The 93624-nt window shown below is 65.1% G+C and carries 84 protein-coding genes and 1 pseudogene (1 of these 85 cut by a window edge); 44 read left to right on the forward strand and 41 right to left on the reverse strand.

Annotation, left to right across the window (positions count from 1 at the left end; translation table 11 throughout):
• A protein-coding gene (locus tag NOV74_RS14810) for a guanosine monophosphate reductase (RefSeq protein WP_257314086.1) crosses the window boundary here: on the reverse strand, nt 1–157 show its 5' portion. The gene continues 857 nt to the left of window position 1, outside the view; the window shows 157 of its 1014 coding nt (coding positions 1–157); the start codon lies at nt 155–157; the stop codon falls past the left edge of the window.
• Nucleotides 158–265: 108 nt separating this feature from the next.
• Here NOV74_RS14810 and NOV74_RS14815 point away from each other — a divergent pair, with 108 nt between their 5' ends.
• Nucleotides 266–670 carry a type II secretion system protein gene (locus tag NOV74_RS14815; protein WP_257314088.1) on the forward strand — a complete coding sequence of 135 codons (405 nt, stop codon included), beginning with the start codon at nt 266–268 and terminating at the stop codon, nt 668–670.
• 30 nt (nt 671–700) lie between these two features.
• A complete protein-coding gene (locus NOV74_RS14820; protein ID WP_257314090.1) occupies nt 701–1213 on the forward strand; it encodes a DUF4149 domain-containing protein in 513 nt (170 codons plus the stop codon).
• On the opposite strand, the gene hflX is transcribed toward NOV74_RS14820, so the two are convergent.
• A complete protein-coding gene (hflX, locus tag NOV74_RS14825; protein ID WP_257314091.1) occupies nt 1204–2391 on the reverse strand; it encodes a GTPase HflX in 1188 nt (395 codons plus the stop codon). The two genes, NOV74_RS14820 and hflX, sit on opposite strands and share 10 nt — an antisense overlap.
• 89 nt (nt 2392–2480) lie before the next feature.
• Here hflX and NOV74_RS14830 point away from each other — a divergent pair, with 89 nt between their 5' ends.
• Both NOV74_RS14830 and NOV74_RS14835 read left to right on the forward strand, forming a co-directional pair.
• Nucleotides 2481–3707: an FtsX-like permease family protein gene (locus tag NOV74_RS14830; protein ID WP_257314092.1), complete on the forward strand. Its 1227-nt coding sequence runs from the start codon at nt 2481–2483 to the stop codon at nt 3705–3707.
• Nucleotides 3704–4354 (forward strand): ABC transporter ATP-binding protein, encoded by a 651-nt coding sequence (locus tag NOV74_RS14835; RefSeq protein WP_257314094.1) that lies wholly within the window; start codon nt 3704–3706, stop codon nt 4352–4354. Before NOV74_RS14830 ends, NOV74_RS14835 begins: the two co-directional genes overlap by 4 nt.
• A 7-nt stretch (nt 4355–4361) precedes the next feature.
• Here the strand turns inward: NOV74_RS14835 and NOV74_RS14840 are convergent, their stop codons facing one another.
• From NOV74_RS14840 to NOV74_RS14850, 3 genes are read right to left on the reverse strand one after another with little or no spacing between them, the layout of a single operon-like run.
• Nucleotides 4362–5237, reverse strand: coding sequence for an NAD(P)-dependent oxidoreductase (locus NOV74_RS14840; RefSeq protein ID WP_257314095.1), 876 nt, complete (start codon nt 5235–5237; stop codon nt 4362–4364).
• A 20-nt stretch (nt 5238–5257) separates the two neighbouring features.
• Complete coding sequence (ruvX, locus tag NOV74_RS14845) at nt 5258–5695, reverse strand: Holliday junction resolvase RuvX (RefSeq protein ID WP_257314096.1); 438 nt, start codon at nt 5693–5695, stop codon at nt 5258–5260.
• Between the two features lie 27 nt (nt 5696–5722).
• Nucleotides 5723–6517: an SHOCT domain-containing protein gene (locus NOV74_RS14850; protein ID WP_257314098.1), complete on the reverse strand. Its 795-nt coding sequence runs from the start codon at nt 6515–6517 to the stop codon at nt 5723–5725.
• A gap of 189 nt (nt 6518–6706) precedes the next feature.
• Between NOV74_RS14850 and NOV74_RS14855 the strand changes: the two genes are divergently transcribed.
• Both NOV74_RS14855 and NOV74_RS14860 read left to right on the forward strand, forming a co-directional pair.
• Nucleotides 6707–7186, forward strand: coding sequence for a methylated-DNA--[protein]-cysteine S-methyltransferase (locus NOV74_RS14855; protein WP_257314100.1), 480 nt, complete (start codon nt 6707–6709; stop codon nt 7184–7186).
• Between the two features lie 56 nt (nt 7187–7242).
• Nucleotides 7243–8574, forward strand: a complete 1332-nt coding sequence (locus tag NOV74_RS14860) for a hypothetical protein (protein ID WP_257314101.1) — start codon at nt 7243–7245, stop codon at nt 8572–8574.
• Nucleotides 8575–8630: 56 nt separating this feature from the next.
• Here the strand turns inward: NOV74_RS14860 and NOV74_RS14865 are convergent, their stop codons facing one another.
• The 3 genes from NOV74_RS14865 to NOV74_RS14875 all read right to left on the reverse strand — a co-directional run bounded on the left by NOV74_RS14865 (nt 8631) and on the right by NOV74_RS14875 (nt 11363).
• Complete coding sequence (locus NOV74_RS14865; protein ID WP_257314103.1) at nt 8631–9290, reverse strand: Rossmann-fold NAD(P)-binding domain-containing protein; 660 nt, start codon at nt 9288–9290, stop codon at nt 8631–8633.
• Nucleotides 9287–10348, reverse strand: coding sequence for an MBL fold metallo-hydrolase (locus NOV74_RS14870; RefSeq protein ID WP_257314104.1), 1062 nt, complete (start codon nt 10346–10348; stop codon nt 9287–9289). Before NOV74_RS14870 ends, NOV74_RS14865 begins: the two co-directional genes overlap by 4 nt.
• Before the next feature lie 97 nt (nt 10349–10445).
• Nucleotides 10446–11363, reverse strand: a complete 918-nt coding sequence (locus NOV74_RS14875) for an oxidoreductase (RefSeq protein ID WP_257314107.1) — start codon at nt 11361–11363, stop codon at nt 10446–10448.
• Between the two features lie 89 nt (nt 11364–11452).
• On the opposite strand from NOV74_RS14875, the gene NOV74_RS14880 reads away from it, so the two are divergent.
• Both NOV74_RS14880 and murB read left to right on the forward strand, forming a co-directional pair.
• Complete coding sequence (locus NOV74_RS14880; protein WP_257314109.1) at nt 11453–12037, forward strand: TetR/AcrR family transcriptional regulator; 585 nt, start codon at nt 11453–11455, stop codon at nt 12035–12037.
• Between the two features lie 23 nt (nt 12038–12060).
• Nucleotides 12061–12954 carry a UDP-N-acetylmuramate dehydrogenase gene (gene murB, locus NOV74_RS14885; protein WP_257314112.1) on the forward strand — a complete coding sequence of 298 codons (894 nt, stop codon included), beginning with the start codon at nt 12061–12063 and terminating at the stop codon, nt 12952–12954.
• Between the two features lie 57 nt (nt 12955–13011).
• Here murB and NOV74_RS14890 read toward each other — a convergent pair whose 3' ends face one another.
• The 3 genes from NOV74_RS14890 to NOV74_RS14900 form a co-directional block, all read right to left on the reverse strand.
• Complete coding sequence (locus tag NOV74_RS14890) at nt 13012–13644, reverse strand: dihydrofolate reductase family protein (protein WP_257314114.1); 633 nt, start codon at nt 13642–13644, stop codon at nt 13012–13014.
• Nucleotides 13645–13800: 156 nt separating this feature from the next.
• Nucleotides 13801–14208, reverse strand: a complete 408-nt coding sequence (locus NOV74_RS14895; RefSeq protein WP_243303465.1) for a YciI family protein — start codon at nt 14206–14208, stop codon at nt 13801–13803.
• 83 nt (nt 14209–14291) lie between these two features.
• Nucleotides 14292–15539, reverse strand: a complete 1248-nt coding sequence (locus NOV74_RS14900) for an RNA polymerase sigma factor (protein ID WP_257314118.1) — start codon at nt 15537–15539, stop codon at nt 14292–14294.
• Between the two features lie 84 nt (nt 15540–15623).
• Between NOV74_RS14900 and NOV74_RS14905 the strand changes: the two genes are divergently transcribed.
• The 5 genes from NOV74_RS14905 to NOV74_RS14925 all read left to right on the forward strand — a co-directional run bounded on the left by NOV74_RS14905 (nt 15624) and on the right by NOV74_RS14925 (nt 22936).
• The gene (locus tag NOV74_RS14905; protein ID WP_257314120.1) at nt 15624–16412 is read left to right on the forward strand and encodes a cell division protein FtsQ/DivIB; all 789 of its coding nucleotides are present in this window, start codon (nt 15624–15626) and stop codon (nt 16410–16412) included.
• A 93-nt stretch (nt 16413–16505) separates the two neighbouring features.
• The gene (gene ftsA / locus NOV74_RS14910; RefSeq protein WP_257314123.1) at nt 16506–17720 is read left to right on the forward strand and encodes a cell division protein FtsA; all 1215 of its coding nucleotides are present in this window, start codon (nt 16506–16508) and stop codon (nt 17718–17720) included.
• Between the two features lie 35 nt (nt 17721–17755).
• Nucleotides 17756–19027 carry a cell division protein FtsZ gene (gene ftsZ, locus NOV74_RS14915; RefSeq protein WP_257314126.1) on the forward strand — a complete coding sequence of 424 codons (1272 nt, stop codon included), beginning with the start codon at nt 17756–17758 and terminating at the stop codon, nt 19025–19027.
• A gap of 171 nt (nt 19028–19198) precedes the next feature.
• The gene (locus NOV74_RS14920; protein ID WP_257314129.1) at nt 19199–21793 is read left to right on the forward strand and encodes a cation-translocating P-type ATPase; all 2595 of its coding nucleotides are present in this window, start codon (nt 19199–19201) and stop codon (nt 21791–21793) included.
• A gap of 3 nt (nt 21794–21796) precedes the next feature.
• Nucleotides 21797–22936, forward strand: a complete 1140-nt coding sequence (locus tag NOV74_RS14925; protein ID WP_257314132.1) for a metallophosphoesterase — start codon at nt 21797–21799, stop codon at nt 22934–22936.
• A 576-nt stretch (nt 22937–23512) separates the two neighbouring features.
• Here NOV74_RS14925 and aat read toward each other — a convergent pair.
• The 9 genes and pseudogenes from aat to NOV74_RS14965 form a co-directional block, all read right to left on the reverse strand.
• Nucleotides 23513–24199, reverse strand: coding sequence for a leucyl/phenylalanyl-tRNA--protein transferase (aat, locus tag NOV74_RS14930; RefSeq protein WP_257314135.1), 687 nt, complete (start codon nt 24197–24199; stop codon nt 23513–23515).
• Complete coding sequence (clpA, locus tag NOV74_RS14935) at nt 24181–26436, reverse strand: ATP-dependent Clp protease ATP-binding subunit ClpA (protein WP_257314138.1); 2256 nt, start codon at nt 26434–26436, stop codon at nt 24181–24183. The genes aat and clpA overlap by 19 nt, the downstream gene beginning before the upstream one ends.
• A gap of 155 nt (nt 26437–26591) precedes the next feature.
• Nucleotides 26592–26909: an ATP-dependent Clp protease adaptor ClpS gene (locus NOV74_RS14940; protein ID WP_257314140.1), complete on the reverse strand. Its 318-nt coding sequence runs from the start codon at nt 26907–26909 to the stop codon at nt 26592–26594.
• 51 nt (nt 26910–26960) lie between these two features.
• The gene (locus NOV74_RS14945; RefSeq protein WP_257314143.1) at nt 26961–28409 is read right to left on the reverse strand and encodes a hypothetical protein; all 1449 of its coding nucleotides are present in this window, start codon (nt 28407–28409) and stop codon (nt 26961–26963) included.
• Between the two features lie 57 nt (nt 28410–28466).
• Nucleotides 28467–29078: a HEAT repeat domain-containing protein gene (locus NOV74_RS14950; RefSeq protein ID WP_257314146.1), complete on the reverse strand. Its 612-nt coding sequence runs from the start codon at nt 29076–29078 to the stop codon at nt 28467–28469.
• 30 nt (nt 29079–29108) lie between these two features.
• Nucleotides 29109–29207 (reverse strand): annotated as a pseudogene (locus NOV74_RS15515) (zf-HC2 domain-containing protein); the annotation flags it as partial.
• On the reverse strand, nt 29204–29731 hold the full coding sequence (locus NOV74_RS14955) for an RNA polymerase sigma factor (RefSeq protein ID WP_257314149.1): 528 nt from the start codon (nt 29729–29731) through the stop codon (nt 29204–29206). The gene NOV74_RS14955 and the pseudogene NOV74_RS15515, both read right to left, overlap by 4 nt.
• Nucleotides 29732–29863: 132 nt before the next feature.
• The gene (locus NOV74_RS14960) at nt 29864–30211 is read right to left on the reverse strand and encodes a PqqD family protein (protein WP_257314152.1); all 348 of its coding nucleotides are present in this window, start codon (nt 30209–30211) and stop codon (nt 29864–29866) included.
• A gap of 101 nt (nt 30212–30312) precedes the next feature.
• A complete protein-coding gene (locus NOV74_RS14965; protein WP_257314154.1) occupies nt 30313–32427 on the reverse strand; it encodes an OPT family oligopeptide transporter in 2115 nt (704 codons plus the stop codon).
• Between the two features lie 83 nt (nt 32428–32510).
• Between NOV74_RS14965 and NOV74_RS14970 the strand changes: the two genes are divergently transcribed.
• The 22 genes from NOV74_RS14970 (at nt 32511) to NOV74_RS15075 (ending at nt 59001) form a co-directional block, all read left to right on the forward strand.
• Nucleotides 32511–33278: a TrmH family RNA methyltransferase gene (locus NOV74_RS14970; RefSeq protein WP_257314157.1), complete on the forward strand. Its 768-nt coding sequence runs from the start codon at nt 32511–32513 to the stop codon at nt 33276–33278.
• Complete coding sequence (lnt, locus tag NOV74_RS14975; RefSeq protein ID WP_257314160.1) at nt 33275–34783, forward strand: apolipoprotein N-acyltransferase; 1509 nt, start codon at nt 33275–33277, stop codon at nt 34781–34783. The genes NOV74_RS14970 and lnt overlap by 4 nt, the downstream gene beginning before the upstream one ends.
• Entirely contained in the window at nt 34783–35283 is a 501-nt protein-coding gene (locus NOV74_RS14980; protein WP_257314163.1) for a GNAT family N-acetyltransferase, read from the forward strand. Before lnt ends, NOV74_RS14980 begins: the two co-directional genes overlap by 1 nt.
• Nucleotides 35280–35903, forward strand: coding sequence for a Maf family protein (locus tag NOV74_RS14985; RefSeq protein ID WP_257314165.1), 624 nt, complete (start codon nt 35280–35282; stop codon nt 35901–35903). The genes NOV74_RS14980 and NOV74_RS14985 overlap by 4 nt, the downstream gene beginning before the upstream one ends.
• A gap of 509 nt (nt 35904–36412) precedes the next feature.
• Entirely contained in the window at nt 36413–36976 is a 564-nt protein-coding gene (locus NOV74_RS14990) for a cytochrome c3 family protein (protein ID WP_257314168.1), read from the forward strand.
• 17 nt (nt 36977–36993) lie between these two features.
• Nucleotides 36994–37188: a hypothetical protein gene (locus tag NOV74_RS14995; RefSeq protein ID WP_257314171.1), complete on the forward strand. Its 195-nt coding sequence runs from the start codon at nt 36994–36996 to the stop codon at nt 37186–37188.
• Nucleotides 37189–37192: 4 nt separating this feature from the next.
• A complete protein-coding gene (locus NOV74_RS15000; protein WP_257314172.1) occupies nt 37193–40204 on the forward strand; it encodes a TAT-variant-translocated molybdopterin oxidoreductase in 3012 nt (1003 codons plus the stop codon).
• Entirely contained in the window at nt 40194–41600 is a 1407-nt protein-coding gene (gene nrfD, locus NOV74_RS15005; protein WP_257314174.1) for an NrfD/PsrC family molybdoenzyme membrane anchor subunit, read from the forward strand. The genes NOV74_RS15000 and nrfD overlap by 11 nt, the downstream gene beginning before the upstream one ends.
• Nucleotides 41593–42735, forward strand: a complete 1143-nt coding sequence (locus tag NOV74_RS15010) for a quinol:electron acceptor oxidoreductase subunit ActD (RefSeq protein ID WP_257314176.1) — start codon at nt 41593–41595, stop codon at nt 42733–42735. Before nrfD ends, NOV74_RS15010 begins: the two co-directional genes overlap by 8 nt.
• Nucleotides 42732–43877: a class-II aminoacyl-tRNA synthetase family protein gene (locus NOV74_RS15015; protein ID WP_257314178.1), complete on the forward strand. Its 1146-nt coding sequence runs from the start codon at nt 42732–42734 to the stop codon at nt 43875–43877. Before NOV74_RS15010 ends, NOV74_RS15015 begins: the two co-directional genes overlap by 4 nt.
• Nucleotides 43874–44578, forward strand: coding sequence for a c-type cytochrome (locus tag NOV74_RS15020; protein WP_257314180.1), 705 nt, complete (start codon nt 43874–43876; stop codon nt 44576–44578). Before NOV74_RS15015 ends, NOV74_RS15020 begins: the two co-directional genes overlap by 4 nt.
• Nucleotides 44575–45429: an SCO family protein gene (locus NOV74_RS15025; protein WP_257314182.1), complete on the forward strand. Its 855-nt coding sequence runs from the start codon at nt 44575–44577 to the stop codon at nt 45427–45429. The genes NOV74_RS15020 and NOV74_RS15025 overlap by 4 nt, the downstream gene beginning before the upstream one ends.
• Nucleotides 45426–47045, forward strand: coding sequence for a cytochrome c oxidase subunit I (locus NOV74_RS15030; protein WP_257314185.1), 1620 nt, complete (start codon nt 45426–45428; stop codon nt 47043–47045). Before NOV74_RS15025 ends, NOV74_RS15030 begins: the two co-directional genes overlap by 4 nt.
• Nucleotides 47042–47644 (forward strand): cytochrome c oxidase subunit 3 family protein, encoded by a 603-nt coding sequence (locus NOV74_RS15035; RefSeq protein ID WP_257314188.1) that lies wholly within the window; start codon nt 47042–47044, stop codon nt 47642–47644. Before NOV74_RS15030 ends, NOV74_RS15035 begins: the two co-directional genes overlap by 4 nt.
• Before the next feature lie 10 nt (nt 47645–47654).
• The gene (locus tag NOV74_RS15040; RefSeq protein ID WP_257314191.1) at nt 47655–47969 is read left to right on the forward strand and encodes a cytochrome C oxidase subunit IV family protein; all 315 of its coding nucleotides are present in this window, start codon (nt 47655–47657) and stop codon (nt 47967–47969) included.
• Between the two features lie 7 nt (nt 47970–47976).
• Nucleotides 47977–48933 (forward strand): cytochrome c oxidase subunit II, encoded by a 957-nt coding sequence (gene coxB, locus NOV74_RS15045; protein ID WP_257314194.1) that lies wholly within the window; start codon nt 47977–47979, stop codon nt 48931–48933.
• 181 nt (nt 48934–49114) lie between these two features.
• Entirely contained in the window at nt 49115–49993 is an 879-nt protein-coding gene (locus tag NOV74_RS15050) for a protoheme IX farnesyltransferase (RefSeq protein ID WP_257314197.1), read from the forward strand.
• A gap of 349 nt (nt 49994–50342) precedes the next feature.
• The gene (locus tag NOV74_RS15055) at nt 50343–53780 is read left to right on the forward strand and encodes an ATP-binding protein (protein ID WP_257314200.1); all 3438 of its coding nucleotides are present in this window, start codon (nt 50343–50345) and stop codon (nt 53778–53780) included.
• Nucleotides 53781–54479: 699 nt separating this feature from the next.
• Nucleotides 54480–56423 carry a polysaccharide biosynthesis protein gene (locus NOV74_RS15060; RefSeq protein ID WP_257314202.1) on the forward strand — a complete coding sequence of 648 codons (1944 nt, stop codon included), beginning with the start codon at nt 54480–54482 and terminating at the stop codon, nt 56421–56423.
• Between the two features lie 81 nt (nt 56424–56504).
• Entirely contained in the window at nt 56505–57701 is a 1197-nt protein-coding gene (locus NOV74_RS15065) for a DegT/DnrJ/EryC1/StrS family aminotransferase (RefSeq protein ID WP_257314205.1), read from the forward strand.
• Between the two features lie 2 nt (nt 57702–57703).
• A complete protein-coding gene (locus NOV74_RS15070) occupies nt 57704–58351 on the forward strand; it encodes a sugar transferase (RefSeq protein WP_257314206.1) in 648 nt (215 codons plus the stop codon).
• The gene (locus NOV74_RS15075) at nt 58348–59001 is read left to right on the forward strand and encodes an LbetaH domain-containing protein (RefSeq protein ID WP_257314209.1); all 654 of its coding nucleotides are present in this window, start codon (nt 58348–58350) and stop codon (nt 58999–59001) included. The genes NOV74_RS15070 and NOV74_RS15075 overlap by 4 nt, the downstream gene beginning before the upstream one ends.
• 45 nt (nt 59002–59046) lie before the next feature.
• Here NOV74_RS15075 and NOV74_RS15080 read toward each other — a convergent pair whose 3' ends face one another.
• From NOV74_RS15080 to NOV74_RS15150, 16 genes are all read right to left on the reverse strand, one after another.
• Nucleotides 59047–60063 (reverse strand): polysaccharide biosynthesis protein, encoded by a 1017-nt coding sequence (locus NOV74_RS15080; RefSeq protein WP_257314279.1) that lies wholly within the window; start codon nt 60061–60063, stop codon nt 59047–59049.
• 108 nt (nt 60064–60171) lie between these two features.
• Nucleotides 60172–61389: a glycosyltransferase family 4 protein gene (locus NOV74_RS15085; protein WP_257314211.1), complete on the reverse strand. Its 1218-nt coding sequence runs from the start codon at nt 61387–61389 to the stop codon at nt 60172–60174.
• 15 nt (nt 61390–61404) lie between these two features.
• Nucleotides 61405–62532, reverse strand: a complete 1128-nt coding sequence (gene wecB / locus NOV74_RS15090) for a non-hydrolyzing UDP-N-acetylglucosamine 2-epimerase (protein ID WP_257314215.1) — start codon at nt 62530–62532, stop codon at nt 61405–61407.
• The gene (locus NOV74_RS15095; RefSeq protein ID WP_257314218.1) at nt 62529–63692 is read right to left on the reverse strand and encodes a polysaccharide biosynthesis C-terminal domain-containing protein; all 1164 of its coding nucleotides are present in this window, start codon (nt 63690–63692) and stop codon (nt 62529–62531) included. Before NOV74_RS15095 ends, wecB begins: the two co-directional genes overlap by 4 nt.
• Nucleotides 63679–64338 (reverse strand): FkbM family methyltransferase, encoded by a 660-nt coding sequence (locus tag NOV74_RS15100; protein ID WP_257314220.1) that lies wholly within the window; start codon nt 64336–64338, stop codon nt 63679–63681. Before NOV74_RS15100 ends, NOV74_RS15095 begins: the two co-directional genes overlap by 14 nt.
• A gap of 313 nt (nt 64339–64651) precedes the next feature.
• Entirely contained in the window at nt 64652–65695 is a 1044-nt protein-coding gene (locus NOV74_RS15105; protein ID WP_257314222.1) for a hypothetical protein, read from the reverse strand.
• Nucleotides 65692–66636 carry a UDP-glucuronic acid decarboxylase family protein gene (locus NOV74_RS15110; RefSeq protein ID WP_306672539.1) on the reverse strand — a complete coding sequence of 315 codons (945 nt, stop codon included), beginning with the start codon at nt 66634–66636 and terminating at the stop codon, nt 65692–65694. Before NOV74_RS15110 ends, NOV74_RS15105 begins: the two co-directional genes overlap by 4 nt.
• Before the next feature lie 44 nt (nt 66637–66680).
• The gene (locus NOV74_RS15115; RefSeq protein ID WP_257314226.1) at nt 66681–67787 is read right to left on the reverse strand and encodes a glycosyltransferase family 4 protein; all 1107 of its coding nucleotides are present in this window, start codon (nt 67785–67787) and stop codon (nt 66681–66683) included.
• 36 nt (nt 67788–67823) lie between these two features.
• Nucleotides 67824–68999, reverse strand: coding sequence for a glycosyltransferase (locus NOV74_RS15520; RefSeq protein ID WP_371748462.1), 1176 nt, complete (start codon nt 68997–68999; stop codon nt 67824–67826).
• On the reverse strand, nt 69000–70304 hold the full coding sequence (locus tag NOV74_RS15120) for a hypothetical protein (RefSeq protein WP_257314228.1): 1305 nt from the start codon (nt 70302–70304) through the stop codon (nt 69000–69002). It lies immediately after the preceding gene.
• A gap of 87 nt (nt 70305–70391) precedes the next feature.
• Nucleotides 70392–71003, reverse strand: a complete 612-nt coding sequence (locus NOV74_RS15125; protein WP_257314230.1) for an acyltransferase — start codon at nt 71001–71003, stop codon at nt 70392–70394.
• Nucleotides 71004–71045: 42 nt separating this feature from the next.
• Nucleotides 71046–72512, reverse strand: a complete 1467-nt coding sequence (locus tag NOV74_RS15130) for a lipopolysaccharide biosynthesis protein (RefSeq protein ID WP_257314232.1) — start codon at nt 72510–72512, stop codon at nt 71046–71048.
• Between the two features lie 178 nt (nt 72513–72690).
• Nucleotides 72691–73977: a nucleotide sugar dehydrogenase gene (locus NOV74_RS15135; protein WP_257314233.1), complete on the reverse strand. Its 1287-nt coding sequence runs from the start codon at nt 73975–73977 to the stop codon at nt 72691–72693.
• A complete protein-coding gene (locus NOV74_RS15140; RefSeq protein ID WP_257314234.1) occupies nt 73974–76178 on the reverse strand; it encodes a polysaccharide biosynthesis tyrosine autokinase in 2205 nt (734 codons plus the stop codon). Before NOV74_RS15140 ends, NOV74_RS15135 begins: the two co-directional genes overlap by 4 nt.
• Nucleotides 76175–76666, reverse strand: coding sequence for a low molecular weight protein-tyrosine-phosphatase (locus NOV74_RS15145; protein WP_257314236.1), 492 nt, complete (start codon nt 76664–76666; stop codon nt 76175–76177). The genes NOV74_RS15140 and NOV74_RS15145 overlap by 4 nt, the downstream gene beginning before the upstream one ends.
• Nucleotides 76667–76669: 3 nt before the next feature.
• Nucleotides 76670–77821 carry a polysaccharide biosynthesis/export family protein gene (locus NOV74_RS15150; RefSeq protein ID WP_257314239.1) on the reverse strand — a complete coding sequence of 384 codons (1152 nt, stop codon included), beginning with the start codon at nt 77819–77821 and terminating at the stop codon, nt 76670–76672.
• Between the two features lie 344 nt (nt 77822–78165).
• Here NOV74_RS15150 and NOV74_RS15155 point away from each other — a divergent pair, with 344 nt between their 5' ends.
• The 9 genes from NOV74_RS15155 to NOV74_RS15195 all read left to right on the forward strand — a co-directional run bounded on the left by NOV74_RS15155 (nt 78166) and on the right by NOV74_RS15195 (nt 87174).
• Nucleotides 78166–78348 carry a hypothetical protein gene (locus NOV74_RS15155; protein WP_257314240.1) on the forward strand — a complete coding sequence of 61 codons (183 nt, stop codon included), beginning with the start codon at nt 78166–78168 and terminating at the stop codon, nt 78346–78348.
• Entirely contained in the window at nt 78345–79208 is an 864-nt protein-coding gene (gene panB / locus NOV74_RS15160; protein WP_257314243.1) for a 3-methyl-2-oxobutanoate hydroxymethyltransferase, read from the forward strand. Before NOV74_RS15155 ends, panB begins: the two co-directional genes overlap by 4 nt.
• Before the next feature lie 52 nt (nt 79209–79260).
• Nucleotides 79261–80130, forward strand: a complete 870-nt coding sequence (panC, locus tag NOV74_RS15165; RefSeq protein ID WP_257314247.1) for a pantoate--beta-alanine ligase — start codon at nt 79261–79263, stop codon at nt 80128–80130.
• Between the two features lie 332 nt (nt 80131–80462).
• Nucleotides 80463–80831 (forward strand): GxxExxY protein, encoded by a 369-nt coding sequence (locus tag NOV74_RS15170; RefSeq protein ID WP_257314250.1) that lies wholly within the window; start codon nt 80463–80465, stop codon nt 80829–80831.
• Between the two features lie 602 nt (nt 80832–81433).
• Entirely contained in the window at nt 81434–82534 is a 1101-nt protein-coding gene (locus NOV74_RS15175) for a glycosyltransferase family 4 protein (protein WP_257314252.1), read from the forward strand.
• 117 nt (nt 82535–82651) lie between these two features.
• Nucleotides 82652–85567 (forward strand): polysaccharide biosynthesis/export family protein, encoded by a 2916-nt coding sequence (locus tag NOV74_RS15180; protein WP_257314255.1) that lies wholly within the window; start codon nt 82652–82654, stop codon nt 85565–85567.
• A 63-nt stretch (nt 85568–85630) separates the two neighbouring features.
• Nucleotides 85631–85978 carry a 6-carboxytetrahydropterin synthase QueD gene (gene queD, locus NOV74_RS15185; RefSeq protein WP_257314258.1) on the forward strand — a complete coding sequence of 116 codons (348 nt, stop codon included), beginning with the start codon at nt 85631–85633 and terminating at the stop codon, nt 85976–85978.
• Between the two features lies 1 nt (nt 85979).
• The gene (locus NOV74_RS15190) at nt 85980–86480 is read left to right on the forward strand and encodes an LEA type 2 family protein (protein ID WP_257314261.1); all 501 of its coding nucleotides are present in this window, start codon (nt 85980–85982) and stop codon (nt 86478–86480) included.
• Between the two features lie 13 nt (nt 86481–86493).
• Nucleotides 86494–87174 (forward strand): HAD family hydrolase, encoded by a 681-nt coding sequence (locus tag NOV74_RS15195; RefSeq protein WP_257314264.1) that lies wholly within the window; start codon nt 86494–86496, stop codon nt 87172–87174.
• A gap of 330 nt (nt 87175–87504) precedes the next feature.
• Here NOV74_RS15195 and NOV74_RS15200 read toward each other — a convergent pair whose 3' ends face one another.
• The 5 genes from NOV74_RS15200 to NOV74_RS15220 all read right to left on the reverse strand — a co-directional run bounded on the left by NOV74_RS15200 (nt 87505) and on the right by NOV74_RS15220 (nt 93398).
• A complete protein-coding gene (locus NOV74_RS15200) occupies nt 87505–89139 on the reverse strand; it encodes a capsule assembly Wzi family protein (RefSeq protein WP_257314266.1) in 1635 nt (544 codons plus the stop codon).
• A 462-nt stretch (nt 89140–89601) separates the two neighbouring features.
• Nucleotides 89602–91131: an Rne/Rng family ribonuclease gene (locus tag NOV74_RS15205; RefSeq protein ID WP_257314268.1), complete on the reverse strand. Its 1530-nt coding sequence runs from the start codon at nt 91129–91131 to the stop codon at nt 89602–89604.
• A gap of 831 nt (nt 91132–91962) precedes the next feature.
• Nucleotides 91963–92361 carry an aspartate 1-decarboxylase gene (panD, locus tag NOV74_RS15210; RefSeq protein WP_257314271.1) on the reverse strand — a complete coding sequence of 133 codons (399 nt, stop codon included), beginning with the start codon at nt 92359–92361 and terminating at the stop codon, nt 91963–91965.
• A gap of 103 nt (nt 92362–92464) precedes the next feature.
• Nucleotides 92465–93016, reverse strand: a complete 552-nt coding sequence (locus NOV74_RS15215; protein ID WP_257314274.1) for a hypothetical protein — start codon at nt 93014–93016, stop codon at nt 92465–92467.
• 13 nt (nt 93017–93029) lie between these two features.
• Complete coding sequence (locus NOV74_RS15220) at nt 93030–93398, reverse strand: hypothetical protein (protein ID WP_257314276.1); 369 nt, start codon at nt 93396–93398, stop codon at nt 93030–93032.
• Nucleotides 93399–93624 lie beyond the last annotated feature (226 nt).

Below are 93624 nucleotides of genomic sequence, written 5' to 3' on the forward strand. Positions count from 1 at the left end.
CGGTCACCGTATCCATATTCGCCGTCAGGACGGGCAGCTCCAGCCGGAGCTTCCCGGTCTTGTCGGTCATGCCGATGTCCACAGTCCGCCGCGACTCGTGGTGGTTGTAGGCCGGAATCAGAAGGACATCATCGAAGGTGATCGCAGGTTCGGGCATGGGGCCCCCTTCCAGACGGGCCCAGCATACGTCCATCCTGCGGGGCCGGCCCGGGCAATCCCCGCAACCTCCCGCGCCACCGGCCCCAGGCTACGCTAAGGTAGTTCCATGCGCTTTTTCCCTTCCCGCCAGCGCGGGTTCACCCTGATGGAACTCCTGGTCGTCATGACCATCCTGGCTCTCCTGGCCACGATCGGCCTGGTGGGCTACCGGTACAAGACGACCGTGGCCCGCGAGGCCGTCCTCAAGGAGAACCTCTTCCAGATCAACCACGCCCTTGAGCAGTATCGGGCGGACCGGGGCAAGTACCCTTCGAGCCTGGGGCCCCTCAGGGAGCTGGGCTACCTGCGGGACATCCCGTGGGATCCCATGACCCAGTCCCGGGATACCTGGCAGCTCGAAACAGAGCCCCCTGATCCCGATAATCCTGATGCCGAGCTGGGCGTATGGCGCGTTCGCAGTGGCTCTGCCGACAAGAGTCCCATCAATCAGATCCCCTACAACGAGTGGTAGAGCGGTCTTCAGCCTTCGATCCAGGAATCCATGAGCCCCAGCACGCTTCGCCGTCTTGACCGCATCTCTGTAGCCCTCCTGCTGCTCTGGGCGGGAGCGGCCCTGGGTTTCGGGGTGTTCTCCGCACCGGTCTTCTTCCGGGAACTGCCCAGCCGGGATGTGGCGGGCCATATTGCCGGGTTGATCATCGGCCGTCTCGACTGGGCGGCCTGGACGGCCTTCGGACTGGCAGGCCTCAGCTGGGGTGCCCGCTGGATGGCCGAACTGCAGGAAGAGCTCATCGGCCCCATCCGCCTCTGGAGCGCCGCCTGGCTGGTGGCCATGCTCATGTGCCTGGCGAGCACCTTCGTGGTGACGCCCAAGGTGCGGGCGATCCGCGCCAGGATCGGCGCGCCCATCGAGACCCTGGCGCCGGACCATGCCGACCGCGTGGCCTACAACAAGGCCCACGGCGTCAGCCGCAACCTCTTCTTCCTGCGCATCCTGCTGGCCCTGGGCCTCGCGGCCACCGTGGGGATGATGCCCCGGAAGGATCAGGAGTAGGCCGGGTCCGGCAGCTCCCAGGCCTCCAGCTCCCGGGGCATGGGTGGCCCGGGGATCAGCTCCCGCAGCCATCCCCGGATCTCGGGGATGCCCGTGCCATGCAAGGCGCAGGCCTGGACGGCCCCAGGATGGCGCTTTTTCAGGTCCAGCTTCTGGGGCCGGTGAAGGCGGTCCACCTGGTTCAGCACCAGCAGACGGGGCTGGGCGTCGTCGTCCTCGGGCGCGCAGCCGATCTCCCGGAGGGTGGCGCCCACCACCCGCAGATGCTCCTCCAGGTCCGGATGGGCGGCGTCGGCCACCACCACCAGGGCGTCCGCCGTGCGCACCTCCCCCAAGGTGCTGCGGAAGGCCGCCACCAGCTGGTGGGGCAACTTGCGGATGAAGCCCACGGTGTCGGCCACCAGGCAGTGCTTGGGCGCGCCGCTGCCCTCGCCGGTCACGACGTCGAAGTCCTGGCCCAGCCAGGCCTTGCGGGTGGTGGTGTCGAGCGTGGCGAAGAGCAGGTCCCGGGGCTCACCCTCGCCCGTGAGGGCCTTCAGGAGGGTGGTCTTGCCGGCGTTGGTGTAGCCCACCAGGACCACCCGAGGCAGGCCCTGGGGTCGGCCCTGGCGCTGGGTCTCCCGCACCTGCTCGAGGTGGGTGAGCTCCCGCTTGAGCTGGCTGATGCGGGTGCGGATCATGCGGCGGTCCACCTCGATCTGCGTCTCACCGGGGCCGCCGCGCAGGCCCACACCGCCGCCCTGGCGTTCCAGGTGGGTCCAGGCCCCCTTGAGGCGGGGCAGCTCGTACTCGAGCCGGGCCAGTTCCACCTGGGCCTTGGCCTCCCGGGACTGGGCCCGCTGTTCGAAGATGCTGAGGATGAGGCCCGTGCGGTCCAGGCAGATGAGGTTGGTGAGCTTCACGATGGCGTTCACCTGGCTGCCGCTCAGCTCGTCGTCGCAGATGAGGTGGCGAACCCCCTGCCGGGCCGCCTCGTCGGCCAGCGCCTGCAGCTGGCCGGAGCCGTAGAAGGTCCGGGTGGCGATCTGGGACCGCTTCAGGATCCGCCGGGTCTGGACCTCGAATCCGCAACTCCGGGCGAGTTCGGCCAGTTCCAGGAGGTGATCCTGGATGCGGTCCTCCCGGTCCTCGGGGCCCTGGCGGGCGATGAGCAGACAGCGGGGAGGGGTTTCGGCCATGAGGCAAAGCTGCCGTGTCCGAGGGCAATAATCAAGCCCTGGCGCCCGGAAACCATGCCCGGCCTCCGGGCGGCGGCTACCCTGGAGCCATGCCCTTGTTTGAACGCACCATCGCCGACCGCTATCTGAAGACCCACCGCAAGGGGGCCTTCGTCCGGATCATGGTCATCCTCACCCGTTTCGGGACGGCCCTGGGCGTCTTCGCCATGGTGGTGACCCTGGCCCTGATGAACGGCATTCGCGATGAGATCCAGGCCACCCTCTACAGCGCCACGGCCCACTTCACGGTGTACCACCTGGCCGGCGACATTCCCGACACTGAGGGCGCCCTGAAGACCATCCAGGCCGTCTCCGGGGTCCAGGCCGCCTCGCCCATCCGGATCGAGAAGGGCCTGCTGCGGCGCACCGACAGCGACATGCCGCCGGAGCCGGTGGTGATCAAGGCCGTGGATCCCGCCACAGCCCACGGTACCTCGAGCATCTTTGATTCCATGCAGCCCATCCCCGTGGAGCAGTTGAAAGAGGGCGAGATTATCCTGGGCAAGGAACTGGCCCAGCGTCTCAGCCTCAAGGTGGGCGACACCGTGGCCCTGGCTTTCTTTCGCTTGGAACTTGGACTGGGCGGCCAGCAGCCCAAGGTGGCGGCCTTCCGCGTAGCGGGGACCTTCTACAGCCACAGCTCCGAGTACGACAAGGCCTGGGCCTTCATCCACCTGGCGGACGCCATGCGGATTGCCCGGTCCGACGGCCGGGCGGAAATGATCGAGGTGCGTGCTCAGAGCATCGACCTCATCGAGAAAGTGAAACCCCGGGTGCTGGAGGTACTCGGGCCCGGCTACATGGCCACGGACCTGCGGGAGTCCAACAAGACGCTCTTCGCCGCGCTGGCCCTGGAAAAATGGGGATTTGCCGCGGTATTCGGCCTCATCGTGCTGGTGGCGGCCTTCAACATCGTGGCGTCCCTGGTGCTGCTGGTGACGGAGAAGCGGCGAGACCTGGGCGTCCTGCTGGCCCTGGGGGCCACGCCGAAACAGATCCAGCGGCTCTTCGAGCTGCAGGGCCTGCGCATCGGCGTCGTGGGCACGGCCTGGGGTCTGGGCACCAGCGTGCCGCTCTGCCTAATCCTCGACCGCTTCAAGCTCCTGAAGCTCCCCGCTGCCGTCTACGACTTCATCACCTACATGCCCTTCCGACTCAAGCTCCTGGATATCGTCCTGGTGGCCGTCTTCCCCCTGCTGGTCTCCTGGCTGGCGGCGCGCTACCCCGCCAAGAAGGCCGCCGCCCTGGACCCCGTCGACGCGCTGAGGGCCGAATGATCGGACAGCCGCTTTCCATCCAGGGCCTGCACAAGACCTACCCCGGCAACGCCCATCCGGTCTTCGACGGCTTCGACCTCGACGTGGCCGCTGGCAACCTCTGCGCCATCGTGGGCGTCTCGGGCGTGGGCAAGACCACCTTGCTGAACTGCGTGGCGGGGCTGGACCATTGGGAGGGCGGGACCATCACCGTGGGGGGCGGCCCCGTGCCCGAAGGCGCCGAGGCCCGGGCCCTCTATCGCCGCCGCCGCGTGGGCCTGGCCTTCCAGCAGCCCCACCTGCTTCCCGAATTCACCGTGCGGGAGAACCTCCGCATGCCGCTCCTGATCGACGGCGATGGCTCCGCCGAAGCCGAAGCCTGGATCGGCCAGCTGCTGGCCACCGTGGGCCTGGGGGATCTCGGCGAGCGTCTGCCCGGCCAGCTCTCTGGCGGCCAGGCGGCCCGGGCGGGACTGGCCCGCGCCCTGGTGCGCAAGCCCGCCCTCTGGCTGCTGGACGAACCCACCGGCAACCTCGACCCCGCCACGGCGGAAGAGGTGTTTGGCTTCCTTCTGGGCCTCCACGCCGAGCTGCGGCCCACCACCCTCCTCGTCACCCACAATCCCGGCCTGGCCGAGCGCTGCATGCGGACGGTGCGGCTGGGGTGATTCTAGGTCAGAGCCCCGCGTCCTCTCGGCTGATGCGGGAGAGCGCCGCCAGGTCCTGTTCGCCGTAGCCCTTGGCCACGGCGGACAGGAGGCGGTCCCGCAGGAAGCTGGTGATGGGCAGGGGCGCCTGATAAGCCTCGGCGGCACGAAGGGCCAGGCTCACATCCTTGAGGGCCAGCCGCAGGGCAAAGCCCGCGGGCTCGAAGTCGCCTCGTACCACGGCGCCCCCATAGGCGTCAGCCAGCGGGGACTTCAGCAGGGCCGTGTTGAGGATCTTCAGGGTGGTCTCCGGCGCCACGCCCGCCTTCTCGCCGAAGGCGAAGGCCTCGCTGAGAGCCTCCACGGCGGTGACAAGGAGGCTGTTTCCCGCCAGTTTCAGGGCGTGGGCCGTGGAGGCCCGGCCGCCCAGCGGAAAGACGCCCTGGCCCAGGACCTGGAACAGCGGCTGACACTTGGTCACCTGGTCGTCGGGACCGGCAGCCAGGATCCAGAGCTGGCCGGAGGCCGCCGCGGGCGGGCGGCCGAAGACCGGCGCCGCCACGAAGCCCTGCCCGGCTTCGGCATGGGCCTCCCCCAGGCGGGCGGACGTGGCGATGCCGATGGTGCTCATGGAGACGTGGACGGCCTCCGGGTCCAGCACCTCCAGCAGACCGCCAGGGCCGAAGGTGATGGCCTCCTCCGCGGCATCGTCCGAGAGCATGGTGATGGCGACCTCCGCCCCCGCCACGGCCTCCCGCACGGAGCCCGCCACCCGCGCCCCCAGAGCTGCAAAGGGCCGGGCCCTGGCCATGTCCCGGTTGAACACTGACAGTTCGAAGGTGCCCGCCAACCGGCGCGCCATCGGATCGCCCATCCGTCCCAGGCCCAGGAATGCGATGCGCATGGTCCCTCCGGCTGAAGGTTTCAGTCCAGCAGGTTAGCCGGAATCCCCCTGGCCCGCCGATCTTCCAGCAGTTCGCCTAGGATGACGGCCGCCGCGGCCGCATCGAGCATTGCCTTGCGCTTCTCGGGCTTCACGCCGCGTTCGCGCAGCAGGCGCTCGGCCTCGGCGCTGCTGAGGTGCTCGTTCACCAAACGCAGGGGCAGACCCGTACGGGCGGCCAGAGCCTCGCCAAAGGCCCGCGCCGCCGGCGCCGTGGCGCTTTCGGCGCCGTCCTTGTGCCGGGGGAGCCCCACCGCCAGGGCCTGCACGCCCTCTTCCTGGCAGAGCCGGGCCAGACGATCCAGGGTGCGCTCCTGCTCCTGGGGCCAGACCTCGAAGGGCGAGGCCAGGATCTCCAGCTCGTCCGAAAAGGCGAGGCCGATCTTCTTCGTGCCGTGGTCAATGGCGAGCCAGCGCATGACGTCAGACTAGCGGGAACGACCTGGCTAGAGGGACTTGAGGATGGCCTCGCGGCGGGCCTGGTACTCGGCCTCGGTGATGAGGTGGTCATCCCGGAGGCGTTGCAGCGTGCGCAGGCGCTCCGCCGTGGTCTGGTAGGCGGCCTCCTCACGGGGGCCGGGAGCGGACTTCGGGGCCGGTGCGGGCGCGGCGCTCGGGGCTGGCGCGGGGGCGGCGGGGAGCGGCGCAGCCGCGGGAGGCAGCGCCGCCGCAGCGGGCGGCAGGGGCAGGACCAGCCAGTCGGGCCGGACCCGTTGTGCGCCCGGCGCCTGGAGGTCGGCGTCCCCCGGCTGGGTGCGGGAGCCGAACACGAAGGTGGGCAGGGTATTGGATTCCAGCCAGGCGTCCATGAAGGCCAACCGGGCGTCGTGCACCAGCAGGTTCAGGGCGCCGTCCCGCACGAAGATCCGGGCCGTGAGCCCTTCGGCGCGCATGAGGTAGTGGCCTCGGCGGCTGGTGCTCACCAGCACCACGTCCTGGTTCGGTCCTGCCTGGGCCAGGGCTTCGCTCAGGGCCGGCGCCAGGGCGGCCACCTCGTCCTTGTAGAAGAGGGGGACCACCTTTCCATCCAGGGTGGCCCGCACGGAGCCCAACAGGGCGGCGAGGCCGCCGGGAGACAGGTCCACCGGCTGGGCATTGGGTGGGGCTCCGATTTCGGCGGGCACGAGCTTCACATAGGAGAATTCCCCCAGCTTCCACTCGGCGCGGGCATCGGCCTGGAGCCCGGACGGGGTCAGGGCCAGGAACAGAGCGGTCGTCGCCAGCCAGTGAGCCTGTCGCATCGGTGCCTCCGGGGGTTGCCCCAGGATAGCGGCATCGGATCTCCCGCGGGCGGCTGTGCCCGTGCTGAAGCACCACCCGGGGCTTGGGCCACACGGAGGAGGGCACGAAGCACGGCGGAGGCCAGGCTGCCATGGAGGCCGTTTCATTCCGGGACCAGACGTGATAGCACGGACCCCATGCCTGCCCCGATGTCCTCACTCTCTTTCGCCACCGGCCTGAGTCGGCTGCGCCTGGCCTGGACGGCCGAAGGCATCTGCCTTCTGCGCTTCGTGGACGGCCCCGACCGGGAGGAGGCCGCGCAGGCACCCGCCTGGGTCATGGAGGCCGTTCGGCGTCTGATGGCGCACCTGGCGGGCCAGCCTCAGGACCTCGACGGAATCCCCTTGGATCTCTCGGAGCTGACGCCGTTCCAGCAGCGCGTGGCCCAGGTGCTGCGCTCCACCCAACCCGGCCAGACGCTCACCTACGGCGAGGTGGCCCTGCTGGCGGGGTGCCCCGGCGCGGCCCGGGCCGTGGGCCAGGCCGTGAAGGCGAACCCCATCCTCATCCTGGTGCCCTGCCACCGCGTGGTGGCCGCGAACGGCTCTGGCGGCTGGAGCGCCTTCGGGACGCCGAAGCGCAAAGCGCGGCTGCTGGCTTTGGAACGGCCTGGACGTCAGATCGAGTAGACAACACTTGGGCCGGGTCTGAACATGATCCCTGCATCCACATAATCGGAGTACCCGTGTTGACGCGCGCCCGCCGCTTCCTTGGATTCGTTCTGTATTCACTCGCAGTGGCCGGTGGCGGCACGCCCGCCCCCATCGACCAGGGTTTGGCAACGGCGTTCTTCCATGAGGCCAAGGCCCTGAGCAGCCGGGATCGCGGGAGACTCTGGGGGAGCCCCCTGTACGGGCCGATGGTGTTCGTGGATCGAGTGTCTCGAAGCGTGGTCGCCAATGGGCCGGATGCGAAAGGCGCACTCCAACGATCCGGGGATGTCTGGGAGGGTCACCTGCCAGAAGCGGTGTACATCGCCAACACGGCCATCGCGTGGTCCGGCGTCCACTGGACCATGGTGGGATGGCCACTTCCAGAGAACAAGCACTCGCGCGAAGCCCTGATGATGCACGAGTGCTTCCATCGGATTCAGAAAAGCTTGGGCCTTGAGATCCAGAACCGTCCCTGTGGGCACCTTGATTCAACCGATGGACGGGTCTGGCTTCAGCTGGAGTGGCGGGCGCTTGGCGAGGCGCTCCTGGCGCGTGGGAGCGCCCGTCGTCGCGCCATCCAGGATGCGTTCCTGTTCAGGGCGTACCGCCGGTCCCTCTTCCCAGGAACCGCAGAGGCGGAGCGAGCCATGGAATTGACCGAGGGCCTGGCCGAATACACGGGCATCCGCTTGAGCGCCAGGTCCGAGGCCCAGGCTCTCACCGATGCCTTGGTGGATCTCAACCTCGGCGCTCGGAAGCCCACCTACGTTCGATCTTTTGCTTATGCTTCGGGACCCGCCTACGGCTTGCTGCTGGATTCATCGGCTCCCGGCTGGCGTCGCCACGTGAAGGACCTGCCGGATCTTGGCGATCTCCTCCAGAAGGCCCTGGCGATCAAGCTCACTCCAGAGTGGAAAGGCCAGGCCCTCGACCGTGCCACGGCTTATGGCCTGCGGGATCTCGTCCAGGATGAAACCCGCCGGGAGGATGGAAGGAAGGCCGTGGTGGCGCAGTTCCGATCCAAGCTGGTGGAGGGCCCCGTCCTGATCCTGCCTCGCACGGAAGCCCTCCACTACTCCTTCGATCCCAATCACCTGCTTCCCTTGGAGGGGCATGGCACGGTGTATCCAGCCATCCAGGCCAGCGATGCCTGGGGCTCCCTTGAGGCCTCTGAAGGAGCGCTGATGACAACCGAGAGCCTCCGCATTCCCGCGCCCGAAGATCCGCAATCCAGGCCCCTCAAGGGGGCTGGATGGTCTCTGGAACTTACCCCTGGATGGAACCTTGTTCCAGATTCTCGGAAGGGGGACTATCGCCTGGTCCAGGAGCCGGCAAAGCCCGCCCTTAATGGCCCGGTCAAGTAGGCTGCTCCTTCGCAAGCCACAATCCTGCCTTGGTATGCCTCAGTGGGTTAACGCCGTTACAGGCGGTTGATGTCTCGCGTCTCCAGGAAGGCCTTCGGCGCTTCTTCCAGTCCCGCGCGGAGCATGGCCCGGCCAAGTTGTTCGGTGGTCGTGAGGCTGTCCGGGAACAGGGCCTTCAGGATCGGGAAGAAGGGCCCCAGCACCCGGTAGAGGATGCGGTAGAGCTTCGTGCTCGAGGTGATGCCGTGGAGCGGCTGGATGGTGCCGGGACGGAAGAGATACACCGCCTTGAAGGGCAGCCGAAGCAGGGCATTCTCGGTCGCACCCTTGACCCGCGCCCACATGACGCGGCCGCGCTCCGTGCTGTCGGTCCCGGCGCCGGAGACATAGCTGAACGTCATCCCGGGATTGAGGCGGGACAGGGTCCCGGCCGCGGCCAGCGTCATCTCGTAGGTCACGCGGCGATAGGCGTCCTCGGTCAGGCCCGCCGAGGAAACGCCCAGGCAAAAGAAGCAGGCGTCCAGGCCGGACAGGTCGGCCTCGATCGGACCATAGTCGAAGAAATCCGTATGGACGAGCTCCTTCAGCTTCGCGTGCTTCTGGCTCGTGGGTCGGCGAACGAGAGATACGATCTGGGTGACCCGCGGATCGAGCAGGCACTCGCGCAGGACACCCTGACCGATCATGCCCGTGGCACCGAAAAGCAGGACCTTCATGGGAGACCTCCCTGGAGGAGAGCGGGCCGTCCGTCCAGCGTGGCACGGATGGGAACCTCCGCCCCGGTCTTCCAAGGCAGGTCGGGCCACCAACGCTGGTGGGGCGGGGTCTCAGGCTCGAAGCCCTCGCCGGGCCGTGGTATCGCCACGGTGGCGCCGACCTGACCAGCCGCCGCGAGCACCCGCTCCACGGGTTCGGTCCAGCCATGGGCGGCCAGATCGAAGAGGCCCCAGTGGATGGGCAGCAGCACCCGGCCGCGCACCATACTGAGGGCCGCCACGGCCTGCTCGGGCCCCAGGTGCCAGTCCGGCCAGGCCGGGTTGTAGGCGCCGGCCTCGATCATGGCCAGGTCGAAGGGCCCCAGGCGCTCGCCGATGTCCGCCAGGCCCTGGAACATGCCCGTGTCGCCGGAGAAGTAGACGCGATGGCGGGAACCGAGAAAGGCGAAGCCACCCCAGAGGGTCTTGTCCTTGTCCCGCAGGCCGCGACCCGAGGCATGGCGGGCCGGGACGAGCACCACCTCCAGCTCGCCCACCTGGATCGATTCCCACCAGTCCAGCTCGGTGATGCGGGCGGTCGGCACGCCCCGGCGCACCAGCCGCGCGCCCACGCCCAGGGGTACCACGAACCGCGTGTCCCAGTCCTTCATGCGGCGCAGGGTGCTCTCGTCCAGGTGGTCGTAGTGGTCGTGGGAGATGGCCACCACCTGGGGCACGGGCACCTCCTCCAGGGGAATGAGGGGCGCGTAGAAGCGGCGTGGCCCGGCCCAGCGCACGGGCGAGGCCCGCCGGCCCCACATGGGATCCGTGAGGACGCGCGTGCCGTCCACCTCCAGGTACACCGTGGAATGGCCCAGCCAGGTGGCCCGCAGGCCCGAAGGGGCGGCCGCTTCCAGCTCGGCGCGGGTGGGGCACACGACGGGCAGGGTTTCCCGGGGCGTCGAATGCCGGTCCCGCCGAAAGAGGCTGCCGATGGCCCCCCCCGTGTCGGTCCAAAGGGGCTGGGGATTGCGGAAGCGCCCATCGCGCCACTGCGGGGATTGGGGGGATCGGTCCATGCGGGAACTCCTGAGGAAGTCGGGGGAGGAACCGGCGGCCCAGAAGCCCCCGGCCACCGCGGCGGAAAAGAGCAGGGCCACGGTTTTGCGGAAACGGTCAGATCGGATACACCACCCCCGTGCTCTGCTCGGAGTGCCGCCACATCCAGCGCTGGAGACCCCTGTCCTGGGAGAGGGCGTTGGACCGGACTCTCACCGGGGCTCCCTTCATCTCCTGGAAGCCCGAGGGCCCGAAGTACTCGCCCCCTGTCACAGAGGCATCCGTGGCGGCCCGCAGCAACGGCTGGGCCCCGCCGAAGGCATCCTGGCTCAACAGGGCCTCCAGGCCCGCGGTCCTGAGCCAGCGGATCCAGCCCGCGTGGCGCTGGAGCTCCGTCCTCGCCCAGCCGGGGTGGGCGGCCACGGAACGCGTCCTCGATCCGGCCGCCTCCAGGCGGCGCTGCAGCTCATAGGCAAAGAGGAGGTTGGCCAGCTTCGACTGGCCGTAGGCGGCCCAGGCCCGGTAGCCGCCGTCGAAGTGCATGTCGTCGGCGTAGATGTGGCCCATCCGGTGGGCGCCGCTGCTCATGGTCACCACGCGGGAGCCCGGGGCGGCCAGCAGGCGCTCCAGCAGAAGGCCGGTCAGCGCGAAGGGACCGAAGTGGTTCGTGCCGATCTGCAGCTCGAAGCCGTCCTCGGTCTTTCCGTAGGGCGGAACCATCACACCAGCGTTGTTGAGCAGCAGGTCCAGGCGGTCGAAGCGGGCCAGGAGCTCCGCGGCCGCCGTCCGCACGGAGGCGAGGGAGGCCAGATCCAGGGCCTGGACCTCGACCCGGGCTCCGGGATGCAGCGCCCGGATGTGCCGCGCCGCCTCCTCGGCCTTGGGCAGGTTCCGGCAGGCCAGGACCACGATGGCCCGGCGCGCCGCCAGGATGCGGGCCGCCTCGAAGCCGGTGCCGGAGGTGGCCCCCGTGACCACCGCCACCCGCCCGGTCTGATCGGGGATCTGGGCCCAGGTCCAATCTTCTTGAGTCATGTTGTTCTCCATGATGGATTTGACACATTGACCAATAATGTCAGAAAGCCAATATTGACAATCGGACAAATTTTGTCAACACTCTTTTCATGGGAAACGAGAAGAAGGCCCGGGTCCTGGAGGCCGCCGAATCCGTGTTCCTCCGCTTCGGTTACAGGCGGACCACCATGGGTGACCTCGCCGCCGCCGCGGGCATGTCCCGGCCGGCCCTCTACCTGGTCTTCTGCAACAAGGAGGAGGTCTTCGAGGCCGTCCTCCGGGCCTTCACCGCCCGCACGCTGGCGGAGGTCCGGCAGGGCCTGGACGCCCGCCCCACCCCCCTGGAGAAGCTGCGCTTCGCCTTTGACCTCTGGGCCGTGCGCCCCTTCGGGTTCTTCGAGGCCTCGCCGGAGCTGCGGGAGCCCCTCCACGGCGGCCTGGCCTTCGCCAAGGGGGCCATCGACCAGGCCGTGGCCGCGTTCGAGGCCGAGCTGGTGGGCATCCTCGCGCCCTTGAGCGCCACGGCGCCCGCGAAAGCGCTGGCCCCCGAGCAGATCGCCCGCGTCCTCACCCGCGCCGTCCACGGCTTCAAGGAGTCCGCCAAAGACGCCGACGAACTCCGCACCATGATCGACGGCCTGCTGGAGATGGTGCTGGCCTCCCTCCAGCCACCCCCCGGGGGGCCTGAGGCCTGAGGCCTTCGTCCATACTGGACCCGATGACGCGCCCCCTGCCCGATGATCTGCTGAAGGTCCCCCACCGCCGGGACGTGCCCTTCGCACGCCTGACCACGCTGGGCGTCGGAGGTGTCTGCCGCTGGCTCTTCGAGCCCACCACTGAAGCCGAGGCCCAGGCCTTCGTGCGGGCCTGCGCCCGGGAGGGCCTGCCCTGGCGGGTGCTGGGGGGCGGCTCGAACCTGGTGGTGCTGGGCGACATCGATACACCCGTGCTACGCTTGGCCCTGCCGAAGACCATCCAGCGCGACGGCACGCGGATCACGGCGCCGGCCAGCCACGGCCATATCGCCCTGGCGGAGGCCGCCGCCACCGTTGGCCTGTCGGGCCTGGAGTTCGCCAGCGGTATCCCCGGCTCCCTGGGCGGCGCGATCCGCATGAACGCCGGCGCCTACGGCCGCGAGTGGGTGGAGGTGCTCACGCGCTACCGCTTCCTCACCCCCGAGGGCGAGCTGGTGGAGAAGGCGCCGGAGCCCGGCGAGTTCACGTACCGCTGGAGCTTCCTCACGGGAGGTCGCGTGGTGCTCTCGGCCATGGCCCAGCTCGCGGAGGGCGATCCCGTCGCCATCCGGGCCCAGGTGGCCGACTACCGGGCCAAGCGCGGCACCAGCCAGCCGCTCTCCAAGCGCAACGCCGGCTGCATCTTCAAGAATCCGCCGGGCCAGAGCGCCGGCCGCCTCATCGACCAGGCGGGCCTCAAGGGCCTGCGCGTAGGCGATGCCGAGGTGAGCCCCGAGCACGCCAACTTCCTGGTGAACCACGGCCATGCCACCGCCGCCGAGTTCGCGGAGCTGATGGAACAGGTGCGAACGTCGGTGCGGGAAAGGCATGGCGTGGAGCTGGAACCCGAAGTGGAGATCTGGCGGGCTCACCCTTGATCTCCAACGGCCAGCGCCTCGAGATCTGATGGCCAGTTAAGCGGGGTTAGGCCGCCCTCACTGACGGACATAGCGCAGGTGTGTGGCGGCTGGACCATCAAGAACCTTGTCTATGCGAAACTGCGGCCCGGGCTCGCTTAGGTTCTCGAAGAGACGCCGCCCGCCGCCGAAAAACACGGGTGCCAAGGCGATTTCCAGCTCATCAACGACACCTAGGTTCAGATACTGCTGGATCACATCGGGTCCACCCGCGACACGAATATCACGACTGCCTGCGGATTCCCGAGCCAGTTCTAGGGCGCGCTCTGGCCCTTCATTGACGAAGTAAAAGGTCGTGCCACCGGGGCGCATCCAGGGCTCGCGTTTCTCATTGGTAAGAACGTATACCGGTGTGTGAAACGGAGCCTCTTCTGGCCAGGCGCGCTCGCCTTGGTCGAACATCCGCTTGCCCATGATGTTGGCACCGATGCGCTCGGTGGTCCTGCGAACCAGGTCATTGACCGGTCCGGTTTCTCCTCCTGATTCGAGCTTGAGGAGGTTCTCGCGAAAGTACTGTTGATTGATGAGCCAAGCCATCAGCGCACCCCACTTGGCACCCCAGTTCTTATACGCGGGATTCTTCATGGTCATTCCTTCCGGCGCCATGTAGCCATCGAGGCTAAGCGCGATGTTCACAAATACCTTGCTCATGATTTTCCTCTCGTATGTTTAGATGCCATGCAAGCTCGGGATTACGGCAGGGAAAACTCGTTGAACTCATGATCCGCGTGCAGAAGAAAGTGCACGCAAACCAAGGCAGGGAGTTGGAATCCGAAGTGGAGATTTGGCGGGCCTGATGCGCCCTGCTCAGGAAGCGGGTTTCCCCTTGGCCTTGGCACGCCGTGCCTCGCTTTCGCGAATCATCTTGTCCAGGTCCGCTGCCGGCCGGATCTCCCAAGGCCCCATCTTCAGGCCCGGATGATTCGAGATCAGGTGGATGGCGTGGTTGAGATCCCTGGCCTCCAGGATCAGGAGGCCGCCCAGCAGCTCCTTGGTCTCGGCATAGGGGCCGTCCGTCACGGACACCTTGCCCTGCTCGAGGCGCACCATGACGGCGGTGTCCGGGCCCTGCAGCCCCTCCCCGCCGACCCAGTGGCCGTCCTTCTTGAGGCCCTCATCGTAGGTGAAGCACGCGTCGAACCTGGCGTTCTGCTCACTTTGGGAAAGGGTCGACCATTGCTGGACGTCGAGGTATCCGAAGCAGATGTATTTCATGGGTGGCTCCTAAGGGGGGTCGTTCTGACCGCCTTCAACCTCTGGTCGTTCGGGGAGGCCCCATTTCGACAGGGGCCTGCGAATTATTTTTGAAGCTCGGCCACCCGCCGCTCGAGGAACCGCCGCTCGGGCCCCTGCTGGACCATTTGAAGCGCCTGGCGGTAGGAAACGAGGGCCTCTTCGGTTCGCCCCAGGCGGCGGCAAAGGTCCGCGCGAACCGCGTGTGCCAGGTGGTACTCCGTCATGTCGCGGCACGCCAGGAGGGCGTCGGTGAGGTCCAACCCGGCCTGGGGGCCGTCCCGCATGGCCACCGCCACCGCCCGGTTGAGTTCCACCACCGGCGAAGGCGCAATCCGGGCCAAGAGGGAATACAACCCGATGATCCGGCTCCAGTCCGTGGCCGAGGTGTCGGCGGCCTCCGCGTGGACGGCGGCGATGGCGGCCTGGAGCGTGTAGGCGCCCACCCGACGGGAGGCCAAGGCCTGGTCCACCAGCGCTCTCCCTTCGGCCATCAAGGCTCGGTCCCACAGGGAACGGTCCTGGTCCTCCAGCAGCACCAGGTCTCCCTCCGACGAGGCCCGCGCGGCCCTGCGGGACTCCTGCAGCAGCATGAGGGCCAGGAGGCCCATCACCTCCGGGTCCGGCAGCAACTCGAGGAGCAGCCGTCCCAGGCGGATCGCCTCGCCCGAGAGATCTGGTCGCGTCAGCGCCTCTCCTGAGGAGGCGGAATAGCCTTCGTTGAACACCAGGTAGACGACCTTCAGCACGGCGTCCAGCCGGGCCGGCAGCTCGGTCCGGCTGGGGATCTCATAGGGAATGCCCACGTCGCGGATCTTCGCCTTGGCCCGGACGATCCGCTGGGCCAGCGTGGACGGGGCGGTGAGGAAGGCCCGCGCGATGGCCTCCGTCGTCAGGCCGCACACTTCCCGGAGGGTCAGCGCGGTGCAGGCTTCCGGGGACAGGGCCGGATGGCAGCAGGTGAAGATGAGCCGCAGGCGGTCATCGTCGACGCCCTCCTCCTCCACGGATCCGGGCGGGCCCTCGTCGGGCAGCTCCGCCAGGGTTTCCAGCGAGGTGGTGAAGCGTGCAGACCGCCGCAGGCGGTCGATCGCCTTGAAGCGGCCCGTGGACACCAGCCAGGCGCGGGGATGGTCCGGTACTCCGTCCTTGGGCCACACTTCCAGCGCGGCCGTGAAGGCATCATGCATGCCGTCTTCGGCCAGGTCGAAATCCCCGAGCAGTCGGATCAACGAGGCCAGGATGCGGCGCGACTCCGACCGGAAGAGCGAAGCGAGGAAATCCGGAATGCCTTCGGGGACGATCGAGGCCATGCGGGGCGCCCTCCCAGGTTCTAGAGAATATAGGAGGCTTCCAGGCCCTCCAGACCTTCGCCTCCAGGCGGTAGACTGACCCCCATGTCCATGCTTCCCCGCACCCGCCCGAAGCGCCCCTGGTTCCCCTGGGTGCGGGCGGGGATCACCGTGGCGGTGCTGGGCGGCGGGGCCTGGGCACTGATGGAGCTGGGCACGCGGTACCTGGGGCTGCAGAAGCTCACCATCGAGCAGGTCAGCGTGAGCGGCTGCCGGGGCGAGCGCCAGGCCGAGATCCAGGCCCTGGCGGAAAAACTGGTACTGGGGAAACCCCTGTTCTGGGTGGACGCCGAGGAGCTGCGGGCCCGGATCGAGGCCAAGCGCTGGGTGCGCAACCTCCAGATCCGCAAGGATCCTCCGGATCGCCTCAGCCTGGTGGTGGAGGAGCGCCGCCCCGTCCTCTGGCTGGTGCGCAGCAACGGGGTGTTCCTGGTCTCGGATGACGGCATCCTGCTGGATCGGGTCAACCAGGCAAACCTAAGCCCCATTCCCGTGGTGGTGGATCCCGCCAGCCAGACGGACCAGGGCCTGGCCCGGCTTGTGAGCGCTGCACGGACTTTGAGGGAAAAGCAGGCCGGCTTTTACGACCGGGTGACTGAGTTCCGGTGGAGCGCGAAGGGGCCCGTGGCCTACATCGAAGGGCTCCCGGCTCCGATCTACCTGTCTCGTCAGGATGTGACGAAAAACGTGCCCAATTTCCAGGGCCTGTTCGTGGATCGCCTCTCCCAGCGGCCGGATCTGGCCCGGCTTCGGTACATCGACCTGCGCTGGGACGAGGAGGTCGCCGTGGGGGAACCCGAGGATGCCCCGGCCCCCGCCAAGACACCACGCTGACCTGCGCGGGAAGAAAGCGGCGTTTTTTCCCTGCGCAAAGACTCGAACCTGGCGCGGAAGTGGTGTACACCTAGAGCAAGGAAAAGGATCTTCATGCCTCAGCGTGCCGTTCTCCTAGGCCTCGACCTTGGTGCAAGCAAAGTAGTGGCGGTGGTGGCCGTCCAGGAAGAAGACGGGACGCTGAATGTGACAGGCACCGGCCAGGCCTCGCCCCAGGGCGGGTTCACCCAGGGCCAGATCACCGACATGGACCTCTGCACCCGCGCCATCGTGCGGGCGGTGGAAGAGGCCATGAACACGGCCGGGCAGACCAAGGTGGATGGCATCCGCGTGGCCGTGGACGGCATCCAATTCAAGGGCGAGAACCTCCGCGATTCCATCACCATCAGCAGCGGCGACAAGATCATCACCGCTTCGGACCGCGACCGCGTGCTGGAGCAGGCCACCAACGGCTGCAAGCTGGCCAAGGAAGAGCTCGTCCTCCACCGCATCCCGCAGATGTTCCACATCAAGGGCCAGCGCGACATCCGCAACCCCGTGGGCATGTTCGGCGAGTCGCTGGAGGCCGAGGTCCGCATCATCGTCGCGCCCAGCCCCGTCATCATGAACATCAACCTGGCCCTCAAGAACGCGGGCCTGCATGGTGCCGAGCTGATGTACTCGCCCCTGGCCAGCGCCGAGGCCGTGCTCAGCCGCGAAGACCGCGAGAATGGCGCCGTGGTGGTGGACATCGGCGAACACCTCACCCACCTGGGCATCTTCCTGCACGGCACCCTGTTCCACTCGGCGGTCATCCCCATCGGTGGCATGCACTTCACCCGCGATCTGGAGATCACCAAGCACCTGGGCGGCATCACCGCCTCCGAGCGCATCAAGATCCGCTTCGGCACCGTGCTGCACAGCCATGTGCCCGTCGAGGAATCGGTCGAGCTTGAGGAGGAGGGCCGGCTGGTCTCCCGCCGGGAGATCGCCGAAGTCCTCCAGGCCCGGGCCGCGGAGCTGCTCAACCTCGTGCTCGCCGAAATGGGCCGCACGGGCCTCATGCACGAGATCCACGGCGGCGTGCACCTGGTCGGCGGCGGCGCGCTGCTCACCCACCTTCCCATCCTGGCCCAGACCATCCTGGGCCGTCCCCGGGTGGTGCTGGGCCGTATCCTCGGCGTCTCCGGCCTGCCCCAGGCCACTGGCAACCCCTACTTCGTGAATGCCCTCGGCGCCGTGAAATCCCTTGCCCGGGACATGAGCGAAACCCGCGGCAAGCAGGACCGGGGCGATGGCTTCCTCGGCCGTTTCAAGAAGCTCTTCTAGCCATGTCTTCAGCCATAACCCAATCGGGAGTTCCGATGTCCGAGACCCCCTTCCTGCCCTGCCCCCACAGCCTGCCCGGCGCCAACATCAAGGTGCTCGGCGTGGGCGGCGCGGGCTGCAACGCCATCAACCGCATGATTGAGAGCGGCGTGACCGGCGTGCAGTTCATCGCCATGAACACGGACCAGCAGAGCCTCTCCCAAAGCAAGGCCCACCTGAAGCTGCCCCTGGGACCCCAGAGCAGCCGGGGCCTCGGGGCGGGCGGCAGCGCCGAGCGCGGCGCCGTGGCGGCCGAGGAAAGCCGCGAGGAAGTGCTGGCGGCCCTCCAGGGCGCCGACATGATCTTCATCACCGGCGGCATGGGCGGCGGCACGGGCACCGGCGCCGCGCCCGTGCTGGCCAGCTACGCCCGGGAGTTGGGCGCCCTCACCGTCGCCGTGGTGCTCACGCCGTTCGCCTGGGAGGGCCGCAAGAAGGGTGACCTCGCCCTCGCCGGTCTGGCCAACCTGCGGGACACCGCCGACACCGTCATCGTGGTCAGCAACGAGCGTCTGAAGACCGTCTGCGATGCCCGCGTCACCATGAAGGAGGCCTTCCGCGTGGCGGACGGCGTGCTCATCCAGGGCGTGCGCGGCATCGCCGACCTCATCCTCAAGCCCGGCATCATCAACGGGGATTTCGCGGACGTGGAGGCGGTGCTCCGCAATGGCGGCGAAGCCCTCATCGGCACCGGCGCGGGCCGCGGCGAAGAGGCCGTCATGGACGCCCTCAAGAAGGCCCTGGCCTGCCCCCTGCTGGAGCGCGCCCAGAACGGTGCGGCGGCCAATGTGATGGTGTCCATCACCGCCGACTGGGAGGTCATGGAGGCCTCGGCCATTGAGACCGCCATGAACTATCTGCAGGATCACTACAACGGGCGGCCCGACATCAAGGCCTGCACCGTGGAAGGTGAGGGCATGGAAGATCGGGTGCTCGTCACCGTGCTGGCCAGCGGCTTCGACCAGGAGGAGAAGCTCGAACAGGACCGGCGCCATAGCCTGCACCTGGGCGGCGCCCTGGGGGGCGCGACCGCGCCGGCGCCGACCGTCGCGGTTCAGCCGATCGATGGCCAGGCCATCCTCGTTCCCGTGAACGGTGTCAGCGGCCGCGTCTACGGCGAAGTGCCCGCGGGCGAGCAGCAGGGCCCTACGCCCACCCGCCTGCTGCCCCAGGCCCCCACCCCCAGCGGCGAGCTGCCTGGCGGCAACGACGACCTCCATGTCCCCGCCATCATCCGGCTGGGCCAAGGGCGGCTGCCCATCGAATGACCGCGCGGCCGCCCATCCGGGGCCGCATCCACTGAGAGTGTTTCTCAGGATCCTGTGTTCCCGCGCGTTGGCATGTGCTGATCTCGAATTCCGCTCGGATTCGATGCCTGCGCGGGGCTAAGGTTAGGGGAATCGGCCCGGTCGTCTTGCGCCGGCCCCGCGGACCTGCCCGTGATCCCGACTGCCGCACCTCGAACGCATCGACCTTCCAGCCTCGATCTGGGCGGCTTCGCGGGCCTCTCTGAAGAGGACGCGCAGCGTCGCCTGGAACGCGAAGGTCCCAATGAACTGCCCGCCCGCGACCGGCGAGGCCTCCTGGCCATCGCCTGGGAGGTGGTCCGGGAGCCCATGTTCCTCATGCTGGTGGCGGCCGGGACGCTCTACCTGCTGATGGGGGAGCCGCAGGATGCCCTGATGCTCCTGGGCTTCGTCGTCGTGGTCATGGCCATCACCATCGTCCAGGAGCGGCGGACGGAGCACGCCCTGGAGGCCCTGCGCGACCTCTCCAGTCCGCGGGCCCTGGTGATCCGCAGTGGCCAGCAGCGCCGCATCCCGGGCCGCGAGGTGGTGCCCGGGGACCTGCTGATCCTGGTCGAGGGCGACCGGGTGCCGGCGGACGCGCTTCTCCGGGCGGGCATCAACCTGTCCGTAGACGAGTCGCTCCTCACCGGGGAGTCCGTGCCCGTGCGCAAGGCTCCGTCCACCCAGGCCCAGTCCCTGGAAGCGCCGGGCGGGGATGACCTCCCCTCCGTCTTCTCCGGCACCCTGGTGACCGCGGGCCAGGGTGTGGCCGAGGTCCTGGGCACGGGCCTTCACACGGAACTCGGCAAGATCGGCAAGGCCCTGCAGCAGGTGGAACCGGAATCCACGTTCCTCCAGCGGGAGACGGGCCGGCTGGTGCGCACGTTCGCCGTAGTCAGCCTGGTCGCCTGCACCGTGGTCGTGGTCCTCTACCCCCTGACCCGAGGTGGTGGGGCCCAGGTGTGGAAGGAAGGCCTGCTGGCGGGCATCGCCCTCGCCATGGCCACGCTCCCCGAGGAATTCCCGGTGGTGCTCACGGTCTTCATGGCGCTGGGCGCCTGGCGCATCTCCCGCAGCCGCGTGCTCACCCGGCGCATGCCCGCCATCGAGACCCTGGGCGCGGCCACGGTCCTCTGCGTGGACAAGACCGGGACCTTGACCCTCAACCAGATGACCCTCAAACGGCTGGAGGTGGAGGGCCATTCCCAGGATCTGGCCCTGCTCGGATCCGAGCTGCCCGAGCCGGTCCACGAGCTCATGGAATACGCCATCCTGGCCAGCAAGCGGGATCCCTTCGATCCCATGGAGCGGGCCCTCCACAGCGCCGGGGAACGGTGGCTGATGGCCACGGAGCACCTGCATCCGGACTGGTCCCTGGCCAAGGAGTACCCCCTCGCGCCGGACCTCCTGGCGGTCACCCATGCGTGGAACTGCGGTGATGACCAGATCGTCGTCGCCACCAAGGGAGCCCCCGAAGCCGTCGTGGACCTCTGCCACCTGCCCCCGGACCGCCAAACCCAGGTGGACGCGCGCGTGGCAGAGCTGGCTTCCCAGGGCCTGCGGGTCCTCGGCGTCGCCCGGGGTCACTACCGCACGAAGGACCTCCCCGAGGAGCATCACGACCTGGACCTGGAATTCCTGGGCCTGCTGGGACTGGAGGATCCCGTGCGCCCCACCGTCCCTGCCGCGGTGGCGGAATGCCATGCGGCGGGCATCCGCGTGGTGATGATCACCGGCGATTACCCTCTGACCGCTGAAAGCATCGCCCGGCAGGCGGGGATCGCCCACCCCGAGCAGGTGCTCACTGGGCCCGAGCTGAACCAATTGAGTGATGCGGACCTCGCAGAGCGGATCCGGGCGGTGAATGTCTTCGCCCGGGTGGTCCCCGAGCAGAAGCTGCGCCTCGTCACCGCCCTCAAGGCCAACCGCGAGGTGGTGGCCATGACGGGCGACGGCGTGAACGACGCGCCAGCCCTCAAGGCCGCCCACATCGGCATCGCCATGGGCGGCCGCGGCACGGACGTGGCCCGGGAAGCCGCCGCCCTGGTGCTGCTGGATGACGATTTCTCCTCCATCGTGGCCGCCGTCAAGCTGGGGCGGCGCATCTTCGACAACATCCGCAAGGCCGTGGCCTTCATCCTGGCCGTGCACATCCCCATCGCCGGACTGTCCCTGCTGCCGGTGTTCTTCTCAGGCTGGCCCCTGCTGCTGCTGCCCGTCCACATCGTCTTCCTGGAACTGGTGATCGACCCGTCCTGCTCGCTGATCTTCGAGGCGGAGCAGGCCGAAGCGGATGTCATGCAACGGCCGCCCAGGGATCCGCAGGAGCCGCTCTTCAGCTTGAAGGCCACCGGCCTGGCCCTGCTCCAGGGGATCACGGCTCTGGCCGCCTGCCTGGCGGTCTACCTCTGGGCCCGGCCCAGTCACGGGCACGATGTGGCCCGGGCCCTGACCTTCGCGGCCCTGGTGACGTCCTTCCTCGCCATCATCCTGGCCAACCGCTCTTGGACCCTGAGCATCCTCGGCAGCCTGAGGAACCCCAACCCCGCGCTCTGGTGGGTGCTGGGCGGTACGGTGACGTGCCTCGCGCTGGTGCTGACCTGGCCCGTGGCCCAGCGCCTCTTCCACTTCGCCTCGGTGCAGGGCCTGGATCTGCTGCTGGCCTGCGCCGCGGGCTTCGCCAGCATCCTCTGGTTCGAGGCCTTCAAGGTCCTGCGCCATCGGCGGATTCCAGCCGGAGGTTGAGCGTTGTTCATCGGCCTCCTCCTTCTGGTCTCGGCCCTGGTGCTGGCCTACGTGGCCTGGCGCACCGCCTCGGTTCCCTGGTTCGCACACGGGTCGCGGCAGCGTCTCAAGGCCACCTTCGCGGGGGACTGGGTCCTGATGGTCGCCGGGGGGATCCTGGGACATGAGGCCGCCTTCCCCGGCGCGGGCTGGGTGGCCCTCGCGGGCATGACCCTGCTGGGCCTCCTCTTTTTCGCCTGCGTCAGCCTCCTGGCCGTGGATCTGGCCACGGGGTTCGGCCTGTGGTTCCGCGCCGCGGCGCCCCGCCTGCGCGGCTGGGCCCTCCTGGCCAGCCTCGGCTTGGCCGGCCTCGCGACCGTCCAGGGCCTGCGCCCGCCTGAAGTCGTGGCCTACGAGGTAGGCCTGCGCGGCCTGCCACCGGAGCGGGACGGCCTCGTGGTGGCGGCCCTGTCGGACCTCCATGTGGGCGCCATCCTGGGGCCGGGCTGGCTGGTGGCCCGGGTGGCGCAGGTCCAGGCCCTGAAGCCCGACCTGGTGGTGCTCCTCGGCGACACCTTCGAAGGCCACGGCCGGCCCGACCCCCGCTCGATCCAGGCCCTGGGCGGTCTGCAGGCCCCCCTGGGCGTCTGGGGGGTGGATGGGAACCACGAGCACTACGGGGTCACCGGGGCTCCCCTGGAAGCGGCGGGGGTGCGGGTCCTCCGGAACGACGTCGCCAGCCCCGTGCCCGGCCTGGTCCTGGCTGGCCGGGCGGATGCCGGCCGGAGCCTCCGCCAAGCCGCCTGGTCCATTCCCCGGGACCGCCCGGCCGGCGCCCTGGTGCTGCTGTCCCACCGGCCCACCCGGCTGGCACTGGCGGCGAACTCGGGCGTGGGGCTCATGCTCTCGGGCCACACGCATGCCGGCCAGATCTGGCCCTTCGGAACCCTCGTGGCGAGGGTCTATCGCACCCTGGCCGGACGGGCCCAGGTGGGGGACATGACCCTGATCGTCAGCCGCGGCACCGGCACCTGGGGCCCGCGCATGCGACTGTGGCGGCGGGGCGAGATCAGCCTGATCCGGCTGCGGTCGGCGGGGCAAGCCGCCCCGAGGGAAGGAACCACCCTGGAGACACCGAGCGCGAAGGGAAGACACGGAGAATAGCCTGTCGCCACCGATTTCGCCGATGGCGGTGATGGCGCCCTGGAAGTCCCTCGCCTGGGCCGGCCGAGGGCCGCTTCCGGCTGCGCCGGAAGTCGCGGGGGGGGGGCCCGGGGGGGGCCACCCCCGGGGGGGGCGGGCAAGGGCCCCCCCCCGGGGGCCCCACTGCGCTGGGACAGAGCCCGTTCTTCATCCTTTCGATCACTGGAATCACTAAACTTGCTTATCGGCGAGCCTCAGCCTGAAAGTCTGAAACCGCAGAGGTCGCAGATGGGCGCAGAAAAGGCGTCCATCTGCGGAGATTTGCGGAGGAGCCGAGGAAAGCGGAGGAAAGGACCATGCACCTGGCGCTCCAGCCAGGACATCCGGGCCTCCGGCCCCAGGTCGCGCTTCGCACCGCCCGCAGAGGGTGTCCGCAGTGAGCCCGGCTCCTTCTGCGCCCTCTGTATGCGCCCAACGGGCGCTTCTGTGCCTTCTGTGTTCCTGCTTTTCTGGCTGAGATACGCCGATAATCAGATCACTGAAATCGGTGGCCAAAAAAGGCTCTTTGCTTTTTTAAGGCAAGTGGCTCGTAGACGTTCACACCGGCTCGGCCGACCAGCTCCCACTCCGTTCTGGCCAGCGCAGGGCCTCAGCCAGTTCTTCCAGGAACAGGGCGCGGGGCACGACCTGGAAGCCGTAGCCGGTCAGGCCCTCGTGGGGCAACTGGCCGTCGATCATCGAGAAACCCCAGGTCTGAAGCCGGACGTCCAGGGCCGCCAAGGCAGCGCGGCTGGCTTCGGGCTCTAGGCTGAACATGCTCTCGCCGAAGAAGGCCCGGCCCAGCGACACGCCGTAGAGGCCGCCCTGCAGCTCGCCGTCCCGCCAGGCCTCCACGCTGTGGGCATGGCCCGCGCGGTGCAGCGCGACGTAGGCCTCCCGCATCTCCGGCGTGATCCAGGTGCCGTCCTGACCCAGGCGCGGCACGGCGGAGCAGTGCCCGATGATCTCCACGAAGGCCGTGTCGAAGCGGATCTCGAAGGGGCGGTGGCGCAGGCTCCGGCGGGTGCGGGCCGACAGGTGCAGGTGGCCGGGGCGCAGCAGGGCCCGCTCCGGCGGCGACCACCAGAGGAGAGGATCACCCTCGCCGTACCAGGGGAAGATGCCGCTGCGGTAGGCCAGCAGAAGGCGCTCCACGCTGAGGTCGCCACCAATGGCCAGCAGGCCGTCCTCCGCCAGCTCCGGGTCCGGAAAGAGCAGGCGCTCCGTCAGCCGAAAGACAGGCACAGCCGGCCGTCCTTGAGGTCCACGGTGGCCTTCCCGCCCTTGGCCAGCGGTCCGAAGAGGATGGCCTCCGCCAGGGGCCGGCGCAGCTCGCGCTCGATGAGCCGGGCCATGGGCCGGGCGCCGAAGGCCGGGTCGTAGCCCTTTTCCGCCAGCCAGGCCCGCGCAGGGGGCGTGCAGACGAGGCTGACGCCCTTTTCCTTGAGCTGCTCCTCCAGCTCCCGCAGATGCTTGTCCGCCACGCGCTCCATCTCCGGCCGGCCCAGGGGCGCGAACTGGAGGATGGCGTCGAGGCGGTTGCGGAACTCGGGGCTGAAGGCCTTTTCGATGGTGCCGGTGGCCGAGCGCCGACCGCCGGCCTCGGCGAAGCCCACCTGCCGGGCCGAGAGCTCGCGGGCGCCCACGTTGGTGGTCATCACCAGCACCGTGTGGCGGAAGTCCGCGCTGCGGCCGTGGCTGTCCGTGAGGGCGGCGTGGTCCATCACCTGGAGCAGGATGCCGAAAAGGTCCGGGTGGGCCTTCTCCAACTCGTCCAGCAGCAGCACGGCATGAGGCTGCTTGCGGATGGCGTCGGTCAGCAGGCCGCCCTCCTCGTAGCCCACGTACCCGGGCGGCGCGCCGATGAGCCGCGCCACCGTGTGCTTCTCCTGGTACTCGCTCATGTCGAAGCGCAGGAAGGCGATGCCCAGGGCCTTCGCCAGCTGCTTGGCCAGCTCCGTCTTCCCCACACCCGTGGGTCCGGCGAAGAGGAAGCAGCCCATGGGCTTCAGCGGATCCCGCAGGCCGGAGCGGGCCAGCTTGATGGCGCCGGCGACGGCCTCGCACGCCGCATCCTGGCCGTAGATCTGGCCCGTGAGGGCGCCCTCCAGGTTCGCCAGGGCCTCGCGGTCATCCGCGCTCACCGAGTTGACGGGCACCCGCGCCATGCGGGCCACCACGGCTTCAATCTCCAGGGATCCGATCTTCTTCGCCCGGTCCTTCTTCGGCAGCAGCTTCTGGGCGGCCCCGGCCTCGTCCACCACGTCCAGGGCGCTGTCTGGCAGCTTGCGGTCCGGCAGGTGCTTGGACGCCAAGCGCACGGCGGCTTCCAGGGCCTCGTCCGAGTACTTCACACCGTGATGGGATTCGTAGGCCGCCTTCAGACCCTGGAGCACACCCAGGGCGTCCTCCGCGGAAGGCTCATTCACCTCCACCACCTGGAAGCGGCGGGCCAGCGCCCGATCCCGGTCCAGGGAGCCCTTCAGATCCTGGAAGGTGGTGGCGCCGATGCAGCGCAGATCGCCGGACGCGAGGGCGGGCTTCAGCAGGTTGGCCGCATCCATGGCGCCGCCGCTGGTGGCGCCCGCGCCCACCAGCGTGTGCAGCTCGTCCACGAAGAGGATGGCGCCGGGCTCGTCGGCCAGGGCCTTCAGCACCGCCTTGAGGCGCTCCTCGAAGTCGCCCCGGTAGCGGCTGCCGGCCAGCAGGGCGCCCAGGTCCAGGGCGAAGATGCGGGCGTGCTTCAGGGGTTCCGGCACCTTCTTCTCGTGGATGCGGCGCGCCAGGCCCTCCACGATGGCGGTCTTGCCCACGCCGGGCTCGCCCACCAGCAGGGGGTTGTTCTTCCGGCGCCGGCAGAGCACCTGCGCCATGCGCGTGATCTCGGCGTCGCGGCCCACCAGGGGATCCAGTCGCCCCGCCGCGGCCCGAGCCACCAGATCCGTGGCATAGGCCTCCAACGGGTTCTCGGCCACGGTGCCCTCTTCTTCCGGCTCTTCTTCCACCTGCTTTTTCCCGGAGGTCTTCGCCTTCGCCGCCGCGGGCCCATGGCTCAGCACCTTGAGCAGGGCCAGCCGCTTCACGCCGTGCTTCTCCATCAGATGACGTGCGTGGCTGGCTTCCTCCTCCAGGAAAGCCGGCAGCAGCTCGCTGCCACGGACCTCCTTCTGCCCGGCGCTGAAGGCATGGACCAGGGCCCGCTCCACCACCCGCACGAAGCCCAGGGTGCTGTGGGGCTGGACCTCCTCGCCCTCGGGGACGGGCTCGAACAGGCGCTCCAGGGCTAATTCCAGGTCGCGGCGCAGGGCGTCCAGCTTCACCCCGCAGGCCTTGAGGGCCTTGGCAGCCTGGGCGTCGTCCAGCAGGGCCAACAGCAGGTGCTCGAGGGCCACGTCCTCGTGGCGGCGGGCCTTGGCCAGCTCGAAGGCCCGCTGGAACCCCTTGTTCAGGTCCGCGCTGATGCTGGGGGACTCAGGACTCATGGAGATCCCCAGAAAAGGACAACTGATCACCACCAAGACACCAGAATTCGGTTTGTCTCGCGTCTCCGTTACGCGGATACCGAGAAGACACCAAGAACTGTCTTTTCTTTTCTTGGTGCCTTGGTGTCTGGGTGGTGAGTATTTCTTCTTTCTGCTCAGGCATCTTCCGCCTCCACGGTCAGCAGCAGGGGGAAGCCTTCGCGTTCGGCCAGCTGGCGGCCACGCTCGGCGCGGGTCTCGGCCACGTCCTTGGTGTAGACGCCCGCCACGCCCACGCCCGCCTTGTGGACGGCCAGCATGATGACCGTGGCTTCGGGCTCGGCCTTGCGGAAGACCGTCTTCAGCAGCCACACCACGAACTCCTGCGTGGTGTAGTCATCGTTGTGGAGGAGCACCTTCCACAGGCCGGGCTCTTTCACCTTCGCCCGCTGGCGGGTGAGGACCTGGCCCGCCTCCTTCGACTGCCTGGCCATGGATGACCCCTCCGGGGCATCAGGATAGCGGGTCCATTGCGGGAAGGACCGTCAGGAGGGTCCCGAGCCCAATTTCCGATGAGCCAGCCTTGCGCCCACTCCTAGGTGGGAACTGGGCACGCCATGGATCGCCCACACCCAATCTCCCTCTCGTATGGCATCTTTGCCATGGCCGATCTGGCCCCCTTCGTCCGTCCCATTCCAGCCAAGGCTGTAGAGGACATAGCCCCCATCTTGCGTTCGCCGATAATGCAGAGGGTTCCCACCAATCACATCGGAAGGGATGTGGGTTCCGATCTCAGCAAGCTGTTCGGGAAAGGCGTGTCTGGCCCGGCGATATCGCTCCAGTTCGCAGGCGATCCAGGCATGAGCGAAATCCATTTGAAAGCGGGCTGCCCGTATATTTTGAGCGGCCAGAGCCGGGCCCAAATCTGACACGAGGAAGGTATACGGGTTACTGCCACTTTTGGAATGGACCATCAGCGCGGCTTCCTGCCGCCGCGGATCAATGCGGTGGGCAGCGATTTCCAGTGGATCAGAGACGATCTCCTGAATGCCGCGGGACCCCCGCACTGCGTTCTGCAAGATCCAGCCCCGCGGAATGGCCAGGTGGCGGAGGAACGCCATCACATGGCCAGGGCGGCTGGACCCATCAAGAGAAGAATTAGGATACGGGGTCCACGCCCAAGGCGCTTCCCCAGCCACCTGTAACCAGAGTGCGCTCATGCCAGCCTGCTCCAATCGCCAGCTCCTGTCCAGGGAGGCGAGGAAGTCCGTTTTCGCCAGCATCTCCTGTAGTTCGGCAAGCTGCGGGTCGGTCCAGGCGTGCGCATCCATCCCTTCCCAGATGGGCTGAAGCGCGAGGTTGGCCAAAGCCATATGCAGAAGCTGACAAAGCAGAATGGGTTCCCTTTCGAAATGGTTGGCCATCCTCAGAAGGGTGGTTACATCCTGGAAAGCCGCCTCGTTCCGTCCGTCCCGCAGGGCTGCAAGGGCCCGAAACTGCAGCATCCGCCCTGCCGCCCGGAAGCCGGACAAGTTCGGTACCTGCAGGTCGTCGGGGAAATGCGCATAGTCGATCGCCAGTCGGCAGCCTGGCCTCGCGGCCGCCATTCCGACCTCATCAAGGACCTTCTGATAGGACCCCAAGCCTTTCGGCACATCCCCGCCCGGGAAAGCCGCAGCGTAGGCTTCCAGATCCATGTGCCTCGCTTCCCGCCAGTCGGCCTTCCAATCCGGCCAATTGGCCGGAAGCGTCAGAAGGGGATGAGTCCCCTGGATGGCGGCGGCAATGCGAGGGATTGCGGCGAAATTCTCGTCATCCGGAACCGCCGGAGGGACATAGCTGGTGCGGTCGAAACGATAGCCCTCAGCTTCCTGTTCCTTCTGCCAAGCCGCCCAAGCCCGGTTCCCTCGCCAGTTCTCTACGACATGGAAAAGCACGAGGAGGGCCAGAAGGCCGCCAAGAGCATACAGGGTCCGTCGCATTAGGGTTTTCATGGGGGCTCCAAGAAATGAGTCGTTCTTTTCAGTGAATACCCCACTGCCCGGAAAGGGTTACAAGGACCGCCCTTCAAGCTGTGTCTGTACCCGGCGGACTACTTGAGGATCGGTGCCGGGAGCGTGCAGAAGGGTTTTCAACGCATCCAGAGCCCGCTGCTCTCGCAGAGCTCCAAGCAGGTCCACCAGAGCCAGCTGGACCCGTGTTGATGTCTGCCGGGGCAGGGAAGCGATCAGGTGCTCCCGAACCTTTGGTTGACGGCCGAACAGGTAGAGCGCATCCACAGCTGCGAGCCGCACGGATTCGCTGGGATCCTTATCCAACAGATCCAGCATCGCCTCGGCGGGAGCAGGGTCCTCGGAATCGCCCTGGGAAGCGAGCATGATGCCAGCCATGCGCAGGCTTGGTCCGCCCTGGTGCAGCAGCGTGAAATCCGACCCGCGAGCCAGGCTTGTGATGTCGCTCCCACCGTGGGCCAGATAGCCGCCAAGGAAGCCGCCTCCGAGCAATAGCGCCGCAGCCGCAGCTTGGGGAAGCAGCTTCCACGGATGTCCCGAACGAGGATGGGGCGCCTCCGCCGCTTGCTCCAGTGCCTGGTAGAAGCGATTCCGCAGGGTGGGGCTCGGCTTCTCCAGCGGAAGCCCGTCCAATCGGAGCAGCAGCGCCATCAAATCGGCGGCCTCCTCCTGGCATTCCGGACAGGTCTCCAGGTGGGCTTGGAGAGCCACGCGGTCGACGGGGTCTAGGCCATCAACCAAGAGGCCAGGAAAACACTTCTCCGCCTCAGCGCAGTTCATGAGAGGCCTCCCTGCAAATCCATGAAGACCGCTCTCAGCTCCTTCAAGGCTCGATGGACCTGGACCTTCACATTTCCGACACTGCACGCCATCAAGCCCGCCAAGTCCTTGTAGGCCAGATCTGGATTCCTGGAGAGCAGGAGGAGCTCACGCTTGGTTGGATCGAGACGTTCAAGCGCCCACTTCAACCGGGCGGCATCCTGGCCCCGCATCAGGTGAATTTCAGCCCCGTCCAGATCATCGGGAATCCTCTCCTGGAGTCCCTCCAGTGGCAGATGGGCTCGAAGTGTCTGCAGGTGGTCACGGTGGACATTCCGGGCGATCTGCCACATCCAGGGGGCGAAGGGTGCGCCGGGGCGATAGCTGGATCGGTACCGCAGGAGGCGCAGAAACACGTCCTGCACGAGATCCTCGCTTAACCCGCGCTGCCCGGTCAGGCGCAAGAAGAAGTTAAAAAGGTGCAGGTGATGACGCTCGAAGACCAGGGCCAGTCGCTCCACACGACCCTCCCGGACCTGGGCCATGACTTCAGCATCCTCCACTGGCGAGTCTCCCTGGATCTATCTACCGGGGTCGGCGGGAATGGTTACATGGGTTTGGCCATCGAGTCGGAGAAGCCACGACCTGGCCATCCATCCTGTTGGGCGGATTGACGCCTATGCCCGCCCTTTCCCTTCGAGCCTCACGAACCCGCCCCTCGCTAGCTCCCGGACGAACAAGGCCGTCCGCAAGACCGTGTCCGGTTCCCCAGGGAAGGCGGCGGCGATGGCCTGGACCACCTCCGCCACGGTGCGAACCCCGTCGCAGGCCTGCCATACGGCCGTGCCGCGGGCATCGAGCTTCACGCGGAAGTTGGGTCGCTTCATCAGCCGAACCACCCAGCCCCAGCGTGGCGACAGGATCTTGGGCCGGATCAGCACCAGGTTTCCGCCCTCGCCGGGCTCTGAGGCCAGGGCCTGGACTGGCACGAGGGCGAGGAAGGATTCATCGGGGAAGGTCGTCATGGTTTGCGTTCCGATGGGGAGGTGAAAGCGAAGGCCCGGCTAAGCCGGGCCTTCGCGCGGGGGTCCGGGGGTGTGCGCGCAGCGCGGAACCCCGGAGGACATCAGAAATTCGCACTCGGTGGCGCAGGCTCGTCGGCTTCGCCGGCGTTGGCCAGGGGCACCCGGATCAGGTAGACGGCGATGCCGGCCAGGATCAGCAGGCTGATCCAGAACATGCCCGGGTCGGCGAAGACCTTGTACTTCACCTCGAAGAAGGCGAAGGACGCGAAGAGCAGGCCCACCAGGGCCTCGCCGGCGATGAGGCCTGCGGCCAGCAGGACGCCGTTGTTCTCCACCCGCACCTTCTGGGCCTCGTTGAGGCCCCGCTTGGCGCCGATCATCTCCACGGCGCCCTTGATGAGGCCGCCGAGGAAGATGGCGAAGGTGGTCTCCAACGGCAGGTACATGCCCACCGACACCAGCATGGGGCTCTTCACCTGCATGAGGATGAAGGCGAGGCCCATCATCATGCCGACGATGATGAGCGGCCAGGCCATCTTGCCTTCCACGATGCCCTTGCTGAGCAGGGCCATGAGGCCGGCCTGGGGCGCGGCGAGCTGCTTGGAGCCGAAGCCGGCATCCAGGGAGAGCACGGCCTTCTTCTGATCCGCGGGCAGCTGCTTCACCTGCTCCAGGGTGTAGGTCTGACCGTCGGGCGCCGTGACGATCTGCACCTGCTGGGCGGTCAGCTCGGCGATGCGCTTGGTGCCCTGGGCGGAGATGTCGCCTTCGTGCAGCACCATGAGGGGGATGAACAGCACCACGGAGGCCAGGGCCACGCCGATGAGGTCGCCCATCTCCATGCGCCACGGGGTGCCGCCCAGGATGTGCCCGGCCTTGAGGTCCTGCAGCATCTCACCGGCCACGGCCGCGCTCACGCAGACCACCGCGGCCACGCCCAGAACGGCAGCGACGCCCTCCTTGCCCTTCACGCCGAGGAGCACCATGACGAGGGCGGTGATCACCAGGGCCGTCAGAGTCAGGCCGGAGATCGGGTTGTTGCTCGAGCCCATGATGCCGACCAGGTAGCCGCTGATGGCCGCGAAGAAGAAGCCCAGGATCACCACCACCAGGGCCGCCACGAAGGAGACCAGCGGGCTCACCTGGAAGATGCGCCAGGTGATGAAGAACGTCACCAGGGCGGCGAAACCGAGGCCGAGCAGGACGTAGCTGAAGGACAGGTCCTTGTTGACGCGGTCCACCACGTGTTCGCCGGCGGCGGCCTTCTTCATGTCCGAGACGGAGCGGGTGAGGCCCGTGGCGAGGCTCTTGCGCATCTTGAAGAGGGTGAAGCCGGCGCCCACGAGCATGCCGCCGATGGCGATGGGGCGGACGATGAACTTCCACACGGAATACGACAGGGAGATCCAGTCACCTTGGGAGGCACCGTCAGGCAGGACGCCAGGCGCCAGGAAGTAGGTGATGATGGGCACCAGCAGTCCCCAGGCGATGATGCCGCCGGAGAAGTTCAGGGCGCCGAGCTTGGGCCCGATGATGTAGCCCACGCCCATGTAGGCGGGGCTGATGCCGGGGGAGCTGAGCAGCATGCCGCCTGCCACCTTGGCCTTCCAGGTGCCGACGAGGTTGATGGTGGTGGTCTTGAAGGCCACGAACCGCTCCCAGGTGCTGGCGAAGATCGAGATCTGCACCAGGGCCTGGATGACAGCGCCGATGCCCATGGCGCCGAACAGGAACTTCGTGCCGCTGCCCCCGCGGGCGCCGGCCTTGTGGATCTCAGCGGCGGCCACGCTCTCGGGATAGGGCAGCTCGGCGTCCTCCACCATCACGCGGCGGAGCAGGGCCACGAACATGATGCCCAGCACGCCGCCCGCGAACATGATGAGGGCACTGGTGACGTAGTTGCCGGCCGTGAAGAACTTGGGCCAGATGCCGCTGATGGCGAAGGCCGGAATGGTGAAGATGGCGCCGGCGGCCACGGACTCGCCGATGCTGCCGACGGTTCGGGCCATGTTCTCTTCCAGGATGGTGCCCTTCATCAGCTTGATGAGGGCCATGCCGATGACCGCCGCCGGATAGGTGGCGGCGATGGTCATGCCGGCCTTCAAGCCGAGGTAGGCGTTGGCGGAACCCAGCACCACGGCCATGACAAGGCCGATGAGCACCGCCCGCAGGGAGAACTCCCGCAGGTTCTGGTCGGAGGGGACAAAGGGTTGCATTGGTGCTCCTGAAAAGGCACGTAGGAAGAAAAGAAAGGTCGGATGGAGCGGTTAGTCTAATACATTGCGGATTTCCCCATCCCATGACTCCCGCCCTCACCAGCAAGGCCAACCCGCGCTTCAGAGACCTCCTGGCCCGCCTCCGGCCCAGCGGGGCCCGGCGTGAGGCCACGCTGCTGCTGGGCGCGAAGCTCATCGAGACCTGGGCCGAAGCCCGACAGACCACCGCCGGAAAACGCCTGCGCCCAGCCCTCTGGATGAGGTTGCAACAGACCACTCCCCATCGGCTCGAGGCCGCCCTGGGCGTGGAGTCGCTGGTCCTGGGCGAAACCCTCATGCGGGAGCTGGCCGACGCGGGCAGCCCCCCGGAGCACGCCCTGCTGATGGACCTGGGGTCCGAGCCTGCTGGGCCCTTGGCCGAGCGCGTCATCGGCGCCTGGGGCATCCAGGATCCCGGCAACCTCGGCGCCATCCTCCGCAGCGGTGCCGCCTTCGGCTTCCAGGAAGCCCTGCTGGGGCCCGGCTGCGCCGACCCGTTCAGCCCCAAGGCCCTGCGGGGCAGCATGGGCGCCGCCTTCCTCCTGCCCCTGCGCCGGATGGAGAAACTGGAACACGATCAGGGCCACTGGTATGCCCTTGATGGGGGCCCCGGTGCGGTGCCCCTGGCCGAGGCCGACCTCTCTGAACCCGTGCGCCTGTGGGTGGGCAACGAGGGGCACGGCTGGCAGGGGGTCGCCCTGCCCGAGGGCGTCCAGCGCCTCGCCATTCCCATCCAGGACATGGAAAGCCTCAACGCCGCCGTGGCCGCGGGGATCGCGTGCTACGAAGTCGCCCGGAGATCCTTGCGTTGACCCGTTCCACCCTCCTCCGCCCCCTCGAAACCGCCGTCCTGGCGGGGATCTTCGTGCTGGCCTTCCGCTTCCCCGGCGCCCTGGGGGGCTGGCTGGAGCCAGTCATGGCGCTGCTCTTCCCCCTGCTGTTGCTGGAGGGCCTGTTCAAGGGGCGCCACGCGATCTGGACCTGGGCGGCCATCCTGGCGGGCCTCCTCCTTCTTTATGCCTGGGTGCCCCAGACCCTCGCCTCCAAGGGCGGCCTGCCCTTCGGCCTGGCCCTGCTGGGAACGGTGCTGCTGAGCCTCTGGGAGGCCACGGGGCTCTGGCTGGTGGCCCTGGGTTCGCGCTGGGCCTTCCGGCGCATCGGAGCCCTGGGCGCGGCCTGCGTCGCGGCCCTCCTCCTGCTCGGCTGGGAAGCCTGGGGGTTCCACGTCTACCCCTGGACCTGGGGCGCGGCCTTCGGCTCCTTCCCATGGACAGCCCGGTCCGCGGCCTTCCTGGGCGCGTCGGGCCTCTCGGCCCTGGCCTGGGGCGCAGGAGCCTGGACGGCGGCCCAATTGGCCCACGGTGCCCCCCTGCGCCGCACGCTGGCGGGACCGGCCTTCGCGGTGGGGCTCATGGTCCTCCTGGGCGGGGCCTGGTTCCTCCTGCCGCGGGCAGCGGAACGGTCCCTGGACGTGGCCATGATCCAGCCCAACTTCCCTGCGGGTGAGCGTTGGCCCGGCATGGAGACCGAGATGTGGCGGCGCAGCGATGCCTTGCTCAAGGCCCAGGGCTGGCCCCGCGCCGGGCGCGCCACCCTGCTGCTGTGGCCCGAAAGCTCGGTACTCGGCCGGGACGACCGCCGTGCCGATGCGCGGTTGGCCGCCGAGGCTGCTTCCCGCGGCGTGGCCTGGCTCTTCGGGACCGAGGGCGGTCTCTACAACCTGGTGCGGGGCGAAGCCGCTGGCCGGCCCTCCTTCATCTTCGCCAAGACGGAGCCCATGCCCTTCGGCGAGCGCACGCCGGGCCCCGCGGCCTTCCGCCGGTGGCTGGACGGGAAGATGGGCTTCGTGTCCCAGGAAGCTGGGGAGCTCAAGGAAGGCTGCGCCTTCGCCGTGCCGACCCCCACTGGTGATCTGCGCGTGCATCCGCTCATCTGCAGCGAAGCCCTCCTCCCCGGGCGCACCCGCCGGGGCTTCGAGCTGGGCCACGCGGACCTGCTGAGCAATCACACCAACGACGGCTGGTTTGATCGCAGCATCGCCACGGACCTGCACGCTGCGCAGATCCGGCTCCGGGCCACGGAGCTGGGCGTGCCCCTGCTGCGCGCCACGCTCACCGGCAAGTCCGGCGTATTCCACGAGGACGGCCACTTCGAGCTCTGGGGCGAGCCTCTCAGCGAAGGTGCCTACGCGGTGGAGCTGCGCTGGCGTCCCGTCCGCACCCCGGCGCGCTCGGCGTGGTTGCTCACGGGATTGATGGCGGTACTGGCTGGTGCGACCCTCCTGCTAGGATGGAAGGTCCTGCCCCGGAAGGCCTGATGGACCGTGATTTCCTCGTACCTGAGCCGTTGACGACCCCCCACGGCACCGTGGCCTTCTTCGACGAGACCTGGAGCGTGGATCCCCGCGAGCTCCAGATCTTCTTCCAGGCGGAAGAGGTCTACTGGACCGCGGACCGCACCATCGGGCAGTGGCGGCGGCTGCTGGCCTGCTCCCGTCTCCTGACGGCCCGGCTCGTGCCTGAAGGCCATCGGGGGGGCCGTTTGGTGGGCGCCACGCGCCTCTGGTCCGACCATGCCTACGAAGCCAAGCTCTACGATGTGGTGACGGCCCGGGACCTGATGGGCCAGGGCATCGCCTCCGAGCTGGTGAAATGGGCCCTGCGGCACCCCTGGGCCGGCGAGGTGCAGCGGTACGTCCTGGAGACCCGGGACGCCGCCGATTTCTACCCCCGGTTCGGGTTCCGCCTGGGGCAGGACGCCGACAGCTTCCACATGCGGGTGGGGATCGCCGAACTCGAAGAGCGGGGTCTGCGGTGAACGAGACCCGGCCCGGCCTGCCGGAAACAGCCCTGAAACCCCTGATCCTGGCCAGCAGCAGCCCGCGCCGCCGCCATTGGCTGGAGGCCATGCGCATCCCTTTCGAGATCCAGGTTCCCGAAGTGGACGAGACACCCCTGCTGGACGAGGAACCCGGCGACCTGGTGCTGCGCCTGGCGGAACTGAAAGCCGAAGTGGTGGCTCACCGTCACCCCGATCGCTGGGTCATGGCCGCGGACACCACCGTGGCGGTGGACCACCACACGCTGAACAAGCCCGTGGATGTGGAGGACGCCGTGCGGATGCTGACCCTGATCCAGGGCCGGGCCCACCAGGTGCATACGGGCCTCTGCCTGCAGCGGAACGACGCTGTCCATAGCTTCGTGGACACGGCCCAGGTGGTCTTCCGGCCCCTCACCGAGGCGCAGATCCGCTGGTATATCCACACCCGCGAGCCCATGGACAAGGCGGGCTCGTACGCCATCCAGGGCATTGGGGCCCTGTTTATCGAGGGCGTGGAAGGCAGCTTTTCCACCGTCATGGGCCTGCCCGTGGAGCGCCTGGGCGACCTGTTCTTCCAGCTGGGCCTTCTCCGGCCCTGGCTGGGCCTGCCGCAGTAGCCGGCCTGAGCCAACGCCAAGGTCTGAAATGGCTGGCAAAGAAGAGGTTCTGGGCAGGAATCTCGGCCATGGCCTGCCCTCCTGAGCATCGGAGGGAGTGGGCACGGGCCGTCAGCACCCGCCCTGGAGGAAATCGCCCCTTTGAGGGAGCCTTAGATAGACCACCAGAAAATCCCCTAAATGTCTGGAACTTCCTCAGAAAAAATAGGTAAACAATCTAGGTCCACTGATCTATCATCGTGACTTGCGACACAATCCATCAGAATTGTCGCCCCAGTGGGCCCTGCCCCCTGGTTTGGAATGTGGTTCGGTTTCTTGTTCCAGACAACATTCCACCGACACCCCCCGGCGGAGGCGCCGGATTGCGGGGAGACCCTTTCCCGAACCTCGGCGCGTGCCAGAATCTCCGCAACCCACACCCTCCAGACCCGGCCCGCATCCACCCGTCCCACTGTTCCCGATGGCCCTCCCGCTCCCTTCGTGAGACCGCGTTTTCCATGGGGTTGTGCATGCACCTATTTGATCGAGCGTTCCGCTTCGTCCTGCCGGCCGGGGGGGTGGCGGTCCTGCTGACGGTACTGGCCGTGGGCTGGTTCACCCAGCCGGACCGCTTCGCCAAGGGCTATGCCCCCGAGCAGCCCATCCCCTTCTCCCACGAGCTGCACGCCGGCACCCTCCGGATGCAGTGCCAGTACTGCCACTCCGGCGTGGACAAGTCCCGGGTGGCGGGCATCCCGAGCGTGGATCTCTGCATGGGTTGTCACAAAGTGACCAGGACCGACCGGCCGGCCATCCAGAAGCTGACGCAGATGGCCAACTCCGGCCAGCCCCTCCTCTGGCAGCGGGTCCATACCCTGCCGGACCACGTCTATTTCGACCACCGACCCCACGTGAATGCGGGCATCACGTGTCAGAGCTGCCACGGCGAGGTGCAGACCATGAAGGTGCTCACCCGCGAGATGGGCATGCGCATGGGCAACTGCCTGGCCTGCCACCGGGATCCCCACGCCGCGCTGCCCGCCGGCTCCAAGATCACCAGGGGCGCCGAGAATTGCGCCGCCTGCCACCGCTAGACCGGGAGCTCTGGACGATGGCCGACGACACCCGCAAGCCCATGTTCAACCGCTTGGCCGCCCTGGTGGCGGGCCCCTTCCTGCTGGGGCGGGAGGCCGTGAGCCTCGCCTTCCGGCCGGACAAGGACGGGCCACCGGAGACGCCCCCAAAGTTGACGCCCAGCCGCATCACCGTCACCCCCCCCGAACACGCCATCAAGCGCCGCGGATGACCCGATGAAGACACGACTTCCCGAACACGGCCCCCTTGAGACCCCCCGCTTCTGGCGGACCCTCGAAGAGCGCATCGAGACGCCCGAGGCCCAGCAGGCCGCCCACGACGAGTTCCTGCCCGGCGCCATCCCGCCATCCTTCAACATGGGCCCGGACTACAACGATGTCCACGGCCTGCCGCCCCAGAGCGGCGTCTCCCGGCGCGACTTCCTGGGCCTGGTGAGCGCGGCCGCCGCGCTGGCCGCCACCGTGGCCTGCGACCGCAAGGGCCAGGGCACCGTGGTGCCCTACACCAAGCGCCCCGTCGAGGTGATCCCCGGCGTGGCCAACTACTACGCCAGCGCCCACCAGGAAGGCCGCCGCGTCTATCCCGTGCTGGTGAAGACGCGCGAGGGCCGCCCGATTCACCTCACGGGCAACGACGAACACCCCGGCGTGAAGGGCAAGACCAGCCCCCGCACCATGGCCGACGTGCTGCGCCTCTACGATCCCGATCGCCTGCGCGCCCCGAAGGCCAGTGGCCGCGTGGTGAGCTGGGCCGAGGCAGAAGGTCATCTCCACGCCGCGCTCACTGGAGCCAAGGCCGCCGGCAAGCCTGTGCTCCTCATCTCCGGCGCGGTGGCTTCGCCCAGCCGCAAGGCCCTGCTGGCGGACCTCAAGACTGCCCTACCCACCCTGGAGCACCTGGCCTACGAACCCGCCGCCGGTGACGCGGTCGAGGTGGCCGCCCTGGCCAGCTTCGGGCAGGCCGTGGACCTCCAGCCACGGCTGGCCAAGGCCAAGGTCATCCTGTCCCTTGGCGCGGACTTCCTCAATGGCGAGGATCCGGAAGCGCTTGGCGCCTGGGGCGCCAAGCGGAGGTTGAAAAGCGCGCAGGAGTCCATCAACCGCCTCTGGGTGCTGGAAGGCCCCCTGACGCTGACGGGCACCAATGCAGATGAGCGGGTTCCTGTTTCACCCTCGCGCCTTGGCGCCATGGCTTTCGCCCTGGCGAAAGAACTGGCAGGCAAGGGCGTCGCACTGCCCGCAGGCACAGATCTATCCGGGGTTTCCACGGGCGCGCCCGCGGAAATTCCGCAGGCTACCTGGGCCAGCCTCGTGAAGGATCTCAAGGCCGCAGGTCGTCAGGCCGTGGTTCTCTGCGGGGCCCAGATGCCCGCCGAGGTGCACCAGGCCGCGCATCTGCTGAATGCCATGCTGGGTTCCGAGGCCGTCGCGGCCATCCCGGCCGAGCCCCTGGCCACCGTGAAGGAGCTCGAAACCGCCGTCCAGGGCATGGCGGCGGGCCGCTTCGCCGCCGTCCTCTTCTGGGATGTGAACCCTGCCTACACCTTCCCGCAGGCCGCCGCCTGGAAAGATGCTGTGGCCAAGGTGCCCGTCCGGGCCTGGATCGGCCAGGTGGAAGATGAGACCGCCGCCCAGTGCCAGTTGCTGCTGCCCGAAAACCACTGGCTGGAGAGCTGGGGCGACTTCAGCACGCCCAGCGCTGCCGTCCTGCAGCAGCCCACCATCGGCACGCTCTACGACACCCGCCAGGGCGAGGACGTCCTGCTGGATGTCCTCAAGGCCCTCGGCGCCGCCGTTCCCGACGGCTACCACGCCTACCTGCAGGCCCGGTGGAAGAAGGAGCTGCCCTTCGGCACGTCCTTCGAGCAGGCCCTCCATGACGGCCTGGTGAAGGGCGAGGCCAAGGCCTCCGCGCCTTCGTTCAAGGGCGCCTCCGTGGCCGCCGCCGCCAAGCGGGCCGCCGCAAGCAGGGCCGAGGGCCTGGAGCTGGTGCTCTTCCCCGGCTTCGCCACCCACGATGGCCGCCACGCCAACAACAGCTGGCTCCAGGAAACGCCGGACCCCATCTCGAAGATGACCTGGGACAACCCGGTGGCCGTGTCCGTGCAGGATGCCAAGGCCCTGGGCATCGAAGAGGGAGATCTGGTCAACCTGTCCCTGGACGGCATCACCCTGAAGCTGCCCGCGGTCATCCAGCCCGGCCAGGCCCAGGGCGTGCTGGCCCTGGCCCTCGGCTACGGCCGCACCACCGGCGGCGTGGCCAAGGGCATGGGCGTCAATGCCTTCCCCCTGGTGGGCCTGGAGCCCGCCAGCACCCACGTGCGCAGCGGCGCAAGGCTGGCCAAGGCGGGCGGCAAGAAGACCCTCTCCCGCACCCAGAGCCACCATCGCATGGAGGGCCGCGACCTCGTCCGCTCGCTCACCATGGACGAGTTCGCCCACGATCCCCAGGGTCACCACCACCGGCCCGAACTGGTGACGCTCTACGAAGAGCAGCGGTTCCCGGACCACAAGTGGGGCATGGTCATCGATCTGGCGGCCTGCGTAGGCTGCTCTGCCTGCATGGTGGCCTGCCAGTCCGAGAACAACGTGGCCACCGTGGGACCCGAGCAGGTGGCCCGGGGCCGCGAGATGCACTGGATCCGCATCGACCGCTACTACGAGGGCGAGCTGGAGAACCCGAAGGTGGTGCACCAGCCGATGCTGTGCCAGCACTGCGACAACGCGCCCTGCGAGAACGTGTGCCCAGTGAACGCCACGAATCACAGCGCTGAAGGTCTCAACCAGATGGCCTACAACCGCTGCGTGGGCACCCGCTACTGCGCCAACAACTGCCCCTACAAGGTGCGGCGCTTCAATTTCCTCGAGTACACCGCCTTCAAGACCGAGCCCGAGACCCTGGTCTACAACCCCGAGGTCACGGTCCGGCCCCGCGGCATCATGGAAAAGTGCTCCTTCTGCGTCCAGCGCATCAACGACGGGAAGATCCGCGCCAAGGGTGAGGGCCGCGCCATCCTCGACGGCGAGATCACCACCGCCTGCATGGCCGGCTGCCCCTCGGACGCCATCGTGTTCGGCGACCTGAAGGATCCCAAGAGCAAGGTCTCCCAGCTGGTGGCCGCCACCCGCGCCTACCGCGTGCTGGAGGAGCTGGGCGTCAAGCCCGCCATCACCTACCTGGCCGATCTGAAGAATCCCGCTCTTGAGGGAGGTCACCATGAAGCCTGATGCCGCCATCCTGTCCGGCGACATCCCGGAGGCCCTGATCGAGCCGGCCCTCACCGTGGGTGTGGTCACGCCCGGCAGCCTGGACGATCAGGTGCTGGCCTTCCCCGAGACCCGGCCCCCGAAGCAGTGGTACATCGGCCTGGCCGTCACCCTCACGGCCCTCATCATCGGCGTCGGCTGCATCGGCTACGTCTTCGTCACCGGCATCGGCGCCTGGGGCAACACCAGCCCCGTGTTCTGGGCCTTCGACATCATCAACTTCGTGTTCTGGGTAGGCATTGGCCACGCCGGCACGCTGATCTCGGCCATCCTCTTCCTGTTCCGCAAGCGCTGGCGCAACGCCATTGCGCGCTTCGCCGAGGCCATGACCATCTTCGCGGTCATCTGCGCCGTGATCTTCCCCCTGATCCACATCGGCCGGCCCTGGCTGGCCTACTGGCTGTTCCCCTACCCGAACCAGCGGGCCCTCTGGACCAACTTCCGCTCGCCCCTGCTCTGGGACGTCTTCGCGGTGAACACCTACTTCTCCGTGTCCGCGATGTTCTGGTACCTGGGCCTGATCCCCGACATCGCCTCCATGCGCGACCGGGCGACCGGCAAGGTCCGGAAGGTCATCTACACCGTGCTGGCCATGGGCTGGCGCGGTGCCGCCTCCCACTGGCAGCACTACGAAAAAGCCTACCTGCTGTTGGCGGGCCTGGCCACGGGCCTGGTGCTCTCCGTGCACTCGGTGGTGAGCTTCGACTTCGCCACCTCCGTGGTGCCCGGCTGGCACATGACCATCTTCCCGCCCTACTTCGTGGCGGGCGCCATCTTCGCCGGTTTCGCCATGGTGGTGATGGTGCTGGTGGTCGTCCGCGAGACCATGCAGCTCAAGAACCTCATCACCATGCGCCACCTGGACGTGATGAACAAGGTCATCCTCGCCATGAGCTGCCTCATGGGCTACAGCTACATGATGGAGGGCTTCACGGCCTGGTACTCGATGAACGAGTACCTCCACCACAGCTTCATGAACATCATCAGCGGCACCTACGGCTGGGCCGGGTGGGTCACCATCAGCTGCAACATCTTCATCCCGCAGATCCTCTGGTTCAAGAAGGCCCGCGCCAGCTACTTCTGGATGATCCTGGTGGCCGTGGGCGTGACCATCGGCATGTGGTTCGAGCGCTTCGTCATCATCGTGGTCTCGCTGCACCAGGACTACCTGCCCTCCGCGTGGCGCATCTACAAACCGACCATGATCGACTTCGGCGTCCTCCTGGGCACCTTCGGGATCTTCTTCACGCTCGTCCTGCTCTTCGCCCGGGTGCTCCCAGTCATCGCCACCACCGAGGTGAAGGCGATCCTCCCCGGCGCCCAGCCCTCTCACCATGGAGACGACCACCATGTCTGAGACCTCGTATTCGGTTCTCGGCGTCTTCGACACGCCCGATGCCTTGATGCAGGCCATCCCCAAGGTGCGCGCCAGCAAGCTGGGCACCGTGGAGGCCTACACGCCCTACGCCATCCACGGCATCGAGGAGGCCCTGGGCCTGCGCCGCTCGCCCCTGGGCGGCATGGTGCTGGTGATGGGCATCCTGGGCGCCATCACAGCCTTCGGCTTCCAGTACTGGATCAGCGCCATCGACTACCCGATCATCACCGGCGGCAAGTCGGCCGGATCCTGGGAAGCCTTCATCCCCATCATGTTCGAAGTGACGGTGCTCTTCGCCACCTTCACGGCGGGTCTGGGAATGCTGTTCCTCCTGAACAAGCTGCCCTTCTTCGGCCACCCGGTGCTCTCGTCCAAGTCCATCAAGGGCATCACGAGGGACCGCTACGTCGTGGCCCTGGAGGCCGAGAGCGAGGCCTTCGACAGCGCCGCCGCCGCCCAGGTCCTCCGTGCGGCCGGCGCCATCGAGGTCGAAGTCCTGCCCGCGCCGGACCGCAGCCCCTTCCTCACCAGCGACTACATCCTGCGGACCCTGGGTGGCATCTTCACCGCCTGCGTGGTGGCCGGGCTGGCGATGTACTTCGCCACCAAGTGGTTCCCCGTGCTGGCCCCCATGAAGTACATCCAGGACCAGCCTCGGCTGGATGCCCAGAAGGCCTCCAGCTTCTTCAAGGACGGTCACGGCATGCAGCAGCCCGTCGCGGGCACCGTGGCCCGGGGCTACCTGCCCACGGCCACGGGCACCCAGGAGGAGGCGGCCTCGCTGGTGAACCCGCTGCCGCGCACGCCGGAGGTCTTCGCCCTCGGGAAGAAGGTCTTCACCAACCGCTGCGAGGTGTGCCACGGCGCCCTGGCCAACGGCGTCGGCAGCCTGACGGCGGCCTACGGGGCCAAGCCTGCCAACCTGCAGGCCCAGCAGTTCCTGGATTATCCCGACGGCAAGATCTACTGGGCCATCGTGAACGGCAAGAACGCCATGCCCTCCCACGCCCCCTACCTCTCCGAGCGGGAGCGCTGGGCCGTGGTCGATTACGTGCGCGCCCTCCAGCGCGCCCAGAACGCCAAGGATGAGGATCTGAAGGTGGCCACCCGATGAGCCAGACCAAGAACACTGCCAACCTGCTCTGGGGCGCCGTGGCCCTGGGCGCCCTGGGCGTCCTCGGCACCTATGCCGCCGCCGGCCCCGAGCGCTTCTGGGCCAATTGGATCCTCTGGTTCGTGCTGCTCATCACCCTGGGCCTGGGGTCGCTGTTCATCGTGGCCCTGGAGCACCTCGTCAGTGCCAAGTGGAGCGTCCCCATCCGGCGCATTCCCGAGCGTCTGGCCACCGTCCTCATTCCCGCGGTCCCCATCGGCCTCATCGCCCTGGCGGCCCTCCCCGTGCTCTACCCCGGTTCCCGGCCCGAGGCGGCCCGGCACCCGCTGCTGGCCGGCAAGGCCTTCTGGCTGAGCCTGCCCTTTTTCTCCGTGCGCACGGTGATCTCCTTCGTCCTCTGCATCCTCGGCCTCTGGTTGCTGGTGGGCGGCTCCCTCAAGCAGGACACCACGAAGGACCCCGCCTTCAACTTCCGGGCCCGCAAGTTCGCGCCAGCCTTCATGGCCATCTTCGCCCTGGTGATCACCCTGATCGCCTTCGACTGGCTCTCCGGCCTCACGCCCGAGTGGTACAGCGACATCTTCGGCGTCTACGTCTTCGCCGGCGCCTTCCTCAGCGGCCTGGCGGCCACGGCCCTCGCGATCCTGCACCTTCAGGATCAGGGCCGGCTGGAGGGCGTGCGGGGCGACCACCTCTACAACCTGGGGGGCTTCCTTTTCGCCTTCACGGTGTTCTGGTCCTACATCGGCTTCGCCCAGTACATGCTCATGTGGTACGCGAACCTGCCGGATGAGGTCATCTGGTACAAGGTGCGCCTCCAGGGCTCCTGGCACCTCATCACGCTGGTCCTGGCTGGCCTGCACTTCGTGCTGCCCTTCTTCGCCCTGGTGACCCGGGATTCCAAGAAGGACCCCCGGCGCCTGAGGCGCGTGGCCTACCTGATGCTCGGGGCGCATGTGCTTGACATCTACTGGCTCATCTTCCCCATCCTCGGCACGCCACGCCTCTCCTGGCCCGAGCTCAGCTTCGCCCTCTTCTTCCTGGGCGGGATCCTCCTCTGGGTCCGCGGCGCCATGCAGAAGGGTGAGGACATGCCCATCGGCGATCCCTTCCTCCGCGAGGGCCTGGAGTTCCGCCTATGAAGATCCACGATTACCTCTCCCCCGAAGAGCTGAAGCGCCTGCTGTCCGCCCTGCTGCTGGTGGTCTGCTTCATCACGATCGTCGCCTTCTTCGGCTTCACCGTGCTGCCAGGTCTGCGCTACCAGGCCTACACGCAGCCTGACGCCGTGCCCATCCAGGCCGTGCAGGGCGAAACCGGCTGGCTGGATCCCACGGACTACCCCGCCCAGGCCCGCCAGATCATCCCGCCCATCGATCCCAAGACCGTGATGACCCCCAATCCGGCCCTCATGGCCCGCGGCAAGGCGATCTTCGCGCAGACCTGCGCCACCTGCCATGGCCCCGAGGGCAAAGGCGATGGACCGGCAGGAAAGGGCCTCAACCCCATGCCCCGCAACTTCACGCAAAACGCGGGCTGGAAGAACGGCACCCGCATTGAGGACATCTACAAGACCCTGAACGAGGGCATCAAGGGCAGCTCCATGGTGGCCTACACGGATCTCTCGAAACGGGACCGCATGGCCCTCGTCCACGTCGTGCAGTCGCTGGGCGCCTTCGACCACGGCGCCAGCGATCCGAAGGCCACCGCCGCGCTGGAGAAGCTCTTCGCCAGCGCCGGTGAAGTCATCCCCAACCGCATCCCCGTCGCCCGCGCCGTGGACATTCTCTGCCGCGAGTACGCCGAGGCCCACCCCCAACCTCGGACGGAGGCCCGGCCATGAAGCTCCGCCAGATCCACTCAATCCTTTCACCTCTGGCCTTTGCCGCAGCGCTCCTGTGCGCCCCCGCCCAGGCCCAGGCCCCCAAGCCGCCTCCGGTTCCCGCTCCCAGACCCGTCGAGGGTCCGGCTACCCCTTCCTTCACCCCCCAGGAAGTGGGCATCGACGAGAAGCTCGGCGCCACGGTGCCTCTTGACCTGGTCCTGAATGGCGAAGACGGCCAGCCCGTCACCCTCCGCCAGCTCATCGACAAGCCCACCATCCTGACCCTGAATTACTTCCGTTGCGCCGGCATCTGCACCCCCCAACTCAACGGCGTGGTTGAAGTGCTCAACCGCACCCAGGCCGAGCCCGGGAAGGATTTCCAGGTCATCACGGTCAGCTTCGACGGGCGGGACACGCCCGAGATGGCCGCCCAGAAGCGCACCAACTACCTGGGCGAGCTCACGCGGCCCTTCCCCCCGGCCGCCTGGCGGTTCCTCACGGGCCCCGCGGCCACCACTCACGCCCTGGCCGATGCTGTCGGTTTCAAATACAAGCAGGTGGGCGAGGACTTCGTCCACGCCGCCGCCATCATCTTCCTCAGCCCCCAAGGCAAGGTGACGCGCTACATGTACGGCGTGACCTACCTGCCGGCGGACCTCCAGCTGGCCGCCCAGGAAGCCGCCCGCGGCGAGGCCCAGCCCACCATCAACAAGTTCCTGAAGTTCTGCTTCAGCTATGACCCCGCGGGGCGCAAGTACGTCCTGAACACCACCAGCATCGGCGCCACCGTCATCATCCTGGCCGCCCTGATCTTCGTGGTCGCCCTCATCCGCCGGGGCCGCAAGACCAAGCCAGAGGAGACCGAATGACCACCCACGCCGCCACTCCCCAGCCGAGTTATCTGGTGGACACCGGCTCGCGCAAAGGCCTCCTGGCCTGGCTGACCTCCACCGACCACAAGCGCGTCGGGGTGCTCTACCTCGTGTCGATGCTCAGTTTCTTCTTCGTCGGCGTAGGCATCGGCTTCGTCATGCGCCTGGTGCAGCTGACCCCCTTCCAGCACCTGATCACCGCCCGGACCTACAACGCCCTGTTCACGGTCCACGGCGTGATCATGATCTTCCTGTTCGTCATCCCCGGCCTGCCCGCCGTCTTCGGGAACTTCTTCCTGCCGATCCTGATCGGCGCCAAGGACGTGGCCTTCCCACGCCTCAACCTGGCGTCCTGGTACTTCTTCATGATCGGGGCCACCCTGGCCGTGCTGTCGCTGTTCACCGGCGGCGGCGCGCCCGACACGGGCTGGACCTTCTATGCACCCTTCAGCCTGAAGACAGGCACCAACGTGAGCCTGGCGGTGTTCGGCGCCTTTGTGCTGGGCTTCTCGTCCATGCTCACGGGCATCAACTTCATCACCACCATCCACCGGCTGCGGGCGCCGGGCATGAAGTGGTTCCGCATGCCGCTCATGTGCTGGGCCCTGTACTCCACCTCCTGGATCCAGCTCCTGGCTACGCCCATCCTGGCCATCACGCTGGTGCTCGTCATCCTCGAACGGTTCTTCGGCATCGGCATCTTCGATCCCGCCAAGGGCGGCGACCCCCTGCTCTACCAGCACCTGTTCTGGATCTACTCGCACCCAGCGGTCTACATCATGATCCTGCCGGCCATGGGCGCCATCACCGAGATCATCCCCACCTTCGCCAAGCGCACCATCTTCGGCTACAAGGCCATCGCGTTCTCCAGCATGGCCATCGCCGGTGTGGGCAGCCTGGTCTGGGCTCACCACATGTTCACCTCCGGCATGAGCAACCTGGCCACCATGATCTTCTCGCTGCTGACGATGATCGTGGCCGTGCCTAGCGCCATCAAGGTCTTCAACTGGGTCGCCACCCTCTACAAGGGCAGCATCGACTTCCAGCCGCCCCTGCTCTTCGCCCTCACCTTCATCTTCCTCTTCGCCATCGGCGGCCTCACGGGCGTCATGCAGGGGGCATTGGCCATCAACGTGCACATCCACGACACCTACTTCATCGTGGGCCACTTCCACTACGTGATGTTCGGCGGCACCGGCTTCGCGTTCTTCGCGGCCCTGCTCTACTGGTTCCCCAAGATGTTCGGGAAGATGTACTCCAAGAAGGCCATCTACGCCGCCTGGTTTCCCATGTTCATCGGCTTCAACATGCTCTACTTCGGCATGCTGATCCTCGGCATGATGGGCATGCCCCGCCGCTACTTCGTCCACCTGCCGCAGTTCCACACCATGCATGTGGTGGCCACCGTCGGCAGCTGGTTCCTGGTGCTGGGCCTCCTCGCCTTCTTCGGAACGCTGCTCTACGCGCTCTTCAAGGGCGAGAAGGCCGAGGACAACCCCTGGGGCGGCGTGACGCTGGAATGGACCATCCCCAGCCCGCCCCCCAAGGAGAACTTCGACACCATCCCCACCATCACCCACGGCCCCTACCACTTTGAGCAGGAGTCCCAATGAGCGAGCACGTCCATCGCGACGACTTTGGCGCCCGGCTCGGCATGTGGCTGTTCCTGGTGACGGAGATCGTCCTGTTCGGCGGCCTCTTCATCGGCTACTCCTACATGCGGTACAAGTACCCGGTCGACTTCCACCACGGCGGCGCCGAGCTGAACGCCACCCTGGGCGTCATCAACACCGTGGTGCTGCTGACCAGCAGCCTCACGGTGGTGCTCGCCATCGTGGCCATCCAGCGGGCCGAGAAGAAGCGGGCGATGGCTTTCCTCAGCACCACCCTGGTCCTGGGCGTCACGTTCCTGATCATCAAGTCCTTCGAGTGGGCCGCCAAGTTCCACCACGGCCTCTATCCGAGCGCTCCCCACCTGGCCACGCTGCCCCCAGGCGAGCAGGTCTTCTTCGGCCTCTACTTCACGATGACCGGCCTCCACGGACTCCACGTCATCGCCGGACTCTCGGTCCTGAGCGTCATGCTCTGGTGGGTGGCCACGGACCGCATCCGCCCGGACCGCTACATCCACCTGGAGAACAGCGGCCTCTACTGGCATCTGGTGGACGTCATCTGGATCTTCCTCCTCCCGCTGTTCTACCTGGCCGCGTAAGGGCATGACCATGAGCGAACACGCCGATCTCAATACCGTCCAGCAGCCCGAGCACCCGGCCGAGCACCCGGGCTACGGCACCTTCATCAAGGTCTGGGTGGCCCTGTTGATCCTCACCGCCGGTCTGGTGGGCATGAGCCACGTCAGCCAGACCTACGCCGTCTGGGGCCTGCTGACCATGACCCCCCTCAAGGCGGGCCTGGTGTTCTACTTTTTCATGCACCTGAAATACGAAGGCCCGCTGCTCAAGATCGTGATCCTGGTGACCCTGGGCACGCTGCTGATCTTCTTCGCCCTGCTCTTCTCCGACGTCGCTTTCCACTGAGGCACCCATGGACTGGATGAATCAAGCCGCCCTTTCGGCCCAGAAGTCCGATGCGGTCTTCTTCTACGTGTTCGGCCTCTCCGTCGCGTTCCTCATCTTCATCACGGCGTTGATGATCTATTTCGTGGTGCGCTACAGCAAGAAGCGCCACCCGGTCGCCGAGCAGATCGAAGGCCACCTGGGCCTCGAGATCCTGTGGACCACGGTGCCCCTCGTGCTGTTCCTGTCGATCTTCTACTACGGCTGGACCAACTACGAATACATGCGCCAGGCCCCCCGGGACGCCATGGTCGTGAACGTCACCGCCCGCCAGTGGGCCTGGTCCTTCGAATACCCCAACGGCAAGAAGAGCAAGGTCCTCTTCGCCCCCATCAACAAGCCCATGAAGATGGAAGTCCGTAGCGCCGACGTGGTGCACGGCTTCTTCATCCCGTCCTTCCGCCTGAAGATCGATGCCGTGCCGGCCCGCACCAACACCACCTGGTTCCAAGCCACCAAGCTGGGCTCGTACGACATCGAGTGCACGGTCATCTGCGGTGTGGACCACAGCCTCATGCTGAGCAAGGTCATCGTGGTACCCGAGGATGAGTTCAAGGCCTGGTACTTCGGCGGCGAGGATGCCCCCGAGCCCGGCAAGAGCTTCCGCGCCGCCGAGGCCCATCCGGACCTCAAGGATCTGCCCCCCGGCCTCGCCGTGCTGACGTCCAAGGGCTGCCTCGCCTGCCATTCCGTGGACGGCAAGCCGAAAGTCGGTCCCACCCTCAAGGCCCTGTACGGCAAGCAGCAGGAAGTCCTCATGGCAGGGGCCGCCAAGACCGTCACCGTGGACGACGTCTACCTCCGCCGGGCCATCACCAGCCCCATGGAGCAGGTGGTGCGCGGCTACCCGCCCGCCATGCCCCAGACGCCGCTGACGGAGCAGGAACTCGCCGAGGTCGTGCGCTACATCAAGACCTTGAACTAAAGAAATGCGGAACACAGAGGACGCAGAGATCACACAGAGAACGCAGAGAAATGACTTTCATTGAAACGCCTGCTTTCCCTCTGTGCCCCTCTGTGAGAATTCTGTGTCCTCTGTGTTCCTCTTTTTTTTAAAACCTGCCAGCCGCAACCACGCCACGAGAGCCCCATTGAGCCCAGCCGCCATGGCCCTTCCCAAACCCAGTCCGGTCTCCACTTTCCTGGAACTGACCAAGCTGCGCATCTCCGGGGCCTCCACCTTCACGGCGGCGGCGGGCTACGTGGCCTTCCTCCGCGGCGTGGACGCGGGCCTGGTCACCACGCTCATCGGCATCCTGCTCCTGGCCATGGGCTCCAGCGCCCTCAACGAGGTGCAGGAGCGCCGCTACGACGCGCTGATGCCCCGCACCGCCAGCCGGCCCATCCCCCACGGCGACATCTCCGCGGGCCACGCCACCCTGGTGGCGGTGATCCTGGCCATGTCAGGCTTCGTGGTCCTGCTGGCGGCCCACAACCTCACCTCGGCCCTGCTGGGGGCATTGGCCCTGGGCTGGTACAACGGCTTCTACACGCCCCTGAAACGCCTGAGCGCCTTCGCGGTGGTGCCGGGTTCGCTCATCGGGGCCCTGCCCCCCGCCATCGGCTGGACAGCCGCGGGCGGCAGCGTGGCGGATCCTTCCGTTCTCGCGTTGGCCTTCGTCTTCTTCATCTGGCAGGTGCCGCACTTCTGGCTGCTGGTGGGCCTCCACGCCGAGGGGTACGAGAAGGCCGGCTTCCCCACGCTGGTCTCGGTCTTCGGTCGACCGCGCCTGTCGCGCCTCACCTTCACCTGGACCTGCGGCACCGCCGCCGCCTGCGGCCTGCTGCCCCTGTTCCGGGTGCTGGTGTCCTGGCCGGCGGAGATCATGCTGGGCCTGGGCGCCGCCTGGCTCATTGCCGGCTCCCTGCCGCTGCTGAAGGAGGGCCAGGACGCCCCCCTCTACCGCCGCGTCTTCATGAACATCAACCTCTTCGCCCTCGTCCTCACCGCCGCCGTCATCCTGGATCCCTTCTTCAGCCGCTGACGCGACTCGGCTGATTCTCGGCGAAAGGCTTTTTTAGCCACTGATTACAGTGATGACGGTGATTGGGCCTCGGATGCTTCCCGCGCGGGCCCGCCACAGGCGGCTTCCGGCTGCGCCGGAAGTCATGGGGGGTGCCAGGGCCGCGCACCCCCAAAAGGGCGCGGCCCTGACACCCCCCATGGAGCCCGTGCTGCCTGGGAGCAGGAATCACTGAAATCGCTGAAATCGGTGGCTAAAAATGCTTTTGCTTTTGAATCCACCAGCCAATTCGTTCTCCGGATCCCTGGGGTACACTCTCCGCCATGTCCCTCCGCCTTGCTGAACCCGCGCGAAAGCCTCGTCCGTGGAGGTGACGCGCTTCCTCGGGACGGACCGCTACACCTGGCTCATGGACCTGGGCCAGGGTGCCGGCTGCACCTTCCAGCTCCTGCGGCGCGAACGGGACGGCGCCCGCTTCCTCGCCCAGCTCTGGTCGCCCCTGCCCCCGGACCGCGACCTGGACCAGTTGCGGGACACCTTTCTGGCTCGCTTCCTGGACGCCGATCCCCTCGATCCCGTCCTCGGCCACTTCGGTTTCGACGGCGAACAGGCCTGGCACCTCCAGGCCCTCCAGGGCACGCCCCTCGCCCGCCTCTGGCCCGGCTGGGGCCCAGCCCAGCGCAAGGCCTTGGCGAAGCATCTGAAACAGCGCCTGGAGAGCGACCTCCACCCCCGGTTCCTCCATCCCGAAGCCATCTCCTTCCGGCCCGGCCTGACCCAGATTCCGCGCGTCCTTGGCGACGCCCCCTGGGGCCTGCCCGGCTTGACCGCCCTCCTGCCCGCCACCGTGCCCACCCCGGCCCTCTCCGAGGATCTGCCCTGGACCCACCCCCGGGACCTGTCGGAGCTCATCGCCCGGCCCCTGCGCGGACGGAGTCAGGAGCTGCCCTACCTGAAGTCCCTCATGCTGGGCTTCAACGCGCCCATCCCCATGGAGCGCATCGTCCTCCTCCAGGGCGAGGAAGGCATCGGCAAGGCCCACCTGGCCGCCTGGGCCATCGCCGTCGCGGAAGGCGAGGGCATCTGGGCCCACCACCTGGAGGCCTCCACGGACGAAGCTGCGGGCCGCTTCCTCGGCCGGCTGCTGGAGGCCCTGCTCGCGGGCAGCGAGGCGGATTTCTACGCCCAGCGGCCCGAGGCCGCCCGGGCCCTGTCCCTGCGGCTGCAGGCCTTCGCCTTCCTGACGGGGGGGCGCCACCTCAACCGGCAGGAGGCGGGTCCCGAACCCGAGGAGGTGAAGGCCGCCCTCGACGCCTTGGACTTCGCCCGCCTCCTCCACCCCCGCCTCATCCACCTGTCGGATCTGGAGCGAGCCACCCCTGAGGTGCTGGCCCTGGTGCGCGAGCTGGTCCACCGCTCGGAGCTGCCCTGGCTGCTCTCGCTCACCACCGGGGCCCAGGGGGCCGGTCTCAAGCCCCTCATTGCCGACTTGCGGCAGGAGGCCACGGCCGCCCTGGTGGGTGTCAACCGCCTGGAGGACGAGGCGCTCCGCGGCATCCTGGACGATCTGCTGGGCCGCCACGCTCTGCCCGCCAACTACGTGGCCGATCTGCTCACCCAGAGCCTCGGCAACCCTGGCCTGCTGCGGAACCTCCTCGAGCTGGCCCAGCAGGAGGGCGCCCTGACCTGGGACCAGGCGCAGTGGACCCTGGCCCCCGGGCGGCCCGCGGGCCTGAAGGCCGAAGCCGACCTCGTCCAGCAGGTCTTCCTGGGGCGTCTCCAGCGGCTGACACCGGCGGCGGCCACGCTGGTGCGCCTGCTGGCCCTGGCCGAGCGGCCCCTGCCCGCCGCCTCCCTCGGCCGCCTGCTGGGTCTGGCCGGAGACGCTTTGGAGGATGCCCAGCAGGGGGCCCTGGGCTCCCGGCTGGTCCAGCTTCAGGCCGGCCAGGCCCTGCTGCCCGACCCCCGCTGGCGGGAGCTGGTGCTGGCCCACACGCCCCAGGCCGAGCTGAAGCGGCTGGCCCGGGCCCTTCTGGCCGTCATCCAGGAGCAGGGCGATCCCGTGGCCCATTCCGTCACGCTCCAGGCCCTGGCCTCGGACGACGCCACAGCCCTGGCAGCGGTGCTGGAAGCCCTCGACCAGCATCCCCCTGGCCTCCTCCACGAAGCCCAGCGGATGGTGGAGCAGGCCCTCCGGCTCCAGCCCCGGCCCTGGGACGAGGCCCGCCTGCACGAGCACCTGGCGGAGGCCTGGGCCACGGGTTCCCAGGCACCGGCGGCCTCCCAGGGGGCGCCCGGCGAGGCGCCCGTGCGCCCCCTGGCGGAGCGCGCCCTCGAGGCCCTCGACCGGGCGCTGGACGCCCTGGGGCGGGCCGCCTTTCACGAAGGCATCCGCCTCGCCGAGGCGCGGATCCTCCGGAAGCGGGCGATGCTCCTGCTCCAGCTCCGTCGGCCCGCCGAGGCCCAGGAAGCCATCATGGCCGCCGCCGAGCGCCTGAAGGATCATCCCCTCCATCCCGAGCAGGCCCGGCTGCGGCTGGCCCTGGGCCAGCTTCATTTGCTGGAGGGCCACCTGACCAAGGGGATCCGGGCCCTGGAGGAGGGCCTCCATCCCCAGGGCCCGAACGCCCAGGGCGGGCGGTCCCAGCCTCAGGACCAGGCGGCCCTGCTCACGGCCCTGGGCCGGGCCCTGGCCACCCAGGGGCAGTTCCAGCGCGCGGCGGAGCTCCTCGAATCCGCCCAGCGGCTCCTGGAGCATGGCCAGGATTTCCGCGGCCTGGTGCCGGCCCAGATCGCCCTGGCCCAGGTCCGCCTCGTCCAGGGCCAGGCCGAGCCCTGCATCGCCCTGCTGCAGGAGGCCCTCCAGACCGCCCGGCTGCAGGGCGACCTCGGCCTGCAGTGCCAGAGCCACCTGGCCCTCGGCACGGTGCGCAGCCTCCAGCAGTTCCTGGTGCCCGCCCGGACGCACCTGGACCGGGCCCTGAGCCAGGCCCAGCGCCTGGGGGATGCCGCCCAGGTCGCCATGATCCAGATCTGGCGCGCCCGCACCCTCGCGGCCATGGGCGATCCCGTGGCCGCCGATCACATCCAGTTCCAGGCCGCAGGGACCGGCAAGCCGCTCCTGGCCCCGGAAGAGCAAGGCGACCACACCCTGCTCCAGGGCGATGTGGCCCGGTTCCGCGGTGCCTGGCGGGATGCGGCGCGGCTCTTCAAGGCGGCCGCGGACCAGTTCGAGGCCTCGGGCATGCTCTGGCGCCACCGGCTGGCCCAGCTCCGGCTCGCCCAGGTGCTGGCCCGGGAATCCCAGCGCACCCGGCAGGAGGCCCCCGAGCAGGGCTGGGCCATCCTCGAAAACCTCAAGGGCCCCGTGGAGGGCTCCGGCTCCCGCTGGCTGGAGCTGGAGTGGCACCGGGCCCACGCCCTGCTGCTCTCCACCGTGCCCCCGACCGAGGCCGTGGCGGAGGAGGGGCTGGAGGCCTGGAGCGAGGTGCTGGCCGCGGCCCGGGACCTGCAGTTCCCCGCGCAGGTGGTGGAGGCCTGCGCCGAGGGCGCCCAGCTCCTGCTGCAGCGCGGCGAGAAGCTGGGCGCCAAGGCCCGCCTCCAGGACGCCTTCCCCAGCTTCCAGGAGCTCTGGTCCCACCTGCCCGAAAGCCAGGGCACCGCCTTCCTGGGCCGCGAGGACCTGCACCGCTTCCACCAGGCCGTCGAAGCCGCCGGCCTCCGCTGGATCCTCCCCGAACGCGCCGACCCCCTCCAGGACTGGACCCCCACCCAGATGAACCTGCCCGCCGTGCCCGAAGGCCAGTGAAGGCGTCTCTGCCAGAGATTCTACGCAGTTAAAATCAAAAGCCTTTTCGCCACTGATTTCAGTGATTTCAGTGATGAAAAGCAGTTCCCCGTCCCAGTGCAGCAGGGGCTCCAGGGTGGGTGGCAGGTCCGCGCCTCTTGGGGGGCGCGGCCCTGCCACCCACCCTGACTTCCGGCAGCGCCGGAAGCCGCCTCCGGCGGGCCCATGCGGGAAGCATCCGAGGCCCAATCACCGTCATCACCGTAATCGGTGGCAAAAAGGCAGTTTATCAAGAGCCTGCCGAATCCCGACCTCACGAGTGGTCTCCCGGTCAATCGGTCCTTTGACTTTTTAATGTATGACATTCAAATAGAAAATACCAGCATTGATTGTTTTATTAAACACATGAAAATCACTAGGCAAATACTTCTGAATTTCGCGGAGTCCTCCCAGAACTAAGGCAGCCAGAACCAGCTCCCGATGAGGCGGTTTTTGGCCCACTGGAACGGTTTGGACACAAAGGGCCCGCAACCGGCCTCGTCCTTTTTGTGGCACATCACAAATGGGCACATCTGGCCGAATGGAAAAACGATAGTCACAAGTCTCTTTTTTCTGGCGTTTGCACTGGTATTTCAACCTTATTAGAAGATTGAATGTTCTACCCTCAAGTCATCTGAGATTCCCCAGCGGGTCCATCCGTCGTTAAACCCGAGTCGCCCCATGCCCACTCATCGCTCCCTTCTGCGCCACCCCCGCCTTCGGCAGGCCGTTAAGCTGACCCTCGACCTCCTTCTGGCAGGCGCAGCCTGGACCACCAGTGAGCGGTTCCTGTCCGTGGGGCAGCCCATCGCCTGGCACTTGGGGGCCTGGGTCGCTTTGAGCGGGTTGGCCAACCTTGGCTTCAACCTCACCCGCCAGCAGTACCGCTACATCGGCTTCCGCGACACCCTGCGCCTGATCGGCGCCTCCCTCACCCTCTGCCTGTCGGCCCTCATCCTCGGCCACCTCACCAGTGAGCTCGAAGGCGCCCTCAGCTTCGACACGCTCTTCACCGCCAGCCTCGCCACCGCCGTGGCCTGGGCACTCGGGCGCGCCGCCGTCCGGGCCCGGTACGAGCGCATCCTCAAGGAAACCGCCGCCAAGGGCCCTGCAGCCCTCCAGCGCACCCTCATCGTGGGGGCCGGTCGGGCCGGGCTCCTCGTCGCCCAGGAGATCCAGCGGCATCCCGAGCTGGGCAGCCAGGTCATCGGCTATGTGGACGATGCTTTCGACAAGCAGGGCATCCTCCTGCAGGGCCTCCCCGTGATGGGCCCATCCCGGCTGCTCCGCACCCTCATCGCCGACCACCGCATCACCCAGGTGGTGCTGGCCATTCCCAGCGCGAACGGGGCCACCCTCCGCCGCCTGCGGGAGGCGGCCCAGACCACCGGCGTCCGCATCAAGACCGTGCCGGGCATCTCCGAGCTGCTGGGCCCCATGACCTGGAAACCCGAGCTGCGTGACATCTCCATCGAGGACCTGCTGCGCCGCGAGCCCATCCAGCTCGACCAGAGCGCCCTGGGCAGCATCCTCGAGGACGCCACCGTGCTCATCACCGGCGCCGGCGGCTCCATCGGCAGCGAACTGGCCCGCCAGGTGGCCGCCTTCCGCCCCGCCCGGCTCATCCTGCTCGGCCGTGGCGAGAACAGCCTGTGGGAGATCGAGCGCAACCTCCGCGCCCTCTTCCCCAACCAGGGGCTTGCCGTCGAGCTCTGCGACATCCGCCACACCAACCGCCTGCGGCACGTCTTCGAGCGCTGGCGACCGCAGGTGGTGCTCCACGCCGCCGCCCACAAGCACGTGCCCTACCTCGAGGCCCACCCCGAAGAGGCCGTCAACAACAACATCTTCGGCACCGAGCGGGTGCTGGACGCGGCCCTGGCCGTGGGCGTCCACACCTTCGTGAACATCTCCACGGACAAGTCCGTCAACCCCACCAATGTGCTGGGGGCCTCCAAGCACATCGCCGAGGGCCTGGTGCTCCGCGCCGCCCGGCGCGCGCCCGCGGGCGCCCACTACGTGAGCGTGCGCTTCGGCAACGTGCTGGGCAGCCGGGGCAGCGTCATCCCCATCTTCCGCCAGCAGATCCAGGCTGGCGGCCCCCTCACGGTGACCCACCCGGACATGATCCGCTACTTCATGACCATCCCCGAGGCCAGCCAGCTGGCCCTGCAGGCCGGCATCCTGGGCGACACCGGTAAGGTCTACGTCCTGGACATGGGCGAGCCCGTCCGCATCGTGGATCTGGCCACGGACATGGCCCGCCTCTCGGGCCTGGTGCCCGGCCGGGACATCGAGGTGAAGTTCACCGGCATCCGGCCCGGCGAGAAGCTCTTCGAAGAGCTGTTCTCCGCCCAGGAGGAATCCCGCACGGACGTCCACCCCAAAGTCCTGGACGCCCACCTCCAGGAGCCGGAAGAGGCCCTGTTCGAACAAGGCCTGGATGGCCTGCGCCTGGCCATGGAAGAAGACGAAGGCCGGCGACAGACCCAGATGCTGCGCTGGTTGCGCCGCCTGGTGCCCACCTACACCCCCTCCGCCCTGGGGCTCGGCCGGTACGCCGAAGAGAACCGCGATCCTCGCCGCTCCGGTGCCAACCCCGTCTACATCGGCGGCGACTCTTAGCCCCAGGCCCCGAAATCGCCCACCCGTTTGGCCGTCACAACATCCCCCGCCGCGCCTACGGCCGTTTGCCGGAGTCCTCCCATGCCGCACACCTTCCCCCCCTGGCCCGCCTACGCCGAGGATGAAGTCGAAGCCGTGACCCGGATCCTCCGCAGCGGCAAGGTGAACTACTGGACCGGTCAGGAAGGCCGGGCCTTCGAGCGGGAGTATGCCGAGGCCGCCGGCTGCCATTACGGCGTGGCCCTCATGAACGGCACCGCCGCCCTGGAGCTGGCCATCCGCGCCCTGGACCTGCCCGCCGGGTCGGAAGTCATCACCACCCCCCGCACCTTCATCGCCAGCGCCAGCGCGGCCGTGGCTCAGGGCTGCGTCCCCGTGCTGGCCGATGTGGATCCCGACAGTGGGAACCTGACGGCCGAATCCATCGCCCAGGTGATCACTCCGAAAACCCGCGCCATCATCGCCGTGCACCTGGCGGGCTGGCCCTGCGACATGGATCCCATCATGGAGCTGGCCGAGCGGCACGGGCTGAAGGTCATCGAAGACTGCGCCCAGGCCAACGGTGCCACCTACAAGGGCCGCCCAGTCGGCGGGCTCGGCCACGTGGGGTGCTTCTCCTTCTGCCAGGACAAGATCATCACCACCGGCGGCGAAGGGGGCATGCTCACCACCAACGATGAGCAGGTCTGGCGCCGGGCCTGGGAGTACAAGGACCACGGCAAGAGCTTCGACGCCGTCTACCACCGCGAACACGCGCCCGGGTTCCGCTGGCTGCACGAATCCTTCGGCACCAACTGGCGCATGACGGAAATCCAGGCCGTCATCGGGCGCCTGCAGCTCCTCAAGCTGGATGAGTGGACCAGCCTCCGCCGCCAGAACATGGACTACCTCCTGGACGCCCTGGAGGGCCACCCGGCGCTGCGGGTCCCCCGACCTGGGCCCGGCTTCGGCCACGCGGCCTACAAGGCCTACGTCTACGTCCGCCCCGAGCAATTGCAGGAAGGCTGGAACCGCGACCGCATCATGATCGAGGTCGCCAACCAGGGCCTCCCCTGCTTCAGCGGCAGCTGCGGCGAGATCTACCGGGAGGAGGCCTTCACCGGCGCCGGCCTGGGCCCTGAAGCGCCCCTGCCTGTGGCTCAGCAGCTGGGCGAGACCAGCCTGATGTTCCAGGTCCACCCTGGCCTGAAGGAGAGCCACCACGACATGCTGCTCCGGGCCCTCCGGGGCGCCCTGCAGGCCGCCATGGATGACAGCTTCGCCGAGGCCGCTGGCTGATCATGTATCCCTTCCTGAAACGCACCCTGGACCTCGGCGTCGCCCTGGTCCTCCTGCTCCTCCTGGCACCGGTCCTGGCCTTCACGGCTCTGCTGGTGCGCTGGAAGCTGGGGTCGCCGGTCTTATTCCGGCAGGAGCGCGCGGGCCGATTGGGCCACCCCTTCACCATCTTCAAGTTCCGCACCATGACCGAGGCGCGGGATCCCGAAGGCCACCTCCTGCCCGACGGGGACCGGCTCACCCCCTTCGGCCAGTTCCTCCGCAGCAGCAGCCTGGACGAGCTGCCCCAGCTGCTGAACGTCCTCAAGGGCGATATAAGCCTCGTAGGCCCTAGACCCCTTCCCACACGCTATGTTCCGCGTTACACCCCCGAACAGCACCGCCGCCTCGACTGCCCGCCCGGCATCACCGGCTGGGCCCAGGTCAACGGGCGAAACATGGTGAATTGGGATACCCGCTTTGGCCTGGACACCTGGTACGTGGATAACCGATCCACGGCGCTAGACCTTCGCATCCTCGCCCTGACCTTCTGGCGGGTTATTTGTCGTACCGGCATCAGCCAGAAGGGCCAAGCCACCATGACCGAATTCCGTGGAAAAAGCCCCGCCACTCCCCAAACCAATATCACTCCTCGTCGGGAGTCCGCATGAAACGCGTGGCCATCATTGGCGCCGGTGGTTTCGCCCGTGAAGTCGCGTGGCTTATCAGCGATATCAATGCCGTTACGCCGGCTATTGATCTAGTATGCCACCTCGTCAGTGACCTGGACCATGCCACTGGCCCGCATACGGGTGGCATGGTCATTCACGATTTTTCGTGGCTAGAGGAAAACCAATCCAAAGTCGACGGTCTGGTAATGGGGATCGGCACCCCTTCCACCAAGTTCCGATTGGTCACGGAGCTTAGGAGCAGGTTTCCCGAGAAGACGTGGCCAAACCTCATCCACCCTAGCGTCCTGTTCGATGCCGGTTCGACACGATTTGGAATGGGCGTGGTCCTCTGTGCCGGAAGCATTGCCACCGTAAACACGTTCTTCGATGACTTCGCGATGGTCAATCTGAAGTGCACCATTGGGCACGAATCCACCATCGGACCTTATTCGGTACTCAACCCCACGGTAAACATCTCTGGGAACGTAACATTGGGTGAACAAGTTCTGGTGGGAACCGGGGCCCAGGCTCTTCAGAATCTCAGGATCGGCAGTAGAGCCACCATCGGTGCCGGTTCAGTCGTCACCAAGGATGTTCCAGATGGGCTAACCGTGGCAGGCGTACCGGCCAAACCACTGCATAAAACCTGAAGGCCCACACTCAGTTGAGCATCGTGGTGACCAGTGGTGCCGGATTCATCGGCCCCCAGCCTCGCGCACGCAGGCCAGTGTGAGCAACAGATCCTGGATCTCTTGAGATTCAAGACGCTTAGCATTGTGGGAGTGGTACTCCTCAGCCTTGCTGTGCGCAGGATCTCCCTCCGTGAAGAACTTCCCGTAATTCAGATCTCTGGTATCGGCAGGCACGCGGTAGAAGTCCCCCATGTCCTCCGCCCGGGCCATCTCTTCTCGGGAAACCAGGGATTCGTACAGCTTTTCCCCATGCCGGGTGCCGATCACCTGGATGGGATTGTCCACCTTGAGCAGGCCCTTGATGGCCAGGGCCAGATCGCCGATGGTGGCAGCCGGGGACTTCCGGATGAAAGTATCCCCGCTGCGGCCATGCTCGAAGGCGAATTCCACCAGCTCCACCGCCACATCCAGGTGCATCAGGAAACGGGTCATGGCGGGATCCGTCACGCTGAGGGGCTTCCCCGCCTTGATCTGGTCCAGGAACAGGGGAATGACCGAGCCGCGGGAGGCCATGACGTTGCCATACCGGGTCACCACGATGGTGGTCTGGCCTTCCTCGAGGTTGCGTGATTCCGCCACAGCCACCTTCTCCATGAGGGCCTTGGAAATGCCCATGGCGTTGATGGGGTACACAGCCTTGTCCGTGCTGAGGCAAATGACCTTCTGCACCCCTTCCTGGATGCAGGCATTCAGCAGGTTGTGGGTGCCCATCACATTGGTGCGCACGGCCTCCGCGGGATAGAACTCACAGGAGGGCACCTGCTTGAGGGCCGCCGCGTGGAACACGTAGTCCACCCCCCGCAAAGCGGAGGCGATGCCATGGGGTTCGCGTACATCACCGATGTAGTACTTGATGCGGCCATCGCGGTACTCGTGGCGCATGTCGTCCTGCTTCTTCTCATCCCGGCTGAAGATGCGGATCTCATCAATATCGGACTGGAGATACTTGCGCAGAACCGCATTGCCGAAGGAACCGGTCCCACCCGTGATGAGCAGTTTCTTGCGCGAAAGACCGGCGATCGGGGGCACAGGCAACTCCACATCAAACGAAGGTAGTAACGACCTCCCAGCATGGCCGGTCGAGGAAGAAACAGGGATCACACTCTCCCTGAATCTGCCCAGGTCGCATTATCTGGTGGTAGCGAAAAGGGCCAGGAATGCTTCGGTTCCCACCTCGATCGAGAGGCGTTCCGCGTAAAAATGACGACCACGATCTCCCAGCTTCGCCCGCGCCTCCGGTGGCAGTCGATGGAGCGCCAGGACGGCCTCCACGAGGGACTCTGGATGCTCTGGTTCGAAGTAAAAACCTGCTCCCGATTCGCGGACCAAGTCCGCACCATCGCCTCGGACCCCGCAAAGGATGGGGCACCCGATCGCAAGGTAGGTCTGAGTGCGGGATGGGATGGTGATTGCGAACAGTGGGTCGTTCTTTAGGTGAACCAGCAGGGCTTCCGCCCTGTGAAGGAGGGCGCCGATCTCCTGCACAGGGCGCCTCGGCAAGAATAGGACGTTCGTCAGGCCAAGCGAGGCGGCCCGGGCCTGCAAGTAGGGTTGTTCCACTCCGCCCCCCACTAGCACGAACTGGATGGCTGGCTCGATGATGCTGAGCATCTGAGCCGCATCCAGCACCACATCCAGGCCCTGCATCTTCCCCATGTTGCCTGCCATCACTACATTGAAGCGACCCTCCATGAGGGCCGCTTCATCGGGCCGGATGACACCAGGCTGCGTCTGAATCTCGTCACACCAATTTGGAATGACTTCCACCTTCCCCTCCGGGACCCCGCGGGAGACCAGCACCTTCTTGAACCCGGGCGAGAGCACAGCAATCTTCGTAGCACGCCGGTACATAAAGCGGCACCAGGCGGCCACCATGGGAACCAAGCCTTTAAACCGCACCGGAAGCATCCCCGAGGCCATGATGGAATCCGGCCACAGATCCTGGATGTCCAGAACGAAGGGTGCGCGCCGGACCAGCCCGATGATCCAGGCCGGAAACCCGATTGGGGCATGGCCATGATACGCATAGATGACATCTGGTCTGCGTACTATCCAAGGACCGAGAATGGCGGCTGCACTGGCAAAACTTAGATAGTTGGCCATGCGACGAAAGCCCCCCGCATCATGGCTGGGGTACAGAGGAACCCGCAGGACCGTGATTCCATCAATCACTTCCCGCTGGAACAAACGCAGTCGATAGCCCGGATAGAACTCCCCACCGGGATAATTCGGGAACCCTGTCAAGACCTCCACCTCATGGCCTTGACGCACCAGTTCTTTGGCGAAAGGCAGCCCCTTGAGCATGGGCTCTGGATCGAAGTACTGGGTCAACAGCAGGATGCGCATACTCCCACGCTGCCTTCAGTACCGGCGCCACACCACACGGTTCACGTAGTCCGTATAGCTGAGGATCACCCGGGCCACGGTCTGGCTCACGTGGGGCGCGTCATAGTCCGCCACGAGACGGGTTTGCCGGCCCTCTCGGCGGCCTGATTCCAGCAGGGCCAGGCCCTGATCCACCCGGTCCCAGGCCAGGCCCGTCATCATCACGGCGCCTTCCTCCATGCCTTCGGGCCGCTCGTGAGCTTCCCGGAGGTTGAGGGCCGGCAGGTCCAGGATGGAGGCTTCCTCCGTGATGGTGCCGCTGTCGGACAGGACAGCCGCCGCTGACATCTGGAGCCTGATGTAGTCCAGGAAACCTAGCGGTTTCAGAAGCTCCACCAAGGGATCCAACCCGAGGCCCAACGCATCCAGTCGTGCCCGGGTGCGGGGGTGGGTGGACACGATGATCCGCCGCTTCCGGGTGGCGGCCAGCTGGTTGAGTGTTTCGACAAAGCGCCGGAGGTTTGCCTCCGCGTCCACATTCTCCTCCCGGTGGCAGCTCACCACGTAGTACCCACCGGAAGTCAGGGCAAGGCGGGCCAGGATGTCCGAGGCCTCGATGCGGGGCATGGCGTGGTGCAGTACCTCGTACATGGGGCTGCCGGTCTTGATGATGCGGTCCGGCGGCAGGCCCTCGCGCAGCAGGTTCTCCCGGGCCAGGGTGCTGTAGGGCAGGTTGATGTCCGCGGTGTGGTCCACGATTTTGCGGTTGGTCTCTTCGGGTACCCGGGCATCGAAGCAGCGGTTCCCAGCCTCCATGTGGAAGATGGGGATCTTGCGGCGCTTGGCGGGGATCACGGATAGACAGCTGTTGGTGTCCCCCAGCACCAGCAGGGCATCCGGCTGGAAGGCCTCCAGCACGGGGTCGATGCGGGCGATGATGTTGCCGATGGTTTCGGCCAGCGAGCCGCCCACCGCTTCGAGGAAGTAATCGGGCTTCCGCAGAGCCAAATCGTCGAAGAAGACCTGGTTCAGCTCGAAATCATAGTTCTGCCCCGTGTGGGCCAGGCGATGATCGAAATCCTGCTCCAGCCGGGCGATCACCCGGGATAGCCGGATGATCTCCGGGCGGGTTCCAACCACGGTGAGGACGCGCAATCGACTCATGGGTTCAGAATAACCGGCTCGGGATAGGTGTCGGGATGAGCGGGGTCGAAGATCTCGTGGCTCCAGAAGAGGGTCAGCAAGTCGCGGTCGCCCACGTTGGTGATCTCGTGCGTGTGGAAGGTCGGCATGTCCACATAGCTGGGCTCAGCGCCATTGACCCGGAACACCTTCACCTCGTCGTCAAACAGGCGCCGGATGCGGATCTCCGCTTCGCCGTCCACCACCAGGAACCGCTCCACCTTGTGGTGGTGGTAGTGCCGCCCGCGCGTGATGCCCGGGTGCGTGGTGGACAGGAAGGCCTGCCCCCCGTGCTGGGACTTCACGGCTTCGAAGAGGCCACCCCGGGCATCCGTGTGGAGCTTCATGCGCACCGGATAGTGTTCTGGATACAGGTACGACCGGTAGGTATTGAAGAAGTCCAGGTCCAGGAGATCGGAAAGGTCGGGGATGATGCCCGCTTGATAGGTTTCATGCAAAGACCTAAGTCGGCCGAGGGCCTCTGACACCCGCATGGGCGCCCCCTCCACACGAACCTGCCCAGAGGTGGTGCCATCCAACGCCAACTCCAGAAACCTCGCCGCCACCCGCTGGGCGTGGATCAGCTCCAGCTGGCCGTCCTGGATGATCTGCGGTGCCTCGCCCTTGGCCAGCTGATGACAGAAGGTGGCGAAGCCGCTGTTGTAGAAGGGCCTTCCGCCTTCCCCGAACAGGTGTGGCAGGATCACATCCACGTAGCGGGCGCCCCGGGACTTGGCCCAGTTCTCCAAGATCTTCGACGCTTCGCGCTTGGAACGGCCGAAGGCGGTATCGCCGAGGGCGTGGATGGAATTGGCGAAAAGGATCGTGGGGGCGATACCCTGAAGATCCAGCGCAGCCGTGAGCTTTCGGGCCAACTCAATGTTGGTCTCATAGACCTCGGACTCGGGGCCACGGTTCATGCCCGCCAAATGAAGGACCACCGAAGGGGAGCCGGTCGCCTGCTCCAGGGATTCAGAAGACACAAAGTCCGTTTGGAATACCGGCGTTGAAGCAAGACCTGTGGCGTGTTTGAAATGGCAACGCAAATGCCAGCCGAGAAAGCCCTCAGCACCGGTGATGGCTATGGGAATTAAATCATTCGGCACAACCCCCCGTTTCAGAATGTCCCTAGATTGTTCCATTGACCAACCGATACCGCTTCGATGCACGAACCCGCGCCGCGACTACCGCAGGGTCCCGGACGAATACGGTGTTGCCATCGGTTAGCGAAGTATCCACAAGCTGGCGGTGGAACGGGTCATAGCCATAGGCTGAAAAGCCATGGTCTAGCATCAAGGAAACAAGTTCTGAATCTTCGATGCCATACCGGGTACCACTCCCATTTGTCTCCATCACGACTGCAAGCAGCCGCGGGTCGTCCAATGTGCTGCTTGCACCCAAAAGCACCGATCGTTCATGCCCTTCGACATCAATCTTGATGAGTACCGGGACATCCTGGCTAACAAGCTTGTCTAAGGTTTGAACGGGAACCTCAATTGCTGGATGATCTTCTCCTAATGTAAGAATATGGTTCACAGTGTCTAAATCTTTCGTGAAACGCAATGTTCCAGGAGCATCTGACAAGCCGACTTGACATGCGCGAACTCGGCCAGAAATACCATTCAGTGCGATGTTCCGCTCAAGGTGAGCATATGTTTCAGGAATGGGCTCTACCGCCGTCACGCGGGCCCCGACCGCACCTCCGGCTAGGACCGTGTAGCTTCCAACATTCGCGCCAACATCCAGGAAATGATCCTCGGGCCGCAGTAGGTGCAGCACGAATGCCATGTCTCGTACCTCGTGCAGCCCGCAGTACCAGTTGCCCGTAGCCCCCGTCATGCCATGCGTTGCGAACAGAGAAGTCTCATCCGCAAAAGGAAGGGCGATGGGGCCCACCATCACCCGCGAAGCCAACTGCCAGCGGACCACGCGGCCTAAGGCCTTCAGCCTCCCACCAGTGTTCAGGGGGTGGTTCCACACAAATGTGGTCAAATGCAATAGGCCCATAAGCATTACCTCAATACGCTAGCGGACAAGAATCGATCGGCGCTCGAACCAATCACCAATTATTTTCTGATGATGGGGCAAATCAGCGTAACATTTAATCAGGACCTTTCTTCTGCATCCGCTGTTCCATCTCATGAACCATTTCCGCTACCACCTCGTCCCATGATTTCAGGTTCTTGCCTGAAAGATTTGTACGCTTGACATGCAAGAATGGAGTCTTGACCGCATCAATCCTAACAATGTCGAAAGACTCCTCATTCAATAGCTCGCGATGAGGACCGATATATGAAATGTATGATTCTTCCGCTAGGAAAATACCTTCGGCGGCTGCATTATAGGAATTTTCAATTCTTGTGGCAGAAATATAGTACTTGGTTTTTCGCAGGCATGAGATTACCTCTGAACGTGGGAGCAGCCCCAATTCCATTGTACAGGGGTCTCGGCTTATTACCGTAGGGACTCCGGCCTTATCGCCAATAACTAGGAGACCTAGGTCAGGATCCCGCTCGCGCAACATCTGGAAAATTCGATAGCAATCCTCGAGTGCCTTGTAACTGTATGTCCCAAGGACTACTGCCGTACTTTCCGTCGGGCCGCATGTTCCTCCGGATAAATGGGCAAGTTCATCATCACTCCCGTTGACGGAGAGGATCAATTTCTCCTCATACTCGCTGGGTATGAGCCCTAGAGAGCTAAGTGACTCTGCTGAGATGATATCTGCGTGGCGCAGATTGCGCCGTATCAAGCCGCCAAGGAAGTAGAATTTCAGGCGATCGGCCGCTGAAAGCGGGATGCCCCGCCAGGAAAAGGGCAGCACGTTGCTGACATGAAACCAATTGAGGAGGCCTACTCGCCCATAGATAGGGATCCCGTATGAGTAATAGAGTTCTGGTATGCCGATTTCTCTGAGGATACCTCTCAGGTAGGCGCAGTCATGAAAAAACCTGCCGAATTTGGATTGTTGGACAAAGAAGTATCGATTATTTGGGTATTCGTCGCGCAGCGAGATTGCATTTGGATGAACGATGAACCACGCTCCGCCTCGGCGGTCAAACCATCTAGCGTACTCCTCAAGGCGTTTACGCCCCCCCCCCATATAGGAGGCTGCGAAGTTGAATAAGTACTTGTGGCAGATCATGCTCCACCCTTAGTCATGGCCACTTGAGTTCTCCTGAAATATTCCACAGTCGCCGCGAGCCCTTCATCTAGATTTACTTTTGGGACCCAGTTCAGGGCCTTCCGTGCTTGTGTGATATCGGGTTTTCTTCGCTTCGGATCATCCACAGGCATTGGTACACTCAAGAGTTTCGATTCCCCCCCAGTGATTTTGATGATCTTCTCGGCCAGTTCACCGATCGTCGTTTCCACTGGATTCCCCAAATTCACCGGACCACAGAAGGCGTCGGGGGTTCCCATGAGTCGGATCAATCCATCGATCAGGTCGTCTACGAAGCAAAAGGAACGGGTCTGACCGCCATCACCACTGATCGTAATTGGATCACCGCGGAGTGCCTGGACTATGAAATTTGAGACTACACGCCCGTCATTAGGATGCATACGCGGCCCGTATGTATTGAAAATTCTAGCCACCTTGATACAAAGATTGTGCTGCCTCCGGTAGTCGAAAAATAAGGTCTCGGCACACCGCTTCCCCTCGTCATAGCAAGCCCGAGGTCCGATAGGGTTCACATTGCCCCAGTATTCTTCCTGTTGAGGATGGACGGCAGGGTCCCCATAAACTTCGCTGGTTGACGCTTGCAGAATTTTTGCCTTTACTCGTTTAGCTAAACCCAACATATTTATGGCCCCGTGCACACTTGTCTTTGTCGTCTGGACGGGATCGAATTGGTAATGAATTGGTGAAGCTGGACATGCTAAGTTATAGATTTCATCTACTTCTACATAAAGAGGGAAGGTCACATCGTGGCGGAGAAGCTCGAAGTTTGGATTTTTAACCAAGTGGGCAACATTGCGTTTTGATCCGGTGAAGAAGTTGTCCACACAAAGCACTTCGTGCCCTTCAGTCAACAACCTTTCGCAGAGATGCGAGCCTAAAAACCCTGCGCCACCTGTAACCATGACACGTTTGACACTGTCCCGTAGATAATTCACCTTGCCTCCATTTAGACTTGGGGGGTTAATCTTGCATCATCCACAAGCTTGTGCACCAAGCCTGCCACATTGGCAGCCCAGTGTACCGGCGCGTAAGGGCACGCCATGGTCGCGCTACGTGCGCCCATTACCGGCCATTCACTATACCGTTCGTGCATCGCCCGAAGCGCCATCGAGATGGCTTCGCTCGAAGATTCACCGAGGAGCACACCGTTAAAATTGTCTCGCAGCACCTCCGCGGATGCACCGCAACCGATGCCAGCAATCAGGGGTAACCCAGCCGCACAAGCCTCCACGAGGGCTACAGCCCAAGGGTCGTAACGGCTGGGCAGGACAAAGCACCCGGCATCGACCATGGTCTCACCCATGTTTTCGGGCTGGATAAACCCAAGGTCGCTCATGCCTTGCGTTCCCCTGATCTCTTCGGCCAAAATTCCCTGCCCACAAAACCGAAAGTCCATGGGCTCACTAACCTTCGCCCGGTAGGAGCGGTATCCTGCGATGAGTTCTTGGACCCCCTTCACGGGAATGTATCTCCCAACGAACTGGAAGGATCGTGGCCAGCCTGGGAGATTTACCCTCTTGACGTGGGCTGCATGCCATCTCGGAACGTCGGCAGGGTAGAGTCCGCTGTGTATTTTCATGTGTGGGATGTGCCACCATCGATGCAGAAATTCTCGCCCCCGTTCGCCGGGCACGAAGAACGCATCGATTTGGCGAAGGTAGTTCCATAGGCGGACGCGCCCCAACATCTGGCGGACCGGGTTGTGCAGTGTCGTATCTAGGCAAAGAACGATCTGGCACCCATAAATTCGTTTTTGGTGGACAAGCTGGGTGTAAGCGGGATTTCCCCAACCACTCACAAAAATCACCGCTGGAGCGAAGTCGCTGGCGACCTGCCGAACGAGGGATGCATTCACGGCCGTCTCTTTCCCTAAGAGGGTGAGCCAAGGCCGAGGATCCCCGGGTTCAAACGCGTTATTTTTATCCGCGAGGCCTGCCCCACCTGTTAGCACACGCAGTTCAATATCATCCCTGGTGGCCAGACTATCCCAGCCCGAGAGGGCATAGCCCGTGATTTCTGTGCTCAGAATGAGTACCTTTATCGGCGTTGCCATCTCTCTCCCTGACGTGACCTCATAACCTACCTTTACTTACTTTCGGTGACAATTAAGCACACCACAGAGATGTTGCTCTAGATCTATTCCGAGGGACTCGAAACTATATCGAGCAATGTCCTTTCTCGGATAACGCCTTGTCCACATGTTACGATTCGCTATAAAGAACTCCGCTAGCTCGGCACCGGCACACCGTGGCAAGCAGAAGGTGCCTTCAAATTTCTCAAGGAGTTCAGTAGTAGCGCCCTGCTCTCCGCAATATACGATAGGCAAGCCTGTTCGCAGGTAGGAATAGGTTTTCAGCGGAACAGTAGGACTAGGCACCCTCTCGCCAGGAGGCATGAGTAGGAGCAATACATCGCACTCATTCATCTTGGCGGCACTTTCGATTGGTGTAAGAAACGGGAATTGACCCAGCAATTCGGAAGGAATGCCGCTGAAAGGGGTGCCAGAACCCATGTAGGCAGAAATCTGCCACTGTGCCTGTTGATTCTGAGATATCCATTGCCTAGCCATCCCACTTAGCACACGTGAAACGAATCCTCCGTAACCCGAGCCAACATAACCCACTCGGGCCCGTACGGAGCGGCACCCGTCAGACGCTAGGCCATTGAATTCGCTCTCGTTGAAGCCATTTGTCAGAACCACAACCTTCTCTCCTGCTGCTGGATGCCGAGCGATGAACTGTTCTCGCATCTGTCGCGTGTTTGCGAGTATAAGTGTGGCCTCTTGCACCATCCGCAATTCAAGTTCACGAGCGCGATGCTTATGCAGCGGTGTAAGGAACCGAGTACGGTGGTTTCCGACCCAGTCGTCCCTTAGATCCGCGATATAAGGAGTCCCCCATTTTGAGTGGAGGACCATGCCTGCCTCTTGAATTCCGTGCGGGGGGCTCGATATGAAAATTAGATCCGTGTCCGCCTTTAGCCCAAGAATCCGCGGGTCCTCTATAATTTCGCGCGCCCATGGGCCTGCGGGATCGGGCAAACTGACGATTCGGTGATAAATTCGTGCCGGGCCCTCCCGAAAGCGGGATGGAATGGAAAACAATCGGACACAATACTTATTGATTTCGTCCGTTTCCGCCACTTTAACAGCGGTAACGAGAGTAATCTCGTGCCCTCGCCTCGCGAGGGAACATATGAGAGCTCGCACTCGAATACTGAACGCGCCTAGAGAAACGGCATCGTAAGAAATAAAAAGAATCTTCATTCAACCACCGATCGTTTTAGTGTGCTTGTCCGGGCACAGTTGGGACCCTGGCACCCCTGGCCAACGGGCCGATTTTCTGACCGGGCTTCGGTCGGGAAAGAAAATCGCAATCATGGAAATTAAAATTATGATGGAAATATGATAGAGGTTGCCTGGTAGATTGCCGAGGCGATAATAGAAAACACCCTGAATCATGAATTGAGAATACATCGCTACTGCAAGCGTGTATGCCAACGCACTTCTGTGCTTACACCAAAGTAGCCCCCCAGTCGTCATGATTGTGAAGGCAAAGGAAAGCAATATGACGGAGGGCCAACCGGCCACCGAGTAAAAGTCTGTGAGGAATGTTCCAAAGGACCATTGGAAAACCTCTACTCTCCTTACTTCCTGTCCTCCGTAAAATTGAGCTACTAATGGAAACCTATTGGCAGGTCCGTAAAATAAAGTCAATTTGTCTACGGTTTCCGAGAAAACATAGGGCTGGCTACCAAAATAGCCAACTGTTCCTGAGGCATACCCCCCAGTCGAATCTGCAAACCGGTCCTTTGTGGCGAGGGACATGTAGACAATTCCAAGTGAGATCAATAAAATGATCGCGACAGCTACGCGGTGGCGCGTTCGGGGCCTGAGTCCAGGGGACACCACCCATAATCCGAGCAAAAGTGCCGGGACAGCCCACACAACCCCATCCCTTGCCCCGAAAACGGCGGCATGGACAAAAACTAGGCCGACGCCAACCGCTGCAATTATAATGCGAATCATTCCCATTTTTCGGACCAGCGCCACAAATAATAACAAAGCGAATATGATGTAATAAGATGAGGTGGCAACCGCCATGGTGGTGAAAAATGTTTCAGGCAACACTGATTTATGGAGCGAATTTAAATTATAACGTGTGGCAGCAAAACCCTGAATATAAATGACGCTGATAGCAAAAGGCATAAGATAGATAAAGGAAAATAAGATTAATGGACTACTCCATAGAAAAAGGCTCGGCACGAGCTTATGACCCACAACCCGCCTTCCATCTGGCCGGTCAATAATAAAGATCGGTATCAATGTAATACAAAGGAGTGCTGTATATCCGAACATTCTGGCCCAGGTCACGTTCATGGAAAAGGATGGAGCAAGATCCGCACTAAAGAATAGACTCGCTAATGACATAAAAAAATACAATCCAACAATCAATTTCCCTGGGTGCAATAAATCGCCAGGCCTCTGACGCGCTAAGGCCCATAACATAGCCCCCATCACAAACAAAGGTAAGAAGATAGGCGCTGGAGTATTGAAAAGCACTGGATTCATTAGGAAATTCATACCCCCCAAGATAAATAACAATTATATTGCACGTTCAAACAAAATATTGAGTAATTTCATCTTACATTGCCGTAACTAAGCATCAGGCCATTCTGCAGCAAAAAACATCTGATTTTCAATCATTTGTCGAACCATACTGTTATCACGTTCTCCCACAATTCGCTGAGGTGATCCCACGACAATGGCCCCTTCTGGGATATCTCTAGAAACAACCGTTCCCATCCCGATAACGGCACCATCACCTATTGTCACACCAGGTGTTATCCTTACATCCATGCCGATCCAAACTCCCTGACCAATGGATACACTCTTGCGGATGTATGAATTATCGTAAGGAATATGGTTCACCCTTGTGTTGTGATTAGCTGTATATATGGTGATGTTCCTTGAGAGAACGCTTCCATCTCCGATTTTCAAGCCTCCTAGACAAAAGAGAAAACACCCTCGACCGATTCGCACATGGGGACCGATTGTCAACCCTTCCGGATAATTGACCCATACTCTCCCTAAAAATCGACTAGTAGGATCCATGCGTTTGACTTGAGATTGGCAATAGAGTCCCCACGCTTTTTGCCACTGCGGTATAATTAGGCGATCTAAGATGGTTATTGGAATTTTGAGCAATTTGGGATGCAGAATAGTTGCCCAAATTGCTTTACGAACCAACCTCGTTAAAACTTTAAACATAAAACAACTACCTCCTCCCTAATCAACTCTATGCTTATTAAATCACTGTCTAACCGTTAACCGCAAAAAAGGGGAATAATTTTTTCTATGGAAGATAAGCCATCCTCCAGTTACTGCGAAAAACGTAATACTTCTAATTACAAAAGCAATGATTCCTGATAATTCAGCCACCAAGATTCCTGCAGTAAACCAAACGCCGAGCGATACGATGCCGAGTCCCAAGGGCAGGAGGTGAGCCATAAGAAAGTCCTCTCCGCGAATCGGCGAACCAGATGCGCAATAAAATGCAGATGGGGCGAAAATCGCTACATTTGCGAAAACAAATATTTTTACCATCGTAAGTGGAGTTGTAAAAAATATGGTGCAATAAGACAACACCATGAACGCACCGTGCCATAAACCCCATACGAAATAACGTCGGCTTTTTCCAGAAGCGATCAGCAAGGTTCCCAAAATCCCTACTGTGGACTGAAAAATCCCTGCAACTGCAAACAGGCGGAAATACGGAATGGCTTCAGCCCATTGATTCCCCAGCAGCGACGGCACCAGAAAGTCAGCACCGAGGGCTAACCACAACATGCTCGGTACACATAACAACGCGTTGATTTGAGTGATGGTGACAAAATATCGTCTGAACCGTGGTAGATCTTCCTGGAGGGCACTTAGGGCCGGGATGCAAACAGCAGTCAGCGGCCCACGGATCATAGTAATAGGGAGGGTGATAAGCTCAAGAGCTTTGCTGTAGAAACCGAGTATTACAGCACCGTATAATCTTCCAATCAGGATATTGTCTACATTCTTCGAGAAGTAGTTTACGAAGTCAAAGGCCATGATGTTTCCGCCAAAGGCGACCATCGCGCGAATCCCTGCGGTACCGTGGGGTCGAGTTGGTAACCAGGGGAGATAACCCCAGATGAGGAGATTGTAAGCCCCCCCTTTTACAACCTGCATTGCAACAAGGGCCCATACGCCCGCCCCGCGGAAGACCAAGAATAGCCCGGCAAGTGCCCCAAGGATTGCGCTGGCTGTCTCGGCCACTGCCACCTTGTTGAACAGCATCTTCCGCTTGAGAATCGCGGCGTGCTGAACTGAGATGCCACTCAGGAAAAAGACAGTAGACATAGTCAGCGTCAAGGGGATGACTTGGGGGGTTTTATAGAGTGCAGCTACAGGCCAAGCGGAGACTGCGGCGACCAGGGTCAGGGCAAGGCCAACGAAGGCGTTGATCCAGAAAAGGACGTTGAGTTGTTCGTAGCTGACTTCCTGCATCTGGATGGTGGCGTAGGAGAGGCCAAGTTCCTTAAAAATGATGATGAAGCCAGTCAGGGTGGACACCATCCCAAATAAGCCGAATTCCTTGGGCGAGAGGTAACGAGCAAGCATAATACCCACAGCGATCTGCACCACCAAGGCCATTGCCCGGGCCACGGCCATAAAGATACCGCCTGATATCAGCCCTCTTCGTATGCTGGCTCCCTCTATTCGAGCCGTGAGGTTTTCACGATCCAAAAAACATCCTTTTCATAAATATATTATTGATCTTAATTCATTGACTGAGAATTTTATATTATTGCCACGAATTAAATCTTTTTAGCAATGGAGGGTCGCCAATTAGAATTTATAAAATATGCGATCTAACTCTTATTTTATAAGCATATGGAATTAGATACGACATTTTTTGGTTTTTTTATAATCTCCAAAGTTTAAATCCACGTTTTTTAATTATATTTGATTCAAAAGCAGATTTTACATCTATGAAGACGCCGCCAGGCTTAAGCATTGCTAATAAGTCGTCCATTCCCATGGCTAAATATTGCTGGTGACTGACGGCAATGACCAAGGCATCGGCCTGGCGAGGGAGTTCCTCCCACGGCACGAGGGAAATGCCGTATTCCTCTTTGGCTTCGATCGATCCGGCTAGGGGATCATGGACCGCCACCTGGCATCCAAATTCTGTCAGTTCCCTGACGACATCGGCGACTTTGCTGTTCCTAAGATCTGGGCAATTCTCCTTGAAGGTCAGCCCCAGCACTACCACTTGGCTACCCTTAACTGCGCCGCCAGCCTGGATGATGTTCTTGACGGTCTGCTGAGCGATGAAGGCTCCCATGCTGTCATTAATGTAGCGGCCCGCCAGGATCACGTGGGGGTGATAACCCAGCATTTCGGCCTTGTGGGTGAGGTAGTAAGGATCTACCCCGATACAATGGCCTCCCACCAGGCCCGGCCGGAAGTTGAGGAAGTTCCACTTGGTTCCCGCCGCCTTCAGCACTTCCAGGGTATCGATGCCCATTTGATGGAATAGGATGGCTAGTTCATTCATCAAAGCGATGTTCAGATCCCGCTGGGTGTTCTCGATGACCTTGCACGCTTCTGCCACTTTGATGCTACTTACGGGGTAGACGCCTGCGGTAATGATGCTGTCATAAACCTCCTGAACTATTTGGAGCGTTTCCGGGGTGTCGCCCGAGACGACTTTCATGATCTTGGTCAGCGTCCGTTCCTTGTCCCCAGGATTGATACGTTCGGGGCTGTAACCCACCCAGAAGTCGCGTCGCCACTGAAGACCAGAATTCTTCTCAATGATTGGGATACAAATATCCTCGGTAGCCCCAGGGTACACGGTGGATTCAAATACCACGATGGCGCCGGGTTTGAGATTTCTGCCGATGGTCTCGGAACTTCGTACCAACGGGTTAAAGTCGGGCTGGTGGGCCGCATCTACTGGTGTGGGGACCGCTACAATGATGAAATCCGCTTGTCGGAGCGCCTGGGGATCCGTGGTGTAACGGAGGTGAATCGCCGCATTCATGCTGTCGGGGTTGACCTCGCCTGTGGGGTCTGCCCCGCCCTTGAGGGCGGTAACTTTGTCCTCAGAATGATCGAATCCAATAGTCGGGAAGTGCTTCCCGAACTCGACGGCCAAAGGCAAGCCCACATAGCCCAAACCAATGATAGCGATGGTGCGAGTCATGGCTTGTCCTTACCCTGATTTTTATATGTGTAGTGATACGCATACCGGTAGTACTGATAGCCCACCTTGATAGCAGTCACATCGTTGAAGATGCAGCCGTTAACCTTAACTCCACCGCTTTCAAAGCGCTGGAGGGCAATCTGGAGTTCCTCCAGGGAGTGGGCCCGAGCCTTGGCTATGAGGAGGACGGTGCCCACGTTCTTCGCCAGGATGACGGGGTCGGTGACGGCCAGAACGGGGGCAGCATCGATGAGTATCAGGTCGTAGGCCGCGGAGACCTGCTGGAGGAAGTCGGGCAGGCGGCTGGTCATTAGCAGCTCGGCCGGGTTGGGGGGCAGGGTGCCGGTGGTGATGAGGTCGAGGCCCGGGACTACCTCCGGATGCAACACCGCCTTCCAGTCTGCCTTTCCGGACAGAATCTCGGAAAGGCCCTCACCTCGTTCCAGCAGGCCGAAGGGCCGGTGGAGGAGGCCCTTGCGCAGGTCGCCATCCACCACCAGCACCCGGGTGCCGGACTGGGCCAGCAGGGCGGCGAAGTTGGCGCTCAGGAAGGTCTTGCCGATGGTGGGGGCGGGGCCCGTGATCAACACGACGGGATTCTTCGCGTCCATCATGGTGAAGTGGAGGCTGGTACGCAGGCTGCGCAGGCTTTCCACAGCCAGATCGTCGGGATGGGCCTGGGCTAGGAGGTGCAGACCCCCCTCCCGGCGTTCCATGGCCTTGTGGATGGCCGCCTGCTGGTCGCTGTGGGGCACGGTCACCACCACGGGCAGGCCCAGGCGGCTTTCAATCAGGCGAGGATCCTCCACGCCCCGGTGCAGGACTCGACGGAGCCCGATCAGACCGATACCGACAATCATTCCCCCCAGTGCGGCTAGCGTGATAATGGTATTTTTCTGGGGCCTGACGGGCTTCAGGCTGGGCATGGCGCTGTCCACGATGCGGGCGTTGCCGATCTCGCCGGCTTTGGCCACCTGCAGCTGCTGGGCATTGTTGAGCAGGGCGGTGTACATGTCCGTGTCGACCTGGACGTCGCGCATGAGCCGCACCAACTCCTGCTGGGTGCGGGGCAGGCCGCGCACCCGACCATCGATCTGGCGGGCTTCGGCGCTCAGCTTGGTGAGCTGGTCGTCGAGGTTTTCCACCACGTCGGCGCGCTGCTTGTAGGTGCGCAGCAGTTCCTGCTTCTTCTGCTTGAGCGCCAGCATCTGGCTTTCCAGATCCACGCTCTGCTTGAGCACCAGCTTGGCCTCCTCGGGCAGGTCCACGGAGCCGGCCTGCATGCGATACTGGTTCAGCTGGTTCTCGGCGGCCTCCAGCTTGGCCTTGAGCTGGGGCAGCTGCTCCTGGAGGAAGGCCAGGGTCTTGGAGGCTTCCTCGGCCTTGCGTTCGATGTTCTGGCGCACGTACTGGGCGACGATCTCGTTGAGGATCTCGGCCCCGCGGTCGGGGCTGCGATGCTCGAAGCTCAGGCCCAGGATGTTGGTCTGCCTACCCTTCTCGGCCACCTGCAAACCCTGGCGGAGGTCTTCGATGGCCTGGAGGAAGGGCTGGCGGGTGAGGCTGAACCGCTGGCCCGGCGGGGCCACCAGGTGCCGCACCTGGAGGACCAGGGGCTGGCCCTGCCAGACGGCCTTGAGTTCTTCGCCTTCGTGGCCCGTGGCCAGCACCTGGCCGTCAGGATCCTCCCAGCGGAAGGTGCCGTTCGCCTCGGCGATGAGGCGGAAGTGCGTGCCCCGCAGGGGCGTGGGCAGCTCGAAGCGCTCGATGCGCAGGCTGGGGGCATCGGCCCGGCGGCGCACCAGGGCATCACCCACCAGGGGGTTGAAGGTGGGCTGGGCCACGATGTCCAGGGCCTGGGCCTCCACGGTGCGGCCCAGCACCAGGTTGCTCTTCAGGATCTCGATCTCGGCCTGGGCGACGGTGGGCTGGTCCAGCAGGCTGGACAGGGCCTCCATGCCGGGGCCGCCCTTGCCGCCCTTCTTGTCCTCCACCTGGAGCATGGCATCCACCTGGTAGACGGGGCTCTTGCGCCAGGCGTAGTATCCGCCTAGCAGGAGTGCCAGCAGGGTGGCGCCCAGGATGAGGTAGCGGCCTTCCCACAAGGTGGCGATGTGTTCGCCCAGGGAAGTCTGGCCCCCCCCTTCGGGTTCGCGGAGATCCCAGGCGACAGGATCGGAGGACTGATCGGTGGGGCTCATGGGTTCCTTGGGGCGAGACGGGGCAGCCAGCTCTGGATGGCACCCTGGATGTGGTCGCAGGCCGCCCAGTGGGCTGCGGGGCCGCCGCTGATGGGATCGGCGATGGCCTGGCCGGCGAGCGCTGCGCTGGTGGGGGCCTGTCCCGCGGGAGCCAGCCAGTGGCCCAGCAGGAAGACCCGGCCCCGGAAGCTGGGGACCAGGGCTTCGCAGGCCTGCTTCTGGGCCTGATCCATCACCAGGATGAGGTCGGATTCCAGGATCAGGTCGAGGCTGAGCTGGCGCCCGCGGTGGGGTTCAAGGTCGAGCCCCAGCTCGGCGCCCAGGCGCCGGGTCTCCTCGTGGGCGGGTTCTCCCACCAGGGCCCGGAGCCCCGCGGACCGCACCTCGATGTGGTGGCCGATGGCCTTCCGCAGCAGGGCCTCTGCCAGCGGGCTGCGGCAGTGGTTGCCCTCGCACAGAACGAGGATGCGGCGGATGACGGTCAGCATGGGCTACTGGCTGAGGTACTTGACTTCGGAGGCGGTGGAGGTGAGGGCGGAGACCGTGGGCACGATGAGGCTCACCACGCGGTTCCAGCGTACCAGGGGGCCGGCATCCACATAGACCAGGTCGCGGGGCTGAAGGGCGAAGCGGTCGGCCAGCACCATGGCCACGGGGTTGTAGGCGTCCAGGTGGAACACGTCCACCGCGTTTTCGGCCTTGCCCCGCCGGAACACATAGATGGACCGGGCCTCGGCCGTGGTGCTGTTGATGCCGCCGGCATCGGAGATGGCCTGGGCCAGGGACAGCTTGCCGTGGTAGGTGGGCACAGAGCGGGGGTTGCGCAGCTCGCCCAGGAGGTAGACCGGCTCCTCGTCGCGGTTCTGGACATGCACCGAGTCCCCGTCCTGGAGCAGGATCTGGCCGATGCGGTTGCCCCGGGTCAGCAACTGGAGGAAGTCGAGGGACCAGGTCTTATCCCCGCGGGAGACCAGGACGTGGCTTTCGTCGGCTGTGGGCAGAAAGCCCCCGGCGCGGTTGATGGCCTCGGTCAGGGTAAAGGGGATGTCGGTAATGTTGTAGACGGCTGGGTTGCGGACCTCGCCGCTGACGAAGACCTTCTGGGATCGGTAGGCGAGGACCTTGAGGTCCACCTGGGGCCGCTGGAGCACGTCGTCCAGCTTGGTGGTGAGGGCGTCGCGGGCGTCTTCGACGGTCAGGCCGGCCATCTTCACCCGGCCGATGTAGGGATAGAACATGTAGCCGGAGTCGTTCACCACCATGCCCGTGGCGGCGTCGGTGCGGTACTGGCCCAGAGGCAGGGTCAGCTCCGGGTGATCCCAGACGGTGACCATGAGGATGTCCTGGGGACCGATGCGGTAGGGCTGTGGCTTGGTGGCCAGGAGTTCCTTGACCTCCGTGGAGGCCGGGCGGGCCCCGTAGATCTTGAGGGTCTCGGGGTTCAGGGGATGCAGGGTGACGTCCTGGCCGTTCACCTGAGTGTGGGTTTCCTTGTCATAGGCCTGGGTATTGAACTTCATTCCCGGGGCACGGCAGGCGCCCAGGAGGAGGGTCAGCCCCAGGACGGAGAGGACCGAGAGGCGCCTGCGGGGGGCCGGAGCCCCTGACAGGGAGGATGGGTGGAGTAGGACAATCTCGGACATTCCATTCCTATCGGTCAGGTACGCGCAAAGGGCCAGTTTCATCGGAGCCCTACATCTTCTCATCCGGGGCCGGGGATTCACAATTCGAGACTAAGTGACACAGGGCACAGGCCGGGGAGGCGGGTTGTAGACCTGGGCAAAAAGGGATGAGTCATGAGCCAGGCCGGGAGGGCCTGCCTGGCCTTGGGGAAAGGCGTTTTTTGCCACCGATTACAGTGATGACAGTGATTGCGTCTCGGATTCTTCCCGCCTGGGCCCGCCGTAGGCGGCTTCCGGCTGCGCCGGAAGTCATGGGCGGTGCCAGGGCCGCGCACCCCCAAACGGGCGCGACCCTGGCACCGCCCATGAAGCCCACGCTGCGCTGGGGCAGGCATCGCCTTTCATTACCGAAATCACTGAAATCGGTGGCTGAAAGCTTTGCCATGGAAGTTTCCCGGCCCTCCCCGGGAATCCTGTCCATCCTGTTCCGGCTTTTTGGTGGTTACATGGAGGCCCACGGCTTCGACCTTCCAGCGGAGACCCCATGAGCCATTTGCCTGCGGACGCGCGCACCCGCGTCACCCTTCCCCAGCTGCACGCCTGGCACCATGCGGGCCGGAAGCTTGTGATGACCACGGCCTACGATGCCGTGACCGCCCACATCGCGGACGCGGCGGGGGTGGACATCATCCTCGTGGGCGACAGCGTGGGGAACGTATGCCTGGGGTTCGAGAACACCCTGCCGGTCAGCATGGCCATGATGAACCACCACCTGGAGGCCGTGGCCCGCACCCAGCCCACGGCCCTGCTGGTGGCCGACATGCCCTACCTGAGCTTCCACCTCAGCGTGGAGGACACCCTGCGCAATGCTGGGGGGTTCCTCCAGCGGGGCGCCCAGGCCGTGAAACTGGAGGGCGGGGCCAAGCGCCTGCCCATGATCCACGCCCTCATTGACGCAGAGATCCCCGTCATGGGTCACCTGGGCCTCACCCCCCAGAGCGTGAACCCCATGGGCGGCTTCAAGGTGCAGGGCAAGCACAAGAATGAGGCCCTGCGCCTGCTGGAGGACGCCCAGAAGCTCCAGGACGCCGGCTGCTTCAGCCTGGTGCTGGAGGGCATTCCCGCCGATCTGGCGGCCAAGGTCACCGAAACCATCGAGATCCCCACCATCGGCATCGGCGCCGGTCCCCAGTGCGCGGGCCAGGTGCTGGTCATCCACGATGTGCTGGGCCTGCTGCCAGGCACTTCCCCGAAATTCGTGCGTCGCTATGCCGAAGGATTCCAAGAGCTGCGAGACGCCCTGGCCCTCTGGGCCGAGGATGTGCGCTCGGGAGGGTTCCCCGATGGCCGGGAATCCTATACCCTTCCAGAAGCTGTTCGTCCGGTTCTGACCCAGTGGCACCCCTGATCGCGCCCTCGGTAATCTGACAGGCGCTTTCTGAAGGATCCCGCTTTTGTCCATGCGAGTTGTCCGCACCATCGCCGATTTACGAGCCCTCTTGAGACCTTTGCGGGACGAGGGCAAGCGCATCGGGTTTGTCCCCACCATGGGCTTCCTGCACGAGGGCCACGGGGCCCTCATCCGCCAAAGCGCTGCCCGGTGCGACGCCACGGTAGTTTCGATTTTCGTGAACCCGAACCAGTTCGGCCCCGGCGAGGACCTGGCCAACTATCCCCGGGACCTGGAGCGGGACCAGAACATCTGCCTGGAGACCGGGGCCACGGTGCTGTTCATGCCCGAGGTCGCGGAGATCTACCCCACGGGCTTCCAAACCCATGTGGAACCCGGCCACTTGGCCGATACCCTTTGCGGGCGCTACCGGCCCGGACACTTCCGCGGCGTCGCCACGGTGGTGGCCAAGCTCTTCAGCATCGTCCAGCCGGATCTGGCCTTCTTCGGCCAGAAGGATTTCCAGCAGACTGTGGTGATCCGCCGCATGGCCCGCGACCTGAACCTACCCGTGGATGTGGTGGTGGTGCCCACCGTCCGCGAGCAGGACGGCTTGGCCATGAGCAGCCGCAACACATACCTGGACGAGGATGCCCGGCACCGGGCCCTCACCCTCAGCCAGGGCCTGCTGGCCGCCAAGGCCGCCTTCGACGAGGGTGAGCGGGATCCCGCCAAGCTGGTGGCCCTGGCCCGGGCGCTCATGACGGGGGCGGATTCCATCCAGTACCTCGACCTGGTGGACACCCAGAACCTGGAATCCCTGCAGGGCCCCGTGGACCGCGCGGCCGCCCTGTGCGTGGCCGCCTACGTGGGCAGCACCCGCCTCATCGATAACGTGCTCCTGACCCCTTCGGCCAATGTGGCGGGGCAGAACACCTGAGATCGCCTAAATAGCGAGCGTCTCGGATGGCTTTCGGCGAAAGGCTTTTTTGGCCACCGATTACAGTGATTACGGTGATTGGGCCTCGGATGCTTCCCGCATGGGCCCGCCGAAGGCGGCTTCCGGCCGCGCCGGAAGTCATGGGGGGTGGCAGGGCCGCGCTCCCCAAGAGGCGCGGCCCTGCCACCCCCCATGGAGCCCATGCTGCGCTCGGGACGGGAATCGCTTTTAATCACTGGAATCACTGAAATCAGTGGCTGAAAAGCTTTTGGGCTTTGGCCCTTGGAATCACCGGCTAACCTGTCTTTCCATTCCCATTCTGGAGACAAGTGATGCAGGAGAACGATCCTCTGACGGAGCGGGTCATCGGCTGTGCGCTCCGGGTGGCCAATGTCCTGGGGCATGGGTTCCTGGAAAAGGTCTACGAGAACGCACTGGTGCATGAGCTGCGCAAAGCCGGGTTGGACGTGGTCCAACAGCACGGACTGGAGGTTCATTACGACGGTGTGCTGGTCGGCGAATTCCAGGTGGACCTGCTGGTTAATGGTCAAGTTCTTGTGGAACTCAAGGCCGTAGCAGGGCTCCAGGACGCCTACGTGGCCCAAAGCCTCAACTACCTCAAAGCCAGTGGAAAACCCATCTGCCTGCTTTTCAACTTCGGGCGGAGCCTGCAGGTCCGGCGATTGGTGGTTGGCAACTGAAAAGGACCTTTTTGCCGCTGATGACAGTGATGACGGTGATGACGGTGATGACGGTGATTGGGCCTAGGAAGCTTCTCGCATGGGCCCGCCAAAGGCGGCTTCCGGCTGCGCCGGAAGTCATGAGGGGTGGCAGGTCCGCGCTCCCAGAGAGGCGCGGCCCTGCCACCCCCCATGAGTCCATGCTGCGCTGGGATCTGGATTCGCTTTTAATCACTGAAATCACTGAAATCAGTGGCTAAAAAATCTTTTGGCATTTCGAAGGAATGTGAGACGCGATCCTGCCACCTCCATGGAATCCATGCTGAGTCGGGGTGGGAATCGCTGAAAACGCTAAAATCGGTGGCTAAAGAGTCTTCGGGACCTTGACGTCTAGCGGAGCCCTTCCTTGGTGCCATTGAAAAAGGGCATGGGCGGAGACCGGCTGATTCATGTTTGCAGATCCCTTGACCGGGCCGGCGTGAGGGCGAGTTTGTAGAGGTGCGTCACAGGCTTTCACTTTGCCTTGGTGTTCGATCGTGCAAAAATTGCATACGTGAAACCTCTCAACCCGGAGCTGCCCGGGTGGATCCAACCCTTTAGATACGCCTCCTGCTGAGGACGATGTGACACCCACCTGGATTGAAGCTGCCATCGGAGGCGCGGCGGGGCTTGTGCTCTCCGCGGCCTTGATCCGCTGGGTGGCCCCCTTGGGTTGGATGGACCATCCGGACACTTCCCGGAAGAAGCATGCGCGCCCCACGGCCCGGACTGCAGGCATGGTGTTGTGGCTGATGCTCATCGCGACCCAGGCCACCGGCCGGATGCCCTTCCACATGGATCTCCCCGACTGGGCCGCGGTCCACTTCATGGCCTTCACGGGTCTCCTGGATGACCGATTCGACCTGCGGCCGCGGTACAAGGCCGTGGCGGGCTTGGCAGTGGCGGTGCTGCTCGCCCTCCACGTCGCGCTCTCCCTGGGCCGCGCAGTGGAGTACGTGTCCTTCCTCGGCCTGAGCCTGCCCAGCCACCCCGTGCTGCTTGCCCCGGTGCTCATGCTGTGGTTCTGGGCCTTGCCCCAGGCCTACAACCTCATCGATGGGATCAACGGCCTGTCCATGGGCTACGCGGCCCTGCTGCTGGGCGTGCTGGGCTGGAACCTCGGCGGGCAGCCGACCCTGCTCTGGGGTGGCCTGGTGGCGGTTCTGGCGCTGAACTTCCCCAAGGCCCGCCACTTCATGGGTGACTGCGGTGCCCTCATGATGGGCACCTTCTTCGCCGTCCTAGGCGTGGAGGCCTTCGCCCTCCGGGATCCCAACCTGATGCTCTGGGTGTTCGCTTATCCCATCGTGGATGTCTGTCTGGTGGTGAGCGTCCGGTACTGGAAGCATCGGCCCCTGGGAGAGGCGGATCGCAGCCACCTCCACCACTGGATGATGGACCGGATGAAGGGGCGGTCCTGGTTCGCCACGCCGATTCTGCTGACCATCGCCGCGCTGCCCATGCTGCACGCCACGGCCCTTCCTGGCCACGAGACGATCTCGCTCATGGGTCTCGGGGTGCTGCTGGTCCTCGCCCTCAAGGCCTTCAAGGATCGCGTGACCACCCGAGAGCAGCAGGAGGCCACGGCCCAGGTTCGGCGTGAGATTCCCTTCATGGTGTCCGGCAGCGCTCGCGCGGTGTCTGGCAGCTACCACGCAGTATCCGGGTCCCATCCCAAGTTCTGAGCCGCCGGTTGCGCGGACCGGGAACGCGGGCCTCGGGCATACTCGATCATCATGCCTTCTACCGCCCTGGCCGGGATGAACCCCGAGCCAGGAGCTCACACCGATAGGACTGTCCTGATGCGCGTCCCGATCCTCCGAACCTTCCTCCCCCTGGTCGCCGCGTCGGCCCTGTTCGCCCAGCTGCCCCAGGGGCTGGACCTCCAGGCGCTGAAGCAGGCGGCCGCGTCCCAGGGCGCGACTGGGACGGCGGATGCCGTACCGGGGCGATCCTCGGTCCTTCCTGCCACTACGGCATCGGCGGAGGAGACCGCCCGTCAGCTGGATGAGGACGACAGGCTGGACCGGGAGATCCGGGCACTGAAGCGCCGGGAGAAGGGCCCCCGCCGCTTTGGCGCCGACCTGTTCCAGGTGCGCCAGCGCGGTTCCGCGGCCACGGAGGGCGGCATCGCCGAGGACTATGTGCTGGGCACTGGCGACCGGTTGAACCTCAATGTCTTCGGCAGCGCCACCTTCGACCTGCCGGTACAGGTGGATGGCCGCGGCGAGATCGTGATTCCCAAGGTGGGCACCGCCAAGGTGGGCGGGCTGACGCTGGGAAGGGCCAAGCAGGTGGTGCAGGGCGTGGTGAGCCGGAACTTCTCGCGTTCCTCTGTGGACTTGCAGGTGATCAAGCTGCGCGAGGTGCGCGTCTTCGTCATGGGCGAGGTCTACAAGCCCGGCAGCTACCTGGTGTCGAGCCTCAGTTCCCTGGTGAACGTCCTCAGCTTGGCCGGCGGCCCCACGGCCGTGGGCAGCTACCGCGACATCCGGGTGATGCGCGGCGGCCAGAAAGTGTTCGACCTCGATCTGTACCCCTTGCGCGCCGAGGGCCTGGGCAATCCCAATGCGGCCCTGCAGAACGGCGACACGATCTTCGTCCCCATGGCCCAGAACCAGGTGACCCTGGAAGGCGCCTTCGCCCGGGTGGCCCTGGCCCCGGTGGAGGATCCCGCCGATGAGCAGCTTCTCCGACTTGGCAGGCTGCAGGACGAGGACGAAGCCCTGCTTGAGCAGGAGATCCTCCGTCTGGAGTACCAGCTAGCCCAGGGGCCCCGGGAGCAAAGCCGGGAGGAGAAGGCGGTGCGGACTCCGGAAACCACGGAGCGGACTCCGTCCCAGGATCTATGGCTGGGGCTCGTCCCCAGGATGACCGCGACCCCCACTCAAACGGCTGAGGCCAAGGCGCGGGTCGGAAATGGGTTGGAACCGCTGGCGCTGGAGGACCGCCTGGCCGTGGAGACGCGCCTGGGTCAGCTCAAGCGGGTGCTGGCGGCGCTGAAGCTGCGGGCCCGGGGCGATCACCGGATCCTGAGGGAACCCGTGGCGGGCCGCGAGCCGGTCGATGAGACGCAGCCCGAGTGGCGGCGCTTGTGGGATCTCAAGGGTGTGGCCCCCCAGATGCTCTTTGAGATGAAGCCAGGCGAGACGACGGCGGACGCGCTCCGCTACGCCGGCGGCCTGCTGCCCGAGTCGTCCCCGGCCTCCCTCACGCTGCGGCGCCGCGGGCCCGATGGCGCCCTTCAGGCCGTGGATGTGCCCCAGAATGCTGCTGGACCTGTAGTTCTGGGGTGGGGCGATGTGCTGTCTGCCCTGCCGCGGCGCGGCCCCCAGGAGCGGGCCGTCACCGTGGTGGGCTGGGCACGGGTGCCCGGCTTCTTCGCCCGGACCGAGGGGCTGCGGGTGGGTGATCTCCTGGCCCGCGAATCCCAGGTGCTGCCCGATACCTACCTATCCCGGGGCGAGATTGTCCGCCAGCTGCCTGACGGCACGACGCGGTTCCTGAGCTTCGATGTGGCCAAGGCGATCCAACAGGATCCAGCCCACAACCTGCTCCTGGAGGACCGGGATCGGGTGGAACTGTACCGCATCCAGGACCTCCGGCTGCCGCAGACGGTCAGGCTGCTGGGCCCCGTGACCCGGCCGGGCCTTTTCACCTTCCATGACGGGATGCGGGCCTCGGACTTGATCTTCCGCGCGGGCCTGCCGCTGAAATCCGCCGATCGCCTGACGGCGGAACTGGCGCGCAGCCGGGATGGCAAACCCAGCGAGGTGATCCGGCTCGACCTTGCCAAGCTGCTGTCCACCGAGGCCGGAAGCCCGGTGGCCCTCCAGGACGAGGCCCAGAATCCGCGGTTGCTGCCCGACGACCAAATCAGCTTGTTCGAGAAGCCCGACTACCGTGTGCACCGCACGGTCCGGATCCTGGGCCAGGTGGCCCGGCCCGGCAGCTACACCATGGATACGGAGCGGCCCACGCTCGCCCAGGTCATCCAGCGGGCTGGCGGCCTGACGAAGGAGGCCATGCCCAAGGCGGGAATCTTCCTCCGCAACACGGGTGTGGAAGCGCCGGAGACGGAGGATCCACTCAAATTGCTGGAGGCTCTGAAGAAGCCGGATCAGCGCGCCCAGGCTAGGGCCCCCCAGGCCGCCCCGGGCCTGGATTCCGCCCCATCGAAGCTCCTGGTGCAACAGGCGCAGGATCCCAGCAGCAAGGGCGTGAATGACATCCTGGAGCGCCTGAACGAGACGCGCCGCCAGGGCACCACCGGCCAATTGCTGCGTGGCCCGCTGATGCACGGGCTGATCACGGGTTCCCTCAACCGCATGGTGGTGAACTTCGAGGCCGCCCTCAAGGGGGATGACCAGGCCGATGTGGAGCTCCAGGACGGGGACGAGATCATCATTCCCCGGGCCACGGATGCGGCCTACGTGGTGGGGGAGACCGCCAGTCCCTTCGCCACCTACAAGGTCCAGAACGGCATGAAGGTCTCAGACATGCTGAAGCTGGCCGGTGGCCTCACCCACAATGCGGACCATTGGGGCGTGCGCCTGCTCAAGGCGGACGGCCGCATCCTCGATAGCTGGGTGCAGGGACGCAGGGTGGAACCTGGCGACACCGTCCTGGTGCCCCAGCGCTTCCGTCGTGACACCAGCTGGCAGGAGAACCTCCAGGCCTTGACGCCCCTGGCGTTGGTCCTGAATGCCATCAAGTAGGGCCATCCCTGCTGGTAGAATGAAGGGCCCCGCGACCGCGGGGCCTTTTCTATCGTGAGTGCCATGATCCTGCGCAAAGAGTACTGGTTCGAAGCGGCCCATTTCATCTACAACCACCCTGGCAAGTGCCGGAACCTGCACGGCCACAGCTACAAGCTGTTCGTGCTGCTGGAGGGCCAGGTGAACCCCGAGACGGGCATGATCATCGACTTCGACGACCTCTCCAAGGTGGTGGTGGAGCAGGTGATCTCGAAGCTGGACCACCGCTTCCTCAACGACCTCATCCCCCTGTCCACGGCTGAGAACATCTCGGTGTGGATCTGGGACCAGCTCAAACCTGCGCTGCCCCAGCTCTGCCAGATCGAAGTCTACGAGACCAGCGACAACTGCGTGCTCTACCGCGGAGCCTGAGATGAAACGCGCCCTCGCCCTCTCCGCGCTCGTGCTCCTGGTGGGTTGTGATGCCCTCAATCCCGCGCTGCAGTACCAGGAGGCGGCTCGCCAGCTGAGGTTCTCGCTGGATCGCGTGGAACCGCAGATCGAGCTGGCCTATCCCCTGGAGCGCTCGCGCCTGCGCCTGCGGCTGGAGGTGGGCGTGGACAACCCCACAGACCAGCGCCTGCGCACGCGGCGCGTGCGCGGGGATCTGCGCTTGAGCGCCCAGGGCGGGGACCATGCCCTGGGTGCCATCGGCTTCCCGGAAGGCATGGATCTGGCCCCGAAAAGCCGGAGCACCCTGCGGGCCGAAGTGGTGCTGAGTTACGCGGACCTCAAGAGCGCCTGGGGGCCTCTCACGGCCGCCGCCACGCGCCACGAACCCGCCACCTGGAGCCTGAACGGCGAGGCCCGCTTCGACGTGCTGGGCATCGAGTTCGGCGTGCCGTTCCGCACCTCGAAGGCCTCCGGGCGATGAGCTTCGGACTCGCATGATTCGAGCCGTCGTCTTCGATCTCTGGAACACGCTGGTCTTCAGCCCAGCGGGCAGCCCGTTCCAGCGGTTGAAGGGCCTGCTGCGGCCCGAGCAGGAGCATTTGCATGCGGCCCTCATGCGGGATGGCATGGTTCGGCCCTACGCTTCCGTGGAGGCCTTCCTGGAGGCCTGGCGGGAGCCCGCGGGGCTTGATCCGGAGCAGATGGCGGCCATGGCCCAGGCCTTCCGAGAGGCCGGGGATCAGGCGGAGTGCTTTCCCGGCGCACCGGAGACCGTGGCCGCAGTGCGTGACCTGGCCCGGGTGGCGCTCCTGTCCAACACGCAGAGTTTTGGCCTGGAGTTGCTGGATCGCCTGGGCATCTCCCAGCGCATCCGCCTCCAGCACCGCAGTGCCGACCTGGGCGCCCTCAAACCCGAGTCCGCAGCCTACGAGGCCGTGCAGCGGCGCCTGGGCCTCTTCCCCGGCAACCTTGCCATGGTGGGCGACAGCTGGAGCGATGATGTGGAAGGGGCCGTCGCCGCGGGCTGGACCGCCATCTGGGTGAACCGTGAGGCCAAACCCAGGCCCCACCACGATCCCGATGCCCCCCTCTACGAAGTGCGCAGCCTGGACCGCGTGCCCGAGCTCATCGAGAACCTCCAGCAGGGGATGCGCTGCCCCACGTGTCTGGGGTAAAGCCAAAAGAATTTCAGCCGCTGATTTCAGTGATTTCGGTGATTAAAGAGAGTCCCGCCCCAGCGCAGCTCTGCCACACCCCATGACTTCCGGCGCAGCCGGAAGCCGCCGATGGCGGGCCCATGCGGAAGTAGCCGAGGCCCAATCACCGTCATCACCGTAATCGGTGGCAAAAATCTTTTCGCCCGAAGTTGCCGATCCTGGCGGCCTCTAACAGACGCCTATCTTGGTGCCTCCTTCTACGAGGGATGCGGCCTCGACCGGGTGCTGAGACCCATCGAAAACCTCTAGGCCGGTATCGGCCGCAGCCTCGGCTGTTGCCGAGGTGGGTCAGGGCCGGGGCCAGGTCCAGCCGAGGTCGAGGAACCAGCGGAAACCCGTGCGCTCGTCACCCTTCACGTTGAGATAGGCGTTCTGATGCTGCGTGCTCGCCCCGGCGCGCACGCGCAGGACCGGATCGGGTCGCCATTCCACCACTTGCTGGAGACCAATGAAGCGGTTGCGCACTGGGGTGGCGCCGGGGTGGTCCTGCAGCCAGTCCGCCAGGCCGTCCTGATAAGGATAATCGGCCCCATGGTAGGTCTCCCGGAAGGGGCGATCACCCCACAGGAGCCATGTCCTCGTCGCCCATCGGGGAGACCAGTCGACCTCCCCACGAACCGTGATGGTCCTCGCTTCGCCCGCGGTCGCATTACCCAGGGGATCCCCCTCCTGATAGAAGCCGGAGAGATAGATGTCTTGCTCGAAGCTGCGATGGTTGGTCATGCCTGGATTATCTGGATTTAACGTGCTGTTGGCGGTGTCGAGGTACTCGACGCCGAGGCGCACTTGCTTCCATCTGATCAGCAAGCCCACCGCATCGTTGGGAACAGCGGGGCTGGGCAGGACATAGCGGGACCGCTGGTTCCAGGGCCTGAGGGGCGCCTGCGTCAGGCTGATCCAGTCGTTGTGGATGTCCCGGCTGAAGGCCGTGCCCGGTTGATGGAGCAGCCACTGGGTCCGCGTGTTCACGGCCTTGGAACCCCGGGATACATAGAAGCGGACATCCTCCGCTCCGAGCAGGCGCTCGAAGGTGCTCAGGCGGATCCGCACACCGACATCGGAAGTGGATGCGCTCTTGACTCGGCCGGTGCTCAGGAACGCGGAGGAGCCGTTGAGGCCGGTCCCGCCCTCAGCATAGGAATCCTTCAGGCCAAAGAACGAGGCAATCCAGTGGCGGGCCTGGTACCCCTCGGTGAGGGACTTCCCCTGGACACTGCCGCCGAACAGGTTGATGTAGTTGAGGTACAGCTCGGTGCTTTCGCCCAGGTGGGACTCCAGCCGAAGGCCCGACAGGAAGGGACGCTGGGGGTCGCCGACATCGGCAATGGCGTGATGGCGAAAGGAGGGATCCTGGCTAGCTTCCCCGACCACCTTATGGCCTTCCACCTGGCCCAGGAAGACCTGCCCTTTCCAGGCGCCGAGCGGCACGCCGAGGAGGCGGACCTCCTTGAAAGGGCTCTCCACGCGGAATCTGGGGAAGGGCCGTGCCGCCTCGCCGAGTACGTAGCCGCCGTTGAGGCCGTAGCCCCACACGAGAGGCTCCTGTTCTAGCGCGGTGCGCCAGCCGCCTGTGGACGTGTAGGCGAAGTGGAAGCGCTGGATGATCAGTCGGGACTGGCCATCCGCATCCCGCCAGGCGTTGATCTGCCCGGCCACGTCCCAGCGGGTGCCGCTCCATCCGGCTTCCAGATGGGTTCCCTCGCCGGTGAGGGCGTTCCCAAGCCCCAGGCTGTCCACGAACGTGGCCGGAGCGCCATGCTTGTCCCCCGCCCACACACCGGCGCCGTACCAGGTCCCGCTCCGACCCGCTCCAAGCGGTTCCTGGTGGAACCAACCCGGTGGCAGTTGCGCGGCCAGGGGGCTGGCCAGGAATCCGGCCATCAGCAGGCAGGGCAAATTCAGGATCAGTCGATCGTGTCTCACGCGGGAACCCATGAATGGTGGCGCCCGGGAGGTTGAGAACCTGGCCGCCAGCGAGGCAGAGCCCCCGGCTCCGCATCCAGCCAGTCTATACGGGATTCACGGGTCATCAGACCTGGAAGATAAGAGGTGAGGTGACTTGGAAGGGGCTCTTGCCGACCCCGGCCTTGAAAGCCAAAAACCTATTCAGCCACCGATTTCAGTGATTTCAGTGATTCCTGTCTCAGCGCAGCATGGGCTCCATGGTGGGTGGCAGGGCCGCGCCTTTTTGGGAGCGCGGCCCTGCCACCCACCATGACTTCCGGCGCAGCCGGAAGTCGCCTTCGGCGGGCCCATGCGGGAAGCATCCGAGGCCTAATCACCGTAATCACCATGCATCAGTGGCTAAATAGCATTTCGCCGGGAAATAGCCAGATCTCCCGATCGCCTGCAGGCCTCCGGCTGCTGCGGGGGTTATTGCGGCCTTCAGGCGGTGGCGCTGTTCTGGCCGGAGAGCTGGACGTCCATCACCACGGCATGCCGCGGGGTGTCCTGGCGCTCGATCCACTGGACGCGGGCGCCGAGGAGGCGGGCCAGCTGCAGAAGGCCTTCACGGGCCTCCTGATGCAGGGCCCCGGTCAGGTCGGGATGCACGGTCAGGCGCACGTCGGCGCCGCGCAGGCGCTCGCCCTGGCGGACCAGCTCACGGTAGGCCTTGAGCAGGGAGGTCTCGGGGCTTTGCATGCGCCCGGCCCCGTTGCACGTGGGGCAGGGCTGGGTGAGCAGCCGCTCGAGGGAAGGGCCGGTGCGCTTGCGGGTGAGCTCCACCAGGCCGAACTCGGAAATGCCACCGGCCCGGGCATGGTTGCGGTCCCGCTTGAGTTCCTCCTGCAATTTCGCCAGCACCTCGTCGCGGTGGCCCGAGTCCACCATGTCGATGAAGTCGATGACCACGATGCCGCCCAGGTTGCGCAGGCGCAGCTGGCGCACGATTTCGGGGATGGCCTCCAGGTTGGTGAGGTAGACCGTCTCCTCCAGATCCTTCTTCCCCACGAACTTGCCGGTATTCACGTCCACGCTGACGAGGGCTTCGGTCTGGTTCAGCACGATGGAGCCGCCATGCTTGAGAAAGACCTTGGGCTGGCGGGCGGATTCGATTTCACTCTCGATGCCGAAGGCCTCGAAGATGGGCAGGTCCGAGGTGAAGTGCTTCACGCGGTTGGCCCACTCGGGGTGCAGCTTTTCCACGAAGGCGAGCACCTCGCGGTGGGCCTCGGGATCATCCACCCAGAAGCTGGAAACCTCCTCGCGGAAGATGTCGCGCAGCACCTTCTGGAGCAGGCGCAGGTCGTGCCAGACCAGGCCCGGTGCGGGCACGGTCTCGGCCTTGGCCTGGATCTCCTGCCACGCCTGGCGAAGGAAGGCCACGTCGCCCACCAGATCCTCGTCCTTCTCGCCGATGGCGGCGGTGCGGACGATGAAGCCCTCGCCGGGCTGGGCGTGGCTGCGGATGAGTTCGCGCAGGCGCTCGCGCTCCTCGGGATCGGTGATCTTGCGGGAGATCCCGATGTGGTCGATGCCCGGCATGAAGACCAGGAAGCGGCCGGGGAAGCTCAGGTGGCGGGAGAGCCGCGGCCCCTTGGAGCCGATGGGGTCCTTCACCACCTGGACAAGCGTCTCCTCGCCCTCCTTGAGGGGAGGCAGGGGCGGTGGTGGTGGTGGGAGGTCGTCGGCGACGGCTTCCTCGCCCTCTTCGTCGGCGGACAGGTCGGCCCCCAGGCGCTGGGCCACGGGGTCATCCAGGTAAAGGAAGCCGTCCTTGGCGCCCCCGATGCCTACGAAAGCGCTCTGCATGCCGGGCAGCAGCTTCGCCACTCGGCCCTTGTACACATCCCCCACCTGGCTTTTGTTCATCGTCCGTTCGAGGAACAGCTCGCAGAGCTGGCCGTTCTCAAGCAGGGCGATGCGCGTCTCCAGGGGGGTCGAATTGACCACCAGGGACTTGCGGACTTCCATGGAACCAACCTTTCAGAACTTTGCAGAGGGTCGCCTTGCCCCGGCTGCGGGCCCCAGGGCCGTACCAGGCCGAAGGGTAGGTCTTTTCTACCATGTTCTTAGGATGCCACGCCAACGTCGAAAGGTTCCCCTCTTGTTATGCATTCCTTGCATAGAAAAAACATGGACATAACCGGCAAGATTAAAGAATGGATCAATAGGGTCTAAAGATTCTCTGCCACTGATGACGGTGATGACGGTGATGACGGTGATGGCGCCGTTCTGGCTCAAGCATGGGCTCTACCCAGGGGTGCCGTCGCCGTGCCCTTCGAAAGCACGTCGATGGCACCCCTGGGTGACTTCCGGCCCCGCCGGAAGCCGCCTTCGGCGGGCCCATGCGGCGTTCATCCGGTCCTTGGTTTATCACCGTAATCACTGAAATCAGTGGCTAAACCCCCTTTTTCCTCGACAGGCCCCAGGGCAGGAATCCTGTGAACCCCGCCTTCAATCCTGTTATCTGCTTATCGGCGAATCTCAGCCTGAAAGTCTGAAACCGCAGAGGTCGCAGATGGGCGCAGAAAAGGCGTCCATAAGCGGAGGTTTGCGGAGGAGCCGAGGAAAGCGGAGGAAAGGACCATGCACCTGGCGCTCCAGCCAGGACATCCGGGCCGCCGCCCGGAGTCGCCGCCTGCGGAGGGATGTCCGCGGTGAGCCCGGCCCCTTCTGCGCCCTCTGTGTGCGCCCAACGGGCGCTTCTGTGCCTTCTGTGTTCCTGCTTTTCTGGCTGAGATTCGCCGATAATCAGATCTTGTGAATCCCGCCTTCAATCCTGTTAATCCTGTCTGCGCTTGTTCAGTCCGTGAACGCGCTGACGCAGAGGGGGGTGCGCTCCTGGCGGCGGCGCTCGGTGACGCGGTTGCGTTCGTCCACGAAAACCACCTTGGGGGCCACGGTCTCGGCCTCTTCGGGGGTCATCCAGCCATAAGCGGCGATGATGACCAGATCGCCCTTCTGGACCAGGTGGGCGGCGGCGCCGTTGATGCCGACCTCGCCCGAACCCGGCACACCGGGGATCACATAGGTGGACAGGCGCGACCCGTTGGTCACGTCGTAGATGTCGATCTTCTCGTTCTCCATGAAGCCAGCGGCCTCGATGAGCAACGGATCGAGCGTGATCGATCCCACGTAGTCCAGATCGGCCCTCGTCACAGTGGCGCGATGGATCTTACCGAGCAGGAAGTGGCGCAGCATGTATCCTCCGGTCCAGGCTCCCGTTGGAGTCCCGGCCAACGGATAAGGATGGGCCCAGGTGTACCCCAGGTCCATCCTCGATTTTTACCTAATCACGGAAGGGTCAGTTGAACAGCACCACATGGAGGTTCAAGCCCAGCCGGGGTGGGGCCACCGGCGGGGGCGCCATGGGCAGCTGGAAGGCGCCCTCCAGGTCCAGGCGGGCCCGGGGATCGCGAACCTGGCGCAGAACCCAGCGGCCCTCCAGAAAGACATACATGCGGGAGGGGTCGCCGGGCACCAGGGCCACGTAGCGGCGATCATCGCCCGGCCGCCAATAGCCGTCCATCCAGGCTGGGGCCCGGTAGTGCCGGTCCCGGCCCCGGTCGTGGTCCCGGTCATCATCCTCATAGTAGCGGTGGCGATCGTATTTGCGCGCCTCCTTATCCCTTTCCTTCCAGTATTTGCGTTCGGCCTTGTCGCGTTCCTTCCAGTATTTCCCATCCTCGCGGCGGGCATCCCGGCGGTCGTCTCGGCGGTCGTCCCGACGGTCATCCCGGCGTTCCTCCCGCTCCCCGCCACGACCACGGCGTTCGTCGTCGGGGCGGGCGGTGGCGGGCAGGGCAGCAAGGGTGAAGACCGCCAGGAGGGCGGCACTCAGCATGCGTCGATTCATGGGGTTTCCTCGCTCAGTTGAACAGGACGACATGGAGGTCCACGCCGATGCGAGGCAGGGGCACCGGTGGCGGGACGGGGGCCAGCCGCAGGGTGTCGCGGACCTCGGCCTGGATGTCCACGGAGAAGCCCCGGCGGAGCTCCCAGCGGCCGTCGATCAGGAAGTAGGCCCGGTCGGTGTAGCGCGGATCCACGGCGATGTAGGGTCGTTCGGGAACCCGGCGGCCGAACTTCTTGGCCAAGCCCGGAGGCAGGCCGCCCTTCTTGGCCAGTCCTGGCGGCATGCCGCCCTTCTTGGCTAGGCCTGGGGGGCCCCCGCGGTCATGCCCGCGCCCTTGGGGCATGGCGATCATGGCGGCGGAGATCAGGATCGGGACGAGCATGGAACCTCCCGGAATGGCCCCCGGTGAACTCCCCCGGAGGGACCTGATCATTCTACCCCCGCATCGCCGAAACACTTCTCTGCCCACCCCCGGCCCCGATGCCCCGCCGGGGGACCCCAAGCTTTTCGAAGCCAAAAATCAAAAGATTTTTTGCCGCTGATTTCAGTGATTTCAGTGATTAAAAGCGATTCCCGTCCCGAGCGCAGCATGGGCTCATGGGGGGTGG

This window comes from Geothrix fuzhouensis (assembly GCF_024609325.1).
GTDB classification, from domain to species: domain Bacteria; phylum Acidobacteriota; class Holophagae; order Holophagales; family Holophagaceae; genus Geothrix; species Geothrix fuzhouensis.

Bases quoted from the DNA above. Each gene is read 5' to 3' on its own strand.
- NOV74_RS14815 (WP_257314088.1), top strand. From the start codon at position 266: ATGCGCTTTTTCCCTTCCCGCCAGCGCGGGTTCACCCTGATGGAACTC.
- NOV74_RS14820 (WP_257314090.1), top strand. From the start codon at position 701: ATGAGCCCCAGCACGCTTCGCCGTCTTGACCGCATCTCTGTAGCCCTC.
- hflX (WP_257314091.1), bottom strand. From the start codon at position 2,391: ATGGCCGAAACCCCTCCCCGCTGTCTGCTCATCGCCCGCCAGGGCCCC.
- NOV74_RS14830 (WP_257314092.1), top strand. From the start codon at position 2,481: ATGCCCTTGTTTGAACGCACCATCGCCGACCGCTATCTGAAGACCCAC.
- NOV74_RS14835 (WP_257314094.1), top strand. From the start codon at position 3,704: ATGATCGGACAGCCGCTTTCCATCCAGGGCCTGCACAAGACCTACCCC.
- NOV74_RS14840 (WP_257314095.1), bottom strand. From the start codon at position 5,237: ATGCGCATCGCATTCCTGGGCCTGGGACGGATGGGCGATCCGATGGCG.
- ruvX (WP_257314096.1), bottom strand. From the start codon at position 5,695: ATGCGCTGGCTCGCCATTGACCACGGCACGAAGAAGATCGGCCTCGCC.
- NOV74_RS14850 (WP_257314098.1), bottom strand. From the start codon at position 6,517: ATGCGACAGGCTCACTGGCTGGCGACGACCGCTCTGTTCCTGGCCCTG.
- NOV74_RS14855 (WP_257314100.1), top strand. From the start codon at position 6,707: ATGTCCTCACTCTCTTTCGCCACCGGCCTGAGTCGGCTGCGCCTGGCC.
- NOV74_RS14865 (WP_257314103.1), bottom strand. From the start codon at position 9,290: ATGAAGGTCCTGCTTTTCGGTGCCACGGGCATGATCGGTCAGGGTGTC.
- NOV74_RS14870 (WP_257314104.1), bottom strand. From the start codon at position 10,348: ATGGACCGATCCCCCCAATCCCCGCAGTGGCGCGATGGGCGCTTCCGC.
- NOV74_RS14875 (WP_257314107.1), bottom strand. From the start codon at position 11,363: ATGACTCAAGAAGATTGGACCTGGGCCCAGATCCCCGATCAGACCGGG.
- NOV74_RS14880 (WP_257314109.1), top strand. From the start codon at position 11,453: ATGGGAAACGAGAAGAAGGCCCGGGTCCTGGAGGCCGCCGAATCCGTG.
- murB (WP_257314112.1), top strand. From the start codon at position 12,061: ATGACGCGCCCCCTGCCCGATGATCTGCTGAAGGTCCCCCACCGCCGG.
- NOV74_RS14890 (WP_257314114.1), bottom strand. From the start codon at position 13,644: ATGAGCAAGGTATTTGTGAACATCGCGCTTAGCCTCGATGGCTACATG.
- NOV74_RS14895 (WP_243303465.1), bottom strand. From the start codon at position 14,208: ATGAAATACATCTGCTTCGGATACCTCGACGTCCAGCAATGGTCGACC.
- NOV74_RS14900 (WP_257314118.1), bottom strand. From the start codon at position 15,539: ATGGCCTCGATCGTCCCCGAAGGCATTCCGGATTTCCTCGCTTCGCTC.
- NOV74_RS14905 (WP_257314120.1), top strand. From the start codon at position 15,624: ATGTCCATGCTTCCCCGCACCCGCCCGAAGCGCCCCTGGTTCCCCTGG.
- ftsA (WP_257314123.1), top strand. From the start codon at position 16,506: ATGCCTCAGCGTGCCGTTCTCCTAGGCCTCGACCTTGGTGCAAGCAAA.
- ftsZ (WP_257314126.1), top strand. From the start codon at position 17,756: ATGTCCGAGACCCCCTTCCTGCCCTGCCCCCACAGCCTGCCCGGCGCC.
- clpA (WP_257314138.1), bottom strand. From the start codon at position 26,436: ATGAGTCCTGAGTCCCCCAGCATCAGCGCGGACCTGAACAAGGGGTTC.
- NOV74_RS14940 (WP_257314140.1), bottom strand. From the start codon at position 26,909: ATGGCCAGGCAGTCGAAGGAGGCGGGCCAGGTCCTCACCCGCCAGCGG.
- NOV74_RS14945 (WP_257314143.1), bottom strand. From the start codon at position 28,409: ATGAAAACCCTAATGCGACGGACCCTGTATGCTCTTGGCGGCCTTCTG.
- NOV74_RS14950 (WP_257314146.1), bottom strand. From the start codon at position 29,078: ATGGCGCTGCTGCTCCGATTGGACGGGCTTCCGCTGGAGAAGCCGAGC.
- NOV74_RS14955 (WP_257314149.1), bottom strand. From the start codon at position 29,731: ATGGCCCAGGTCCGGGAGGGTCGTGTGGAGCGACTGGCCCTGGTCTTC.
- NOV74_RS14960 (WP_257314152.1), bottom strand. From the start codon at position 30,211: ATGACGACCTTCCCCGATGAATCCTTCCTCGCCCTCGTGCCAGTCCAG.
- NOV74_RS14965 (WP_257314154.1), bottom strand. From the start codon at position 32,427: ATGCAACCCTTTGTCCCCTCCGACCAGAACCTGCGGGAGTTCTCCCTG.
- NOV74_RS14970 (WP_257314157.1), top strand. From the start codon at position 32,511: ATGACTCCCGCCCTCACCAGCAAGGCCAACCCGCGCTTCAGAGACCTC.
- NOV74_RS14980 (WP_257314163.1), top strand. From the start codon at position 34,783: ATGGACCGTGATTTCCTCGTACCTGAGCCGTTGACGACCCCCCACGGC.
- NOV74_RS14990 (WP_257314168.1), top strand. From the start codon at position 36,413: ATGCACCTATTTGATCGAGCGTTCCGCTTCGTCCTGCCGGCCGGGGGG.
- NOV74_RS14995 (WP_257314171.1), top strand. From the start codon at position 36,994: ATGGCCGACGACACCCGCAAGCCCATGTTCAACCGCTTGGCCGCCCTG.
- NOV74_RS15000 (WP_257314172.1), top strand. From the start codon at position 37,193: ATGAAGACACGACTTCCCGAACACGGCCCCCTTGAGACCCCCCGCTTC.
- nrfD (WP_257314174.1), top strand. From the start codon at position 40,194: ATGAAGCCTGATGCCGCCATCCTGTCCGGCGACATCCCGGAGGCCCTG.
- NOV74_RS15010 (WP_257314176.1), top strand. From the start codon at position 41,593: ATGTCTGAGACCTCGTATTCGGTTCTCGGCGTCTTCGACACGCCCGAT.
- NOV74_RS15015 (WP_257314178.1), top strand. From the start codon at position 42,732: ATGAGCCAGACCAAGAACACTGCCAACCTGCTCTGGGGCGCCGTGGCC.
- NOV74_RS15020 (WP_257314180.1), top strand. From the start codon at position 43,874: ATGAAGATCCACGATTACCTCTCCCCCGAAGAGCTGAAGCGCCTGCTG.
- NOV74_RS15025 (WP_257314182.1), top strand. From the start codon at position 44,575: ATGAAGCTCCGCCAGATCCACTCAATCCTTTCACCTCTGGCCTTTGCC.
- NOV74_RS15030 (WP_257314185.1), top strand. From the start codon at position 45,426: ATGACCACCCACGCCGCCACTCCCCAGCCGAGTTATCTGGTGGACACC.
- NOV74_RS15035 (WP_257314188.1), top strand. From the start codon at position 47,042: ATGAGCGAGCACGTCCATCGCGACGACTTTGGCGCCCGGCTCGGCATG.
- NOV74_RS15040 (WP_257314191.1), top strand. From the start codon at position 47,655: ATGAGCGAACACGCCGATCTCAATACCGTCCAGCAGCCCGAGCACCCG.
- coxB (WP_257314194.1), top strand. From the start codon at position 47,977: ATGGACTGGATGAATCAAGCCGCCCTTTCGGCCCAGAAGTCCGATGCG.
- NOV74_RS15050 (WP_257314197.1), top strand. From the start codon at position 49,115: ATGGCCCTTCCCAAACCCAGTCCGGTCTCCACTTTCCTGGAACTGACC.
- NOV74_RS15060 (WP_257314202.1), top strand. From the start codon at position 54,480: ATGCCCACTCATCGCTCCCTTCTGCGCCACCCCCGCCTTCGGCAGGCC.
- NOV74_RS15065 (WP_257314205.1), top strand. From the start codon at position 56,505: ATGCCGCACACCTTCCCCCCCTGGCCCGCCTACGCCGAGGATGAAGTC.
- NOV74_RS15070 (WP_257314206.1), top strand. From the start codon at position 57,704: ATGTATCCCTTCCTGAAACGCACCCTGGACCTCGGCGTCGCCCTGGTC.
- NOV74_RS15075 (WP_257314209.1), top strand. From the start codon at position 58,348: ATGAAACGCGTGGCCATCATTGGCGCCGGTGGTTTCGCCCGTGAAGTC.
- NOV74_RS15085 (WP_257314211.1), bottom strand. From the start codon at position 61,389: ATGCGCATCCTGCTGTTGACCCAGTACTTCGATCCAGAGCCCATGCTC.
- wecB (WP_257314215.1), bottom strand. From the start codon at position 62,532: ATGAGTCGATTGCGCGTCCTCACCGTGGTTGGAACCCGCCCGGAGATC.
- NOV74_RS15095 (WP_257314218.1), bottom strand. From the start codon at position 63,692: ATGGAACAATCTAGGGACATTCTGAAACGGGGGGTTGTGCCGAATGAT.
- NOV74_RS15100 (WP_257314220.1), bottom strand. From the start codon at position 64,338: ATGGCATTCGTGCTGCACCTACTGCGGCCCGAGGATCATTTCCTGGAT.
- NOV74_RS15105 (WP_257314222.1), bottom strand. From the start codon at position 65,695: ATGATCTGCCACAAGTACTTATTCAACTTCGCAGCCTCCTATATGGGG.
- NOV74_RS15110 (WP_306672539.1), bottom strand. From the start codon at position 66,636: ATGGTTACAGGTGGCGCAGGGTTTTTAGGCTCGCATCTCTGCGAAAGG.
- NOV74_RS15115 (WP_257314226.1), bottom strand. From the start codon at position 67,787: ATGGCAACGCCGATAAAGGTACTCATTCTGAGCACAGAAATCACGGGC.
- NOV74_RS15520 (WP_371748462.1), bottom strand. From the start codon at position 68,999: ATGAAGATTCTTTTTATTTCTTACGATGCCGTTTCTCTAGGCGCGTTC.
- NOV74_RS15120 (WP_257314228.1), bottom strand. From the start codon at position 70,304: ATGAATCCAGTGCTTTTCAATACTCCAGCGCCTATCTTCTTACCTTTG.
- NOV74_RS15125 (WP_257314230.1), bottom strand. From the start codon at position 71,003: ATGTTTAAAGTTTTAACGAGGTTGGTTCGTAAAGCAATTTGGGCAACT.
- NOV74_RS15135 (WP_257314233.1), bottom strand. From the start codon at position 73,977: ATGACTCGCACCATCGCTATCATTGGTTTGGGCTATGTGGGCTTGCCT.
- NOV74_RS15140 (WP_257314234.1), bottom strand. From the start codon at position 76,178: ATGAGCCCCACCGATCAGTCCTCCGATCCTGTCGCCTGGGATCTCCGC.
- NOV74_RS15145 (WP_257314236.1), bottom strand. From the start codon at position 76,666: ATGCTGACCGTCATCCGCCGCATCCTCGTTCTGTGCGAGGGCAACCAC.
- NOV74_RS15150 (WP_257314239.1), bottom strand. From the start codon at position 77,821: ATGTCCGAGATTGTCCTACTCCACCCATCCTCCCTGTCAGGGGCTCCG.
- NOV74_RS15155 (WP_257314240.1), top strand. From the start codon at position 78,166: ATGAAGCCCACGCTGCGCTGGGGCAGGCATCGCCTTTCATTACCGAAA.
- panB (WP_257314243.1), top strand. From the start codon at position 78,345: ATGAGCCATTTGCCTGCGGACGCGCGCACCCGCGTCACCCTTCCCCAG.
- panC (WP_257314247.1), top strand. From the start codon at position 79,261: ATGCGAGTTGTCCGCACCATCGCCGATTTACGAGCCCTCTTGAGACCT.
- NOV74_RS15170 (WP_257314250.1), top strand. From the start codon at position 80,463: ATGCAGGAGAACGATCCTCTGACGGAGCGGGTCATCGGCTGTGCGCTC.
- NOV74_RS15180 (WP_257314255.1), top strand. From the start codon at position 82,652: ATGCGCGTCCCGATCCTCCGAACCTTCCTCCCCCTGGTCGCCGCGTCG.
- queD (WP_257314258.1), top strand. From the start codon at position 85,631: ATGATCCTGCGCAAAGAGTACTGGTTCGAAGCGGCCCATTTCATCTAC.
- NOV74_RS15190 (WP_257314261.1), top strand. From the start codon at position 85,980: ATGAAACGCGCCCTCGCCCTCTCCGCGCTCGTGCTCCTGGTGGGTTGT.
- NOV74_RS15195 (WP_257314264.1), top strand. From the start codon at position 86,494: ATGATTCGAGCCGTCGTCTTCGATCTCTGGAACACGCTGGTCTTCAGC.
- NOV74_RS15205 (WP_257314268.1), bottom strand. From the start codon at position 91,131: ATGGAAGTCCGCAAGTCCCTGGTGGTCAATTCGACCCCCCTGGAGACG.
- panD (WP_257314271.1), bottom strand. From the start codon at position 92,361: ATGCTGCGCCACTTCCTGCTCGGTAAGATCCATCGCGCCACTGTGACG.
- NOV74_RS15215 (WP_257314274.1), bottom strand. From the start codon at position 93,016: ATGAATCGACGCATGCTGAGTGCCGCCCTCCTGGCGGTCTTCACCCTT.
- NOV74_RS15220 (WP_257314276.1), bottom strand. From the start codon at position 93,398: ATGCTCGTCCCGATCCTGATCTCCGCCGCCATGATCGCCATGCCCCAA.